Origin of the sequence: Streptomyces sp. NPDC050564, assembly GCF_044457265.1 — a bacterium.
In the GTDB taxonomy this organism is placed as follows: domain Bacteria; phylum Actinomycetota; class Actinomycetes; order Streptomycetales; family Streptomycetaceae; genus Streptomyces.
The window spans coordinates 125,713-238,505 of sequence record NZ_JBITGS010000001.1; the positions used below are offsets into that span (position 1 = coordinate 125,713).

Here is a 112,793-nt window from a genome sequence, read left to right on the forward strand (position 1 = left end):
GCCAACACCCCTAACGCGGGGGCGTTCTCCGGCGGGTTGTGCCACCCGCGCGGGGGGGGGCCACCCCTGGGGGTGGGGGGGCCGCGTCCCGGAGATGATCCGGGACGCGGCCCCCACTGCTGGTACCGCCGGTTCTGGGGCGTGCGCCTTACTCGTGCGCGGAGATGTGCGGAGTCGTGCGCAGAGATGTGCCGAAAAGTCGTCTCCGACGCCGAGAAGTCGTCTCAGAGCCGGAGCAGCCGTTCCGTCATCTCGCGGTAGTCCCGCAGGGCCAGCCGGAGGTCCTCGGTGGTCGCGGTGGCCCCGTCGCCCGCCTGCCACGACGCCCGCAGCGTCCCGCGGCGGCGGGTCACGGCCTCCGTGAAGCGCGTGGCCAGTTCCTCCAACAGGTGGTCGGCCTCCTCCACGGCGTCCCTGGGGCCGTCGACGAAGCCGCCGACCGCGTGCCGCAGTCGCAGCGAGAACTTGTCGCACTCGTCCTGGGGCAACAGACCGGAGCCGTACGCGGCGGGCCGACCGGGGGTGCCCGCGCGCTCGGTGGCCTTCGCGTCGCCGCCCCGGCGAGGGGCGTCGGCGGACTCGCCGGCGCGCGCCGCGGCGACGGCGCCCGGGCGGTCCGGTCCTCGCTCGCCGCTCAGGGGCTCGCGGACGGGGGCCTCGCGGACCGGGGTCTCGCGGGTGGGCGTCCGGCGGGCGGGGGTGTCGACGCCCTCCTCGGGCGGGATGCCGGTGCCGGGGCCGCCCGGCTCCCGCCCGCCGGCCGCCGCGCCCTCGCCCGCCGCGCCCTCGCCCTTCATGGCCTTGCCGGACGGCGGGACCGCTCCGGACGCCTCCGGGCCGCCCACGCGGCCTTTCATGGCCTCGCGACGCCGTGTTCGTTCGGTGCCTTCGGTGCTTTCGGTGCCTTCTACGCTTTCGCTGCCTTCTGAGCTTCGGCGGTCTTCTGTGCTTCGGGGGTCTTCGGTGGCGTCACTCGACGTCCTGTCCTTCACGGTCCTCAACTCCCCTTTGCGTGGCGCCTGGTGAACGCCCACGGCAGGTGGCCGCCCCGGCCGTCGGAGGCGGAGCGCTCGGAGCGGGTGGCCGGCTTCGCGGCGTCGTCCCCGCGGTGGCGCGGAGCGTCGTCCCGGCGGACCGGGGTCACCAGGTCCTCGAAGAGGGCCCGAGCCTCGATCATGGCCTCGCGCATCTCCTCCGTACCGGCACGGCCCTCCGGGGCCCCGTCGGTGCGGGTCTGCGCGACGCGGTGCACGCGGCGGTAGCCGTGGACGTGGTGTCCGTGATGGACGGAGAGCGCGGCGACCTGCTCCTCGTAGCGGCCGCCGTCGGGGAAGCCGCGCACACCGGCCACCTCACCGAGCAGCCGGTCGGCCTCGGCCACCGCCTCGCGCGGGGAGTCGACGAAGCGTTCCTGGGCGGCCGTCCAGCGGGCCGCGTACTGTTCGCGGGCCGCGGGCTCCAGCGGCCGCTCGCGCAGCTCACCGTGCCTCTTCACCCGCTCGGCCAGGTCGCGTTCGGCGGCCCTGGCGTCGCCGTCGTGCCGGGCGACGGTCCGGTCGTACTCGGGCCCGAAGCGCCGCCGCAGGCTGCGCCCGCCCTGCGGCCGTCGGGCGAGGAGGGTCAGGGCGGCCGCGACAACGACGGCCGCCACGATCACGATCAGAGCGATGATCACGCCTGTGGACATGGATGCCTTCCGGGGTTCTCGACCCGACGGGCCGGTTCCCGGGCCGGGTTGCCCGGAAGGCGCCCCTCAAACGGGGTCCGTCACGGAGCGAAGCGCCGCAGCCCCGTCACCGACCACACGGTCACGATGCGTCCCTCCTCCACCTGGAACAGATCGATGCCGCTCTTGGCCACGGCGACCCCCGAGTCGTCCTGCCGAGTCATGTACCAGCGGGACGCCACGCCACCCTGCCCGGCGTCGACGAGCGGGGTGCCTTCGACGGCGTAGCGCTGTCCGGGCAGCGACGTACGGAAGGCGGCGATGAAGTCGACGAGGGCCTGCGGTCCGTGGAGGGTGTCGGTGTCCGCGTTGTCGGGGTCGTTGCCGAAGCGGATCCGGAAGTTCGGGGCGAGGAAGCGTTCGGGGTCCGCGAAGTCGCCGTTCCACAGGGCCGTCCAGCGTTCGAAGAGCGCGATGCCGGTCGCCGGGGTGAGGGGTGCGGTGGTCCCGGGTGCGGTGGTGCCAGTCGTGGGACTGCCGGGGGTGGGGTTGTCGGGCCTGGTGTTGTCGGTCGTGGTCGTCGCTGTCATGGCTGTCGCCGTCCTGTCCTTCGGTGCGGAGTTCGTGGCATCAGCCTCGTACGGGTGCGCGACACCCCCCTGTCGGTGATTGCCGTCACATTCCGAGCTCTCCCAGCGGCACCAAGTCCCAGCCCAGCGTGTCGAGTTCGCCCGGGTCGATGGAGCGCCGCGGCGGCCGCTCGTCGAGCACCACGGCCTCCCGTATCCGGTCCAGGCGGAAGCACCGCACCCCGGACCGCAGCCGACACCAGGCCAGCAGATACCAGTGGTCGTCACCGCCGAGGAACCCGAGCGGTTCGACGGTGCGACCGGTCACCGCGCCCGCGACGTCCGCGTACTCAAGTCGCAGTGTCCGCCCGGCGGTCAGCGCCTCGCGCACGGGCCCCGGCACCGTCGGCACGGGCGGCCGCCGCTCCGCCGACGCGGGGACGAGCAGCCGGACCCGCCCGGCGAGATCGGCCGCGGCCGCCCGCTCGTGCCCAGGCATCACCGCGAGCACCTTGTGCAGCGCACTGCGCGCGTCAGCCACGAACGGCGTGCCCGTGAGCGCGCGCAGCCCGACGGCGAGCGCGGTCGCCTCGGCCGGTGTGATGGTCAGCGGCGGCAGGGTCCGCTCGCTGTCCAGGACATAGCCACCGGTCCGGCCGGGCTCGGCATGGATGGGCACACCGGACTGCTGCAGCGCGGCGAGATCCCGCTCGATCGTGCGGACGCTGACCTCGAAGCGCCGCGCGAGCGTACGGGCGCTGCGCGGGCGGGGTGCGGCGGCACGCAACTCCTCAACGAGGGCGTACAGCCGGTCGGTGCGGTTCACGTCAGCCGGTCCTCCAGCCCGTCCATCCCGTCCATCCCGGCCGGCCCGGCCAGTGCGGCGAGTCCAGCCAGTAGGGCCAGTTGGTGCGGTTCATGGCCTCCAGTCTCTCCACTGCCACTGACAGTCCGCCGTAATCCGCTTGCGGACCGGGTGCCGCGCCTTTGGAGAATGACCGTCATGACCCGTACGCGTACGACGACTTCCTGGACCGTCGCCCCCGAGCCCTTCGACTCCCCCGTCGCCGCCGCGCTCTGGCGGGCGTACTACACGGAGGTCAGCGACCGCTGGTATCTGCTGCGCGAAGGGCGTACGACGGATCCCGACGAGCTGGAGCGGGAGGTCGCCGCACGGACGGGGGCCGAGTTCGCGGCGCCCACCGGCGTGCTGCTGGTCGCGCGGTACGACGGCGAGCCCGGGGGCACGGCGGGGGTGCGGATGCTCGACGCCACGACGGGCGAGCTGAGCCGCGTGTTCGTCCGTGAGGAGCTGCGGGGCAAGGGCGGCGGCCCCGTGCTGCTCGCGGCGGCCGAGGAGGCGGCCCGCGGCCTGGGCGCCGAGCGGCTGATCCTCGACACCCGCGACGACCTCGTGGAGGCGCGCGCACTGTACGCCCGGCACGGCTACGAGGAGACCGAGGCGCACAACGACGACATCTACGCCGAGCACTGGTTCAGGAAGGAACTGACCGGCTGACTCCGGGAGTTCGCGGACTCAGACCGGCTTCCCCTGCGGGCGCGGCACCGCCCTGTCGTGCGGCTGTTCCGCGTCGGATCCGCACATCTCGGCGTTCAGCTCCTCGACCAGCTTGGTCAGGTCGGTCGGACGGTCCGGGCTCCACCAGTCGCCGAGCAGCTCGGCCAGGGACTCCTCACGGGCCTTGGCGAGTTTCTCGGCGGCCTCGCGGCCCTGTTCGGTCAGCACGAGGTCGAGTCCTTCGCGCAACGCGAGCCGGCGCTCCTCGACCTGGCGGGCGGCGGCGAGGGCGACGCTCAGCGGCACGGTGCTGCGCTCGGCCAGCTCCGCGGGCTCGGCCCACCCGTACTTCTTGATCCGCAGCAACAGCCAGCTCGCCGCGGGCAGCAGGTCCAGGCCCGCCCGCGCGGTGATCTTCTCGTAGATCTCGCGCCGCCCCTCCCGGGTGCCGAGCACGGACAGCGCCCGGCACACCTCGTCGTACGACGACCGCTCCACCGGATTGGTGGCGAGCGTCTCGGTGACGTCCGGCGCCGTGACGGACCCCCGCAGCTTGTCCTCGCGCAGGAACCAGGCCAGTACGAAGCCGAGCACGGCGACCGGGGCGGCGTACAGGAAGACGTCCGTGATGGACGACGCGTACGCGTGCAGCACCGGCTGCCGCAGCGCGGGCGGCAGGTCGCCGATGCCCTTCGGGTCGGCCTTGAGGGAGTTCGGGGAGATGCCCGCGGGGAGCTGCTGCCCGCTCAGTGCGACCGTCAGCTTCTCGGCCAGGCGGCTCGCGAAGACCGTGCCGAAGATGGCGACGCCGAACGAGGCGCCGATCGAGCGGAAGAACGTCGCGCCCGAGGTGGCGACGCCCAGATCCTCGTACGACACCGCGTTCTGCACGATCAGCACCAGCACCTGCATGACCAGGCCGAGCCCCAGACCGAAGACGAAGAAGTACGAACTCATCTCGCCGGTGCTGCTGTTCTCGTCGAGCTGGTGGAGCAGCAGCAGACCGAGGGCCGTGATGCCGGTGCCCGCGATCGGGAACACCTTCCACCGGCCCGTACGACTGACGATCTGTCCGGAGACCGTGGACGACAGCAGCAGACCGAACACCATCGGCAACATGTGCACACCGGACAGGGTGGGCGACACACGCTGGACGACCTGGAGGAAGGTCGGCAGATAGGTCATCGCGCCGAACATCGCGAAGCCGACGATGAAGCTGATGACGGCGGAGAGCGTGAAGGTGCGGATACGGAAGAGTTTGAGCGGCAGGACGGGTTCGGCCGCCCGCCGCTCCACCGTGACGAACGCCACGGCCAGCACCACGCCCAGCACGACGAGGCCGATGGTCTGGGCCGATCCCCAGCCCCAGGTGGTGCCGCCGAGCGAGGCCACCAGGATCAGGCAGGTGGCGACCGCGGCGATGAGGAAGGTGCCGAGGTAGTCGATGACGTGCCGCGCGGACTTCCTGGGGATGTGCAGGACCGCCGCGATCACCGCGAGCGCGACGATGCCGACGGGCAGGTTGATGTAGAACACCCAGCGCCAGCTGAGATGCTCGGTGAAGAGCCCTCCGAGCAGCGGCCCGAGCACGCTGGTCGCGCCGAAGACGGCGCCGAACAGCCCCTGGTACTTCCCCCGTTCACGCGGCGGGACGAGGTCGCCGACGATCGCCATCGACAGCACCAGCAGCCCACCGCCGCCGAGGCCTTGCAGCGCCCGGAAGCCGATCAGCTGGGGCATGTTCTGCGCCATGCCGCACAGCGCGGAGCCGATCAAAAAGATCACGATCGCCGTCTGGAACAGCTTCTTCCGGCCGTACTGGTCGCCGAGCTTGCCCCACAGCGGAGTCGCCGCGGTCGACGCGAGCAGGTACGCGGTGACCACCCAGGACAGGTGCTCCAGGCCGCCGAGGTCGCTGACGATGGTCGGCAGCGCGGTCGACACGATCGTCTGGTCCAGCGCGGCGAGCAGCATGCCCATCAGCAGCGCGCCGATCGAGACGAAGACGCTGCCGTGCACGGTGTCCCGGGCGTCGGCGGCGGCCGCCGCGCGCCGCCGCACCGCCGACTCGTTCACGCCGGCCGGGCCGTCCGCGTCCTGCGTTTCGGTCGGCGTGTCCGCGCCGTGCGCGTCCCCGGTCATGCGGCCTCCCTGAGCCCCGAGGGTCTCGGTCACCCTCCATCCTGGTCGGTGTGACCGGTTATGGCCTGTTGAGTCCCCCCGGAGGCCGGGATTCCGGGGGACTCCTGGAGATTGCGTGTAGGACATCCGGATAATCTCTGGAGTTCTCAGGGGGAGGGACCCACGCGTGGCTGAACCGAACGGGCATGTCTGCCCCGAATGCACGGCACCCCGTACGCCGGACGGCACTCCGTCCTGCGCCTGCACCCAGCGGGCGTCCGACGCCCTGCGCGACGCGCGCACGGCGGAGGCGGCCGCGGCGGAGGACTTCGATCCGTTGCGGATTCGGCCCTACGTGGAGCTGGGGACGCGGGGCTCCACGGGGAGCGGGGCACCCGCCGCGTCGGGCGAGAGCGAGGTTCCGGGGGCCGGGGTTCCGGGGACTGGGGCGGTGGGGGCCGTCGCTCCGGGGGGAGCCGTAGCGCCGGAAGACGCCGAGGGAGGCCTCGGGGCCGGGGCCGGGCCCGAGTCCGGGTCCGACCTTGGGCCCGGGTCCGCGTCCGGGTCCGACCTTGGGCCCGAGTCCGCGTCCGGGTCCGACCTTGGGCCCGAGTCCGCGTCCGGGTCCGACCTTGGGCCCGAGTCCGCGTCCGCGTCCGGCTCCGACTCCGCGTCCACGATGCGGCTCGCTGCCGTGCCGTCCGACGCGACCGTGCGGCTCGGCGCGGTGTCGTCCGAGCCGCGTGCGGCCGATGTGCACCTGTTCCAGGAGCGGTCCCCGGAGCCCGGCCCGCCGGCCGTCCCGGGCGGGAGGTCCCGGCCCCGGCATCGGCGGCGTGCCGCTGTGCTGGGCATCGCGGGAGCCGTCGTGGCCGTCGTCGCGGCGGCGGGGCTCGCGAGCGGGCTGTTCTCGTACGACACTCCCGTGCGGGACGGGGCGCTGCCGGAGGATGTACGGGCGAGCGTGCCGGAGGTGTCGTCCGCCACGGCCTCGGTGGCGCCGTCGGAGAGCGCTTCGGCCACGGCGTCCGCGCCGGCCGTCCCGGCTCCGTCGCACAGCGCGAGCCCGTCGCCCTCGGCGTCCTCGTCGAGCGCGTCGGCGACGCCGTCCCCGTCGGCCACGCCGACGCAGACGCCGACGACCGCGAGCGCGACGGGTTCGGTGGAGCCCACGCGCGACGGTTCGGACGAACGCCGCGTGCAGACCCTGCAGCGCGGCGACAGGGGCCCCGAGGTCACCGAGCTCCAGCTGCGCCTGCGTCAGTTGTCCCTCTACGTGGGCAACGACGACGGTAATTACGACAACCAGGTCGAGAACGCCGTGCGCCGCTACCAGGGGGCGCGGGGCATCACGGACGACGAGCAGGGTGTGTACGGCGCGGCCACCCGGACAAGCCTGGAGTCGGAGACGACGGAGCCGTGAGCGATGGCCGCGCCGCTTCGCCCGCGCCCCGGTGGGGGGTCGGGGCCGTGCCGGTACATCCGCCCCGTCGCCGGTGGCAGATCGCTTGGGCTTCACAGCTCGGCCTGTCGGCAACCACGTAAGCGACGGGGCATGTGATGTACCGGCACGGCCCCTCCCGTGCGTCGGCGACTGCGGGTGCGTTCCGCCCACCCTGCGTGCCCCTTCCGCGGCGGCCGGCACGCTTCGACCTGCCCGCGGTCCCACCCACTCCGCCGGCTCCCATCCTCCCGGCCGGGGCTTGATCCTTCAGCTCGTCCGGTGTTTGAGGACGAGGCCGTTCAGGCCGATGGGGTCTGGGGGCGGCAGCCCCCAGGTACGGGACGGGTAGGGGCGGAGGGGGCGAGAAAACTCACGGCCCCCCAGAAGACTTCAGCCTTCGATGTGGAGCTGGATCAAGCCGCCCCCGGCGGACTCCACCCGCACCTGCGTAAGGTCGCGGACGAGGATGTCCGGCCGGTGGAAGCCCGCTCGAGGCCCGACCCCGACGACCCGCATCCCGGCAGCCTTCCCCGCCGCGATCCCGGCCTCGGAGTCCTCGAAGACGACACACTCCTCGGGCGGGACACCCAGCTCGGCGGCCCCCTTGAGAAAACCCTCGGGATCGGGCTTGCTCGCGCCGACGGACTCGGCGGTCACGCGCACGTCGGGAAGTCCGAGCCCGGCGGCGGCCATCCGCGCGCTGGACAGGGCCACATCCGCGGAGGTCACCAGAGCGTGCGGCACCCGGGCAAGGGAGGCCAGGAACTCCGCAGCACCCGGAATCGCGACGACGCCGTCCATGTCGGCGGTCTCCTCGGCGAGCATCCGAGCGTTGTCGGCGTGGTTCTGTTCCATCGGCCGATCCGGCAGCAGCACCGCCATCGAGGCGTATCCCTGCCTGCCGTGGACGACCTTCATGACCTCGTCCCCGTCCAACCCGTGCCGGTCGGCCCAGCGGCGCCAGCAGCGCTCGACCACGACGTCGGAGTTGACGAGGGTGCCGTCCATGTCGAGCAGGAGGGCGCGGGCGGTCAGAACGGTGGTGGCCGTCATCGGCATGCTCCAAGGCGCGAGAAAGGGGCCAAGGCGTGGCCCCCGGGACAAGGCGGCCCCGCCCGCCGGTCAGGGAGTGCGGGCGGGAGCCACTTTGTTCCTCCACGATACAAAACAAGGCCCCGCAGCGCCACTACCCCTGACCTGCGCTTCGGCCGAGCCGATCCCGACAGCCACCCTCACGACATCACAAGGACGACACCCCGACCCCGTACGGACACCGAAACGGCCGAGCCCCCGCCACCGCACGGCAGAGGGGGCCGTGTCGACACAACCCCGTACGGACACAGAGGCGGCCGATCCTCACGGCCCCCCAACCCGCACCCGCGAAAGCACGGGAGGGGCCGTGCCGGTACATCGAATGCCCGTCGCTTACGTTCGGATCTGGAAGCGGCTCCTGGCAGGCCGACGTCTGATCCACCGGCGACGGGCGGATGTACCGGCACGGCCCCGACCCACCCACCTGCGGACGCGCCGACCCACCCACCGGCGGACGGCGTCAACACACCCACCGGCGGGCGGCATCAACACACGACGCCCCCGCAGACCTCAGACCGCCACAGCCTCATACAGACTCCACACACCCAGCCCCAGCATCAGCACCGCCGCCACCTTGGTGATCAGCTCCAGCGGCACCCGCTTCATCAGCGCCTTGCCCCCGACGATGCCGAGCCCGGCGACCGCCCACAGCGCGAGGACCGCGCCGAGGCCGACGGAGAGCGGGGCGTCGTAGCGGGCCGCGAGGTTCGCCGTCATGATCTGGGTGAGGTCACCGAACTCGGCGATGAGGATGAGCATGAAGCCCGCCCCCGAGACCTTCCAGAAGCTCTGGTTCTCGGGCTTGCGGATCTCCTCCTCATCCTCGTCCTTCTTCATCAGCAGGACCGCCGCGCCACCGAGGAAGAGGACACCGGTCAGCGCGTGCACGATCTGCTGCGGCAGCAGGGTCAGCACGCTGCCCGCCGCGACGGCGAGCGCGACATGGAGGGTGAAGGCGGCGGCGACCCCGGCGAAGACGTACGAGGCGCGGTAGCGCGTGCCGAGGACCAGGCCGGCGAGCGCGGTCTTGTCCGGCAGCTCGGCAAGGAAGACGACGCCGAAGACGAGCGCCATGACGGTGAAGCTGATCAAAATTCCTCAATCGGTCGGGCCGCCCCACCGAGAGTGCTGTGACTGCGCTGCGACACCTCGGCACGGCAGCACACAGCGGCACCCGCACCGGGAGGCGCGGGCAGGAGCGCCCACGCCGATACACGGCACGGGCAGTGCACTGCTTGCCGAAGGTCTCGCTGGCCGACCCCTCGAACGAGGCCTGCCTCCGGGCGCCGGCTCAGACGAGCTGAGCAGTATGTCGACGGTCCGGCGAAGAGCTACTCCCCTTCTGCGCCGTCCATCGTACGGGATGCCCGGACGGGCGCTGTAGGGCCTTTGGTCCCGCCGGAGCTCAGCAGCCCGCTCACACCGCCGGTCCCGCCCGGCTCAGCGGCCCGCGCGCGTCGCACAGGACTCCGCACCCGACCGAACGTTCTTGTCGTGAGCATTGCTATGACATGAACACGACACTAGCTTCTTACCTGACCCACACCTTCCAGAAATACGCCGCCGCAAGCATGTGCTCGCTCACCCCCAACGGCCCCCCGCTCCAAGGGAGTTCGCATGCCAAAAGTCTACGCGCGTCGACGGCTGAGCATACTCACAGCCCTCACCGGTCTGATAGCCACCGTCGGGATATTCAACGGCCCGAGCGCCTCCGCCGCGCTGCCCACCCCGGTCAGCGCCGCCACCGCCCGCACCTACCTCGCCTCGCTCACCACCGCGACGGAGGTCAGGACCGGCTACAGCCGTGATCTGTTCCCCACATGGATCACCATCTCCGGCACGTGCAACACCCGTGAGTACATCCTCAAGCGCGACGGTACGAACGTCGTCACCGACTCCGCCTGCGTCGCCACCAGCGGCAGTTGGTACTCCCCCTACGACGGCGCCACCTGGACCGCCGCCTCCGACGTGGACATCGACCACCTCGTCCCGCTGGCCGAGGCCTGGGACTCCGGCGCCCGGAACTGGACCACGGCCCAGCGCCAGGCCTTCGCCAACGACGTGACCCGCCCGCAGCTCCTCGCCGTCACGGACAACGTGAACCAGGCCAAGGGCGACCAGGACCCGGCCACCTGGATGCCTTCGCGCACCGCTTACCGCTGCACGTACGTCCGCGCCTGGGTCCAGGTGAAGTACTACTACGACCTCTCCGTCGACTCCGCCGAGAGGAGCGCGCTCACCAGCTACCTCTCCGGCTGCTGACGCATTCGAAGGTCCCGGAACCTCCCCGCTCTCCTCCGTCGTTCCGTACCGTACGGGGCGACGGAGGAGGGTGATCACCATGGCGGAGCTGCGCCTGGGACCGCTGCTGAGGTACGTCGACGGCTCGTCCGCGACCTTCTGGGTCGAGACGAGCCGTCCGTGCACCGCCGAGGTGCGGTGCGCCGACGGCGCCCGCGGCGCGGCCCGTACCTTCCAAGTCGCGGGCCACCACTACGCGTTGGTACCGGTGACGGGCCTGACTCCGGGCACGGTCTCGTCGTACGAGGTACTGCTGGACAAGAATCCCGTCTGGCCGCTGCCCGACTCCCCCTTCCCGCCCTCGGTGGTCCGCGCCCCTGGCGAGGAGGCCGCCGTCCGCGTCACCTTCGGCTCCTGCCGCTGGGCCGCGCCGCCCGCCGACGAGAAGGACCCGGTGGGGCCGGACGCGCTGGACAGCCTGGCCGCCCGCATCGCCGCGGACCCCGACGGCGAACGCCCGGACGTGCTGCTGCTGTTGGGCGACCAGGTGTACGCGGACGAGGTCTCCAAGGCCACCCGGCAGTGGATCGCCGCACGACGCGGTCTCGCCGATCCTCCGGGCAACCAGGTCGCGGACTACGAGGAGTACACCCGGCTCTACTACGAATCGTGGCTCGATCCCGAGATCCGCTGGCTCCTCTCCACCGTCCCGAGCTGCATGATCTTCGACGACCACGACGTCATAGACGACTGGAACACCAGCGCCGCCTGGCTCGCCGACATGCGCGCCACCCCGTGGTGGCGCGAGCGGGTGCTGAGCGGCCTGATGTCGTACTGGGTCCATCAGCACCTCGGCAACCTCTCCCCGCGCGAGCTCTCCGACGACCCGCTGTACGCCGCCGTACGCGAAACCCCCGACGGCACCGATGTGCTCCGCGCCTTCGCCGCCCAGGCCGACATCGAACCGGCCTCCGTGCGCTGGAGTTACCGCCGCGACTTCGGCCGCACCCGCGTCCTCATGCTCGACACGCGCGGGGCCCGTGTGCTGGAGGAGCAGAACCGCGCGATGCTCGATCCGGGTGAGGCCGAGTGGCTGCGGGAGCAGGCACTGGACGCCGCCGGCTCGTACGACCACCTCCTCATCGGCACCTCCCTCCCCTGGCTGCTGCCGCCGCTCGTCCACCACGCCGAGGCGTGGAACGCCGCGTTGTGCCGGGGCGAACGGGGCGCGCGCTGGGCGCGGTTCGGGGAGTATCTGCGTCGGCGGGCCGACCTGGAGCACTGGGCCGCGTTCCCGGAGTCGTTCCAAGCGTTGACGGCTCTGATCGCCGAGGCAGGGTCGGGGACGGACGCGCCGGCAACGGTGTGCGTCCTGTCCGGCGATGTGCATCACGCGTATGTCGCCGAGCCCTCATGGCCCGACACCGGCCCCGACGCCCGGGTTCTCCAACTGACCTGCTCCCCCGTCCACAACTCCATCCCGCTCTCCATACGACTCGGCTTCCGCTTCGGGTGGAGCGGACTGGGGCGGGCCCTCGGCCACCGGTTCGCCCGGCATGGCGGCCGCGCGCACCCGCCGGTCGACTGGCGCAGGACCGGTGGGCCCTGGTTCGGCAACCAGTTGATGACCCTCACCCTGCGCGGGCGTTCCGCTTCGCTGCGGCTCGAACAGGCGCGGGCCGTACGGGGCGGGGGCTCGCGACTGAGGACGGTGGAGGAGTCGGCACTCACCCCGCAATAAGCCCATTACGTACGGTTGTTGCGTGCGTTGCCCTTGATGCTCGTGACGCATCCCACACCCGGCGCCGATCATCCGCTCCAGGGCTCGGCTCGCGCACCGTACGACGGCATGATGAGGCGGACCGTCCGCTTCCAGCGGGCGGCTTGCTGCTCTGACCGTCCGCTTCCGGCGGATGGTCTGCCGCCCACGCGCCCCACACGCCCGGGAGTCACCCCTTTGTCTGCAGCACCTTCCCCCGAGTTCTCGGCTGCGCTCGAACAGGGGGGACCCCCGTCGCCCTCCGGGGCCACCCGTGTCTCCGTCGCCCTTGTCGGCGCGGGTCCGCGCGGCACCAGTGTTCTGGAGCGCCTGTGCGCCTCCGCGCCCGAACTCCTCGCGCCGGGCACGCGGCTGACGGTGCATGTCGTCGATCCGGCCCCGCCCGGGCCCGGCCGCGTCTGGCGCACCGAACAGTCCCCGCATCTGCTGATGAACACCGTGGCCTCGCAGGTGACCCTCTTCACCGACGAGAGCCTGGACTGCTCGGGGCCGATATGTCCGGGACCGAGCCTGCACGCCTGGGCGGGGGGCGAGTTGGGCCCCGACGACTATCCGACCCGCGCCGAGTACGGCCGCTACCTGGAGTGGGTCTTCGGCGAGGTGGTGGGCGGGGCGCCCGCCACGGTGCGGGTCGAGGTGCACACCGCCCGCGCGATACGGCTCGCCGACGCGCCCGACGGCCGCCAGACACTCGCCCTCTCCACCGGCCGCACCCTGCCGGACCTCGCCGCCGTGGTCCTCGCACAGGGCCATCTGCCCGTGCTCGCGGACCACGCGCAGCAGCGACTGGCCGCGCACGCCGAGCGGCACGGCCTGCGTCATGTCCCGCCCGCCAACCCGGCCGACGTCGATCTCTCGCCCCTCTCCCCCGGCGAACCGGTGCTGCTGCGCGGCCTGGGCCTCAACTTCTTCGACCACATGGCCCTGCTCACCACGGGCCGCGGCGGCCGCTTCGTCCGGACCCGCGCGGGCCTGCGCTATCTGCCCTCGGGCGAGGAACCCCGACTGTACGCCGGCTCGCGGCGCGGCATCCCGTACCAGGCGCGCGGCGACAACGCGAAGGGCCCGTACGGCCGCCACACCCCGCTCGTCCTCACCGACGAGGTGATCTCCCGCTTCCGCAAACGCGCGGACTCCGGTGATGCGCCGGACTTCCTGCGCGAGATATGGCCGTTGGTCGCCAAGGAGGTGGAAACGGTCTATTACGAGGGGCTGTTGGGCAAGTCGAAGGGCCTGGACTTCCGGGAGCGCTCCCTCGCCGTCCCGTACCGGAGTCCCCAAGAGGCCGATCTCCTCGACACGTTCGGCATCTCCGCCGCCGAGCGCTGGTCCTGGGACCGCCTGTCACGCCCGTACGCCGGACACTTCTTCACCGGCCCCGAGGCCTGGCGGGAGTGGCTCCTCGGCCATCTGCGCGAGGACGCCCGGCAGGCCGCGCTCGGCAATGTCGAAGGGCCTCTCAAGGCCGCCCTCGACGTACTGCGCGATCTGCGCAACGAACTGCGCCAAATCGTGGACCACGGCGGGCTGTCGGGCGATTCGCGCCGGGCACACCTGGACCGTTGGTATACGCCGCTCAACGCCTTCCTCTCCATCGGGCCGCCCCGGCGGCGCGTCGAGGAGATGGCCGCACTGATCGAGGCGGGCGTCCTGGACGTCCTCGGCCCGCGCCTCGACGTGCGGGCCGAGCACGGGGCGTGGGTCGCACACTCCCCCGACGTGCCGGGTTCGGCCGTACGGGCGACGACCCTCGTGGAGGCGCGGCTACCGGAACCGGATCTGCGGCGGACGGCGGACGAGTTGCTCGCCCTGCTGCTGAAGACGGGGCAGTGCCGCCCGCACACCGTGGACGGTTACGAAACCGGAGGACTGGACGTAACACCGCGGCCCTACCGTCTGATCAACCGTCAGGGACGTGCGCACGCACGGCGGTTCGCGTTCGGCGTGCCCACGGAGGGCGTGCACTGGGTGACCGCGGCCGGGGCCAGGCCGGGTGTGGATTCGGTCACGCTTTCGGATGCCGACGCGGTGGCGCGGGCCGTGCTACGTGCGGCGATGACGCAAGCGGAACCGGAAGCGGAGGTGGACGCATGGCCAAATGTTGAACTTGCAAGCATTGATTAGGTTCACCTAACGTGGATGACTCACTCGGTTCCGTCCCCAAGATCCGGTCCCTCATGGACCGGACCAGACCGAAGGAGTTCCCCCACATGACCGGACGCCTCAACAGCGCCCAGCCCTACGCCATCGGCCTGTTCCGCATCGTCGTCGGCCTGCTCTTCGCCGTGCACGGCGCCGCTTCCCTCTTCGGCGTGCTCGGCGGCGCCGCGGGCACCAACGGCGGCACCATCGACGCCGGCACCTGGCCCGGCTGGTACGCGGCCGTGATCCAGCTGCTCGGCGGCGCCCTGGTGCTGCTCGGCCTCGGCACCCGTGCCGCCGCGTTCATCTCGTCGGGCTCGATGGCGTACGCGTACTTCGACGTGCACCAGTCGGCCGCCCTGTGGCCGATCCAGAACGGCGGCGAGCTCTCCGTGCTGTTCTGCTGGACCATGCTCCTGCTCGTCTTCACCGGATCCGGCGCGCTCGGCCTCGACCAGCTGCTCGCGGGCCGCCCGGCCTCGGCCACCGAGGACAAGCGGGCCTCGAAGCCGGTCGCGGCCTGACCCCTGCGTACGACGGTGCCCGCCTCCTCGTACCGGAGGCGGCCACCGTCGCGTCGACTGCAGTCAGTGAACGTGATGTGACAGACACATGAGCCCCCCGTGGACCTCCTGTCACACCCCCGGCGTACGCTGTATGGCTGTTACAGGCCGCCCTGCCGCTCCCGCGACGTCGCGGCGTGGTCGTGCCTACGGGGGATTTCGGGGGAGTGTTTCGGTGCTGGAGAGTATGGGGTCGCTGACAGGCAGCCCATGGATCTACGCGGCGGTCGCCGTGTCCGTTCTACTTGATGTGTTCCTGCCGGTCCTGCCGAGCGGCGTGCTGGTGATCACGGCGGCCACGGCCGCGGCGGGCTCGGCCACCGGCGCCGTCCCGCACGCCGTGCCCGACATCCTGATGCTCACCCTCTGCGCGGCCACGGCCTCCGTCCTCGGCGACCTGGTGGCGTTCCGCCTGGCCTGGCGCGGCGGCGCACGCCTGGACCGTGCCATCGCCCGCTCCCGCCGCCTGACCAGCGCGCAGGAACGTCTCGGCGCGGCCCTCTCGCGCGGCGGCGGCGCCCTTGTCGTCATCGCCCGCTTCGCGCCGGCCGGCCGCTCGGTCGTCTCGCTCGGCGCCGGCGCGGCCCACCGACGGGTCCGCGAGTTCCTGCCCTGGTCCATACTCGCGGGCCTGACCTGGGCCGGATACAGCGTCGCCCTCGGCTACTTCGGCGGCCAGTGGCTGGGCGCGACCTGGCTCGCCACGGGAGTGTCCTTCGCGGCGCTGTTCGTCGCCGGCGCCGGAGCGGCGTACCTGATGCGCCGCCCCGCACCACAGGAGTCGGGCACCGGCGCCTAGGGCCTGCCGTCCGTCCTGCCCTCCCCTTCCCGTCCGGCTCTCTCCGGGCGCTACGGGAACGTGACGACAGGACCTACGACGACACGGCCTGGGCGCGCTGCGGCGCCCCGCGTACCTCCAGCCCACCCAGCAACTCGGCCGTCGCCGCGGCGATGGCCTCGACCGCGTGGTCGAAGACCTCACGGTTGTGGGCGGCCGGGGCGCGGAAGCCGGACACCTTGCGGACGTACTGGAGGGCGGCGGCGCGGATCTCCTCCTCGGTGGCCTCTTCGGGGAGCGTGGGCGGGCGAAGGGTCTTGATGCTGCGGCACATACGTCCAGTCTCGCGCGTAAGCCGCGTTCACGGTCACCCCTCGCGGATATGGCCCCGATCACCGGCGGGGGAATACCGTCGAGCGCTCCCCGGATTGTGCAGAGCATGACCCCTGTGGACATCACCTACATCGGCGGCCCCACGGCCGTCATCGCGCTCGGCGGCGTACGCCTGCTGACCGACCCCACCTTCGACGCTCCAGGCGAGTACCCCATCGGCGCCCGCAAGCTGGTGAAGACGGCCGGACCAGCGCTCCAGGTCGCGGAGGTCGGCGCGGTCGACGCCGTACTGCTCTCGCACGACCAGCACCCGGACAACCTCGACGCGTCCGGACGCACATATCTCGCGGGCGCCCCGCTGACCCTGTCGACGGCATCGGCGTACGGCCGTATCGGCGCGCCCGTGCGGGCCGTGCCGTCCTGGGAGCACGTCGAACTGCCGCGTCCCGACGGCGGTCTGCTGCGGGTGACCGCCGTGCCCGCGCAGCACGGCCCCGACGGCTCGGAGGCGATCGTGGGCGAGGTCACCGGCTTCGTGCTGTCCGGAGACGGGCTGCCCAAGGTGTACGTGAGCGGCGACAACGCGTCCCTGGACGTCGTACGGGACATCGCCGGCCGCGAGGGTCCGTTCGACGTGGCCGTGCTGTTCGCGGGCGCGGCGCGCACTCCGCTGGTGCCGGACGCCCCGCTGACCCTGACGAGCCAGGACGCGGCGCGAGCCGCCGAGATCCTCGGCGCCCGCCATGTCGTACCGCTGCACTTCGAACACTGGGGCCATTTCACGCAGGACGGCGGCACGCTGACGAAGGCATTCGCGGAGGCCGGACTCACCGACCGGCTGCAGCTGCTGAAGCCGGGTGCTTCCGTACGACTCCCCTGACAACACCCAAGCGTTTCCTGGGGATTGGGCAAGCTTCCCCGAGGATTGACTCGGACGTCCAGCGCTTGTGATCATCGCCGGGGCCTCACTCGGGGTCCCGGCGAAGAGAGGCGAGGTCTCATGGCGAATGACCGGCTCACAGTGGCGGTACTGGGCCCGGGCGGGGTCGGCGGTCTGCTCGCCGCGCTTCTGGCGCGCGCGGAGCACCGGGTGATCTGCCTGGCCGGGGACGAGACCGCACAGCTGCTGGCCGCGGACGGAATCCGCGTACGCAGCGCCCACTTCGGCGACTTCACGGCGCGCGTGGAGGCGGACACCGAGCTGCGCGAGCCCGTCGACGCGTGCCTGATCGCGGTCAAGGCCACGGCGCTCGACGCGGCCCTGGAGCGCGTCCCCGCGAAGGCGTTGGGCGACACCGGCCTGGTCGTGCCGCTCCCGAACGGCGTCGAACACCCCGCGGCCCTCCGCGCCCGCTACCGCCCCGAGCAGGTGGCACCCGCGGTGATCCGCGTCGAGTCGACTCGCCTCGCCCCGGGCCTGATCGAGCACGGCAGCCCCTTCGCGGACATCGACCTGACCGGCGACACCGTGCCGCGCGCCCGGCTCGACGCGCTCGCCGGCGCCCTGGAGTGGGCCGGTGCGCGCGTGCGGATCCAGGACGACGAGGCGGCGACGCTGTGGGCGAAGATGTCGTTCCTCGCGCCGCTCGCGCTGCTGACGACTCGCTACGGGGTGCCCCTGGGCGACGTACGCACGCTCCACCGCGAGGAGTTGGTGGCCCTGATCGAGGAGATCGCGACCGTCAGCCGGGCGAACGGCGCCCCCGTCGACCCCGCGACCGCCCTCGCCCAATACGACGCCTTCCCCGCCGCGATGAAGTCCTCCATGCAACGCGACGCCGAAGCCGGCCGCGCACTCGAACTGGACGCGATCGGCGGCGCCCTGCTGCGCGCGGCCGCGCGCAGCGGGGTGCCCGTCCCGGTGGCGACAAGGCTGGTGACCGAACTGGCACCGCCCAGCCCGCCCGTCGCCTGAGCAGCGCCGGGAGGGGGAAGCGGCCTCTCACCAGGGGCGCGGGAACTGCGCGACCAGCTCCCGTCAGGGACGCGAGGAACTACACGACCGGCCCCCTCAGGGGCGCAGGGAACGGCGCTACCAGCCCCGTGAGGGGCGCGGGGAACGGCGCTACCAGCCCCGTGAGGGGCGCGGGGAACTGCGCAACCAGCCCCGTAAGGGGCGCGGGGAACTGCGCGACCAGCCCCCACCCACCCGCAGCCGAAGAACCACCCCGGGGTCTGGGGCGGAGCCCCTGGGGACGGGAATGGGTACGGGCGGCGGGGGCGACCACGCGGTCCTCAGCCCCGTACGCCGCCGCTGTCGATGGCGCTGTCGATGTCGATGCCGGCTCCGCAGTGCCGCGTGACCGTGTCCGCGAAGGCGCGGGCCGGGGGCGACAGCGCGTCCCACTGGCGCACGGCCCAGCCGGCCCTAAGAGGCGGCAGGGCCGGGACCGGGATGAAGCGGAGGCCGGGGTGGCCGGGACCGAGCCAGCCGGGCAGCGCGGGCACGACGGCGTGACCGAGCCCGAGATCGGCAAGCAGGATCGCGGTGTCCCAGTCGGCGACGCTGGTGTCGGAGGCGACAGCCGGCACGCCCAACTCCCGGTAGGCGGCGTCGAGATGGGCCCGCGAGGTGGAGTTCTCGGGCAGCCCGATGAGCCGCATCCCGGCCAACTCCACCCCCTCGACGCGCTCACGCCCCGCAAGCTCGTCGTCGGCGCGCACGGCAAGCACCCAGGGCAGTTCGACGACGGCCCGCTGCTCGACCCCGCGCACCGGCGGCCCGAGAGTCGCCCACGCGAGGTCGAGCCCATGATCCCCGAGCGCCTCGAAACAACCGCGACTCGAACTCTCGGTCTGGAACTCCAGGCTCACCTGCGGATACCGCCGCCGGAAGTCGACCACGGCGTCGGCCATGAAGTGCCGAACGGTGGCCCCGCCGGTGGCGATCCGCACCACTCCACCACCCCCGCGCACCATCTCGTCGAGCCGCCGCAGCGCGAGGTCGAGCCCGGATATCCCCTCGGCGGCGGCCCGCTCCAGCACCCGCCCGGCGCGCGTCGGCACAACACCCCGGGCCTGCCGCTCCACGAGCCCGACCCCGACCTCCCGCTCCAGCCGCCGTACATGCTGGCTCACCGCCGACTGGGTACAGCCGAGCTCCCGGGCCACGGCACTGAGACTGCCGGCCCGGCAGACGGCGACGAAAACACGCAGATCATCCAGGGTCACGAGGCCCAAAACTATCGGGGGCGGCCCGGGACCCTCACGTCAGATGCGGGTCTTGGCCAGCAGCTCGACGATCTCCGCGGTGGTCCCGGTCTCGCCGAGCCGGGGGAAGATCCGCTCGACGCTGTTGCGGTGCGTCACTTCGTCGATGTCGGACATGGCGTCGGTGGCCAGGGTGACGTGGTAGCCGTGCTCGTGGGCGGCGCGGGCGCTGGACTCGACGCCGATGCTGGTCGCGATGCCGGCCAGCACGATCTGGGTGATCCCGCGGCGGCGCAGCTGCAGGTCGAGGTCGGTGCCGTAGAAGGCACCCCAGTTCCGCTTCGTGACAGTGATGTCCTCGGGGTGCCCGGCGAGTTCGTCGACGATGACGTCCCAGCCCTCCGGCCAGCTGCGGGAGCGGCTGCCGCCGTCGACGCGGCCGGGCGCGATGTCCGATCCGTCGGCGGCCGCGGTGACCCGTACGAGGACGACGGGGAGGTCGTGCTCGCGGAAGGCATCGGCGAGTCGGCCCGCGCGGGCCACGACCTCGGCGGAGGTGTGCGGAGCGAGGTGCGGATTACCGACGATGCCGTTCTGGAGGTCGATGACGACGAGGGCGGTACGGGGGTCGAGCGTGCTGAGAGCCATGGTCAGGCCGTTCCGGGGGTTCGGGATGCGAGGTCGGGGAGGGAACGGTCGAGGAGGGTGACCGCCAGGAGCAGGACGGCTCCGGCGAGCGCGATCAGGGCGCCCAGGGTCGGGGCGAGGGCGCCGAGGATCCCCACCAGTCCCGTACCGATGAGGTAGAGGCGCCGGGGTCCGTACATGTCGACCAGCCGCCCGATGACGGGCTGGCCGACGGCGGTGGCCGGGTAGAGCGCGGAGACCAGCCAGGCCGTCTCCCCGGGCGGGGCCCCGAAGGCGGTGCCGATCGGCACCAACGCCACCGCGATCATGGAGGAGTTGACCGGGTTCAGGACGGAGCCGAGGACCATCGGGGCGATCAGCCGCCGGTCGAAGCCGTCCGCGCGGGGGGTGCGCGACAGCAGGACGGCGCGGGTGGCGCGGGTGAGCTTCGATTTCGGCATCACGGCCGGGTGAGCCGTTCCAATACGGCCATCGCCTCGATGACGGTCTGCCGCTCGGCCTCCGTGCAGCGGTCGTGCAGGGCCTGGGGCAGCCACTCCTGACGTGCCTGCCGGGTGCCCTCGACACGCTCGCGGCCGGCTTCGGTCAGCGTGACGAGTTGCCGTCGGCCGTCCCCCGGGTCCGGGCTGCGCACGATCAGGCCGTGCTGGTCGAGCGCGGCGAGCGTGGCGGCCATGGACTGCGGCCGGACCCCCTCGGTCGCGGCCAGCCCGCTGGTCGTGGCGGCCCCGCCCTTGCTGAGCAGTGTCAGTGCGGACAACTGGGAGGGCGTGAGGTCCTCCGTCTCGGAGACTTCCCTGATGCGCCGCCGCAGCCGACTGAACGCGACCCGCAGATCGCGGGCGGCACGGGCGGCGGACTCGGAGACACCTGCGGCGTCCCCGTTGCTCTCGTCCCTGGCACCACGGTTCTCGTCCATGGCAGCACATTAAATTCTTCAGTCCAGGCTGTCCAGTTTCAACTGCACAGCCTGGGCTGTGCATGCCGGGGCGGCCGGGGACGAACGCCCTCACCTGCGGGGCCATCCACCCAGCCCACCCGTTCGCGTGAAGTCCCGGAAGGAACTCGCATCCCAAAATCGAACAGGCGTAGCATTGCCGCGTGGCTGCGACCTATGACTTTCCGAGTGACCTCCTGGCTGGTCAGGAGGAGCTGCATCAGGTCCGGGCCGAGCTGCTGGCCCTGCTGAAACGACTCCCCTGGTCCGTAGAGCCCCTGGAGGGCTTCAGCGACTCGGGCGGCTGGCGCAAGGTGGAGCGCCCTGCCTCCCCCGGCTGGACCGCCGACGAACAGGCCGAGGTGGAGAAGCTCCGACAGCGCGAGCGTGAACTCGCCGTGTTCGTGACCTGCCACCGCTTCTGGTCGGAGATCGCACCCCCGGAGACGGTCGACGCCCGCATGAAGCTGAAGCACGCGCAGGAGAACCCGTCGTAAAGCGAATGCGCTCCCCTGGGAAGGGAGCCCATCGGAATGTGGCGCCGATCCACCGAGGGGCGGGAGCTCGGGCTGGCTGCCGACAGGAGGACTCCACCGCCGCTCCCCCGCCTTCCTGCTTCTAGCTCCACTGCCGCTGCCCCGGCCTCGCGCTTCTGGCTCCACCGCCCTCGTGCCGCTATCGGTCTCGCGCCGCGGGCCTCGTCCCCCGAGAACCCCGACGCCGTGCCTCTCCGTCGCAGAACAGCGAGGCCGAAGGCCCGTGACGCCTGCACGCCCCGAACTCCGCCCGCAGCGATCACCACCCGCGTCGGGCACACGCGATCTACCGCCATTCGGTGGGTAGGTCACTGCGGTGGGCGTTCTTCGGATGCCCGAATGCGTTCCTTGACACGGGGATCCGCTGCGACGTCCGCCGGTAGGCCAGTTGTGCCGTCCAGCAGTGCGCAAGCAACCTGAGCGGCCTCCAGTCCCTCGGCCGTATCCAATCCGATGGCCCGACGCATGTCCGCTTCCGCAAGGTTCGCGTGCCGAAGATCCGCGTCCTGGAGCCGGGCGTTCCGGAATCCCGCGCCCGAGAGGTCCGCGTGCTGGAGACAGGCACCTGTGAGATCCGCGCCTCGAAGATCCGCGCCTTGGACGTCCGCATGCTGGAGGTCCGCTCTGTGAAGGCTCGCGCCCCGAAGGTCCGCGTGCCAGAGATTCGCGTACCCGAGATGCGCGCGAGAGAGATCTGCGTCCAAGAGGCTCGCTTCAGGAAGTTCCCGATGCCCGAGATTCGCTCCGCGGAGGTCCGCGTGCTTGAGATCTGCAGCCACAAGCTCGGCTTCGGACAGGTCGGCGCCCCGGAGATGGGCGTTCCGCAGGTTCGCGCGTTGGAGAATCGCTCCCCGGAGCCTTGCCCCACGGAACTGCGCGTTCCGGAGATCCGCCTCCCAGAATTGCGTGTCTTGGAGGTCCGCATTCCCCAGGTCCGCCCCCCGGAGGCCGGCTCGGCGGAGGTCCGCTCCGCGGAGGTTCGCCCGCCGTAGGTCCACGCCCCAGAGGTTGGCGTCCCGGAGATCCGCGCCCTGAAGCCCCGCACCGGACAACTGCGCGCCCTCAAGGCTCGCGTTCGAGAGGTCCGCGCCCTGAAGGTCCACATCTTGGAGGTTGGCTTGCCGAAGGTCGGCGCTTCTGAGATCCGCCCCCCGGAAGTTCCCGCCCCGCAGGCCGACTCCCCGTAGACAGGCGCGTCCCAGGTCCACCCCAGTGTCCACCCAGTCTCTCGGCCGCCTGCCCAGGACGGCCAGTGCGGCCAGCACGTCCTCCGCCGGCCGCTCCGTCCCGTCTGGCTCCGCCACTTGCGAGGTGTCCTGGTCCGGGTCGGATGCGGCCTCCGGTGTCGGCACGGCGGTGCGGATGCAGGCCGCGAGCACCTCGACGACGGTCGATCGGTCCCGTTCCGAGTCGTGCATGATCCGCTCAAGGGCATAGATACCGCCGAGGCGTTGCGTGAGATTGCCCGAGCTCAGGAGTTTGATGGCCTCGACGTAGCGTCCGGTCACCTGCCCTTCTCGGGCGAGTTCGGCCTGCTCCCGGTCCTTCTCTCTGGTGTGCTCCAGCATGTCCCGGGTGTGCTGCACGGTCCGGTGCGTGTAGAACAGGCCGACGCCGGCAATGGTGCCTGCGCCCAGCGCAACGAGTGCGGTACGGAAGCCGGTGATCACGACGCCGTCGGCGGGTTCCAGGTTCCTGGCTCGCAGGTGGGCGCCATCGATCCACCATGGCCCTTTCCACAGCAGCAAGGCATAGCCGACGGCGGCAAGGAACAGGGCCACCATGACGGCACGCCTTCTCGCCGGTGGTTTCATGCCGCGCATCATGTCCACGCCCGATCCCGGAGAATCCGATCCGCGGACGAATCAGGACGGGGCTACGCACTCCCGCCCGGTCGGCCTCATGCGATGTGCTCAGGCCCTCAATGGGCGGACAGAACAAGCAGCCCTCAGGAGGATCTCCCGAAGGGCCTCTCGACTGACCCGCCCGCGGCCGGCCCGGGGGCGCGAAGGGTTGGTCCACCGAGAATGCGCTCCGGCCTACATCGCTACCTGGGAATGCGTCAGCAGCCCGCCCCAAAAAGCCGATGCTCACAGCAGGTTGGCCTCGTACGTTGTCGTGGTGAAGAACGAGCGACGCCTCCGCCGCCTCGTCGTGGGTGACACCATCTGGCACTGGACGGTGCGCCAGCGAGTGAGACGCACCTACGACGACTGCCGCCTGACGCTCTCCCTGTATCCCGAGGGCACGCGGCGCGGGCCGGCCATGGTCTTCCGCCCACGCCCGGACCGGATCATCTCGAACACGTACTTCGATTCGGGGGCCTTGGTGCGCCTCCCGGACCACACGTACCTCACTGAGTCCCATGCAGGATTCGGAAGTGGTTGGCGCCATCTGGAAGATCATCGACTCGTCCGCTGTGGGCGGACCACCGGTCATTCTTGAGGCGCCGGAGGGCACAAGTCTGAGCGGACTGCTTGCCGAAGTGGGCCGGTGGGCCGGCAGGCCCCGCAATCTTGCCGCGGACGGTTTCACCGACCCGTCCCTTACTGAGCGCACTGGACTGCCGCTCGTCGAACCGTTCGGGGACGATCTGCTCGAGATGCGAGGCTGGGCCTACAGGTCTCACTGGATCGGTTGCGGCAGCGTCGGCACCTCACACCGAGAGCGGGTGGTCATGGTGATTGCCCATCGTGAGGACCCCGCGGTCACCGGGTTCCCCGAAGGTGCCTCCTGGGCCGAGAAGTTGCGCGTCCTCACCGGTTGGTCACCGTTGCCGCAGCCGACCGTCGACTGGCCTGCCGTCGAGGCCGATCTGGGCACCTCGCTGCCGAGTGATTACAAGGAGATAGTCGATCTCTTCGGTCCGGGCAGCTTCGACGAGTACGTCGACCTCCTTGTCCCCGGAGCCCGGGGCATGGACCTCGTGGACTGGGCCAAGAGCGATGTTCACTCGGCATCTGAGGGGCTCCTGCGGTGGGGATCGTCGGAGCAGGAGTTCGACTTCGTCTGGCAGACCGGAACGGCTGATCCGGACGACTGGCCCGTCCTCGTGGGCCAGTTCGGCGACTGGGAGCGATTCGACTGCGGTCTGGGTGAGTTCCTCGTCCGCATGCTTACGGACCGCACGTACGGGTTCCCCACAAGCCGCCTGCATGTTCACTTCTTTCGGAGTGGCGGACGTCCGATCCGCTGAAGGGTGACTCAGCTGCGGCACACCTCGCGCCGGCCGCGCTGACCATCAGCACGTTGGACCGCGTACAGGGGCGTTCACTTGCCCATGAGCGCCTTGGCGGCCCAGCGGTTACGGGCCTCGGACCCGTCTGAACGGCCGTGAACGGCGCTGAATGAGACGGAAGGCCTTCGGCTCGGCCGACCCTTTACTTCTCTGCCCTGTCCGGTCGAGAATGTCCTGCTCCCACCAACTGAACCAGACAGACGGGTGCACCCAACCCCCCACTCCCCTGACCGCCAAGTCACCGGAGCCCCGGAGAAAGGTGCACCATGCGGCGTACCACAGTCCTGAGCCGCTTCTGCGGAGGTGCCGCGCTTGTCGCGGTTACCGTCGCGGTCGGTCTCGCCCTCGCACGGGATGACGCTCGCACCCCCAGGTGGGACGTCATCGAAGCGCTCGGGTTCGCTGCCCTGGCCGCCGGCGGATGGGTACTCGCGTGCCGGGCGGCGCCCACGGTGCGGGGCAAGTCGCCCGTGCCGGCTCCGGCCACGATCCCGCGCTCGCTACGCAAACCGCCCCACGACTGGGGCCTGGCGGCGGGCGTTGTGCTGACGATCGTCACTCCGCTCGTCGTACTTCGATTCGGATTCACTCTGCACGAGGGGGCGCTGACGGGCCTCGCCCTCATTGCGGGGATGGCCCTCGGCTTCTGGCTGCTCGTCTACGTCGCGACCGACCTGCTGGGGTACCGGCTGGGCCCCCGCCAGCGCGTCCTGTGCGCGGATGCCGCCGCAGGGCAGGTGCACGCTGTGCGCGTACGGATCGGGGCACCCGTCTGGAAGCGGTATGAGAAGCGTGGCGACAAGCCCGGCACGACCAAGGCCGAGCACACGCAGTGGCTCGAAGTGTCACCGGTCGCGGGCGGCGTCCCACTGCAGGTCTCCCCGATGTATCCGGCGGGCGGCGGCACCGGCCTGACGCGCACCACCACGGACCTGCTCCAGGCAGGACTTCAACTCGCCGGCCACGAGGCCTGGTTGTGCCTGCCGACGCGCTGGAAGCTGATCGAGAAACAGCTCCCCGCAGCTCTCGTCGTCGACACCGGGCACGTGGTGTGGGGCGAGCTCTCCCGCGATGCCGCGCGCCAGTACCTTGCCGACCGCATCAACGGCGCCCCCGTCAACCTGCACCCCACCTCTCCCGACCGCCCGAGCCTCGCCCTGCCCGGCCGCGCGAAGTTCCGCCAGGATCTGCACGGACGCCAACTCGTCTGGTTGCTTGCCGCGTTCGCACTGGCCGCACCAGCCCTGCTCGGCGCTGCGGCAGGCTTCCCGGGCTCGTTGCTCTGCCTCGGCTCGGCGGTGGCCGTGGCCGCCTCAGGTCTGGGCGTCACACGCCGTGCCACGGAACTGCCGGGCGCGATCGGCTGGACGGTCCGCGAGGGTCGTGACCCGGCGATCCGGTAGACAAGCCCGTGGACTGCGGGAAGCGGAGCAGGCGGCCCGCAGTCCGCGCAGCGCAGGGTTTGCGCCGGCGCGCCGCGACCAGGAGGCCGGCACGGAGCCCGCTCGCCGGACTCCGTGCGAGCTCACTGCGCTCTCAGCTTGGGAAGCTGCGATCGTTTCCGACAGATGCAGCCCTTGAGCTGGGCGAACGGTTGGGCTGCGGCCGTGGTGGTGCTGCCCGCTTTCACCGTGATTCCCCGCTGTTCCCCACTCGATCTGGTGCGGTTGTGGTGCGGGGCCTGCCATCTGCTGCTGACGGTCGATCACTGGCAGGTCCGTTGTCAGTGCCCGCGGCTATGGTCTCCAACGCGCGGCCGGCTTCCAGGGGTTCCAACTCTGAAGGGAATGGTTGCATCCCCGGCCTGTCTGGGGGCGGCCCGGAGACTCGTCCGGGACCTAACCGACGGTCGGGCTTCGTCGATGGCCAGGAGACAACCTGCCAGCGCCGGCCGCGCACCACCAACTTGCGCGGGCCGAGGTCGGTCGCACGCTTTCCAAGGTTGTTGGTGGGGTGCCGGGTCGCGTGCGGGGCCGTTCACCTGCGTCCACGCTGGGTCAGCTTCCGTGACGAGAACCGGCGCGGGCCTGGCCTGAACACCGGTGAACGCGGCTGAATGAGACGGAAACTGAGATGGGCAGCTTCCACCATTCACTGGGCGACGGCAGTTCGCGGTGTGGCCAAGAATCTTGTAAGCCCGATTCCGGGCAACCCGTTCCGTGTCGTGCGTCGCGAGGACACCATGGGGCCATGCGCCGACAGACACCAGACGCCGCCCCATGGGCAACTGCCCCAGATCCGTTGCTTGCGCTGGCCCAGGACGAACTGGCCTTCTATGAGCAGGTGCGCAACTCGGCTCGAAGGTGGTACCGCCTGACCGAGCTGGGCGCCCTCGCCACCTCCTCGTCCACCGTGGTGGCAGCGGGACTCCACGCTCCGGCGTGGCTGACAGCTCTGATCGCCGGCGGAGCGTTGTTCTTCACCGGTTTCCGGCAGGTGTTTGCTCATGGGCCACGCTATGTGTTGGCGGCCCAGTCACGAGAGGGCCTACGGAAAGCCATTAACCGCTATCAGTTGCTTCCAGCCGCCGACCGAGGTGAGGAATCCAGGCAAGATCTGCTGGTGGCAATCGAGAATGTTGGTGACGAGGAGCTCCGCCAGTGGGCCGACCAACGACACCGGGCGAGCACAGGCGCCGGCTCGCCGACGAACGGCTCAGCGCTGCCCTGACCCAACAGCGCCGGACCCTCTCTGCTGGGGAAGCTGCGCGCATTTGCGGCTAGTTCTGATACCGAGCCGGGTGAACGGTCTGAACGCAGCCCAGTGGGGCTCGGTTGCTTTCACCGTGCTTCCCCGCTGGTCGCCGCTCGATCCGGTGCGCATGTGGTGCGGCGGGTTGCAGGGCTGTGGAGCCGGCGTGATGAGGCGGCCGTTGCTGGATGGGGTTGTCGGTGGCACGTACTAACGTGCCCGCAACGTCCCGTCGATCTTTGTACGCCTGAGGAGCCATGATGCCCGGAGGCACACCCGAGTTGCCCGCGAAGGATCTGCGCACACTGATACCGGAGTACGCGGGCCTTGCCCGGGAGACCACTCTCCTCAACCCGGAGCCCGGCGACCCTGGCATGCGGGAGAGCTCGCTGGGGGGCGAGTTGCTGTGGCCCTCGGACGAGCCGTGGCCGTACTGCGCTCAGGAAGACCACTGGACGTTCGGGTCCGACTGGCGCAACCGCACCGAGATCGTCCCGGGGGCGGTGCCGATGGTGCCGATCCTCCAGCTGTTCGCCCGGGATGTGCCGGGGTTGGAGTTCCCGGAGGGGAAGGATCTGCTGCAACTGGTGTGGTGCGCGCTGATACATGAGCAGGATTCCGGACCGGTGGTGCCGCAGCTGTACTGGCGCAACGAGGCGGAGGTCGTGGCTGGAGGGCTGCTGTCCGAGATCCCCGGGGTGAGCGAAGGGGAGTACGACGAGGACCACATACCGGAACCGTCCACGTTGTCCCCGATCACCGCGGCGGACTATCCGAGGTGGCTTGATCTACCCAAGGACATCTGGGAGACCTGGGAACCTCGTCTCCGGTTGCCGACGGGCGGTTCCATGTGGCCACCCGACTCCAACGTCATCGGGACGAAGGTCGGCGGCTGGCCCGCCTGGACGCAGCCTGCCGACTGGCCGAACTGCGAGAGCGGACACCGCATGGAGCACCTTCTGACCATCACCGGCGACATTCAGTTGGGAGACTGTGGTGGCGTCTACTTCTTCCATTGCCGCCAGTGCCCCGGCCTCCCGTGGGACTGGCGCTTCGACTGCCACTGAGATCGAGGAGTGCGACGGCTCGAATCTCCGGGGACGGCGTGTACCCCCGAAGGAGACGGCATACACGGCCAGTTGGCCGGGCTTGGAGGCCATCAGTGATCAGAGGGTGATGATCGACTTCCCCTCCCAGCTCCCGGAGCACCTCTCCCGGCCCGGATAGAGCCGCCGCATCATGGTGGCCGTCCGATCGAGGTCCGCCCTACCCACGACCCTGGCGTGGTCGGCGTAGTGCCGTCCGTCGACTGGTGACGGCTCCACGCCGGCTTTGCAGTCCGGCCTCATCTCGACCAGGTCGATCCTGGGGCCCCTGGAACGTCGGCCAACTCGTCTCCCGCCTCGACTGGCTGTCCGTCGAAGTTCGGCGGTGTCCGCCGTTGTCCGGCCTGTTGGTGTCAGGTGCTGGTGTCAGCGAACAGGGGCGCTCTTGACAAACCCAACACAGCGCACTGGGGCCGCACCGGGAGACCAGAGCCGTCAGAGCGGGTTAAGGCGCGCCTTGAGCAGGCAGAACTCATTGCCCTCGGGGTCGGCAAGCACGTGCCACTGCTCCTCGCCGGTCTGGCCGATGTCGGCCGGACGCGCCCCGAGCTTCAGGAGGCGTTCGAGCTCGGCGTCCTGATCGCGGTCGGTGGCGTTGACGTCGATGTGCAGCCGGGACTTCCCCGGCTCCGGCTCGTCCCTGCGGCTGAGGAAGATCGTCGGCTGCGGGCCGCCGAACCCTTCGCGCGGCCCGATCTCGAGGCTGCCGTCCTCTTCGCGATCGAGCACGACGAAGTCCAGGACCTCGCACCAGAACCGCGCCAGCACCTCGGGGTCGCGGCAACCGAGCACGAGCTCACTGATACGACATGCCATTGACGAAACCTACTCTCAGCGTGGGAACTGCCGGGGCGGCCGCGCGCGGAGCTCTTGGGCTCCCCGCACTGGGAACACGCTCGAGACCGTACCGGGCGAGGCGAGGAGGTGCGAAGGTTTTTGGGGTCCTGGCCTCGCCCTGCCGGGCCGCCGGGCGAGGACCGTAGGCCGCGCAGTGGGGCAGACGCAAATGTGAACGACAGGCCCTAGCCGCCCACTTCCTCAACCAACAACCCTCCCAGTTCCCATCCCGTCCGCCGTCGACCCACACGCATCTGGAGCGGGCGTGGTCCATGGCGTCCAGGTGGAGCGCGGCCCAGGTCAGCCGGTGTGAATCCGGAGTGACGTCAGGCGCTGACCTCAGGAAGGCGCTTACCGCTATCACCGAAGGTCTGCCGCGCCAACTCCTCGACGACCCGCGACAGTCACCCGCCGTGTTTACGGGCAGCGAGGATGAGGTTTTCGGCTTCGGAAGAGCGGCCGGCAAGTTGCCCGGCGGTGCGGATCTGCTCGTCGGTCATGCCTTCCTTCGCCAGCTGGATCGCTTCGTGGATCCCGTCGCCGTTGCCGCTGTCGAGCATCGCCAGGAACCACCGCACGGCCTGGACCGGATCCGGCGTTGTCCCGAGGCCGTCGCGGTACCAGCAGCCTGCGGCGAACATAGAGCCCGCATGGCCTCGCTGGGCGGCATACAGGTACCAGTTCAGGGCCTCTGCGTCCTTGTCGATGGCGGCGAGTCGGTCGCCGAGTACGGCAGCGGCTTCGGTCACGCCTCCGTTGACAGCCTGACGCAGGAGACGCATGCACTCATCGTGGTCTCTAACCCGTATATCGCCAGTGATATGCATGCCCGCCAGGTTGAAAGCGGCGTACGCGTCACCGGCGTTCGCGGCCGATGTGAAGAGCGCCTCGGCCTGGAACCCGTCCGCCTTTACGCCACGGCCTTTGCGGTACATATAGCCCAGTGTGCGCTGGGCGGCCGGGTGGCCGGCTCGCGCCGCGACTGTTGCGTAGGCGAACGCCATCGGTAGACCGGCGTCGTTCACGTAGTCGAGCGCCACTCCAGCCAGCAGGGCCTGCGCGTCGACATCCCCATCGTCAGCCTGGGTCTTCAGCGGTGCGATCGCTGTAGGTACCAGGTTCGCGGATTCGAGGCTCCCCGCATTGGAACCAGCGATCCAAGCCCTGACGGCCGACTCCAGTCTCCCCTCGTAGCGGCTTGCCGACCTCGCTCGATGAACTCGGTAGCGGAAACACTCGGGGCTGGAACAGGAGCATCGCTCATGGGGACACATCCTGCCGCATGACAGCGATCACTGGGTTGTAGGGGCGAAGAGGTCGGGTGCGAGAGTGGGCAGGTCAATCAAGCAATGGGGCCGCCCCGGTCATCGGCACGTCTCGACTGGGACGACGCGTCATTGACCGTGGCCGACCGCCTGATGTGGCACGGCTGTGGCACGCGGCCTCGTCGTCATCAGTGGTTGTGGTTGCCGTAGTGGCGCTGTTGTACTGCTCAGGTCAAGCCGTGGTTCATGCCGCGCCTTCGCCTGAACCACGGTGGCCCGGAATCAGTGGGGCGCGATGTACGACGAACTGCCGATGCCCCGAGAGCCGCAGCCGAGCAACACCGCCGCCGGGCTTGCGCTCGCGCTCGCTGTGGCCTCCGTGTTGTGCATGGCTTCTCCGCTCACGTGGCTGCTCGCGCCGCAGCTTGCATGCGTGGCCATTGTGTCCGGAATCGTAGGACTGCGGCGAGTGCGACGAGCAAGGACCGGCGCAGGGGCGGCAGTCGCGGGGATGATCCTGGCAGTCGGGACCATGTCGTACATGACAGTGGCCTTCACCCACTTTGCCTGGTAGCGGTGCGGGGTCATCCGCACACGGCTCCGGAGGGTCCTTCGGTCCCAGACGTGTGCCCAGGTCGCCGCCCTCTCGCTGATCGATCGGCGGTTACGTGTCCACGGATAGTCCACGGGTGTCGTTGCTGGTGTCCCCTCGATGCGAACTACCGACAGAGGTCTGCTCGTCCGGTCAGACAGACATCTGAGGCCGGCTGTGGTCGGCTGCGCTCACGGTGGTTGCTGTACTTCGCTGCTGCACAGCGGTCACGGGATCAGGAAAGCCGCCCGGCCTCGTGAAGTGCGTCGAAGACCATCTCGTCGACGGCCGAGACCCGGTCCCGATCGGCGTAGCGGAACCACGCCTTCTCAGCGATCTCCCGCGATGGGATCAACTCACCGCGGTGATCGGCGGTGTAACAGATCATCCGGAAGGGGCCGTGCTCCGGATGGCCCTCGCCGATCTCGAAAGTGCCGAAGCGCACCATGGAATCAGGGTCGATCGCTGCCTGCAGTTCCTCGTCGATCTCCCGCACCAGGGTCTCGCTGTCGGACTCGCCCGGCTCACGATGCCCGCCCGGGAAGTAGAAGCGATCTCTGCCGTGGCTACGAGTCACCAACACCCGGTCGTCCCGAACCAGGACCCACGCCACCTTCTCCGGCGCACCGTTGTCATTCGCCATGGTCCGGGACCGTATCGGAGGGCATCGTCTGCGTCAGCACCGTCCGCACAGTGAGCGGCTGCTGAGTTGTCGCGGTCGTCGGCGTTGGTCACCGTTGAGCGACCTTCCACGGCCCGAGGACGGCCGGCCCGGGAGGGCGCTCGTGTGTGGGCGAGCGGGCCGCCCGACTTGGTGCACGACCTCTTCGTCCCGAAGCGGACGGCCCATAGACGGCTCAGAGTTGATGATTGGGGCCTGCCCCCGGTCGGCAGCGGGCGTCTTTGATACGGAGCGCCTGAGTCGCATCCTCGCTCCGAAGACCGACCTAGTTGCGAAAGCGGCCAACCCCGACCTGGGCTCACTGTTACGTTCGCCGGATGGCTGGTCTTGTCGGACTCCTGCAGATCCTCGGTGCCGGCAGCGTGGATGGGCTCGTCACGCAGTACGCAAGCGCTGGCCCCGAACGTCGCCAAGCTCGTGCAGCTGCCCGAAGCGCCATGAGCTCCTTGGAAGAAGCGGTGTGGTCTGTCCGGCGGTGAGCGCGGTGTTCAGGACGGCGCGGACCGTCTCGAAGCGGTGACGGCCTTGGCTTCGAGACGGTCGGCGTCCACCATCGCGAGTGCCGCGGTGTCGAGACGGGCGCGGGCGATCCACCCGACGGTGGACCGGGTGCCGTCACTCCATACCCACCGCGCCGGGTGCACCGGCCGGACTGGTTGCCCAGCCGTGCGCCGACCGGTCAAGTGATCGCCTGCGTGGTCCCGTCAGGCAGCGCGCAGGCGTAGCCGGCGTAGGGGCGTGAAACGATCTGTCCGCCGGCGGCCGTGCAGTCGTCTCTGGAGATGTTCGGAGACGAGGCGGCCCCGGCGCTGACAGCGCCGACGGCGCTCACGCCGGCAAGGGTTGCCGCGGCCAGGGCGAGGCCCAGGATTCTTCGCACGCGCATGACTTCCTCCTCCTCTCAGGCGCCTTCGTTCGGCCTTCGGGAAGGACAAGTCTCAAGATGACGGCGCCCACTTACTCAGCATGGGCGCTCCGCATGAGACCCGCCAGGCAAGGCTGGGCGCCGCGCCCGGGCGGTGACTGCCTGGCCCGGAGAGGCATGACGTCACCGACCTCGACCGGCCGCATCGGTACGCCGCGTGCGCGCCGGTAGGAGCGGGGTGACGTCTGTCCTTGGCGTCGAGACTGCCCACCGGGGCCGCGTTGTGTCCGGGCAGGCCGGGGGTTGAGGAGGAGACGTGCCGTACCTGCCTCCGACCTGTGCCGGCGGGCGGCTGCCGCGCGCGGTCCTCTAACGCGGTTCGTAGGCCGCTGCCCGGCAGGCAGCGGTCGCGGCGCCGCCTGCCACTCCGGCCCCGGTCAGCCCGGTCACACAACCCTGCAGGTCTCCGACCACGCCACGGCTGCAGGCCGCTGTGACGGAGTCGGAAGCGGTGGCACCGGCCAGTTCGGCCATCTGTGTGCAGGCGGGGATGTCCGCCCGGACCGCGGGAGCGGCGAGGACTGCACCGCCGAGGGTGAGGGTCAGGCCGGTGAGGGCACCGGCGATACGGGTCGACGTGCGCATGGGACGCACCTGCCTTCCGGGTTGGTCGCGCGGTCCTGGTCCCGGCGGTCGGGATCCACGCGGTAAGGCCGCCTGGCGACGCTCGGTGAGGGGTGCCCCGGCCGGCGGGCTCACAGACTGACCGCACGATTCTGCGTCGCATCCATTGAGCCGCACCGGGACATGGTCGCCAGGCCGAAGGAGAGGGCCCCGGACCGGATGAGACGCACTCGGACCTCCACTCGCGGGCCCCTCACTCCAGCGTCGCATCCTCTCCCCCGCCCGTCCTGGGCATCCGGGGGGGGCGGCCGCGCTGAGTAACTGCTATTGCGCGAAGCGCGGTAGCCGGCCCGTCCGGCCGGCCAGGTGGATCGGACGGCCCAGCGTCCCGCCCGGCCTGTCCTCTGCACACCGCCGGGCGCGGCTCGGCCGGGGAGGCGGCCGGCCTTCGCTTCCCCGCGAGGTGCCGGGCCGCCACTGCGGTGGCCGTGCTCCTCGATGACCCCGGGGATGACTCCGTCGTTCGGCCCATCAAGGGCACCGGCTGCAACGCCGAAAAGGACCAAGCAGAGTCGCCCCACCATCGCGTTCCGGTACGCCTCCGCGCCCCAGGCCGCCCCGATGACGGCGGTCCCGTACCCCGGCCGACAGGCCCGGAGGAGATCCCGCATGCGCGTCTTCCTGCGCCTGACCGCCGTCACCACCGCCGCGCTCCTGCTCGTCACCGTCACCGGCGCGACTCCCGCCGCAGCAGACCGGAACCCCGACGGCACACCACTGGTCAAGGTGTCCCACGGCGACCCGTACGCGAAGTGCACCATCGGAGCGAGGTCCCCCGACAGCATCGTCTACCCGGGCACCGAGGTCGAGCCGTACCTGTCCGCCGATCCGCGCGACCCCAAGCGCGTGGTCACCGTGTTCCAGCAGGACCGCTGGAACGACGGCGGCGCCCGTGGCCTGGCGGCCGGCTGGACCACGGACGACCACACCTTCCACCGGAGCACGCTGCCGTTCAGCCTGTGCGCCCCCGGCGGCGCGGACTACGAACGGGCCACCGACCCCTGGGTGAGCACCGGACCGGACGGCACGGTCTACGCCGGCGGGGAGGGCGTCGACTTCACGAAGAGCACGCGCAGCGCCCTCCTGGCAGTCACGTCCCGCGACGGCGGCCGCACTTGGCGGAACCTCACTACCACGCACGTCGACGAGCAGCCGTTTTTCAACGACAAGCCCTCACTCACCGCCGACCCGATCCGCAAGGGCACCGCCTACCAGGTCTGGGACCGCCTCGACAACGACCCGCCCGGCCCCAGCTCCCTCGACGGTCCCGGCTACATCTCCCTCACCCGCGACGGCGGCCGCACCTGGAGCAAGGCCCGGCCGTTCGTCGACACCAGCACCGTGCCCAACACCCAGACCATCGGCCATCTGATCGTCGTCGACCGGCGCACCGGCACCCTGTACGACTTCTTCGACACGATCACCTTCGCCGACGACCTGAGCACCGTCCTCGAAGCCCACTACGCGATGGTCACCTCGACCGACGCCGGAGAGACCTGGAGCGCCCCGGTCACCGTGGCCCGGGACACCTCCGTACCGGAGGTCGACCCGAACGACCCCAGCAAACCGCTGCGCGCCGCGGCCACCCTGCCGAGCCCGGCCGTTGACCCAAAGACAGGCACGCTGTACGTGGCCTACGAGGGCTCGGACTTCTCCGGTGGAAAGTTCGACTCCGTCCAGCTTGTGCGGTCCACCGACGGCGGACGCACCTGGGGGATCCCGGAGCTGATCAGCCCCAAGGGCGTTCCGGCCTTCTCACCGTCGATCGCGGTCGCCGAGCCGGGCACGGTCGCGCTCACTTACTACGACCTGCGCTTCCTCAAGCCCGGCGACACCACCACCCTGCCCACCGCCTACCAACTGGCCACGCTGCAGCACGGAAACCCGAAGCTCCGGACCGAACGACGGATCTCGCGGGTCTTCGACTGGCTGCAGGCGCCGTTCGCCGGGGGCTACTTCCTCGGCGACTACCAAGGCCTGGTGGCAGACGGCAAGGGAGTACGGGCGGTGCTCACCGAGACCCACTCCGGCGCACCACAGAACCGTACGGACGTGTACACCAGCAGTCTCCGCACCCGCTGACCGACGCGGACGCCGTCGGCCGGCCCGACCGCCGACGGCTGCACTGGCCTGCCGTCCGCCAGGAACTCGTACGTCGTCCGGACACACAGCTCGCCCTCGGCGATTCCGAGCCGCGCCGCGATCTCCGCCGGAGAAGGTGCGGCCTACGGCCGCGCAAACCTTGGCAGCTCGCTGCGCTCGCGCGCGACGGCGTTCGGGAGCTCCCGCCCGCCGCGTGCTTCCGGGCCGACTCGGACCTAGCGTGCCCGACGGGTCGGCACAGTCCCTGCGACTCTCCCGGCTAGCGCCGCGGGAGCGCCCCGCGGCGCGTGGCTGCGGGGCGCCTTGTGGGGTTCAGTCGATCTGCTCCCCGTCGTGTGTACCGCCCTTGCAGAGGTTGTCCGTCAGATCGGGCGTTCCGCCGCCCTGCTTGCACTGAGAAGGGGTGACGTAGGATGCGGCCCCCTGTGCGGCGGTGGCGGTGGCGGCGCCTGTGAGGCCGAGTCCGGCGAGGGCTGCCGTGGCAATGACGGCGGCGAGGATTCGTCGAATGCGCATTTGGTTTCCCTTTCACGGATTGCCTCGGTTGGGGCACTAGTCAGTTTGATCTTCACCCATGTGGGTGGCACGTCTTGTTGGGCCATTCGGGTGACAGTGCTGTCGGGTGCGGGGTCGGTGACGCGACCCGTCGGACAGGCCCTGGAACGCAGAGACCACCCCGGCCGGATGGGTGGTCTCTTCGTTGTTCCGGAGGGGGCAGCGTCCGCGGCACTGCCTAACCCACGGGCCCTCGCACTCTCGTCCGCGCAATCATCCGAGTACGGGACGTTATCGAACTGTTCGGGACAGTATGAGCGGATCCGGGATGGCGTGAGGCCCCGGACGGCGTGATCTGACCTGGGCAGTGAGAGGAGAAGCGAATGGCACGAAGATGGGCGTCACTTCTGGTCGCCGTGGGGCTGGTTGCCGCGACACTGGGCCTGGCCGCGCCGGCTCAGGCCGGAACGCGGCAGCTCAAAGTCGCCACGTACAACATCTATCTGGGCGCCGACCTCGCACCTCTGGCCCTTGCACAGACCCCGCAGGAGCTCGTCGCGCGAGCCGGGATCGCCTACGACCAGGTGGTCGCCACCGACTTCCCGTCCCGCGCCCGGGCCATCTCGCGCCTGGTCAGGAACGAGCGCCCCGAGGTCATCGGCCTGCAGGAGGTGGCCCTGTGGAAGAAGGGCCCGCTGGCCGGTCCCCTCCACACCACTTACGACTTCCTGGACATCCTGCTCCGCGAGCTGCGCCGGGCCGGTCTCCACTACCGGGCCGCCGCGGTCGACAACACCGGCACCATCACCCTGCCGATCAGTGCCACCGAACAGGCGAGTTTCACAAACCGGGATGTGATCCTGGTACAAGACGGACTCCCGGTGACCAACGCGCAGTCGCACCTCTATGCCGCGAAGCTCGTCGTCACCACCCCGTTCGGAGTCACCTTCACCACCGCGAGGGGCTGGTCCGCGGTGGACGTCGCCCTCAAGGGCAAGCCGGCACGGGTGCGGGTGGCCACCACACACCTGCAGCCAGGGGTGCCGGCCATTCGAAACGCCCAGGGGCAGGAGCTGTACGCCGCGCTGGCACAGTCGCCGTACCCCGTCACCGCTCTTGGCGACTTCAACGCCCTGCCGACCGAAGCGACCGGACCGTACGGCACGTTCACCACCGGCGGCTACGACGACGCCTGGCGGACCATCCACGGCCCCGGAGACGGATTCACCGCCGTTCAGGACCCCGATCTGCGCAACCTGCCGTCCAAACTCAGCGCGCGCATCGACTACGTCTTCTATCAGCCCGCACACCTTTCTGCTGTCTCCGCCCACCTGATCGGAGACAAGGTGAGGGACCGGACTCCCAAGGGCCTGTGGCCGTCCGATCACGCCGGCCTGGCGGTAGGGCTGCGCCTCCGGTAGCCGATCGACGGCGAAGAAATGAGACGCCTCCAGCAAAGACGGCAACGACTTCACCTGGACGTAGTGGGCACGCGAGTGGCGCGGCACTGGAAACGGCAAAGGGCCAGTCCTGGAGGACCCCCCTCCCGAACTGGCCCTTCTGCCTAGGCCCCGGCAGGATTCGGATCTGCGACACCCGCTTCAGGAGTTCGATCCGAGCCCGCTCCAGCTGCTGCCGTCGACTGGGGTGACGGCCGGACAGAGACGCTGGTGTACGCCTCCGTCCGGCGTCGCTGATGTCAGCCGTGGATGTCAGAGACCTTCTGATCCGTAGCCAAGAATGGATCGGTCATCCAGAGTCATTACGGCCGTTTTCGGGCCGCTGTCGACTTCATGGCGGGCGCTGTCGGTTGCTGTCGCTAACCGCGAGTGGTCGTCGATCCCGGTGACCATCTTGCACTCGCCGCCGCCCGCGAGCAGCAGCCCGCCGACGATGTCCATCTGCCACAGCTCCATCGCCGCCGACCGCTCCCACCTGCGGTAATCCGACCGGCGCCGCTTGCGCACTCCGGGCTCGATCAGACCGTTGCGGACCAGGACCCGGTAGACCGTCGCCCTCGAGGGCACCGGCGTGATGCCCCTGCGTTCCAGCTCGCGCACCAGCCTGCGTGGACCCCACCCGGGATGCCGGCGCCGTAACTCACACACCACCGCCTCGACCTCCCCGGCAATCCGGTGCGGACACGAGGCCGGTCGATGCGGCCGGTCCGCCAGCCCCGGCAGACCCGACTGCTCGTACTTGCGCACCCAGGAATGCACCGACTGCCTCGACACCCCATACCGGGCCGCGACTTGAGTGACCGGAACCCCCGCGGCGACTTCCATCACCGCGTGATACCGCTGCTCGACCACGCTCAGCTCCACCAGCACGGCCCCGGCCCCCTCCCTGCACGCGCCGATCAGACGCGCACAGCCAAGCCGAGGCAAGCGGTGTGAAGCATCAGGTGAAGCCACGACGTCAAGCATCAACCGAGACACGACAGGGATGAGGTGCTGGCTGCATTCGTACTTGCGCGGCTTCCATCCTGATCAGAGCTGAGCGGCGGCGGCTCAGCGGTGAGGGATGGTGCCCAGCGTCGAGCGTGACTCCCTGGGGGACAACTCGGGTCCGGTGGGGCGCGAAAGCAGCGAAAGCCCATATTCCGTGACGCCGGTCACAGGGCTCCGCTAATTGACCGGCGTGCTTAGTAGATGCGATGTGGCGGACATCTGAGGATTTGTCCGTCTTGGTATGGATGTGGATCTCGCCGCGTTTTTCCGGGGTTCCGCTCTGCTGGCCCGCACGCCCACTACCCCATGCTGTAAGGCTTCTGACGCCGCGACAGCTTTTCCTCCTGTCGCCATGTGCGGACCGGAGGCCCGCGCACAATCCTGGCGAGGTCCTGGGACCTACGAAGCGACGTAGTGGCGGGACCCATTGCGCGCCCTGTCGAGCGGTTCTAAGAATGTCGACCCACAGGACGTCGCTGCAGTTCGGAACCGGTGTTCACGCCGAGTCGACCGCGCGCTGTGGCGCTCGGCGTCACCGAGTGAGTAGGAGCACCCCCCACATGAATTCGTTCCGAATGTCCCCAAGATTCCTTGCCCTCGCTCTCGGCCTGGGTCTGGCCTCCAGCGCGCTGGGCGCAGCGGTGCCGGCGAGCGCCTTGACGGCCCCCACCCCGTCCGCTTCCGCCGATGCCTCCGTGGCGGGGTACGACGGGTCGGCTGAGGAGGCTGCGAACAACAAGGCGTTCTTCGAGGCCGTGCTCAAGTCGGTCGCCGAGAAGAGTGCCGCCCAGCCCAGCGGGCAGGCGGTGACCCTCCACTACGACGCCTCCAAGGCGCCGAGCTTCCGTTCGCAAATATCGAGCGCGGCCGCGATCTGGAACAGCTCCGAGTCCAACGTCAAGCTCGAGGAGGCTTCGAGCGGGGCCGACTTCTCCTACTCCGAGGGCAACGACCCTCGCGGGTCCCACGCCTCAACCGACGGCCACGGAAGCGGCCAGATCTTCCTCGACTACACCCAGATCCAGCAGAACGACTCGATCCGCGTCGTCACTCACGAGACCGGGCACGTGCTGGGTCTGCCGGACAACTACAGCGGGCCGTGCAGTGAGCTGATGTCGGGCGGCGGCCCCGGCCCGTCCTGCACCATCCGCTACCCGAACGCCACCGAGCGTGCGCGTGTCGACGAGCTGTGGGCCAGCGGAGGCACGCAGGCTCCGGGCACGGGGAACCAGCCCGCTGGCGGCCCGAGTGCTGCACCGTCGGCACCGTCCGTGGCCCCGGGTACAGGGGACCAGCCCGCTGGTGGCCCGAGTGCTGCACGGCCGGTATGGCCTGTGGGGCCGGGTCACGGTCCGTGGCGTCCGCACCACCGCACGCTCTGGAACTGATCGCGTTCCAGTGGGAAGCGGCTCGCCGTTGAGGATGGCTGCAGCCGCATGCTCAAGACGGTCGTCTGAGCACTCTCGCAGGCTGGCCGACAGACGCGGGTGCTTTGTACGGCTGTCCTGGGAGGGCCGCGGGAGCCAACCGCCCACTGGTTGGTGAGCTTGATCGTGGCCAACAGGGCCGGGCTGGTAGCCAACACTGCCGGCCCGGCCACGAACAGCAGAAGCCAGCGCTCCCGCCACCCCTCCGCGCCCCTATAAGCACCCCCAGAGCTGGGATAGCGGGCCGATACTCGCGCAGTGCCGAATGGAACCCGTCTATGGCGGATGTCAAAGATCACCCGACGCCAACCCGTCAACCATCAACTGAGACTCGACAGGGATGAGGCGCTGGCCGTCAGGGCTCCGGACGTGGGGGCCCTGGCCGTCCAAAGCATCGAGAACCCTGACTGCGAACACCTCGATCGTGCGGTCGCGAACCTCATCGGGCGTTAGCCATTCGACGGCGGTCGATTCAGTGGACGTGCGTTCGATGCCGGACGATGGTTCGCAGCGGAAGACCAGGGCCACGACACCTAGCTTCAGGTTCTTGTAGACGCCGGTGAGTTGGTGGACAGCGACCCTGATGCCGGTCTCCTCGAAGACCTCACGCTCTACGCCTGTCTCCGGGGCTTCGTGGAGCTCCAGGATGCCGCTGGGAGGTTCCCAGGCTCCGTTGTCCGCCCGGCGGATGGCAAGGATTCTGCCGTCATCTCGGACAGTGATCCCAGCGACGGAGACCGAGTGTCGGGGGCTGTCATGGGTCACTGCTCGTGTCCCTGCTAGGCCGCCAAGTGGCCTGGCGCCTGTCCGTGTTCGAGGTACACAGGGGCGCTCTCGGCTGATCGTGCCTTGATCGCCGCGAGCACTCGGCGTGCCAGACGTGGGATCGTGCGATCCGGGACCTCGCCCGGCGGCACGAGCCGGATTGCTTTCAGCTCGCGGTCTCGGTGACGTCCACTTCCACGATCTCCGGCACACCGGCAACACCCTCGCCGCGACCGGCGGCGCCACCACCCGCGAGCTGATGCACCGCATGGGCCACTCGTCGGTGCGGGCCGCGCTGATCTATCAGCACCTCGTCAACGGGCGCGATCACGAGATCGCCGACTACGTGGACGGTCAGATCAAGAAGGTGAAGCGACCTCCGCGCGACCCATCTGGCACGTAAGTGGCACGGCGCCCCTCGGCGGCCGGAAACGACAGAGGCCCAGATCACCGGATTCACACCGGCTGACCTGGGCCTTGTTCGTGTCCTGAGACTGGTGGGCGCGGACGGTTTCGAACCGCCGACATCCGCCTTGTAAGGGCGGCGCTCTACCGCTGAGCTACGCGCCCAGGACGAGTCGACAGCCTACATTGCCCGAGGGGATGCCCTGCAAACCCGTATCCGGGAGGTGTCCTGCAAACCCGTATTCGGGGGGGGTGCACCGCAACCCCGTATCCGGGGAGTGCGGGCGGACTGGCCGGGCGGGGGGTTATCCCCACCTTCGATCCGGGAGCCGCCCGGATCCCCCTGCGGGCCTCGGATCCGTACGGTCGAAGAGCCTTCGCAGCCAGTCCGTCTCAGGGGGAAAACACCATGGCCCGTACCGTTCCTGCCCGCGCAGTCGCCGTCGCCGGCGTCGTCGTGGTCCTCGTCGCGGGCGCCACCGCCTGTGGCGCGTCCGCCGGGGACGACAAGGATCCCGACCACCGGTCCTTCGCGCTGCACGGGCGCACGCTCACCGTCGACTCGGACGACTCCGCGCTCGATGTCGTGGTCTCGGACTCGGCGAAGGCCGACAAGGTCGAGGTCACCCGGTGGTTCCGTGGGCGTGTCGTCGTCGGTGGGGATCCCAGGGTGACCTGGGCGATGGAGGACGACGATCGGCTCGTGCTGCGGATGAAGTGTTCGGGAGTGGTGGCCGACTGTTCGGCCAGGCACCGGATCGTGGTGCCGGGCGGCATCGCCGTCACCGTGAAGGACGGGGACGGAAGCGTGCGTGCGCAGGGCTTCAAGGAGGCGCTGAGCATTCGTACGTCGGACGGTTCCGTGCGGGTGACGGACTCCTCGGGACCGCTGGACCTGCGCAGCAGCGACGGATCCATCCGTGCGCTCGGCGTCGACTCGCGCCGGGTGCGCGCCCGTACGCAGGACGGTTCCGTACAGCTCGAACTCGGCGCCGTACCCGATCTGGTGGACTCCCGCACGCAGGACGGCTCCGTGACCATCGCGCTGCCGCGGGACGGCTACCGCGTGACGACCGGGAGCGATGACGGCTCGGTGCATGTGTCCGTACCCCGAGACCCGGGCAGCTCCCATGTGGTGTCCGCCCACACGAACGACGGGAAGATCACGGTACGAACCGCGAACTAACCGGCCCGTGTGTTCGTCCTTAACCGGTGGGAGAATGACAGCCGGGCAAGGCGGATGACAGCACGGGAGAGGGATGTGACGGCGACACCTTCGCAGCCGTATTCGCCGTTTGTGCCATGCGCACAGCAAGCGCCTCGTCGCCCCTCGACCGCTCGGCGGTACCGGGCCCGCCGCGCCCTCGGCATCTCGCGCGCCACCCGTGACGCGCTGACCCTCATCGCCGTGCCGCTGTTCGCCGCGCTCGTGCTGCCCGCCGCCTTCGCCGGTGGCGGCACCCGGCGGTGGTTCGGCGGTCGCTCCGAGAGTCAGCGGGCCGAGGCTCAGGCCGCCAAGGACGCCGCCGCGGCCGCCTTCTACGAACTCGACACCGCGCAGCGCGATCTGCGGATCTCCATCGAGACGATCACGGCCGTCGACGACTCGCCCGCGGCCCGCCGCGCGGTCTCCGACTTCGAGGCGCTCGGGCGGCGCATCGACGAGGCCAGTCATCAGTACATCAGCGCCGTCGACGCCCACGATCTCGACCGCGACGACCTGGAGGCGTCGGTCGCCGCGCGAGCCCGCACCGAGCTGACCGCCGCCAAGGACGAGCTGGGCCGGGTCAAGGGGGATCTCGACCGGTTCGAGCGGGGGCTCGGGCCGCTGCTCGGCAAGGCCGAGACACAGCTCGCCCGGCTCGCCCCTGCCGTCGAGCGCGCCCGCCAGGCCCTGCTCGCCGCCTCGAACGCGTTGGACGGCGTACGGGGCTCGGGGCTCAAGGCCGATGACCTCGCCGCCCGGCTCGCCGCCCTCGGGCCCGAGCTGACCAAGCTCAACCAGGGAGCCGGACAGCACGGCGTACCGGAGACGCTGGCGCGCGCCGAGCGGGTCTCGCGGGAGGCCGGAGCGATGCGCGCGGAGGCGGAGCGGCTGCCCGAGCGGGCCGCCGAGATCGACCATCGGCTGGTCTCGCTGCGCACCCGCGCGCAGGCTCTGACCACCCGGTCCGGGCAGGTGGAGCCGGTCCTGAGCGAGCTGCGGCGGCGCTTCTCGGCCGCGTGCTGGCAGGACCTGCAGCATGTGCCGGAGCAGGCCGCGGAGAACGTACGGCAGGCCGAGCTCAAGCTGAAGGAGGCGCAGGCCGCGCGCGAGGCGCAGCGCTGGCCGGACGCGACCTCGATGCTGTCCACCGTGCGGGCGCTGCTGAACAACACCGACGAGGCCGTCTCGGCGGCCGGTGACCGGCTGCGGCGGCTGAACGCGGTGGCGAAGGACCCTCAGCAGGAGATCGACCGCACCCGGTTCGCCATCCGTGACGCCCAGCGGCTGGCCATGGCGGGCCGCAGCACCCCCGACCCGCGACACGCCCGGCCGCTCGACGAGTCCGTCGCCCGTCTCGACCGTGCCATCGCCACGCTGGAGGGGCGCCACCCCGACTACTGGCACTTCCTGACCGAGACCGAGGCGGTACGGCAGACGGTGGCGCGGGTGGTCTCCCAGATCCGTGAGGAGCGGGGCGGCGGAGCCTGAAGGCTCCGTAACCAGTGAGACGACGAAAACCCGAAGGATCCTCAACCAGCCGGACGACGGAACCCGAAGTCTCCGCGCCCCGCCGTTGATGACCCGAAGGCTCCCAGGCCCTCGTGTCGGAAGCCCGAAGCCTCCCGTGCTCCGGTGTTGGCGGAGCGGGACCCCCGGGCGGATGCTGAGAGAACGCACGGCCCCCGCCGGCCGGAAGAACGACGGCCTCCGCCGGCTGCGTGAGGAGGCGGACATGGCCACACACGCACTTCGCCCGGGTTCCCGACGGGCTTCGAAGCGACGTATCTCCTTCGACGAGCATCTGCCCGTCGATCACCGTCTCAGCACCTTCTACCGGATCGGCGCGGGCCTCATGGGTCTGGTGCTGCTCGCCTTCGGCATCCTGGGCCTGGTCAACAAGGTCGGGTTCTTCGACACCCGTGGGGACACGGTCGGAGGGCTGAACACCAACGGCGCGCTCAGCGTGCTGTCGATCTGCGTCGGACTGCTCCTGTTCATCGGCATGGTGATCGGCGGGAACTTCGCCTCCACGCTCAACATGGCCTTCGGCGTCGCCTTCATCCTCAGCGGCTTCGTGAACCTGGCACTGCTGGACAGTGGCTACAACTTCCTCGCCTTCCACATCCAGAACGTGCTCTTCAGCTTTGTCGTGGGCGTCCTGCTGATGTTCTTCGGCATGTACGGGAGGGTCGGCTCGGCCCTGCCCCACGACAACCCGTACTGGAAGGCCCGCCATCCCGAGCGGATCGAGCAGGAGCAGCGGCTGCGCGCCAAGGCCCACGCGCTGGCCCTCCAGCGGGCCAGGGAGCGCGAGCTGCCCGGGCAACCCTCGTCGGCGGTGCGGGGCGCCCGCTAATCTGGCCTCATGCCTCGCTACGAGTACCGCTGCCGGACCTGCGGCGACACCTTCGAACTGAGCCGTCCGATGGCGGAGTCCTCCGCCCCCGCGGACTGCCCTGCCGGCCACGACGACACGGTGAAGCTGCTGTCGACGGTCTCGGTGGGCGGATCGTCCTCCGCCGCGCCCGCACCGGCGCCGCGCGCGGGTGGCGGTGGCGGCTGCTGCGGCGGGGGCTGCTGCGGCTGATCCCCGGATCCCGGGGCACTCGCCCCGCTGAGCGGCCTCGGGGAAGTGGGACACGCCCCGGCGCCGCCCGGCACGGCACCTCGCCGCACTGCCACATCGCCCAAGTACATCCAGTACGAGGACGACGGGGCAGCACGCCGATGCACCGCACCGGACGACGCGGAAACGCACCCCACTTCCCCGAGGCCGCTCAGCGCCGCCGCGCCAACGTCATCCCGTCCGCCACCGCCAGCATCACGCTGTCCACGCGGTCGTCCGCCTTCACGTGCTCGTTGAACTCCTTGATCGCCGCGGCGAGGCCGGTCGCCTCGGGGTCGGTCACGCCGCCGTGCAGGAAGACGTTGTCGACGGCGAGCAGTCCGCCGGGGCGCATCCGGGGCACCAACTCGTCCCAGTACGCGATGTAGTTGTCCTTGTCCGCGTCGATGAACGCCATGTCGATGTGCGGCTCGTCCGGCAGTGCGCGCAATGTCTCCCGCGCGGGCGCGATCCGCAGCTCGATCCGGTCGGCGACGCCCGCCTTCGCCCAGGCCTCCCGCGCGTGCTCCGTCCACTCCTCGGAGATGTCGCAGGTCAGCAGCATCCCGTCGGGCGGCAGCGCCTGAGCCATGGACAGCGCCGACAGTCCCGTGAACGTACCGACCTCGACGATCCGGCGCGCCCCCGTCAGCCGCACGAGGAACGCGAGCAGCGCCCCCTGCTCCTCGGCGACCTGCTTGCCCGCCACCAGCGGGAGTTGGACGTGAGTGACCTCGACCAGCATGCGCTGCACGGGGTCCAGCGGCGGGTTGTGGCCGAGCATGTACGCGTAGAGCTCGTCCGTCAGTCGAGTGCTGTTGCCCTTGGCCACGCGGCTCTCCTCACGTCGGTCCCCCGCCCACGGTAACTCTTGGGGTCAGAGCGACGCCTGTCCGTCGCAGGCGTTCATGAACTCCCGCAGGATCCGCTCCCCCGCGGCGACCCCCCGCTCCGCGAGAGCCGTGATCGCGGGCGCCGTCCAGTCCGCCTCGGCCAGTTCGCCGTGGCCGGGGCGCCAGCCCCGGTCGGCGGCCAGCAGCAGGTCGGCGTCGAGGAGGGAGTCACCGGCGGCGAGGGTCAGGGGCGCGCCGGTGCGGCGGGCGAGCTCATGCAGGGCCGCGCTCTTGGTGAGCGGCTTGGGTACGGCGTAGATCTTGCGGCCCTGCAGGGACACCGTCCAGCCGCGGTTCTCCGCCCACGCGGCCAGTTCCTTCACCCACTCCTCGGGGAGCAGCTCGCGCTCCACCACGAGATAGGCGAACAGGTCCTCGGCCACCCGGTGCTTGCGGACCCAGGCGGGATCGGCGGTGGTCGCCAGATGCTCCCGTACCTCGTCCAGCGGCGCGCACTCGGTGGCGAGCCGCGCCATCACGCTCCCGTGCCAGTCGGGATCGGAGACGCCGTCGACGAGCAGGTGCCCGCCGTTGGCGCAGATCGCGTACTTCGGGGCGGGGCCCGGCAGGTTGATGCGCTGGTACTGCTTGCGGGTGCGGGTGGTGGTGGGTACGAAGACCGCCGTGTCGCCGAGTTCGGTGAGCAGGGCGGCTGCCGTCTCCGTCATGTACGACAGCGGCTTGCTCTCGTGCACCTCGACGCAGAGCAGCCGGGGTGCGCGGGCGTCCGGCATGGTCAGCGCCAGGGCCGCGGAGGAGTAGATCAGCGTACGGTCGAGGTCGCTGGCGACGAGGGTCTTGGGCGCGGACATCAGACCGTCACCGCCTTGCCGTCGGCGCCGGTCGCACCGCGCGTGTACTTCGGGTGGATCAACCCCACACAGGTGTACGGGAGTTCGGCGACCTCCTCGACGGGAACTCCGCGCTGCTCGGCGAGCAGGCGTACGTGGTCGAGGTCGGCGCCCGCTCCGGCGCGCGCGAGGATCTTCCAGGGGACGCGGCGCAGCAGCACCCGGGTGGTCTCGCCGACGCCCGGCTTGACGAGGTTCACGTCGTGGATCTCGTACTCCTCGCTGATCCGCTCGACCGCCGCCCAGCCCTCCCAGCTGGGGGTGCGGTCGGCGGCGAGAAGCTCCTTGGCCTGGGCGCAGGCCGCGTCGGTGACGTCGCAGAAGTGCGCGGCGACGGCGTCCAGGAAGGCGACGGAGACATCGGAGCCGGCGAGTTCGCGGTAGAACTTCGCGCCGTGGAAGTCGTGCTCGCCGACCAGGTCGGCCCGCAGGACCGTGCGCGAAATCAGCCCGGAGACCGTCGAGTTGAGGCAGGCGGAGGGGATGAGGAAGTCCTCGCGGGTGCCGTACGTCCGCACGCACGAGCCCGGGTCGGCGAGCACCGCGATCTCCGGGTCGAAGCCGGTGATGCCGTCGGAGGCTTCGAACTCCCGTATCGCGTCGGCCAGTTCGCGGGTGATCGCGCCCTTGCCGGTCCAGCCGTCGACGAAGACGACGTCGGCCGGGTCGTGGTGGGCGGCGAGCCATCGCAGCGCGTTGGCGTCGATGCCGCGGCCGCGGACGATGGAGACGGCGTAGTGCGGCAGGTCGAGGTCGTGGCGGTGCTTGGCCCAGCGGCGCATCAGGACGCCGATGGGCGTGCCCGCGCGGGCCAGTGACACAAGGACCGGTCGCGGTGACCTTTCGGCCAGCACCAGTTCGGTGACGGCGCCGACGGCCTGCGCGATGCGGGCGGCCGAGGCGTCGAGGGCCGCGTGGAACAGCTCCTGGTACTGGGCGGTCGGCTGGTACTCGACCGGCAGCGACTCCGCGTAGTGCGCGCCGCCGCTCTGGATCGCCTCCTCGCGCTCCTCGGTCGGCGCCTCCAGGCCCACGTCCGAGAGGTCCTGGAGCAGCCAGCCGACCTCGTCTGCCGCGTACGAGGAGAAGGCGGGGCCGCGGAGGGGCTCGGGCAGCATGGAGGGCCTTTCGGTCAACGGCCGTGCGGGGACGTACGACGGGACGACGGCGAGCAGGACGCTCGGGGTGTGCGCCGCCAGCTGGGCCAACAGGCCGTCGGGGGCGTGCAGTTCGGGGGTGTCGGCCGCCGAGTCGACGACCGCGACGACGGCGTCGAAACCGGCGCCCGCGACGTTGTAGGCGTAGCGCTCGCCCGGGCCGTCGTCCGGGTTGTCGTGGGCGGGGAAGACGAGGCGGGTGCGGATCGCGTAACCGGGGTCGTCGAGGGCGAGAACGGGCGAGCGGGTGGTCGTGGAGTAGCGCACGTCGGCGGTCACGACCTGCTCCAGCTCCCGGGCCAGCCTGAGCGGGGCGTACATCAGCTCCTCGAAGCCGAGCACGAGCACACGCCGGGCGCCGTCCGGCAGCGCGTCGGCGAGCCGCGCGGCCATGGCGGGCAGGGCGCCTTCCAGCCGTATTCGATGCCTGGGCGTGAACCCGTGCCGCCCGCCGTCGGGGACGCCGCGGGGCCAGCCGAGCTCGACGCGGGTGGCCCGCCGCCCGGCAGGCCTGTGCGCCGCCGGGCCGGGCGCTGCCGACTCGTGGGCGGCGACCAGCGCCTGCCCCTTCTCCAGGACGCCCTCCGGGAGCTTCACGGTCCCCGACGCCGCGGACACCAGGTCGACCCGTGCGCCGATCTCCCGGGCGAACTCCTCCAGGCGGCCCAGGTCGGCGGCCGACCGCATGTCGACCAGCGCCACGACCACGTAGCGCTCGCGCGGATAGCGCTCGTGCAGGTCACGGATCGTGTTGAGGACGGTGTTGCCGGTGGAGAACTCGTCGTCGACGAGGACCAGCGGACCGGAGCCCGCCATCAGACCGGGGTCCTCGGGGAGGAGCAGATGCGAGGTGGCGTGCGAGTGGGACTCCTCGAAGCCGCCTGCCCGGGCGACGCCCTGGACCGGGCGGCGGGTGGAGTGCAGGTAGGGCGCGAGGCCGACACCGTCCGCGACCGAGTGACCGAGACCGGTGGCCGTCTCGGCGTACCCGAGGACCACGGCCGCGCGGGCGTCCTCGGTGCCCAGCAGGTCCCGCACCCGCCGGCCGAGCGCGAACCCGTATCCGTACACCGCGGACGGCGACTGCGGCACGTGCTTGCCGAGGACGTTCGACACGAGCAGATGGGCGCGCTTGGGGTTGCGGCGCAGCGCGAGCCCCAGCAGGTCGCTCAGCGTCTCGTCACCGACGAGTTCGACGCCGAGCCGCTCGGCGACCCACGTCCCGGTCCACACCGCGTCGTTCACTGCGTCGTTCACTGCGTCGTTCATCAATTCCTTGTTGTTCGGGTTCCGCATCGCCGGTTCGCGCCGGCTCACGCCGGGAGCCCGGCGGCGAGCAGGTCCACGAAGCCGATGTCCTCGTGGGCGACGCCGAAGACCTCGGCGCGCTGGAGGGTGCGCTCGGCCCAGGCGCGATGCGGCTTCACCTCATTCATTTTGTTCGTATACGCCGACCGCAGCACACCCCCGCCGCCACGCTCGGGCTTCAGAATGTCCTGTGCGTCGCTGTACTCCTCGTGGCTGACGACGGACAGCGCGTGCACGGGCAGGACGTGCGAGGGGTGGATGCAGGTCTTGCCGAGCAGTCCGTTGGCCTGGTCGAGGGTGATCTCACGGAGCAGGCCGTCCATGGCGTGCTCGAGCAGCGCCTCGCGCAGCTCCTCCGCCTGTCCTTCCAGGAAGGGGCTGCGGCGCAGCTGCGGCTTGAACATGCGCTCCTGGACCCGGAAGTACTCCCACACCGGCCCGGTCACCGTGAAGCCGGTGCCGTCGGCCCGCCCCAGCATGTTCACCACGTCGGCGATCACGGAGGCGACGACCTGGACGTCGTACGCCGTCATGTCGGGGGCCCTGCGCAGCGCGTAAGAGGAGCAGAAGTCCGTCACACCCAGACGCAGCGCGAGCACCCGGTCGCGGTACTTGTCGACGGCGCGGGAGATGCCCTCGAGGGTGTCGACGCGCGACTCCCGGTACAGCAGCTCGGGCGATTCCAGCACCGGCATGGCGAACAGGCGCCGCCCGCTCGCCACCTCGGCACCGGCGAGCGCCTCCAGGAACGGCATGCCGCGCTCCTCGGTGAACTTCGGCATCACGAATCCGGACAGCAGCCGGACGGCGGGACCGAGGCGCTGGACGAGGTCGGGGATCTGCTCGGGGAAGCGGACCCGGACGAACAGCAGCGGGACCTCACCGGTGTCCAGGCGTGCCGCGAGGTCGGTGAACTGCCGGACCAGGTTCTCCTCGGCGTCCACGACCTCCGAGTCGTCGATCGAGTCCTCCAGGCACAGGACCATCGAGACCACACCGCGCCCGGCCTGCTTGATGATGTCGTCGGCCAGCTGAGGCCGGGTCGCCGGGCTGTACAGCGTGGCCCCGAGGGCCGCCGCGAGCACCCGGGCCGGCGAGTCGGCGGTGAAGACGCCGGGCTCCCGGAAGAAGAGGCGCTGCCGCTCCTCCGGGGCGATGTGACCGAAATGACGCATAAAACTCCCCCGTGGCGGCTAGTCGGCCCGATTCAATGTGGCCGGTAATAGTACGTATGGATCCATGTCAGGGGTTCCCACCTGGCATGAAGTTCAAGTAACTCGGCCGTGTCCAACAGTCGCCGGTTCCGGGGAGACCCCGCGTTGTCGTGACCAGGACCGAGAGGGCAGGATGACCGCATGACGCACGCGATGCTGAAGGGGTCGAACGTCCCGCTGGACGCCACAGCGGTGCGCGCGGTGCTGCGCTGGACGCCCGGGCAGGGTGTCCCCGATGTCGATGCCTCGGCGCTGCTCCTCGGCCCCGACGGTCGTGTGCGATCCGACGAGGACTTCGTCTTCTACAACCAGCCCCGCCACCCCTCCGGCAAGGTCTGGCGGCTCGGCAAGAAACGCGTCACCGAGGGCCTGACCGACACGATCCAGACGGATTTGGCCGGTGTCGAGTCCGGTGTCGGACAGATTCTCCTGGTCGCATCGGCGGACGACGTCACCTTCGACCGCGTACGGGCCCTGCGCATCCTGCTGTACGACGCCACGGTCGCGGACGGCGAACCGCTGGCGTACTTCGACATCAAGCCGGAGACCGGCGCGGAGACCGCGCTGATCTGCGGGGAGCTGTACCGGCGCGGTGAGGGCTGGAAGTTCCGGGCGCTCGGGGAGGGCTACTCCGACGGTCTGGTGGGGCTCGCGACCGACTTCGGGATCTCGGTCGACGAGGCGGAGGCCGCCGCCGCGCCCGTGACCGGATCCGCACCCGACGCCGCCGCGTGGGCGGCGCCCGTCGCCGCCCCCGAGACCTCGGTGCCACTGCCGCCCGAGCAGCCCGCACCGGTGCCGCAGCAGCCCGCGTACGGGTATCCGCAGCCGCAGACGGCTCCGGCGGCCGCGGCTGCCGCCCAGCCGGCGTACGGCTATCCCCAGCCCACCGGTCAGCCGGCCTACGGCTACCCCGGGCCCCAGACCGCGCCGGCCGCCCAGCCCGCGTACGGCTTCCCGCAGGCTGTGGGCGCCGGTCCCGACCCGGACTTCCGGCTGCCGCCGCAGGGGCCGCAGTTCATCGGGCGTTAGCTCCGGCGCCGTCCCGTGCGCTGGGGGGCGGGGCGATTTCCGGCGCCCGCAGGATGCCGCTCTCGTGGGGACGGGCGCCGTCCCCACGGCACGAGTGCCCGCGACCAGGCGGTTCAGCGGTCCACCTTCGACTTGTAGCCCCGGCCCCACTGCAGCCCCCACCCGTAGAGGCGGTCGAGTTCGGCCTGGAAGCCGTACACGAACCTCACCTCGCGGCGCACGGTCAGCTCGCCCTTGTTGTTCTGGATCATCACGACCGCGCAGGACCGGGCCTGCGGATGGCGCTCCTCGAGGCCGATCTCGATGCGCGGGCCGTTGCTCGGGTAGAGCGTGATGATGGCGTGCGTACGGTCGAAGGCGGGGGTCTGGTCGTAGATGTAGACGAACACCAGCAGCCGTTTGATGTCGTCGCGGTGATCCAGGTTGACGAAGGCCGTCTCGCCCGACCCTGAGCCGAAGCGGTCGTCGCCGCTGAGCTTCACATACGGCGGGGCGTTGAGTTCGCCGAAGAAGCTGCCGAGTGGCTGGACCACGCCCTTGGTGCCGTCCGTCAGCTCGTACATGACGCCCAGGTCGAGGTCGACGTTGACCATGCTCTGGGTGTGCGCCTGGACCACTTCCGGCTTGAAGGTGCGGAAGGGGTGGCGCAGCAGGCTGCCGCGCTGCGGGCCGCCGATGTCGGAGGTACGCATCCGCCAGGACAGGTTGATACGCAGATTGCCGGTGGCCGCGCCCTGTTTGGTGAGCGAGACCGTGTGGTTCCGCTTGGTCAGCTCGATGGAGTTGGTGGCCGCGCTGCCGGAGTCGAAGTCCGCCGAGCGCCCGCGCCACAGGTCCTGCCAGATGCCCATTCCGCCCCCACGTTCTCGATATGCGGCGGGGCGGCCGTGAGGACTCGTCCTCGACGGCCGCCCCGCTCAGAGCGTTCCTCAACGGGGCCGGGTTCACACGCCGGTGAACCGAGCCTCAGGAGAGGGGGCTGTCACACCCCGGACGAGACCTCGGCCTTCTCGTCCGAGCCCTCACCTTTTCCCTCGGCCGCCGCGAGCGCCCTGTTGCGGCGCACGGACGACCAGAAGGACCAGGCGATCAGGACCACGCCGACGAGACCGGTGATGACCTCGTGGATCTGGTACTGGATGGTGACCATGAGGATCACGGCGAGGGCGCCGATCGCGTAGTGCGCGCCGTGCTCCAGGTACACGTAGTCGTCCAGGGTGCCCTGGCGGACCAGGTAGACCGTGAGCGACCGGACGTACATGGCACCGATGCCGAGGCCGAGCGCCATCAGCACGATGTCGTTGGTGATGGCGAAGGCACCGATGACGCCGTCGAAGGAGAAGGACGCGTCCAGCACTTCCAGGTAGAGGAACATGAAGAACGCGGCCTGGCCGGCGAGGATGATGGCCGGCTTCTTCTTGCCGGTCCGCTCGGCCTCCTCCTCTTCCTCGTGCTCCCGCTCTTCCTCTTCCTCGAGCTTGTCCTCGAAGTAGCCGGAGAGTCCGCCGACGACCATGTACGTGATCAGACCCGCGATGCCGGCGATCAGCACCGTCTGCGCCTTGTCGACGTGCGCCCCGCCGTGCTGGTGGGCGTGGGCCGCGAAGGTGAACGAGGTGATCAGCAGGACGACCAGGGCGATGCAGACCGCCAGCATGTCGACCTTGCCGAGCTTGGCCAGCGGCCGCTCGATCCAGCGCAGCCACTGGATGTCCCGGTCCTCGAAGATGAAGTCGAGGAAGATCATCAGCAGGAACATGCCACCGAAGGCGGCGATCGCCGGGTGGGCGTCGGTGACGAGTTCCTGGTAGTGGTCCTTGTTGTTCAGCGCGAGATCGACCGCGTCGATCGGGCCGATCTTGGCGGTGACGGCAACGATCACGACGGGGAACACCAGCCGCATACCGAAGACGGCGATCAGGACACCGACCGTGAGGAAGATCTTCTGCCAGAAGGCACTCATCTTCTTCAGGATTCCGGCGTTGACCACCGCGTTGTCGAAGGACAGCGAGATCTCCAGGACGGCCAGGATCGCCACGATGCCAAAGGCGGTCCACCCCCCGTAGAACGCCGCTGCGACCAAGCCGAGCGCGGTGACCGCAAACGACCAGCCGAAGGTTTTCAGAAGCACTGGCTACCCAATCATCGTGTATGTACGGGTCTCCCCCGCGCCGTACTCGGCTTTACCTACTGTTGACCACGAAGTCTAGAGGGCTGCCCCTTCGGCTGGCGTGGGTGGGCCTAGGAAACATTGACCCCGAAGTCGAGGGCGATGCCCCGCAGGCCGGACGCGTACCCCTGACCGACCGCGCGGAACTTCCACTCGGTGTTGTAACGGTAGACCTCGCCGAAGATCATCGCCGTTTCCGTGGAGGCGTCCTCGGAGAGGTCGTAGCGGGCCAGCTCCTGGCCGTCGGCCTGATTGACGACGCGGATGAAGGCGTTGCTGACCTGGCCGAAGGTCTGACCGCGGTTGTCGGCGTCATGGATGGAGACCGGAAAGACGATCTTGTCCACGTTGGCCGGCACCTTGGCCAGGTCGATCAGGATCGACTCGTCGTCGCCCTCGCCCTCACCCGTGAGGTTGTCACCGGTGTGCTCCACCGAGCCGTCCGGGCTCTTGAGCTGGTTGTAGAAGATGAACCACTCGTCCCCGAGCACCCGGCCCCCGTTGCACAGCAGCGCGCTGGCGTCGAGGTCGAAGTCGGCTCCGGTGGTCGAGCGTGCGTCCCAGCCGAGCCCGATCATCACCTGCGTGAGGTTCGGTGCGGCCTTCGAGAGGGAGACATTGCCCCCCTTGGCGAGCGTGACGCCCATGATGCTGGTCCTCCCCGAGGTCATGCTTTCAGTTGTCGAGCACGTCCGGCGCCGCACGTGAAGGGTGCGGCGCCGGACGGGTGGGCCGAAGGCCGCTGACTCAGACGTTCACGCCGAAGTCCTGCGCGATGCCGCGCAGGCCCGAGGCGTAGCCCTGGCCGATGGCGCGGAACTTCCACTCCGCACCGTTGCGATAGAGCTCGCCGAAGACCATCGCGGTCTCCGTCGAGGCGTCCTCGGAGAGGTCGTAGCGCGCGATCTCCGCCTCTCCGGCCTGGTTCACCACGCGGATGAACGCGTTGCGGACCTGCCCGAAGGACTGCTGGCGGTTCTCGGCGTCGTAGATGGAGACCGGGAACACGATCTTCTGGACGTCGGCGGGAACGGCGGCGAGGTTGACCTTGATCTGCTCGTCGTCGCCCTCGCCCTCACCGGTGATGTTGTCCCCGGTGTGCTCGACCGAACCGTCCGGGCTCTTCAGATTGTTGAAGAACACGAAGTTCTGGTCGGTGCTGACCTTGCCGTCCACGTTCGTGAGGATGGCGCTTGCGTCGAGGTCGAAGTCCACGCCGGTGGTGGTTCGGGCGTCCCATCCCAGACCGACGATGACCGCGGTCAGTCCCGGGGCCTCCTTCGACAGCGAAACATTGCCGCCCTTGCTGAGGCTGACTCCCACGAGTCCTCCCAATAGTGTCCGGGGGCGGGAAGCCCCGTAGTGCGTTGGTATCGGATCAACGTGTCGATCCTAGTGACGGGTTCCCGCACCCCGCAGGGCTTGGAACCGAAGAATCACAGGGTGTCGAGCGCCTTGACGTACTCATTCAGGTCACGAGCGTCCGGCAGACCGTTGACGACGGTCCAGCGGACCACGCCCTCCTTGTCGATGATGAACGTGCCACGCACCGCGCAGCCCTTGTCCTCGTCGAAGACGCCGTACGCGCGCGAAATGTTGCCGTGCGGCCAGAAGTCGGACAGCAGCGGATACTCCAGGTCCTCCTGCTCGGCGAAGACGCGCAGCGTGTGGATGGAGTCGTTGGAGACGGCCAGCAGCTGGGTGTCCCGGTCGGTGAACTGCGGCAGGTTGTCGCGCAGGGAGCACAGCTCGCCCGTGCACACGCCGGTGAAAGCGAAGGGGTAGAAGAGCAGCACCACGTTCTTCTCACCGCGGAAGTCGGACAGCTTCACGGTGGCTCCGTGGTTGTCCTTGAGCTCGAAGTCCGGGGCCTTGGTGCCGACCTCGATCGCCATAGTCACACGCTTCCCTTCCAGGGGGCTGTTCGGGTGAGACCAGCGTACGCAGCGATCACCGCGCCCCCTGCGGGAGGCCGACGCAGAAACGCCGGGCGGGCTGAGAAAACTCAGCCCGCCCGGCGTTCGAGGACGAGGCCCTTCAGGCCGACTGCCCGGGGGGTCGGGGGCGGGAGCCCCCGGAGATCCCCAGGCCGACCCAGCGGAGCGTCAGCGCTTCGACTTCGGCGTGGCCAGGCGCGTGCCCGACCACTCCTTGCCCACGGAGATGCTCTTCGTCTGGGAGAGTCCGGCGGTCTGTGCGGCATCGCTGATGTCGCTGGGCTCGACGTAACCGTCCCGGCCGGTCTTCGGGGTCAGCAGCCAGACATTGCCGCCGTCCTCAAGGAGACCGATGGCGTCCACCAGGGAGTCCGTGAGATCGCCGTCCTCGTCGCGGAACCACAGCAGCACGACGTCGGCGACGTCGTCGTAGTCCTCGTCGACCAGATCCTGGCCGATCTGCGATTCGATGCTTTCACGGAGCTCGTGGTCAACGTCGTCGTCGAAGCCGATCTCCTGGACCACCTGTCCGGGCTCGAACCCCAGCCTGGCGGCCGGGTTGGTCCGCTCCTCCGCGTGGTCCGCGGTCGCGCTCACGGCTTGCCTCCTGATTGTGTTTCGGTAGATGTACAGCCACGCGCGTGCGCGAAGCATTGGCCGTAGTCCACACGGGCGGGACGGATCGCGCAAGTACCCGGCCGTCGAGACCGCCGAAACGGTGACGATCCCGGCGGTGTCGCCGCAACTCCAGGCATGGAATCGCGACGCTTCGTGACGCACACCACACCTTTCTGCCCGATTTGTGAATTTCGGAACCCTTGGAGCGTACGAGACCCGAACGACTTTGCGGAACGCGTCATGGAGTGCAGCGTATCGTTACGTTTTGGTCGGGCCCGTCCCAACGGTCTGCAGAAATGTCTCGGTTACCCCGTAGTAGAGATGACGATTCCGCCCCCTAGGTACACGATGGGGAACGGTGCAGACATAAAGCAAAGTGGCCCTCTGACAGCGAAGGAACAGCGTGGCTTCCGGATCCGATCGCAACCCGATCATCATTGGCGGCCTTCCCAGCCAGGTCCCGGACTTCGACCCTGAGGAGACTCAGGAGTGGCTCGACTCCCTCGACGCCGCCGTCGACCAGCGCGGCCGTGAGCGGGCCCGCTATCTGATGCTGCGGCTCATCGAGCGGGCCCGCGAGAAGCGCGTGGCCGTGCCGGAGATGCGCAGCACCGACTACGTCAACACGATCGCCACCAAGGACGAGCCGTTCTTCCCGGGCAACGAGGAGATCGAGCGCAAGATCCTCAACGCGACCCGCTGGAACGCGGCCGTGATGGTGTCCAGGGCCCAGCGCCCCGGCATCGGGGTCGGCGGCCACATCGCGACCTTCGCGTCCTCCGCCTCGCTCTACGACGTGGGCTTCAACCACTTCTTCCGGGGCAAGGACGAGGGCGACGGCGGCGACCAGATCTTCTTCCAGGGACACGCGTCGCCCGGTATCTACGCCCGCGCGTTCCTCCTCGACCGGCTCTCCGAGCAGCAGCTCGACGCGTTCCGCCAGGAGAAGTCGAAGGCGCCGTACGGCCTGTCCTCGTACCCGCACCCGCGATCGATGCCGGACTTCTGGGAGTTCCCGACCGTCTCGATGGGCCTTGGCCCGCTCGGCGCGATCTTCCAGGCACGGATGAACCGGTACATGGAGGCGCGTGGCATCGCGGACACCTCCAAGTCCCACGTGTGGGCCTTCCTCGGCGACGGCGAGATGGACGAGCCGGAGTCGCTCGGCCAGCTGTCGATCGCGGCGCGCGAAGGCCTGGACAACCTGACCTTCGTGGTCAACTGCAACCTCCAGCGCCTCGACGGCCCGGTGCGCGGCAACGGCAAGATCATCCAGGAGCTGGAGTCGCAGTTCCGGGGCGCCGGATGGAACGTCATCAAGCTGGTCTGGGACCGCAGTTGGGACCCGCTGCTCGCCCAGGACCGCGACGGCATCCTCGTCAACAAGCTGAACATCACGCCCGACGGACAGTTCCAGACCTACGCCACCGAGACCGGCGCGTACATCCGCCAGCACTTCTTCGGTGACGACCACCGGCTGCGCGCCATGGTCGAGAACATGACCGACGACCAGATCCTGCACCTGGGCCGCGGCGGTCACGACCACAAGAAGATCTACGCGGCGTTCTCGGCGGCCAAGGAGCACCGGGGCCAGCCGACGGTGATCCTGGCGCAGACGGTCAAGGGCTGGACCCTCGGCCCGAACTTCGAGGGCCGCAACGCCACGCACCAGATGAAGAAGCTGACGGTCGCCGACCTCAAGGGCTTCCGCGACCGCCTGCACCTGCCGATCACCGACAAGCAGCTGGAAGACGGCCTGCCGCCGTACTACCACCCGGGCCGCGACTCGGAGGAGATCCAGTACATGCACGACCGCCGCAAGGGGTGCGGCGGGTACGTCCCGACGCGCGTCGTGCGGTCGAAGCCGCTCGCCCTTCCGGACGACAGGACGTACGCGAGCGTGAAGAAGGGCTCGGGTCAGCAGTCCATCGCCACGACCATGGCCTTTGTGCGTCTCCTCAAGGACCTCATGCGGGACAAGGAGATCGGCAAGCGCTTCGTGCTGATCGCGCCCGACGAGTACCGCACCTTCGGCATGGACTCGTTCTTCCCGAGCGCGAAGATCTACAACCCGCTCGGCCAGCAGTACGAGTCCGTGGACCGCGAGCTGCTCCTCGCCTACAAGGAGTCGCCGACCGGCCAGATGCTGCACGACGGCATCTCGGAGGCGGGCTGCACGGCCTCGCTGATCGCCGCGGGTTCGGCGTACGCCACCCACGGCGAGCCGCTGATCCCGGTCTACGTCTTCTACTCGATGTTCGGTTTCCAGCGCACCGGCGACCAGTTCTGGCAGATGGCCGACCAGCTGGCGCGCGGTTTCGTGCTCGGCGCGACCGCCGGCCGTACGACGCTGACCGGTGAGGGCCTCCAGCACGCGGACGGGCACTCGCAACTGCTCGCCTCGACGAACCCGGGCTGTGTCGCGTACGACCCGGCGTTCGGCTTCGAGATCGCGCACATCGTCCAGGACGGTCTGCGCCGGATGTACGGTCCGGACTCGGAAGACGTCTTCTACTACCTCACCGTCTACAACGAGCCGATCCAGCACCCGGCCGAACCGTCGGACGTCGACGTGGAAGGCATCCTGAAGGGCCTCCACCGCTTCAGCGAGGGCACGTCGGGATCGATCCCGGCGCAGATCATGGCGTCCGGTGTCGCCGTCCCGTGGGCGATCGAGGCGCAGAAGATCCTCGCGGAGGAGTGGAACGTCAGGGCGGACGTCTGGTCGGCGACCTCCTGGAACGAGCTGCGGCGCGAGGCCGTCGAGGTGGAGCGGCACAATCTGCTGCACCCGGAGGAGGAGCAGCGCGTCCCGTACGTGACGCAGAAGCTGTCCGCGGTCCAGGGTCCGTTCGTGGCCGTCTCCGACTGGATGCGATCGGTTCCGGACCAGATCTCGCGATGGGTGCCGGGGACTTACCAGTCCCTCGGCGCGGACGGCTTCGGCTTCGCGGACACGCGAGGCGCGGCCCGGCGCTTCTTCCACATCGACGCGCAGTCGATCGTGGTCGCGGTGCTCACCGAGCTCGCGCGCGAGGGCAAGGTCGACCGCTCGGTGCTGAAGCAGGCGATCGACCGCTACCAGCTGCTCGAGGTGGCGGCGGCCGACCCGGGCGCGGCGGGCGGCGACGCGTAGACATACGTACGACGGGTGAGGGGCGGCGGGGTCATGAGGCCCCGCCGCCCCTCCGTCGTCGGGTCTCCGGGCACTCCGCTTTCTTTCTACGATGCGGGCATGAAGGATGAATCGGCACAGGCCCGTTGGGAGCTGCACACCCAGCGGCCTCTGCTCGCGCTCGCGGTGGCCTTCGCCCTCGCGTACGCCGTGCCGATCGTGGACAGCGACGCGAGCCGTTCGCTGACGCTCACGTGCACGGTGGTGGAGTGGACGGTGTGGGGGTCGTTCGCCGCCGACTACCTCGTACGGCTCACGCTGGCCCGGCAGCGGCGGGACTTCGTCCGCACCCACTGGCTGGACCTGTGCGCGGTGATCCTGCCGATCCTGCAACCGCTGCGGCTGCTGCGTCTGGTCTCCACGCTGATGCTGGTGGGACGGCGGGCACGGATGGCCTCGCAGATCCGGCTGACGACGTATGTCGGGGGCGCGGTGATCGGGCTGCTGATGTTCGGCTCGCTGGCGGTGCTGTCCGTGGAGCGGGACTCGCCGAACGGGAACATCAAGACGCTGGGCGACGCGGTGTGGTGGTCGTTCACGACCATGACGACGGTGGGGTACGGGGATCACGCGCCGACGACCGGTCTGGGCCGCATGCTCGCGGTCGGGCTCATGCTCTCCGGCATCGCCCTCCTCGGTGTCGTCACCGCGAACATCGCCGCGTGGTTCATCTCCCGGTTCGACAAGGACGACGTGGAGGAACGCCGGCAGACCGCCGCGATCGAGGCCCTCACGGAGGAAGTACGTGCACTGCGCGCGGAGGTCGCCGCGCTGTCCGGCGGGACGCCTCCAGGAGTGCCACTCCCGGTACCGGAGGCTGCGGAGGAACACTCCCGCTAGCCGCGGGCGCTCGGCACCATCCCAGCCGTCGCAGCCGGGCGCCGTCCCCGTCGTGGCTGTGGGCGCCGGGCACGGTCCCAGCCGTCGTCGTAGCTGTGGGCGCCGGCCACGGTCCCAGCCGTCGTAGCTGTAGGCGCTGGTGCCGTCTCAGCCGTCGTAGCTGTGGGCAGGCGTGCCGCCGGGGGCGGCACGGGTGGGCACAGCGGCACCCCGTACGGCGCCGGGCTGCGCGACCTCCCGCGAGCCCAGCCCCGGTGCCGGGGGCCTTTGTTGCAATGGCACCCGGCGCCGGCGGCTGTGCCCAGCCGTCCCGCCCCGCGGGACGATGGTCCACAGCGGTAGCGGCTGACAGCGGTAGCACGCGCCCGCGGCCGCGTGCATGGCCGCGGTCAGAGCCAGCCGTTGCCCGCGCCCGTCGAGCCGGCCAGCCAGATGATGGCCAGGAGCGTGTCCAGCGCGCCCAGAATCAGGGCGATGAGGGCCGGCAACGGGCGGGAGCCCGTCCAGCGGCGGCCCATTGACAGCCAGCCGCAGACGATCGCCAGTGGGCCGAGGATGATGCTCAGCGTGAAGAAGCCGGCGATCGCGCAGACGAGGCCGATGATGCCCAGGGTCGCGCGATCCGGCCCGGTCCGTGACCTCATACGGCCACGTGAACGGGGGTACCTGCGCGTGCCGTGTCCGAAGCCCGCCATCATCAACTCCTGAACTCCCTTGACCTTTCGGTCGGTTCGGGTCGATGCGCCGGGTACCCCCGTTCCTCGCCTTCAGACCTGCACACGCGCTGCCCCCCTCCGGCAGCGCGCCGCAGCTCCGGCCGTCCTCCACGCCGCAGATGCCGTACGGAGGACTTGACCCACTGTGAACTGCGGCGCGCCCCGCGTGGGAGGGATCTTCGGCTCAGTCACCCTGATAGGCGAAAGGGCGAAAAGCTGAACAAAGAACGGGCCGTCAGATGTGCCCGGCCCCCGCCCCCGCGGCCTCCGCGTTGTCGCCCCGCTTGGTGAGCATCGCGACGAAGACGGCCACGACGGCGACCCCGGCGGCGACGAGACACGCCAGGCTCATGCCGGAGATGAAGGTGTCGTGCGCGACGTCGGTGATCTGCGCGGCGATCGCGGCCGGCGTGTCCTTGGTGACCGGCGCGGCGCCCACCTGAACCGCCTCGGAGGCCTGGCCGAGCTGGGCCGGGGTGAGCGGCGGCAGCTTGGCGTCGGCCCAGTTGCCCGCGAGATCGCCGTCGACCTTGGAGGCCATCACGGCGCCCAGCACCGCCGTACCGAGGCTGCCGCCGATCTGCATGGCGGCCTGCTGGAGACCGCCGGCGACACCGGAGAGCTCCATCGGCGCGTTGCCCACGATGACTTCGGTCGCGCCGACCATGACCGGCGCGAGGCCGAGGCCGAGCAGGGCGAACCAGAGCGACATGATGCCGCTGCCCGTGTCCGTCTTCAGTGTGGACATGCCGAACATGGCGATCGCGGTGAGGGCCATGCCGCCGGCCAGCGGGATGCGCGGGCCCGACTTGGTGATCAGGGCACCGGCCAGCGGCGAGCCCACGATCATCATTCCGGTGAGGGGCAGCAGGTGCAGACCGGCGTCGACCGGGCTCATGCCGTGCACGTTCTGCAGGTAGAAGGTCACGAAGAACAGGCCGCCCATGAAGGCGATTGCCATCAGGACCATGAGCACGACGCCCGCCGACAGCGCCACGGAGCGGAAGAGCGCGAGCGGGACGAGCGGCTCGCGCACCTTGGTCTCCCAGAAGGCGAAGAGCGCGAAGCCCAGCACCGAGGCGCCCAGGAAGGTCCACGTCAGCGCGTCGCCCCAGCCCCAGGTCGGGGCCTTGATGAGCGCCCAGACCAGGCAGAACATGGCACCGGAGAGCAGGGCGATGCCCAGGATGTCGAAGGAGCGCGGCGCGTTCTCGGCGCGGTGGTCGGTGAGGATCAGTACGCCGAGGACCAGCGCGATGACGCCGACGGGCACATTGATGAAGAACACCGACTGCCAGCTGACGTGCTGGACCAGCAGGCCGCCGAGGATGGGGCCGCCCGCGGTGGAGGCGCCGATGACCATGCCCCAGATGCCGATCGCCATGTTCAGCTTCTCGGCCGGGAAGGTGGCCCGCAGCAGGCCGAGCGCGGCCGGCATCAGCAGCGCGCCGAACAGACCCTGGAATACGCGGAAGGTGACCACGAGGGCGATGCTGTCGGACAGGCCGATGGCGCCGGAGGCGGCGGCGAAGCCGACCACGCCGATGAGGAAGGTCTGCCGGTGCCCGAACCTGTCGCCGAGCTTGCCCGCCGTGATCAGTGTGACCGCGAGGGCGAGGAAGTAGCCGTTGGTGATCCACTGGACGTCGGCGAAGCTCGCGCCGAGGTCCTTCTGGATGGCGGGGTTGGCGATGGCCACGATGGTGCCGTCCAGGGCCACCATCATGACCCCGACGGCCACAGTGATGAGGGTGAACCACGGATGGCCGCGCAGCCCCTTGGCGGGGGCCTGATCCGACAGGGCGAGCGGTGTCTTGTCCCCCGAACCCGTCGTGTCGATGGTGGTCTGACTAGTCATGCTTTCGAGGTTAGTGACAGTCACTGACAGTTGACAAACCAAATCACAAGTCGGTAACTGTCACGTCACTCACGGATAGGCTGAACCGGGCGAACGGTTCACAGGAGAGGACCCATGGACATCGCGGACACGGCAGAGGCGGCAGAGGCGGCGCCACGCCCGGGGCTGCGCGAACGCAAGAAGCAGCGCACCCGCGACGCGCTGCTGCGGGCCGCCCTCGAACTGTTCACCACCAAGGGATACGAGCAGACGACCGTCGACGAGATCGCCGAGGCCGTCGACGTATCCCAGCGCACCTTCTTCCGCTACTTCGCGGGCAAGGAGGACGTCGCCCTCTTCAGCCAGCGGATCGCGGAGTCGCACTTCCTCGCCGCCGTGCGCGAACGCCCGCCCCACGAAGCCCCGTTGGAGGCGTTGCGGCTGGCCGTCCTGGAGGGCTGGGACACCATCGGCGAGGCGGTCGACGCCGTCGTCCCGATCGAACTGCACATGCGCACCTTCCGGTTGATCGAGGCGACGCCCGCGCTGCTCGCCGTCCATCTGCGCCGCTCCGCCGAGCTGGAGGAGGAGATCGCACGGGTGATCGCCGAACGGGAAGGCCTCGACGTGGACGCGGACCCGCGACCGCGTGTCGCGGTGGCCGTGTTCGGCGGGGTGATGCGCGTCACGGGCCGGTTGTGGGGCGCGGGCGAGGACAGCAGCGTCGAGGCGATACGCGAGCTGACCGCCTCCTATCTCGATCACGTGGGGCCCGCACTGGCGGAGAAGTGGCGTACGGAGTGACCACCGTCGGGAGCGGCGACCACCGAGCGGACAGGGGAATGCGGACAGGGAAAAGCGGCGCACCGAATGATCGTTGACGCACACGGAGCGTCACCATTTAACTCAAACTGAACCCGCTTTGACCCAATTACCCCACCAGAAACGTGATACCGCTCACTCGTTTAACGGGAGGCACCTCACTTCTCCTAGGGTGTCCTCTCAGTGACTTCCTTCGACCCATCCCCCCAACTCAGCGTTTGGCGCGCATTGCTCGCGCTGGCCGTGGTGTTCGTGATGCTGGCCACCGGTGGCTGGACCGCGCTGAACAGCCATCGGGCAGCGACGCCGCTCCAAGCGTCACGCTCGGCGTGGGAGCACGGCAGCCTCGCCGGACACCGGCTCCCGGACGTGGACTCCACGCCCGGCCGACTGGCCCGCTTCTTCGCCACGCTCGACGCCCACCAGCGCTCCCGGCTCGCCCACCGCTACCCGCTCGCGGTCGGCAACATGAACGGCGCGCCCGTGACGCTGCGCTACAAGGCGAACCGCATCGCCCTGGACCAACAGCGCAAGGTCGAGCGCAAACGCATGCACGACAACCGGCTCTCGGCCCTCGGTCAGAACGAGGCGGGCCGACGCATGCACCGATACGAGGCGCTGCTGCACAAGGGCCGCAAGATCCTCGCCTTCGACCCCATGGGGACGGGGCGGATCGCCGAGGTCTTCGGCAGCCTCGACAAGGCCCGGCGGATCTCGGTCGTGGTGCCCGGCGTCGACACCGATCTGCTCAACTTCCAGCGCACCAACAAGCCGTACTCGGCGCCCGTCGGCATGGCGCGTTCGCTGTACGCGGCGGAACGCGCGGCGGATCCGAGCACGCGTACGGCCGTGATCGCGTGGGCCGACTACACGGCACCCAGCGGGCTCGGCATGGACGCGGCCACCGCCATGCGCGCCGAGGAGGGCGGGGTCCGGCTGAACGCGCTGCTGCGGGCGCTGCCGGGGAACTCGCCGGTGGCGCTGTACTGCCACAGCTACGGCTCGGTCCTGTGCGGGGTCGCCGCCCATGCGCTGCCTTCCCGGGTCTCCGACATAGCGGTGGCGGGCAGCCCCGGCATGCGTGCCGACAAGGCGTCGGGTCTGCACACCTCGGCCCAGGTCTGGGCGATGCGGGACTCCGACGACTGGATCGCGGACGTACCGAATCTGGAGGTCGGAGGGCTCGGACACGGCGCCGACCCGGTGTCGAAGGCATTCGGGGCGCGGGTCCTGTCGGCGAAGGACTCGAAGGGTCACACCGGCTATTTCGAGCCGGGTACGGAGAGTCTCCGCAACTTCGCGGAGATCGGCATTGGTGCGTACCGCGCGGTGACGTGCGCGCGCGACGATGACGCGTGCCGGACGGGTTTGTCCGGCACCGTGTCGGGCTGACGCGCGTAGAGAGCGAAAAACTGCGGTCCGCCCAGGGAGGCGACGGAGGCTTGCGTGCCGCATACGATGGCCCGCATGGGTGACGTACTGGCCGGATTTCATGCCGCCTGGGAGTTCGAGTCCGACTCCGTGCTCATCCGCTTCGAACGGGGGATCCGGACACCGAAGCTGTTCCAGGCGCTCGGCGAACGCCGCATCCCCCTGGAGGCGATCGCGGCGGTGACGCTGACGCCGGGGAAGCGTGGCACGGTCGTTCTGCGTGCCGTGCCCCGAGCGGGTGCCGATCCGCTGATGGAGGCGGCCGCGGGGCAGCTCAAGGAGGGGTGCGATCCGTATCGGCTCGTGCTGCCCGCCGAGCGCGAGACGCTCGCCGAGTACTACGCGGACGAGCTGCGCGGGCAGCTCGCCGAGGACGACGAGCCCGCCGAGCGCTACCTGGTGAGCCCTCCCGAGGCGCCGCTGCAGTTCAAGGCGTACGACGGGAAGGCGTCCTTCGACGGCAAGTCGGTGGCCTTCCGGTGGTTCTGGACGGGTGCCTCCTCCGCGAAGTGGAAGGCCGGCGACCAGAGTTTCCCGGTCGCCGATCTCAGCGGGGTCGAGTGGCGCTCTCCCGAGGTCTTCGAGGGCCATCTGCGGCTGCTGCGCCGTCAGTCGGCGCCTGCGCAGCCCGCCCAGGCCGATCAGGATCCGGCGGCGGTCGTCTTCGGGCTCGGCTACGGGCCGGTGCACGAGTCGCTGCCGTTCGCGGCCGCCGTTCTCTCCGCGGTGCGCGCCTCCGGCTCCGGGGCGCCGCCCACGGCCGCCGCGCCGCGCCGCGATCCGGCCGACATCGCCGAACGGATCCGGCATCTCGGGGAGTTGCACGAGGCGGGGCTGGTGACGGACGAGGAGTTCACGTCCAAGAAGGCGGAGCTGCTGGCGGAGTTGTGAGGGCAGCCGGGGGGTGCTGCCAGGACGTGGATTCGCCCCCTCCTCCCCTGCCCGTCCCGACCAGCCTTTCGGCTGCGGGTGCGTGGAGGTTGATCGCGCAGTTCCCCGCGCCCCTTTCAGGGGTCGTTGCGGATGATCCGCTTGGTCAGGTCGCCCGCCGGGACCCTGACCGTACTTCGTCGCGATCACGACCTCGTCCCGGTGCACCTTGAAGAACGGCGACAGGAACTTCTCGTTCTCGCCGCCGCCGTGGCCCTCCGCGGTGTCGTAGAGCGTGACGCCCAGCTCCAGCGCCCGCTCCAGGGTGGCCCGGGACTCGTCCGCGTCCTAGGGGCCGTACGCCCAGCTCATGCCCATGCAGCCGAGTCCCTGCACGCCGACCTCGGGGCCCCCTGCGCCGAGCCGTACCGTCGAGGTCTCGCTGTCCGTCATCACGGCCTTTCCGACGCCAGGGCCCGCCCGGCGTCCGCATAGAAGCTGATCTTGTGGTCGAGCACCGCGAGCGTGTCCTGGAGCTCGGCGATCCGGGCCTTGACGTCCCGGCGGGTCGCCTCCAGGAGTTCGTAGCGCGCGGCGTAGGTCTGGTCGCCCTCGCGCACCAGTTCCGCGTACCGCACCATGTCGGCGACCGGCATCCCGGTCAGCCGGAGCTTGCCGACGAGGCTCAGCCAGTCCAGGTCACGGTTGCTGTAGCGGCGCTGGCCGGTGTGCGAGCGGTCGATGTGCGGCATCAGGCCGATGCGCTCGTACCAGCGCAGGGTGTGCGCGGTGAGGCCGGTGAAGGCGACGACCTCGCTGATCGTGTAGTTGTCCTGGCCGTCCGGGCGCCGGTGCCGGTCGGGCGGCGCCGCGCAGAGGTCGGTCCTGGTCCTGGTGCCGGTCTCGGTGGCCTCGGCCGTGGTCTCCATCACCGTCATGACCCCCACGCTAAAACCTTGGAGTGCACTCGAAGCAAGCGGAATCCGGGGAAATTCCGGAGACGCCGCCCGGCCGCGGTGGCTACCGTGCGGATCATGAGTCTCGTACGCCGTGCCGTGCCCGAGGACGCCGAGGAAGTGCTGCGGCTGCGTCAGGTGATGATCGATTCGGTCTTCGCCGCCGACGGCTCCGCCGAGTGGCATGCGGAGTCACTGCCGACCATACGCGGCAAGCTCGCCGAACCCGACGGGAACTTCGCGGCCTTCGTCGTCGACCACCCCGACCGGCCGGACGCGCTCGCGGCGCTCGTCGCCGGGACCCTGGAGTACCGGATCGGGCGGGCGGGCAATCCGCACGGCGCGGTGGGCCACGTCTTCAGCGTCGCCACCGATCCGGACGCGCGGCGCCGCGGCTACGCCCGCGCCTGCATGGAGACACTCCTCGACTGGTTCCGCGAGCGGGGCGTGGCCCAGGTCGACCTGAACGCGTCCGCCGAGGCCGAGCCGCTCTACGCCTCCCTCGGATTCGTGCGCAAGCCCGACCCCTCGATGCGACTGAACCTCTGAGCCGCTTAGGCTCGTACGCATGTCCTTGCACAGCCTGACGCTGATCGAGAGCTGGCCCGTTCCCAAGGCCGCGGCGGCCGTCGTCCGCGCGGACGGCACGGTGCTCGGGACCCATGGGCCCGTGACACATCGCTTCCCGCTCGCCTCCGTCACCAAGCCGCTCGCCGCGTACGCCGCGCTCGTCGCGTACGAGGAGGGAGCGATCGAGCTCGACGAGCCGGCGGGTCCTGCCGGTTCGACGGTCCGTCATCTCCTCGCGCACACCTCCGGGCTCGCCTTCGACGAGCACCGGGTGACGTCCGCGCCCGGGGAGCGGCGGCTGTACTCGAACGCCGGGTTCGAGGTACTCGGGGACCACATCGCCAAGGCGACGGACATTCCCTTCGCGGAGTATCTGCGCCAGGCGGTGCTGCAGCCGCTCGGCATGACCTCGACCACACTCGACGGCTCGCCCGCCAAGGACGGCGTCTCGACGGCCGACGACCTCGTACGGTTCGCCGCCGAGGTGCAGGCGCCGCGGCTCCTGGACCCACGTACCGTCGCCGAGGCGATGACCGTTCAATACCCCGGCACGAAGGGCGTCCTGCCGGGGTACGGGCACCAGAACCCCAACGACTGGGGCCTCGGCTTCGAGATCCGCGACTCCAAATCGCCCCACTGGACGGGGAGTTCGTCCTCACCACGGACCTTCGGGCACTTCGGGCAGTCCGGTACGTTCCTGTGGATCGACCCGGACGCGGGCGCCGCGTGTGTCGCGCTGACCGATCGGGCGTTCGGCCCCTGGGCGGTGGAGGCGTGGACCCCGTTCACGGATGCCATACTGACGGAGCTGCGGGGCTGAGGTTCAGGGGCGCGGGGAACTGCGCAGTCTTTCTTTTAGGGGGGTCCGGGGGCGCAGCCCCCGGGAGCGGGACGGGCAGGGGCGGAGGGGGCGAGGAACATCGGTTCAGCCCGCGGTGACGACGCCCCGCACCGTCACCGGAAAGCCCCGGCGTTGCGCGCCGCCCACGCCGCGAAGCTGCCCGGCTCCCGGCCCAGGACGCGCTCGACGTCGGAGCTGACCCGCCGCTCGTCCTCGGTCGGCTCGCCCAGGATGGCGAGGGTGCCCTCGACCACGGGCAGCGGCATGAAGCGTGCCATCAGCGCGTGGGCCTCCTCGCGGGTCTGCTCGGTGAAGCGCACCGGTTCGCCCAGGGCCGTCGCGATCGCGGCCGCCCGCTCGCGCGGTGTGGTCGCCGCGGGACCGGTCAGGGTGTACGTGGCCCCGAGATGAGCGTCCTGCCGCAGGGCCGCGGCGGCGACCGCGGCCACGTCGTCGGGGTCGACGAAAGGCAGGCCGACCTCGCCGAACGGTGCCGCGGCCACCCGCCCGGTGCGGATCGACTCGGCCCACGCGAAGGCGTTGGTGTCCATCCCGCCCGACCTCAGGACCGTCCAGTCCAGCCCGGACTCCCGTACCGCCTCCTCGAACCGGCCCGGGTGCCGGTACGCCTCCGGGCGGGTCGCCGTGCCCTGTGAGGACAGCAGCACCACCTTGCGGATCCCGGCGGTCTTGGCCGCGTCCAGGATGCCGTGCGGGTCCTCTCCCGCCACCAGGAGGAACAGTGCCTCACCGCCTTCGAAGGCGGCCCCGAGGCCGGTCGGCTCGGCCAGGTCGGCGGCCACCGCGCGGACTCCCGGCGGCACATCGGCCCCGGTGATGTGCCGGGCCACCGCCGTCACCGGCAGCCGGGCCTCGGTGAGCATCCGCACCAGCGCCTGCCCGACGTTCCCCGTCGCCCCTGTCACTACGAACATGTCGATCTCCCCGGATCCAAGTAAGTTAGCTGACTGACTAACTCCGTTGAGCAGGACGCTAGCACGGTCCGACCCTCGGCTGTCTATAGTCAGTCGGGTGACTGACTCAAAAGAACCCGGGGGCACTCGGGCGAAGGCGGCCGGCAAGCGGCGGCAGCTGACGGCGGCCGCCGCCCGGGTCCTGCACGAGCAGGGCGTGGAGCGCACGACCATCGCCGACATCGCCCGCGCCGCCGAGGTCCCGGCGGGCAACGTGTACTACTACTTCAAGACCAAGGACGAGCTCGTCGAGGCCGCCCTCTCCGAGCACGCCTCCCACCTCGAGACCCTCACCGGCCGGCTCGATCAGCTCGCCGACCCGCGCGAACGCCTCAAGGGACTCGTCGACGCATGGGTCTCCCAGCGGGACACCGCGGCCCGCTACGGCTGCCCCACCGGCACCCTCGCCGCGGAGCTCGACAAACGGGCCGAGGGCGGCCTCGACCTCACGGCCGGCCGGGTCATCCGCCTGCTGCTGGAGTGGGTGGAGGCGCAGTACCGCCAGATCGGCGTGGCCGACCCCGAGGGCCACGCGCTGGCGCTGGTCGGCGCCTACCAGGGCATGTCGCTGCTCTCCAACGCCCTGCGCGACCCGGAGATCATGGCCCGCGAGGGAGCCCGCCTCACGCGCGAACTCGACAGCCTGGGGTGCTGAGACACCGGACGGGATCGGAGAGGTGACGTCGCGTCAGCCCGTCGTCATCTCCCACAGCAGCAGCTCCGCCGGTGAACCCGCCAGCGCCTCCAGGTCCTTCGCCTCCGTGATGCGGGCCGCGTCGCCCGGTCCCAGCTCCTCGCCGTCCAGGCGGACTTCACCGCGGACGCAATGGACGTACACGAAGGGCGCGTCGGGCACCGCCGTCCGCTCCCCCGCCGTCAGACGGCGTACGTGGAGCATGGCGCCCGCCTCGGGGACCGCGTACGGAGTGGAGTCCGCGATGCCGTGGACGATCTCGTACGACGGGTCGCCGCCCGGCTCCAGCGGGGCCAGCCACATCTGCACGAAGGCGAGCGGCTCCGAGCCGTCGTTGCGCTCCACGTGGCGGACGCCGTTCGCCGAGCTGAGGCGCTGGACATCGCCGGGGCGGACCACCGACTCGTGGCCGGCCGAGTCCCGGTGGGTCAGCTCACCCTCCACCACCCACGTGATGATCTCGGTGTGGCTGTGCGGATGCTCGTCGAAGCCCGCGCCCGGCGCGAGCCACTCCTCGTTGCAGGCGATCACCACGCCGAAGCGGAGGTTGTCAGGGTCGTAGTGCGGGCCGAAGGAAAAGGCGTGGAGCGAGGAGATCCCGGCCGCCGGGTCCCCTCCGCGGTAGCGCTCGTCGGCGCGGCGGACGTCCATCACGTCCACCACCGTAGCCCCGGCCGGGCGCCCTCCCCGCGCTTACTTGCGACCCGCCGCCGCACACCTCCGTCCTGATAAGGCAGTCTTGTCCCGTGCCCGAACCCGAATCCAGCAATACCGAACGCCCAGCGCATGCCATCCACGCGCACTCCGCGACCCTGAAGCGGCTGGAGAAGTCGTCCGGCAGTCTCGCCGCCCAGGCCATCGCGCGGATGGACGAGACGCTGCCGTGGTACCGGGCCATGCCCCCGGAGAACCGTTCCTGGATCGGTCTCGTCGCCCAGGCCGGTATCGCGGCCTTCACCGAGTGGTTCCGGCACCCCGACGCCCCGCAGGCCATCTCCACCGATGTGTTCGGGACCGCTCCCCGCGAGCTGACCAGGGCCATTACCCTGCGCCAGACCGTCGAGATGGTGCGCACCACCATCGAGGTCATGGAGAGCGCGATCGACGAGGTCGCCGCTCCCGGTGACGAGTCCGTGCTGCGCGAGGCCCTGCTCGTGTACGCCCGCGAGATCGCCTTCGCCACCGCCCAGGTGTACGCGCAGGCGGCGGAGGCACGGGGTGCCTGGGACGCCCGGCTCGAATCGCTCGTCGTGAACGCGGTGCTCTCCGGTGAGGCCGATGAGGGTGCCGTCTCCCGGGCCGCGGCCCTCGGCTGGAATTCTCCCGAACATGTCTGCGTGGTGCTGGGTACGGCGCCCGACGGTGACAGCGAGCTGACGGTCGAGGCGATCCGGCGGGCCGCCCGGCACGCCAAGCTGCAGGTACTGACCGGTGTGCTCGGCGATCGGCTCGTCGTCATCGCGGGCGGCAACGACAACCCGCTCGCCGTCGCCAAGTCGCTGATCGGCCCGTACGCCGCCGGGCCCGTCGTCGCCGGGCCGATCGTGCCCGATCTGCTCGCCGCGACCCGGTCCGCGCAGGCCGCCGCCGCCGGACTCAAGGCGTGTTTCGCCTGGCAGGACGCCCCGAGGCCGGTTCTGGCGGACGATCTGCTGCCGGAACGCGCGATCGCCGGAGACCCGTCCGCCCGCGAGCAGCTGGTGGAGGAGATCTACAGACCGCTGGAGGAGGCCGGCTCCGCGCTCCTGGAGACGCTCAGCGTCTATCTGGAACAGGCGAGCAGCCTCGAAGGCGCGGCCCGGATGCTGTTCGTCCATCCCAACACCGTGCGCTACCGGCTCCGACGTGTGACTGACGTCACCGGCTGGTCGCCTTCGGATGTACGCTCCGCGTTCACGCTGCGGATCGCGCTGATCCTGGGACGTCTGGCCGATGGAGATCCCCAAACCTAGCCTTTTGTCGGGGACCTACAATTCCCCCTCGTGTTCTTCGTCCCTGTCCCCACGGGCGGCCGTGGCCGTCCACAAGAGAGAGTGTGAGAGTGCTCGTACTCGTCGCTCCCGGCCAGGGCGCTCAGACGCCCGGCTTCCTGACTCCTTGGCTCGACCTTCCCGGGGCCGCCGACCGCCTCGCCGCGTGGTCGGACGCCATCGGGCTCGACCTCACCCACTACGGCACGCAGGCCGACGCGGACGCGATCCGGGACACGGCTGTCGCGCAGCCGCTCCTCGTCGCCGCCGGTCTCCTGTCGGCCTCGGCACTCGGTGACATCAACCCCGGTGCCGTCGCGGGCCACAGCGTCGGAGAGATCACCGCAGCCGCCTTCGCGGGAGTGCTCGACGACACCGACGCGCTGCAGCTCGTACGCAAGCGGGGCCTGGCGATGGCCGACGCCGCCGCCGTCACGCAGACCGGTATGTCGGCGCTGCTCGGCGGGGACCCCGAGACGACGGTCCCGCACCTGGAGAAGCTCGGCCTGACCCCGGCGAATGTGAACGGCGCGGGCCAGATCGTGGCCGCCGGCACGCTGGAGGAGCTGGCCGCCCTGGAGGCGGACAAGCCCGAGGGCGTACGTCGTGTCGTGCCCCTGAAAGTGGCGGGCGCGTTCCACACTCACCACATGACTCCGGCGGTCGACGCGCTGGCCGAGGCCGCCGCGGGCCTGGACCCGGCGGACCCGCTGATCACCTATGTGTCGAACAAGGACGGCCAGGCCGTGACGGCCGGCTCCGACGTGCTGGCGCGTCTGATCGGCCAGGTCGCCAACCCGGTCCGCTGGGACCTGTGCATGGAGACCTTCAAGGAGCTCGGCGTGACCGCGCTGGTCGAGGTGTGCCCCGGCGGCACCCTGACCGGACTGGCCAAGCGCGCGCTGCCCGGCGTCGCCACGCTGGCGCTGAAGACCCCCGACGACCTCGACGCCGCTCGCGAGCTCATCGCAGAGCACAGTGCCTGAGAAGGAGCCCCAGAGCATGTCGAAGATCAAGGCACCCAAGGGCGCTCCCTTTGCCCGCATCCTCGGCGTCGGCGGCTACCGCCCCGTCCGGGTCGTGCCCAACGAGGTGATCCTGGAGACGATCGACTCGTCCGACGAGTGGATCCGCTCGCGCTCCGGCATCGAGACCCGGCACTGGGCGAACGATGAGGAGACCGTCGCCGCGATGTCGATCGAGGCGTCCGGCAAGGCCATCGCCGACGCCGGGATCAACGCCGACCAGATCGGCGCCGTGGTCGTCTCCACCGTGTCGCACTTCAGCCAGACCCCGGCCGTCGCCACCGAGATCGCCGACAAGCTCGGCACGAACAAGGCCGCCGCCTTCGACATCTCCGCCGGCTGCGCGGGCTTCGGCTACGGCCTCACCCTCGCCAAGGGCATGATCGTCGAGGGTTCGGCGGAGTACGTCCTCGTCATCGGCGTGGAGCGGCTGTCGGACCTCACCGACCTGGAGGACCGCGCGACGGCCTTCCTGTTCGGTGACGGTGCGGGCGCCGTCGTCGTGGGCCCCTCCGAGGAGCCGCACATCGGTCCCACCGTGTGGGGCTCCGAGGGCGACAAGGCGGGCACGATCAAGCAGACGGTGCCGTGGGACCGTTTCCTCCCCTCCTCTCGACTTCGCTCGAGCGGAGAGACCCCCACCGGCGACGTCTCGGAGCTTCCGCTCGACTCCAAGGGCGAGATCAAGTTCCCTGCGATCACGCAGGAGGGCCAAGCGGTGTTCCGCTGGGCCGTGTTCGAGATGGCGAAGGTCGCTCAGCAGGCGCTGGACGCGGCCGGAATCACCCCGGACGACCTGGATGTCTTCATTCCCCACCAGGCCAACGAGCGGATCATCGACTCGATGGTGAAGACGCTGAAACTGCCGGCGCATGTCACGGTCGCCCGCGACGTACGCACCACCGGCAACACCTCGGCCGCCTCGATCCCGCTCGCGATGGAGCGGCTCCTGGCGACCGGTGAGGCGAAGAGCGGCGACACCGCGCTCGTCATCGGCTTCGGGGCGGGTCTCGTGTACGCCGCCACGGTCGTTACCCTCCCCTAGGCACACCGTCCGGATCATCTCCGGCCGGAGTACCGCCACACCCTCTGGATACATACCGAAGGAGCGCCTGACATGGCCGCCACTCAGGAAGAGATCGTCGAAGGTCTCGCCGAGATCGTGAACGAGATCGCCGGGATCCCCACCGAGGACGTCCAGCTGGACAAGTCCTTCACCGACGACCTGGACGTCGACTCGCTGTCCATGGTCGAGGTCGTCGTCGCCGCCGAAGAGCGCTTCGACGTCAAGATCCCGGACGACGACGTCAAGAACCTCAAGACCGTCGGCGACGCGACGAACTACATCCTCAAGCACCAGGCCTGATCTTCCGATCACCTGGGCTGAAGGCCCGGTTCACCCGGGCTGACAGCCCTTGGTTCGCCTGGGCTGTATGCCCCGCCACCCGGCGGTGGCGCCGCTGAATCCTCGTATCCGTTGGAGAAAGAATTCCCGTGAGCCCGACCAATCGCACCGTGGTCGTCACCGGTATCGGCGCAACCACACCGCTGGGTGGCGACGCAGCCTCTACCTGGGAGGGCCTGGTCGCCGGACGTTCCGGTGTCCGCGCCCTGGAGCAGGAGTGGGCCGCCGATCAGGCGGTCCGCATCGCGGCGCAGATCGCCGTGGAGCCGGGCGAGGTCATTCCCCGCCCGCAGGCCCGCCGCCTGGACCGCTCGGCGCAGTTCGCGCTGATCGCGGCCAAGGAGGCCTGGGCGGACGCCGGTTACACCGACAAGGCGGGCGAGGACCCGAACGTCGACCCCGACCGGCTCGGCGCGGTCATCGCCTCCGGCATCGGCGGCGTGACGACCCTGCTCGACCAGTACGACGTGCTGAAGGAGAAGGGCGTACGCCGTGTCTCCCCGCACACCGTGCCGATGCTGATGCCGAACGGCCCGTCCGCCAATGTGGGCCTCTCCGTCGGCGCCCGCGCCGGTGTGCACACCCCGGTCTCCGCCTGCGCCTCGGGCGCCGAGGCCATCGGCTATGCCATCGAGATGATCCGCACCGGCCGTGCCGACGTCGTCGTCGCCGGTGGCACCGAGGCGGCCATCCACCCGCTGCCCATCGCCGCCTTCGGCAACATGATGGCGATGTCCAAGAACAACGACGACCCGCAGGGTGCCTCGCGCCCCTACGACGTCGCCCGTGACGGCTTCGTCCTCGGTGAGGGCGCCGGCGTCCTCGTCCTGGAGTCGGCCGAGCACGCCGCCAAGCGCGGCGCCCGGGTCTACGCGGAGGCGGTCGGCCAGGGCATCTCGGCCGACGCCCACGACATCGTGCAGCCGGAGCCCGAGGGCCGCGGCATCTCGCACGCCCTGCAGAACCTGCTCGACAACACCGACCTGGACCCGGCCGAGATCGTGCACGTCAACGCGCACGCGACCTCGACGCCGGCCGGTGATGTGGCCGAACTGAAGGCCCTGCGCAAGGTGTTCGGCGACGACGCCGACCACATGGCGGTGTCCGCCACCAAGTCGATGACGGGTCACCTGCTCGGTGGCGCGGGCGGCGTGGAGTCGGTCGCGTCCGTGCTCGCGCTGTACCACCGGATCGCGCCGCCGACCATCAACGTCGACAACCTCGACCCCGAGGCGGAGGCTGCCGCCGACATCGTCCGCGGTGAGGCGCGCAAGCTCCCCGTCGAGGGACGGATCGCTGCCCTCAACGACTCGTTCGGGTTCGGTGGGCACAACGTGGTGCTGGCGTTCCGTAGCGTCTGACGCCGGGTTCCCCAGCGTCTGACGCCGGGTTCCCTCTGCTGAACGGCGTGTGGCCCGTACTCCTTGCCGGGAGTACGGGCCACACGCCGTTCGCTGTTCGGTCGTCCGCCGAGTGCGGATCGCATGGGGCTGGTCGCGCAGTTCCCCACGCCCCTTGGGCGCGCTCCCCCCACAGGACGTTCGCCGGTCAGACCACCTGGTGGAGCCAGCGGACCGGGGCGCCCTCGCCCGCGTATCGGAAGGGTTCCAACTCGTCGTCCCAGGGCTTGCCGAGGAGCTTGGCGAGTTCGGCCTCGAGGTCGGTTTCGCCTCGCTGGGCGCGGAGGAGGGCGGCGCGCAGGCGGTCCTCGGGGATCAGGATGTCGCCGTGGATTCCGGTGACCGCGTGGAAGATGCCGAGCTCGGGGGTGCAGCTGTAGCGCTCGCCCTCGGCCGTGGGGCACGGCTCGGCGGTGACCTCGAAGCGCAGCATCTGCCAGCCGCGCAGCGCGGAGGCGAGCTTGGAGGCGGTGCCGACCTCGCCCTTCCAGGAGAACTCGGATCTCCAGGTGCCCGGTGAGGCGGGCTGCCGGATCCAGTCGAGGTTCACACGCGTACCGAGCACCCCCGCGACCGCCCACTCGACGTGTGGGCACAGCGCGCGGGGCGCGGAGTGCACGTAGAGAACTCCACGTGTCGTCACTGGGGCCTCCGGACAGAGCGAGACATCTTGTAACTTAGCGGAACGGCAGTGGCGGGGCGGCCACGGGGCGAGGCTACCGTGCGGCGGCGCAAGGAGTGTGACGTACCGTCGGTCCCGACGCCTGGAAACACCGAGGTTTCACCCAACGGGACGCGCGTGCTGACCGACCGTGTCCAAGGTGTGGCGATCGACCCTGCACATCGAACGAGGGGACCAGGGGATGCGGAACCGCAGTCACCGTTCACGGGCCGTCCTCGCCGTCGCGGCGGCGGCTCTGCTGGGTGTCGCCGGGTGCGACGCCTCCGGTGGCAACTCCCCGGCGCCAAGAGGTACGACGGCCAACGCGCTGCCCTCCCCGAAGCCCACGCCCAGCTGGGACCGCAGCCCGCAGTCGGTGGCCGCGGTCGGGGACTCCATCACCCGCGGCTTCGACGCGTGCGCCGTGCTGACGGACTGCCCGGAGGCGTCGTGGGCGACGGGCAGCGACCCGAAGGTCCGCAGTCTCGCCGTACGGCTGCTCGGCACGGCCGGGGCCGCCGAGCGCAGTTGGAACTACGCGGTGACCGGTGCACGGATGGAGGACCTGCCCGGTCAGATGGCGCAGGCCGCGACCAAGGAGCCGGAGCTGGTCACGGTGATGGCGGGCGCCAATGACGCCTGCCGCTCGTCCGCCTCGGCGATGACCTCCGTCACCGACTTCCGCACCGAGTTCGAGGACGCGATGCAGACACTGCGCAGCGCCCTGCCCAAGACTCAGGTGTACGTGTCGAGCGTGCCGGACCTGAAGCGGCTGTGGTCCCAGGGCCGCACCAACCCGGTGGGCAAGCAGGTGTGGAAGCTGGGCATCTGCCCCTCGATGCTGGACGACGCGGACATCCTGGATTCGGCGGCGACCCTGCGGCGCGCCCGGGTGCAGGACCGGGTGGAGGCGTACAACGAGGTCCTTCGGGAGGTCTGTGCCAAGGACCGGCACTGCCGCTTCGACGGGGGCGCGGTCTTCGACTACCGCTTCGGCACGGACCAGTTGAGCCACTGGGACTGGTTCCACCCGAGCAAGGACGGCCAGGCCCGGCTGGCGGAGATCGCTTACCGCATGGTGACGGCGGAGAAGCCGGTGGCCTGACCGCTCCCGCGCAGATCATTGGCCTAGGCTTTCGATCATGCACAGCGAACTCTTCGGCACCCTTTCCGACGGCACCCCGGTCCATCGCTGGACACTGGAGCGGTCCGGCGTGCGGGTGCGGGTCCTGACGTACGGCGGGATCGTGCAGTCGGTCGAGGTTCCCGACCGAGGGGGGTCCCCCCGCTCGAGCGAAGTCGAGAGTGGGGGAAGGCGGCCCGTGGACGTGGTGCTGGGGTTCCCGGACCTGGCGGGCTACCTCGCCCATCCGGAGCCGTACCTCGGTGCGCTGGTCGGGCGGTACGCCAACCGCATCGCGGGCGGCCGCTTCCCGCTCGACGGTCAGACCTGCCACCTCGCCCGGAACAACGGGCCCAACTCCCTGCACGGCGGCGAGCTCGGCTTCGACAAGCGTGTGTGGGACGCCGATCCGGTCGAGCACGGCGTGCGGCTGACGCGGGTCAGCCCGCACGGCGAGGAGGGCTTCCCGGGCCGTCTGGAGGTCTCGGCGACGTACAGCCTCGACGAGGACGGCGCGCTGCAGATCGCCTACGAGGCGGTCACCGACGCGCCGACCGTGGTGAACCTGACGAACCACACCTACTGGAACCTGAGCGGTTCGGGAAGCGCGAGCGGGCACGAACTCCACATCGCCGCCTCGCGGTTGACGCCGGTGGACGCCGACCTCATCCCGACCGGGGAGCTCGCCCCCGTCGAGGGCACACGCTTCGACTTCCGGCAGACGCGGAGGGTCGGTGCCGGGTACGACCACAACTTCGTGCTCGACAAGGGGGTCACGGCGGCGGCGGCCGAGGTCGCGGAGCTGCACGACCCCGCCTCCGGGCGCGTGCTGACCGTGGCGACCACCGAACCGGGGCTGCAGCTCTACACCGCGGACCACCTGGGCGACCCCTTCGCGGCGGGCGACGGCATCGCCCTGGAGGCGCAGCACTTCCCCGACTCCCCGAACCGGCCGGAGTTCCCGAGCACGGAGCTGCGGCCGGGCGGGGTGTACAGGTCGCAGACCCGCTTCGGATTCGGCGTGCGCGACTAGGCGCTCCGGCGGCCAGGCGTTCCCGCGGCCAGGCGTTCGGGCGGCCAGGCGCTCCCGCGGCTAGGCGCTTTCGCCGCGCATCCGCTTGGTCGCCTTGCCGAGGATCGACATGGCGCCCAGGCAGATCGCGGTGACGGTGCCGCCGACGGCGATGGGGAGCGGGTCGAAGCCCTTGATCCCGTTGAAGAGGATCAGCGCCCCCAGCGCCATGATGATGGAGTACAGGCTCTGGCCGACCCGGGCACCGGCCGGAACGACCTGGAGCAGCTGCGGGATGGTCGTCGCGGCGGCGATCCCCATGCCGAGCGGCATGAACACGGCGAGCATCAGCCCGCCGAAGCCGAACGAGTTCCCGTACGCGCCCCAGTCGGCACCCTTGACGAGCAGATAACCGGCGGCGCTCAGGGACAGCAGGACCAGGACGCCGTTGACGTACGCGGCCTGCGTGGCGGCCTTGCGGGCGCTCGGCAGGTGCGCGGCCGGGGAGCGCCAGGCGTCCGGGGTGAGCCGGCGCAGCTGCTCCTTGAGACCCCGCGCCTTCAGCAGGGCCAGCACGCCGACGACCAGGCCGACGAGGCCGAGCGCGGTCCCGGCGAAGCCGATCGGCTTCTCGGTGATGCCGTAGTGGGCGCCGCCGAAGGTCAGCGGGATGCCCAGGACGAAGCCGAACGCGTACACCTTGCTGGTCTGCTGGATCTTCAGCACCAGCTCGCGCTGACCGGCGCTCAGATTCGGGTCCAGCGTCATCCGGGCGTCGCCCAGGTTCTGCTGAGGGACCATCGACTGCTGGGGCCCCGGCTGAGGCGGGTAGGGCTGGGACGGCTGTTGGGGGTATCCCTGCTGCGGGGGGTACGGCTGTTGCGAGGGGTACGGCTGTTGCGAGTGGCCTTGCTGGGGCGGATACGGCTGTTGCGAGTGGCCTTGCTGGGGCGGATACGGCTGCTGCGAGTGGCCTTGTTGAGGCGGATACGGCTGCTGCGAGTGGCCTTGCTGGGGCGGATACGGCTGCTGCGAGTGGCCTTGTTGAGGCGGGTACGGCTGCTGCGGATAGCCCTGTTGAGGCGGGTACGGACCTTGCTGCTGACCTGGGTACATGCGCTTCTCCCCCGAACCGGCGTGTGTCGGCCCGCGAGTCTGCCACAGGTGTCCGAAAAGCCACGAGCCCCGGCCCGGAGGTCAGGTTCCGGACCGGGGCTGCTCGGTGGGGAGCTTGTCCCGGATCAGACGTTAATCGCCGCCGCGACCCGGCGGTCGTTGATCGAGCGGCCCACCTGAACCTCGTACGAACCCTTCACAAACGCCCACGCTCTGGCGTTCTCGTCCCAGATCTCGAACGCGCGGCGCGGGAGTTCCACGACGGCCTCGGCGCTCTCGCCCACTCCGGCCTCGACGCCCGCGAATCCGGCGAGCCAGCGGGCGGGCCGCTCGGCGTCGGCCTCCACCGGGGCCAGGTAGACCTGGACGACCTCGCGCCCGGCGCGCTCACCGGAGTTCCGCACACGGATCGTGACGGTCGTCCCGCTGATCTCGAGGGACTCGTACGCCCACTCGGTGTAGCCGAGGCCGTGCCCGAAGGGGTACGAGGGGGTCTTCCCCTCCTTCTCCCAGGCGCGGTAGCCGACGAACACGCCTTCGGTGTAGGGGAGCCGGCCGCCGGCCGGGACCACCTGGGTGACCGGGGCGTCCGCGAAGGAGCCCCAGGTGCTGGGCAGCCGGCCGCCCGGCTCGTGCGCGCCGGTGAGCACGTCCGCGAGCGCGGCGCCGCCCTCCTGGCCGGGAAACCAGCTCAACAGCACGGCGGCGACCTCGTCGCGCCACGGCAGTTCCACCGGGGAGCCGGAGTTGACGACCACGACGGTGTTCGGGTTGGCGGCGGCGACGGCGTGCACCAGCTCGTCCTGGCGGCCCGGGAGCCGGAGGTCCTTGCGGTCGTAGCCCTCGGACTCGACGCGGTCGGTGGTGGCGACCACGACGACCGCGCTGTCGGCGGCGCGGGCGGCCTCGACGGCCTCGGCGATCAGCTCGTCCGCGTCGCGCTGCGGCTCCTGGTGGGCGAGCGCGAAGCCGACGACCTTCATCGGGATGCCCTCGGGAAGGGTGACCACGTGGGTGAGGGAGACCTCGACCGGCTCACCCGCGGTCAGTTCGGCCTGGGCGCGGGGCACCGGAGCGCCGAAGAACGCCTCGAAGGGGTCGTCCTTGTCGGAGCGCTGGGCGTCATCGAAGTACGTCGTGCCGTCGACGGTGAGGGTGAAGGCGCCCAGGCCCTTGATGCCGAAGGTGTGCGGGCCGCCGTCGCGCGGTGTGAAGGTGCCTGTCAGCTCGACGGTGTGCAGAGTGTCGTGGGTGACGCCCTCGGGGAGGTCGTCACCCATCCACTGGATCTGGCCGTTGGGCGCGGAGCCGGAGCCGATGATCTCGCCGTTCGCGTCGCGGCAGACGGCGCGCAGTTCGAACCCCTTGTCGGCGACGGCGAGTTCCTCGGTCGGGTCGGCGCCGACGGCGTACGTCAGGCTGCCCTCGGGGAGGGCGGCGGTGAGGCCGTCGAGGGGCGAGACGATCCGGGCGGGAAAGACGGTGGCGGAACCGCCGCCGAGGACGCGGGCGTCGCGGGCTGCGGCACCGATGAGGGCGACGGTGCCGGGCTTCAGCGGGAGGGCCCGCCGTTCGTTCCGTACGAGGACGAAGGCGCGGCGGGCGATCTCGCGGGCCAGCGCCTCGCCGTCGATGGGGGCGGGCGGCTCGGTCACGACCGGCTCGGCACCCTCCAGGATGCCGACGCGGGCGGCCAGCCGGAGCACGTTGCGGACGGCCTCGTCGACCTTGGCCTCCTCGACCTCGCCGGCACGCACGGCGGCGGCGAGCGGTGCGCCGTACACGGTCTGCGGGCCGGGCATGGCGACGTCGAGGCCGCCCTCGATGTCGGCGGTGGTCGAGCGGGCGGCCATCCAGTCGGAGACGTTGAAGCCGTCGAAGCCCCATTCACCGCGCAGGATCTCGTTCACGAGATAGCGGTGCTCGGTCATCGTGGTGCCGTTGACCGAGTTGTAGGCGGTCATGATGCCCCAGGGGTGGGCGTTCTCGACGATGGCCTCGAAGGGGGCCAGGTAGAGCTCGCGCAGGGCGCGTTCGGAGACCACGTTGTCGACCGTGAAACGGTCGGTCTCGGCGTCGTTCGCGACGAAGTGCTTGACGGTGGTGCCGACGCCGCCGGACTGCACGCCTTGCACGTAACCGCTGCCGATCCGGCCGGTCAGATACGGGTCCTCGCTGTACGCCTCGAAGTGGCGCCCGCCGAGCGGGGAGCGGTGCAGGTTGACGGTCGGGGCGAGCAGGACGTGGACCTTCTTGCGGCGGGCCTCCTGGGCGAGCAGGGCGCCGGCACGGCGGGCGAGGGCCGGGTCCCAGGTGGCGGCGAGCGCGGTCGGGGACGGGAGCGCGATGGACGGGTCGTCCGCCGTCCAGTGGACTCCGCGGACGCCGATCGGACCGTCTGACATGACCAGGGACTTCAGCCCGATCTCGGGGAGCGCGGGCAGCGTCCACATGCCCTGGCCGGACAGCAGCCTCGCCTTCGCGTCCAGGTCGAGCTTGCCGAGGGCCGCCTCGACGATGGCCTCGCGCGCCCGGTCGGCCGCGACGACCGCTTCGCGGGCCTGATCGGCCGCATCCCCGGCCTTGGTCCCCGCGCTCTCCGCTGTTTCCGCCACGGCGGCACCTCCTCGTTGAAGTCCTTGGACGCCTTCATCCTGCACCCGCTACCTGTAGAGCGGTAGGTTTCGTAACCTTGCCGTTATATTCAGGGTGATCGGATGCCGTACGGTGACGCCATGAGCACCAGGGCCAGAAGCGAGGAGCGGCGCGCGGAGATCGTCCGGGCGGCCCTGGAGGTGATCGCCGAGCGTGGCTACCGGGGCGCGAGCCTGGCCGCGGTCGCGGAGCGCGTAGGGCTGACCCAGCAGGGGCTGCTGCACTACTACCCGACGAAGGACGCCCTGCTCGTCGCGGTCCTCGAGGAGCGCGACCAGTGGGACGCCGTGCCGGACACCCAGTGGCGGGTCGATCTGCTCGCCTCACTGGTCGAGTACAACGCCATGCGGCCCGGGATCATCCAGACCTTCTCGGCGCTGCTCGGCGAGAGCGTCACGGAGGGGCATCCGGCGCGCGAGTACTTCACCGAGCGGTACGCCCGGGTGCGCGCGAACATGGCGGCCGTGCTGCGCGCCGAGTACGGGGAGCGGCTGCCGAACGGGCTCACGCCCGAGCGCACCGCCCCCCTGCTCGTGGCGGTGATGGACGGACTGCAGTACCAGTGGCTGCTGGATCCCGAGTCGGTGGACATGCCGGGGGCGTTCCGGGACTTTCTCGCACTGCTGGGAGAGACCTGAAGCACCGACTGCCGTCTCATTGACGCCAGGTGACGGCGAGCGTCGTGCTCACGGCGTCACTGATGCCAGATGACGACTCTTGCCCACGGCCTCATTGACGCCAGATGGCGGCGAGCATCCTGTTGACGGCCTCACTGATGCCAGATGACGGCGAGCATCCTGTTGACGGCCTCACTGATGCCAGATGACGGCAAGCGTCTTGCTCACGGCGCAGACCGCGGCGAAGACGACCGCCCAGACGAATGCCCCGGCGAGCACCAGGGCGACCACGCCGGCCCCGAACCAGAGCAGCTCGAAGCCGACGCGGCCTCCGCCGCGCGTCTTGTACCTCGCCTTCGGCGAGCCGAACAGCGCCCACAGCGCGATCAGCACGGCCGGTGCGCCGAGGCCGAGGAGCCAGCCGAGCGGCGTGGCCACGTCGCGAGTGAACCCCCAGTACCCGGCGGCCGCGAGGGCGCCGAGTTCGATGAGGAAGAGCACGCCCAGGTTCGCTGCCTTCATGCGCGGCAGTATCACCCGGAGCGGATCACTCCGACCCCGGAACGGATCACTCCGTCCCGGTCACCGCGGCCACCACCTCGACCTCGATCAGAGCGTCCGGCTTGAAGAGGCGGGAGGCCTCGAAGGTCATGCTGGTGGGTGCGGTGCCGGTGAGGAACTCCCGGCGTACGGCGCCGTATTCAGCGAGCTTGTCGATGTCGGTCAGGTACGTACGGATGTTGATGATGTCGGCGAGGGTCGCGCCGTGCGCCTTGAGCAGAGCGTCGATGGCCTCGAAGACGCCGCGGCTCTGAGCGGCCATGTCCGCGCCGTCCGCCACCTGGCCGGAGAGATACAACAGCACACCACCGCCCGGGAGTTCGACGCGGGCGACCTGGGAGTAGTAGGCGTTGGCGGGCTGGGGCGCGGAGGCCGGGTTGCCCAACGTGATCTGCACGGCGTTCCTTCAGCTCGATCGACGGATGTGGGTGACGGCCTCGGCGATGTCCGCGCGGGCGATGTCCGGGTCCGCGGCGGCTCGCCTGAAGTGCTCCAACGTCGCCTCCATGAGCGGGAGTCGGGCCTCCTTGGCCGCCAGGCCGGCGTCCTTGACAGCGAGCGAGGTGTCGAAGTGCACGCCCTCGGCGAAGGCGCGGGCGGCGGCGCCGCCGAGCGGGCCGTTCGCGAGGGCGGCGCGGGCGGCGCCCTCGTCGATGCCCAGCGCGTCCGCGAGGACCATGATCTCGGCGACGAGGGCGACTCCGCCGAGTACGGCGGCGTTCACGAGGAGCTTGAGCGCGGCGCCGGAGCCGAGCGGTCCGGTGCGGGTGACGGTGCCGAAGTGCGCCAGCACATGCTCGACAGGGGCCGCATCACCGCCCGCAAGGATGCCGAGTCGGCCGGCCGCGGCCTTGTCGGTGCTGCCCGCCACGGGCGCGTCGATGAGCGTCACGCCCTCCCCGAGCCGGGCGGCCAGCTCCTTGATCACGTCCGGGCCGACCGTGGACATCTCCACCCAGTACGCGCCTGGGCGCAGTTGCGGCACGATCGCGTCCGCGACCGCGTCGAGCGCGGCCGGGTCGGCGAGCATCGTGATGACCACGTCCGCATCCCGTGCCGCCTCGGCCGGGGAGGCGGCGAGGGCGGCCCCCTCGGCGACGAACGGCTCCGCCTTCGCGGCGGTGCGGTTCCAGACCGTCAACGGGTGGCCGGTATCGAGCAGTTGGCGTGCCATCGCGGCGCCCATGTGGCCGAGTCCGAGAAAAGCGATCTTTTCCATGCCTTCGACGCTAGGCACCCCCAGGTGATGCGACAAGCGAATGTCTAGCATGTGCGTCATGCAGAACTCGCATGACACTCGGATGGTCGGCGGCGTCGAGGCCAGGGATCGACAGCACGACGTACCCGATCTCTCGACCGTCTGGCTGCGGGTCTTCCTCGAAGTCGCCCGGCACGGTTCGTTCACCGTGGCCGCGCGGACGCTCGGGTGGACGCAGTCCGCGGTGTCGCGGCAGATCTCCTCGCTGGAGGCGTCGCTCGGCGGGGCGCCGCTCTTCGACCGGCTGGCCCGGGGCGTACGGCTGACGGAGGCCGGGCGGGTCCTCGTACCGCACGCCGAGTCGGTGGTCGAGCGGCTGCACGGCGCGGGGCGGGAGCTCGCCGCGGTGCGGAAGGTGGCGGGCGGGCGGCTGCGGGTGGGCGCCTTCGCCACGGCGGACGCGGCGCTCGTGCCACGAGCCATCGCGGCGTTCCGCGCCCGCCATCCCGGGGTCCGACTCACCCGCGAGGAGGGCTTCACCCCCGCGCTCCTGGACCGGCTGACGGCCGACCACCTCGACCTGGCGGTCGTCTCGACGACGGGCCGCGCCCCGCTGGACGCCTACACCCTGCACCACCTGCTCGACGAGTCGCTGTACGTCGCCGTCCCCGCCGGCCATCCGCTCTCCGCCGAGCCCTCCGTGCGTCTTCCCCAACTCGCCGACGCCGACTGGATATCCGGCGGGTCCCGCCCCGAGGGCACCCTGCTCGACGCGGCCCTGCGGCACGGGTTCCGCCCACGCGTCGCACATGTCGTGGCCGAGTGGACCGCCAAGCAGGGGTACGTCGCCGCCGGTCTCGGAGTGACCCTGATCCCGGCGCTCGCCGCGGAGTCCGTACGGCCCGACATCGCGCTGCTCCCGGTGCTCGACGAGGACGCGCCGGCCCGCGCGGTGTACGCGGCGACGGTGCGCGGGCGGTCCCTGGCGCCGGCGGCCGAGGCGTTCCTGGCCGCGCTGCGGGACTCGGCCGCCAGGATTCCCGGCACCAGGACGACTTGATCCGGACACCAAGGGCACCGGGACCAGAGGGACTTCATCAGGCCGCCCCGGTGCCGCACCCGTCACGCACCATGGCGTACGCCCCAGCCGTCACGGGATACTTCCGCCGTCCGGAAGCACCCCACTGCGACGGAAGGCCCGAACTCCCTTGACTCACCTACGCGTTCGGATCGGCGTACTCGGACTGGCCCTGCTCGCGGGTCTGACGGCCACGCCCAGCGCGTCGGCCGCCGACACCTCCACCGTCGAGGAACAACGGCTCGACGGGACGGCACCCCAGGAGATCCTGCGGCGTTCCGGATTCGACACCGTGGCACCGACGTTCGCGCGGGCGCTGGGCAGGGCGGACTCCTACGAGCAGGCCCGGCATGTCGTCGTACAGCAGGGCGCGCGACTGTGGCGGCGGGCCGTCGACCGGGCGCAGGGCCGGGGTCCGGCGGGCGGTGACCTGAGCCGGGACGACGACCGGCCGCTGTACTGGGCGCGGCTCGGCATGTCGCGTGAAGTACGTCGGTGGGAGCCGGAATTCGGCCTTTCCGCAACCCAACGCACCGAACTTCTGGACGCGTTGGAACGGAACTCGCGTGGCCAGAATGCCATCCGTTACCCGCACGCCAAGGGTGTGAAGCGGATTCTGGTCACCGGTTTCGACCCGTTCACGCTGGACCGCGACATCCGGATCTCCAATCCCTCCGGGGCCACCGCGCTCGCCCTCGACGGCACGACGATCCAGACGGCGGACGGTCCGGCGCGCGTCGAGACGGCCATGTTCCCGGTCCGCTGGCAGGACTTCACCGGGGGCACGGTGGAGCGCACGCTGCGGCCGTATCTGCCGCACGTGGACCTGTTCACCACGGTCAGCCAGGGCCGCGTCGGCCGCTTCGACGTGGAGCGGACCAACGGGGCCTGGCGGGGCGGCTACCCGGACAATCTGAACCTCTCGGTGACCGAGACGGTCCCGGTCACCGACCCGGCCTCGCAGCCGCAGTGGACGTCGACGACACTCCCGTACCAGGACATCGTCGCCGCGGACACCGGCCGCTTCCCGGTGTACGACAACACACCGGTGACCGAGATCCCGGCGGGCCGGACGGATCCGGTCGTACGCCCCGACGGCCCGACCCCGGGTTCCACGGCCCGCGCCGGGGGCGGCGGCAACTACCTCTCCAACGAGATCGCCTACCGCGCGACGCTGCTCCGCGACCGCCTCGGGCTGCACTCCACACTCCCCGGAGGGCATGTGCACACGCCGGTGCTGCAGTTCGGCACGGGCAACACGGACCCGGCGACCGGGACGATCACCGATCCGGAGTTCGTGCGGAACCGGCTGGACATCATCGCTCAGGTACGGGCGATCCTGACGGTGGCGGTGGACGCGACTGCCACCGCTTCGGCGCCCGCTCCGGCTCCGGCTCCGGCTCCGGCTAGTGCGACGGAGCGAACGCGAGGCTGATGCCGAGCCCGGCCAGGACCGATCCGATGACCTTGTTCAGGACCTTCTGGCCGCGCAGCATCAGCGTGCGCATCCGGTCGTGCGAGAAGAAGACCGCGACGACGCCGAACCACAGCAGGTGGGCGAAGGACATGAACAGCCCGTAGCCCACCTGCTGGTAGACCGGGGTGCCGGGGCTGACCACCTGGGCGAAGGTCGAGACGACGAAGAGGGTCGTCTTGGGGTTGAGGACGTTGGTGAGGAAGCCGGTCCGCAGGGCGGCGAACGGGGTCAGGGCCGTCTTGCCGGCCAGGTCCACCTCGACGTCTCCGCGCGCACGGAAGGTCCGTACGCCGATGTAGACGAGGTACGCCGCGCCGATCAGCTTGATCACGGTGAACAGCGCGGTCGAGGACGCGATCAGGAGTCCGACGCCGAGCATCGTGTACGTCACGTGCACCAGGACGCCGGCGGCGACGCCCGTGGCGGCGAACAGCCCCGTCCGCCGGCCGTAGAGGTAGCTGTTGCGGACGACCATGGCGAAGTCGGCGCCGGGGGCGATGACGGCCAGGACCGTGATGACGGCGACGGCGAGTATCTCGGTCACGGGGTGGCTCCCTCCTCGGGGGCATCTGCGGTTTCAGGGTCGTCCTCGGTCGTCTGCGTCTCCTCGCCCCGCAGATCGCGGGCCATGAGGGTGGCGCCCGCGACGGCACCGGGCATCAGGAACACCGCGACGAACGGAACCAGGAAAGCAAGGCCCAGGGGGGTGCCGAAGCCCCAGACGAGCATCTTGCGGGAGCGGAGCAGTGAGAGGCGGGCACGGAGGTCGACACCGCGGCGCTGGAGGGCCACGGCGGTGAGCTCCTCGGTGAGGAAGAACCCGGTGACGAAGAAGCCGATCACCGGGACGATCGTCTGGCCGACGAACGGGACGAAGCCGAGGCCGAAGAGGAGCACTCCCCACAGGGCCGCCCTTGCGACGATACGGAGGCTGTCCCGCGCCGAGAGCCACAGCTCCCGCCAGAGCGGGAGGCCCGACTCGGGTGCCGTGCCGTCCGGGGAGACGTCGCGGTCGACCTTCTCGGAGAGCTTCTCGTAGAAGGGCTGCCCTATGAGGAGGGTGACCGCGGTGAAGGTGAGGACGGCCAGGAGGAGGGCGAGGGCGAAAAGTACGACGGTGAGGAAGCCGCGGAAGAGGCCAGCCCAGGGGCTGGTCCAGTCGTCCGCGAAGGGGGTGGCCCAGGTGACGAAGGCCTCGCCGTACACGGCGAGGGTGACGAGCGCCGCGGCGTACAGCACGAGGGTGATGAGCCCCGGGACCAGTCCGAACTCGTACTGCTTCCCGTGCCGGGACACCCATCGCTGGCCCTGCACCAAGTAGCTGAATCCCACCCCAAGATCGCGCATGGGGGGAACTTTAGCGGGCGGTCGGTGGGGGTGCGGGTGGGCGGGTTTTTCGCCCCCTCCGCCCTGCCCCGTCCCGTAGCGGCCTTCGGCTGCGGGTGGGTGGGGGCTTGTCGCGCAGTTCCCCGCCGCCCCTTCAGGGGCGCAGCCCCTGAAGGGGCGGGAATGGGCAGGGGCGGAGGGGCGGACTACACGGGTGTGACCGCGACCACCACGCCCCGTTCCGCCGCGGGCGACACCGCTGCCGAGACACGGACGGCCGCCGCCCGGGCGACGCGCCCCGCGCGGGAGGCGCCGGCGAGGAGGACCGGCTGGAGTTGTTCGAGGCCGGAGACAAGGAGCTCCTCGCTCGCGATGAGGAGCGGGCGAGCCGCCGTCATCGCGGCGGCCGCCGCCTCCGTGAGATCGGCGAGGGGAGGCAGCCCGGCCCGCACGACCCCCGCCCCCGCCGCGGCCGCCCGCTCCGCCAGCGCCACCTGCAACGGCAGCAAGGGAGCCAGCGCGGCGGTCAACGCGTCGGCGATGCGCCGGAGTTCTGGCGACGAACTCCGCAGGACGTCCGCGGCGGCCCGTACCACCGGAGTCAGCGCGAGCAGCGCCCCCGCCGCGACCCCCGCCGCCGCGGGCAGCAGCGGCGAGGTCGCCTCCACCAGCTCCCCCAGCGCGACGGCCGCCTCTTCCACGGCGGGTTCCACCGCGTCGAGGATGGGCAGCAGACTGTCGCCCAGCGCGGCGAGCAATGCCTGCGCCGGTTCGCTCACGGGATGCACCGCCAGCGGCGCCCCACTCGTACCCAGCCGCGTCAGCGTGTCCACGATCCGGTAGAACGCCTCCTGTGCCTGCGGGGACGCGCTCGCCTCGGCCAGCTCGGCCGTCGTCTCGCGCAGGACGCGCAGCACCTCCGCCCCCGACCCGTCCCGGGGATCGAACGTGTTGACGGCGATTCTGGTGATGTTCCCCGCCGTGTCGAGCAGTTGGCCGGTGATGTCGGTCGTGTTGCGCGCCATGCGCACCACGTCCTCCCTGCTGGGGAGCGACGGGATCAACGGGATCGACGGAACCGGGGACATGGGCCCTCCTCGCCACGCGCTGCAACCGCTCGGCCGAACCTGCGGCCCGGCCCTGCCTCGCGCCGGCGCCCGCACCCAGCATGCCCCTTCCGGCCCTGCGGGGATGCGCCATCCGGGGCATCCGTGACCATCGCCGTGACGGCAACGCCCCCTTGTTGCGCAAGAGTCGAACAGGTACACCTCGCCGTACCGCTCACAGGACCCCCCTCAGGAGGTACGACGCGTGCGCCTGCCGAAGCCCCTTCCGATGCGTCTTCGCAGACCCGTCCTGATCGCCACCGTCACCGTCACCGCCGCCGGCTCGCTCCTGTTCGTCCCGCCCAGCGCCACGGCGGACCGCAAACCGCCGGTCCGCGAGGGATCCGCTCCGGCGAACGGCGCCGCCGGGGCCCCCGCGAGCGCCGCCCGCAACGCCCTCACCGCCCCCGTCACCGACCTGTCCGCAAGCGTCGGCACCGGCGGCTACCCCCGCGAGCAGGTCCTCACCCCGGACCCGGAGAACCCCGCCGACAAGTCCATCAAGCTGGGCCTGACCCCGTACCACGGCATCGCCCCGAAGCTCAACGCCCTGCAGCGGCTCGGCGACCGTGTCAGCGTCGAGGTCGCGGGCCGCTCGGCCGGCGGCCACCGGCTCTACCTCGTCACCGTCACCGCCCCGGAGAGCGCCGACGAGACCCGCGACCAGGAACGTATGCGCGAGCTCATCGAGAACGCGCCCCAGGTGGCCGCCAAGGACCCGGCCGTCAAGAAGACCTACAAAACTCCCGTCTTCTTCAACAACAACATCCACGGCAACGAGTGGGAGGGCACGGACGCCGCGCTCGAGCTGATCCAGCGGCTCGCGACCGCGCACGACGCGAAGACCACCGATCTCCTCGCTCACAGCCGCCTCTACTTCAACATCACCGCGAACCCGGACGGCCGTATCGCGGGCACCCGCGCCAACGCCAACGGCTTCGACCTGAACCGCGACTTCATCACCGCCTCGCAGCCCGAGGCGCGCGCGATGCGGCAGATCGAGATCGACAAGCAGCCGGCCGTCATGCTCGACCTGCACGGCTACGTCAACGGCACCCTCATCGAACCGACCACCCCGCCGCACGGCGAGAACTACGAGTACGACCTCTTCCTCAAGAACACCTACGCCAACGCCCTTGGCATGGAGGCCGCCGTCAACGACCTCGGCTACACCCCCGCCAAGGACGGCGTGGAACCGGCCCAGATCCCCTTCCGCGATCAGCAGGAGGGCTGGGACGACTGGCCGCCGATCTTCACACCCCAGTACGCGGCGTTCCACGGCACGGTCGCCGCGCACACCGTCGAGATCCCGCTGCCGGTGAACAACTCGGCGTACGACACCCTGCCGGTGGACGAGCTCAGGCGCCGCTCGGCCATCAACGTCGACGTCGCGGGCGCGGCCATGCGCGCGACCCTCGACTTCGCCCAGTCCCACCGGACTTCGCTGATCGCCGACCAGATCGAGGAATTCCGACGCGGAGCGACGGGCGCCGCCCAGGTGCCGGTCTCCGCCGCAACGGTCCCGGGCGTCCCGGGCATCGGCCCCGAGGACGTCTACACGACCGACTTCCCGCGCGCGTACGTCCTTCCGGCCGGCCCCGCACAGCGCTCGGCCACGGCCGCCGCCCGCCTCGTCGACCACCTCCTCGCCAATGACGTACGGGTCTCGCGCGCGACCCGTGACTTCCGCCTCGCGGGACGGTCGTACGCCAAGGGCTCGTACGTCGTCGACCTGCACCAGCCCAAACGCGGTCTCGCCAATGTGATGCTCGCGGACGGCCGGGACATCAGCGACAAGGTGTCGACGATGTACGACATCTCGGGCTGGAGCCTGGGCCGCCTGTGGGGCGCGACGGTCGAGCGCGTGCACAGCGGAAGTCTGTCCGCCGTCCCGCTGCGCGCGGTCGGCGCCGCCGCGCACGTCGGACACGTCGCTCCGCTCGGCGACCTCCGTCTGCGGCTCGACACCCCGCAGGAGATCGCGGCGCTCAACTCCCTTCTCCGACAGGGCGTTTCCGTACGCCGGAGCGCCGACGGCAGTGCGCTCGTGCCGTCGTCGGCCCGTACGAAGGCCGATGCCCTCGCTCGCGCGTACGACGTCGTCTTCGACGCGACGAGAACGACCGGCGGCACCCTCCTGCACCCCACCCGCGTCGCCGCCGCCGTCACCGCCGGTGAGCTCTTCGCCCTCCGGGAGATGAACTTCGACGTGGTCCCGGTGTCCACGGCGATCCTCAACGCCGGCTTCGACTGGTCCTCGGCGGATGTGCTGTTCGTATCGTCGGGACTGGACCACTCGGCCCTGACCGCGTCGGCGCGGACGGCCCTGGACGCCTTCCTGGGCACGCACGGTCTCGTCGGCCGCGGAGCCACGGGCGCCGCGCTCAACGCCGCCGCCGGACTGCTCGCCGTGCGGCCGGTCGAGGGCAACGGGGATGCCAACGGCGTGGTGAGAGTGGTGAATTCGGGCGGCCCGGTCACGGCGGGCGCGCCCGATCACAGCTTCGTGTACGCCCCTGTCTGGTTCACCGATCTGGGGCCCGGGGTCCGTGTCGAGCAGTCGTACGCGACGGGTGATCCGCTTGTCGCCGGGCACTGGCGGCCGCTGGACGACGGGACCGGCGGGCCCACGGCGGCGGGAGGCCGGGCGTCGGTGGTCAGTGGACCGGACGCGGTGCTGTTCGGCACCGAGCCGCTCTTCCGTGACCATCCGAAGGGGGAATTCCCGCAGGTGGGGAGGGCATTGCTGACGGTGTCCTGATCCCGGTGACACAGCAGAGGCCGCACCCCACGTCCTAGGGTGCGGCCTCCGCCATGAGCAACGAATGCCGTCAGGCAAGCGTCACGGTGATGTTGCCGCGAGTCGCCTTCGAGTACGGGCACACCTGGTGGGCCTTCTCGACGAGAGCGCGGGCGGTGGCGGCATCGACGTTCGGGATGTCGGCGGAGATCTCGACGATGATCCCGAATCCGTCCTCGTTCTTGCCGATGCCGACCTTCGCGGTGACGGTCGAGCCGGAGATGTCGGCGTTCTCCTGACGGGCGACGACACCGAGGGCGCCCTGGAAGCAGGCGCTGTAGCCGGCGGCGAAGAGCTGCTCCGGGTTGGTGCCCGCGCCGCTGCCGCCCATCTCCTTGGGCGGGTTCACGACGACGTCGAGCTTGCCGTCGTCGGTGGCGACCCGGCCGTCGCGACCGTTCTCGGCGGTGGCGACGGCGGTGTACAGGACGTCGGTCTGCTGGATGGACATACGGTGCGTTCCTCCTTGGTCCGTCGCGACTCGCGCCCACGATCGCGACGACTTCGGAAAGAAGTTACCGTATGCCGGAAGTCCAGCGACAGGCCCTCCGGCGGTCGCCGTGGGCTCAGAGCTTGACGATCATCTTTCCGACGTTGTCGCCGCGCAGAACGCCGAAGAACGCCTCCAGGTTGTTCTCGATGCCCTCGACGACCGTCTCGCTGTACTTGAGCTCGCCGGAGCGGACCCAGCCGCCGACCTCCTGGACGAACTGCTGCTGCAGGTCGTAGTGGTCGCCGACCAGGAAACCCTCGATGCGGCCGCGGGTCTGGATCAGCCGGGCCAGGTTCTTCGGGCCGGGGACCGGCTCGGTGCTGTTGTAGACGGAGATCATGCCGCAGACGGCGATGCGGCCGTCCCGGTTCAGCGAGCCGATGGCGGCCTCCAGGTGGTCACCGCCCACGTTGTCGAAGTAGACGTCGACGCCGTCGGGGGCGGCCTCCCGCAGCTGCTCGCCGACCGGACCGTTCTTGTAGTTGAAGGCGGCGTCGAAACCGTACTCCTCGACGAGCAGCTTGACCTTCTCGTCCGAGCCGGCGGAGCCGATGACGCGCGAGGCACCCTTGAGCTTGGCGATCTGCCCGACCTGGCTGCCGACGGCACCGGCGGCGCCGGACACGAAGACGGAGTCGCCCTCCTTGAAGGACGCAGTGCGCAGGAGGCCCGCGTACGCGGTGAGCCCGGTCATCCCGAGGACGCCGAGGTACGTCGACAGCGGCGCGGCGTCCGGGTCCACCTTGACGGCCTGCTTGGCGTCGACGACGGCGTACTCGCGCCAGCCGAGGAAGTGCAGGATGTGGTCACCGACCTCGATCCCCTCGGCGTTCGAGGCGACGACCTCACCGACCGCGCCGCCCTGCATGGCCTTGCCCAGCTCGTAGGGGGCGACGTACGACTTGGCGGCGCTCATGCGGCCGCGCATGTACGGGTCCACGGACACGTACTCGTTCCGCACCAGGACCTCGCCCTCCCCCGGCTGCCGGACCTCGGCCTCGACCAGAGCGAAGTCCTCCGGCTTGGGCCAGCCGACCGGGCGGGCGGCCAGGTGCCATTCGCGGCTGACGGCGGGGAGCTGGGGGGTGTCGGTCATGAGGGTGCGCCTTTCCTGTTTTCTGCGGTTTCGTGCGGGTTCCCGCGGGTTCCTGGATGCGGCTCCGCGAGGGCTAATACTTCAGTACCTGAAACAACAATGCTCCTGAATATTTCATGATGTCAAGTAACCGGGTACCCTGGAGTCCATGGCCACGCAGAAGACACCCCGAATCGACCCCCTGACCGTGGAGGTCGTCGAACTGATCGGCACGGTCGTGGCCCGCTACCACGAGGAGTACGAGGACGCGGCGGCCGAGCACGCGCTGACCGGTGCGCAGGCGCGGCTGCTGGGCCTGCTGTCGCTCGAGTCGCTGCCGATGCGGCGGCTGGCGCAGCAGCTGAAGTGCGAGCCGTCCAATGTCACGGGGATCGTGGACCGGCTGGAGGCGCGGGGCCTGGTCGAGCGGCGCCCGGATCCGGCGGACCGGCGTGTCAAGCTCGCCGCCGCGACGGCCGAGGGCCGAAAGGTCGCCCGAGGGCTGCGCGACTCCCTCAACTTCGCGCGGGAGCCGCTCGCGGGGCTGTCCGAGGAGGAGCGGCTGACGCTGCGGGATCTACTGCGACGGATGCTGACGGCGTAGTTTTCTCGCCCCCTCCACCCCTGCCCGCCCCGACCCGGGGCTCCGCCCCGGACCCCGTTCGCGCAGTTCCCCGCGCCCCTGAAAAGGGGCGCGGGGAACTGTGCAGCAAACCCGCACGGGACGGGCGGGGGCGGCGGGGGCGAAAAGCACCCCTACGTGCACCACCACAAGAACCGGTTGCACGTCTCCGACGGGGCGGGAGCCGGGGTCGGCGCGGACGTCGTCGGAACGGATGTGGCGGGTGCGGTCGTCGCGGGGGCCGCGGTGTGGGTGGGGGCCGAGGTCGGGCGGCCCGGGGTCGTGCCGGTGGCCGCGGACTCTTCGTCCTGGGGCTTCTTGTCCTTGCCGGAGGCGGACGCGGACGGGGACCCGGAGTCGGAGGGCGACGCGGAAGCGTCGGACGAGCCGGTCGGCGAGGCGCCGCCCGCCCCTGACGTGTCACCCAGCGGCTGCGCCGTCTCCTTGGCGTCCGAGGACGTCGAGCCGTCGGCCGACTCGCCCCCGGCCGCCGCCGGCTTCGGGCTCAACCCGGGCGCGTCGATGCCCAGTTCGGCGAGGCTGAGCCCACCCGCGGCGATCACGAACCCCGCCGCGATGAGCAAGGTCCGGCGCCGCCGCCGACGGTGCGCCGCGGCCTTGCGGTCACGTCGGCTCGCACCACCGGGGGCATCCGGACCCTCCGGGCCACCAGCGACCTCGGCGGCCCGCCCGCGTCCGCGCCCCCGGCCCCGGTCCCGCCGCCGCGCGGCCCGCCCGGGCCGCGCGTCCGCGTCGTCGTCCTCGTCGTAGTACGCGTCGGCGTCGGCCGCGTCCGCGCCCGCCTCCGGGCGCGCGTCGAGCTCCTCCGCATGCGCGTGGAGCTCTTCGACGGGGGTGCCGCACCCCGGGCAGGCAAGGGCGCCGTTGAGGTGCCGTCGGCACGGGTGGCAGTAGTCCATGACGCGGGAAGACTAAGTTCCTGAAGGGTAACGTTCATAGGCACAGCTGTGAATGTTGTGTGCGGAACTGACCGTTCCGGCGTGCCGAGTTGAGACACCCCCGAACATTCCCCGCCATCCCGATCCCATCGCGTCGAAACCGTTATGCGTTCGACCCATTGACACCCCCGGGGCCACGTCCTTACTGTCACGCCAGCATTTCGAACGTGTGACGAAATTTCGAACAGAGCCGAAGAGCACAGGGGGCAACTGCCGTGCGCATCACGGGAATCAGCACACACGTGGTCGGGACGCCCTGGCGCAACCTGACATACGTCCAGGTGCACACCGACGAGGGCATCACCGGAGTCGGCGAGACCCGCATGCTGGGCCACACCGACGCACTGATCGGCTATCTGCGGGAGGCGGAGGCCAATCACATTCTCGGCTCCGACCCGTTCGCTGTCGAGGACCTCGTACGACGTATGAAGTACGGCGACTACGGGCGCGCCGGTGAGATCGTGATGTCCGGCATCGCCGTCATCGAGATGGCCTGCTGGGACATCAAGGGCAAGGCCCTCGGAGTACCGGTGTGGCAGCTGCTCGGCGGCAAGGTCACCGACAAGGTCAAGGCGTATGCCAATGGGTGGTACACCACGGAGAGGTCTCCCGAGGCTTACCACAAGGCCGCCCAGGAGGTCGTCGCCCGCGGGTACAAGGCCCTCAAGATCGACCCCTTCGGGACCGGTCACTTCGAGCTCGACCACGAGCAGAGCCTGTACGCCGTCTCACTCATCGAAGCCGTGCGCGACGCCATCGGGCCCGAGGCCGAGCTGATGCTCGAGATGCACGGCCGCTTCTCCCCGGCCACCGCCATCCGGCTCGCCCGCGAGCTCGCGCCCTTCAAGCCCGCCTGGCTGGAGGAGCCGGTTCCGCCGGAGAACCTCAAGGCCCTGGAGAAGGTCGCCGCCAAGGTCGACATCCCGGTCGCCACCGGTGAGCGCATCCACGACCGCATCGAGTTCCGCGAGCTGTTCGAGGCCCAGACCGTCGACATCATCCAGCCCGACGTCGGTCACATCGGCGGCATCTGGGAGACGCGGAAGCTGGCCGCCACCGCCGAGACGCACTACGTGCTCGTCGCCCCGCACAACGTCGGCGGGCCCGTCCTGACCGCCGCCTCCCTCCAGGTCGGCTTCACCTCGCCGAACTTCAAGATCCTGGAGCACTTCAACGACTTCGCGGACGCGGAGATCAAGAAGGTCGTGAAGGGCGCGCCGCAGGTCGTCGACGGCTACTTCCAGCTGTCGCACGAGCCCGGTCTCGGCGTCGAGCTGGACGTCGACGCGGCGGCCGAATTCCCGCAGCAGCAGGCCCGGTTCGATCTCTGGGCGGACGGCTGGGAGCAGCGCAAGCCGAAAGGGACGCAGTGAGCACCGCGGTCGTCATCGAGGCGCCGGGCGAGCACCGGCTGACCGCTCACGAGCCCCGGGAGCCGGAGGCCGGCGAGGCACTCGTCCGCGTCCACGCCGTCGGCATCTGCGGCAGCGACCGCGAGGTCTATCAGGGCAACCGGCCCGAAGGATACGTGCGCTACCCGCTCACGCCCGGCCACGAGTGGTCCGGGACGGTGGAGAGGGTCGGCGCGGGAGTGCCGGAGTCCCTGGTCGGCCGCAAGGTCGTCGGTGAGGGCTTCCGCAACTGCCAGGTCTGCGACCGCTGCCACGCGGGCGAGACCACGCTGTGCACGGCGGGGTACGAGGAGACCGGCTTCACCCAGCCGGGCGCGATGGCCACCACGCTCACCCTCCCGGCTCGGCTGCTCCATGTCCTGCCGGACGACGCCGACCTGACGGCCGCCGCCCTGCTGGAGCCTGCCGCCTGCATCGCGGCCGCCGCGCTCAAGGCGAACGCCAGGCCCGGTGAGCGGGTCGCGGTGGTGGGGACGGGGACGCTCGGCATGTTCGCCGTGCAGTTCCTGAAGGCGGGCTCCCCGGCCGAGCTGCTCGTGGTGGGCACCAGGCCCGATCGCGACATGCTCTCCAGGGACTTCGGCGCCACCGACTTCCGTACCAGGGACCAAGAACTCCCCGACGACTTCGACGTCGTCATCGAGACCGCCGGGTCCGAGTCCGCCGCGCGCACCGCCGCCTCCCTGCTCAGGCGCGGCGGACGCCTGGTCCTGACGGGAATCCCGGCGCCCGGCGCCGAGGGACTGGACCCCACCGATCTCGTCGTACGGCAGCTGGAGGTGCACACCGTGTTCGGGGCGCCGCCGGAGGCCTGGGCGCACACGGTGCGGGTGTTCGGCGCGGGGCTGCTGAACCCGTCGCCGCTGGTCACGCACGAGCTGCCACTCGCCGAGTTCCCCCAGGCCATCGAGCTGGTGGGATCCGGGGATCCCAAGGTCGGAAAGGTCCTTCTGCGTCCATGAGCCGTCCATGAGCCAGGTTCTTCCGCGCCCCTGATCCGTACGCCGGTACGGAGACACCTGACACTCCGTACCGGCGTACACCCACCGACACGAACCATGTCCGAAATATCGAACGCGAAGGACAGCTTGTGACCGACGCCTCCCTAACGGCAGCCCGTCGACCCGGTGAGCAGGCGCTCGCCGCGCTCGGCCTGGGCGCGCCCGACCTCTCCCCCGCCGACGCCTCGCCGCACGCCTTCCCGGGAGGCGGCCGCTGGCGCACCGAGGTTCCGTCCGTCGAGGGCCCCGAGGCCGTTGCCGTGGTCCTCAAGGAGTCCTCCCGGCTCGATGTGCCGATCCATCGGATCAGCCAGGGCAGCGGTGTCTGGATGCTGACCGACGCCGAGATCACCGAGATGGTCGAGGCCACCGGTGAGCGCGACATAGAGCTCTGCCTCTTCACCGGACCGCGCGGCACCTGGGACATCGGCGCCTCCGTACGCACCGACTCGCGCGGCGCCGGGCTGCGCGCCCGGGGCCACGACGCGGTCGCCGGCTGCGTCGAAGACGCCGTCCGGGCAACGGAGTTGGGCGTCAAGTGCCTGCTCGTCGCCGACGAGGGAGTGCTGTGGACGCTGCACCGGGCCCGTGTCGCCGGGATCATCCCGGCCGACACGACCCTGAAGGTCTCGGCGCTGATCGGCCCGGTCAACCCGGCCTCGTACGCCGTGTACGAGAACCTCGGCGCCGACTCGGTCAACGTACCGAGCGATCTGACGCTCGATCACCTCACCGAGATACGGCGGGTCTCCGCCGCCCCCATGGACATGTACATCGAGGCCCCCGACGACCTCGGCGGGTACGTGCGGATGTACGAGGTCGCCGAGCTGATCCGGCGCGGCGCACCGCTCTATCTGAAGTTCGGTCTGTCCAAGGCGCCCGGGATCTACCCCTACGGCACCCATATGCGGGACCTGACCCTGGACACCGCCCGGGAGCGGGTGCGGCGCGGCCGGCTCGCTCTCGACCTGCTCGCCCGGCACGGCGCGGACGGCGACATGGCGCCGCTCGGCTCCCGGCTGCCCGGCCCGCTCCACCGCTTTTCCACCGCTGTGACCCCTCTCAACGACGAGACGAACAAGGACTGATGACCATGCGCAACCGCAGAGCAGCCCTCGCCGCCATAGCCGGAGCCGCCTCCCTCGCCCTGACCCTCACCGCCTGCGGCCAGAACAGCGAGGGCGGCAGCAAGGAGGACAAGGGCAGCAGCAAGGGCGGCACCATCGGCATCGCGATGCCGACCAAGTCCTCCGAGCGGTGGATCGCCGACGGCAAGAACGTGGTCAAGAACCTGGAGTCCAAGGGCTACAAGACCAAGCTGGTCTACGGCGAGGACGACCCGGACCAGCAGGTCTCGCAGATCGAGAACCTGATCACGCAGGGCGTGAAGGCCATCATCGTCGCCGCGATCGACAACAAGTCGCTGAACAACGTCCTCCAGCAGGCCGCCGACGCCAACATCCCGGTCATCGCCTACGACCGGCTGATCCTCGGCACCAAGAACGTCGACTACTACGCGTCCTTCGACAACACCAAGGTCGGCGAGCTGCAGGCCAACTACATCGTCGACAAGCTCGGCCTGAAGAGCGGCAAGGGCCCGTTCAACATCGAGCTGTTCGCCGGCTCCAACGACGACAACAACACCAAGTACTTCTTCAACGGCGCCATGAGCGTCCTGCAGCCGTACATCGACAGCAAGAAGCTGGTCGTCCAGTCCGGCCAGACCGGTCTGACCCAGGTCACCACCCTGCGCTGGGACGGCGCCACCGCGCAGAAGCGCATGGACGACATCCTCACCAAGTCGTACCAGAGCAAGAAGGTCAACGCGGTCCTCTCGCCGTACGACGGCATCTCCATCGGCATCCTGTCGGCGCTGAAGTCGGACGACTACGGCTCCAAGGACAAGCCGCTGCCCGTCGTCACCGGCCAGGACGCCGAGCTGGCCTCGGTGAAGTCGATCATCGCGGGCGAGCAGACGCAGACCGTCTACAAGGACACCCGTGAGCTGGCCAAGGTCGCCTCGACCATGGTCGACGACGTCCTCAACGGCAAGAAGCCGCAGACCAACGACACCAAGACGTACGACAACGGCGCCAAGGTCGTCCCCGCCTACCTGCTGCAGCCGGTGAGCGTCGACAAGACCAACTACAAGCAGGTGCTGGTCGACGGCGGCTACTACACCGAGTCCGACCTCAAGTAACCGCCGGCTCCTAGTGATTGGAAGGCACGACCATGGCGGGACCCGTCCTGGAAATGCGCTCGATCGTCAAGACCTTTCCCGGCGTCAAGGCGCTGTCGGACGTCACACTGACCGTCCGCCAGGGCGAGGTCCACGCCATCTGCGGTGAGAACGGCGCCGGGAAGTCCACCTTGATGAAGGTGCTCTCCGGCGTCCATCCGCACGGCAGTTACGAGGGTGAGATCCTCTTCGAGTCGGAGGTCTGCAGCTTCAAGGACATCCGGGCGAGCGAGCACCACGGCATCGTCATCATCCACCAGGAGCTGGCGCTGGTGCCGTACCTCTCCCTCGCGGAGAACATCTTCCTCGGCAACGAGCACGCCAAGGGCGGGCTCATCAACTGGAACGAGACCCTGCGGCACGCCACCGAGCTGCTGCGCCGGGTCGGTCTGGACGATCACCCCGAGACCCGTGTCGCCGACATCGGCGTGGGCAAGCAGCAGCTCGTGGAGATCGCGAAGGCGCTGTCGAAGAAGGTGAAGCTGCTCATCCTGGATGAGCCGACCGCGGCCCTGAACGACGAGGACAGCGGCAAACTCCTTGATCTCATCCTGGAGTTGAAGAAGCAGGGCATCACCTCGATCATCATCTCCCACAAGCTGAACGAGATCCGCAGGGTCGCCGACTCGGTGACCATCCTGCGCGACGGGCGGTCCATCGAGACCCTCGACGTGAAGGCGCCGGAGACCACCGAGGACCGGATCATCTCCGGCATGGTCGGCCGTGACCTCGACCATCGCTTCCCCGAACGCACCGCGTACGAGGGAGAGGTGGGCGCGGCCCCGGCCCTGGAGATCCGCAACTGGACGGTCCACCACCCGATCGACCAGCAGCGCAAGGTGGTCGACGACGTGTCGATCAGCGTGCGGCGCGGGGAGATCGTCGGCATCGCGGGGCTCATGGGCGCCGGCCGCACCGAGCTGGCGATGAGCGTCTTCGGGCGCACCTACGGCCGGTACGCGGGCGGCACGGTCCTCAAGGACGGCACGGAGATCCGTACGAAGTCCGTCGCCGAGGCGGTCGGGCACGGCATCGCGTACGTCACGGAGGACCGCAAGCACTACGGCCTCAACCTCATCGACACCATCAACCGCAATATCTCGCTGACCGCCCTGAACAAGGTGGCCAAGCGCGGTGTGGTCGACGAGCACGAGGAGCGGCAGGTCGCCGAGCGCTTCCGCAAGTCCATGAACATCAAGGCGCCGACCGTCTTCGAGCCGGTGGGCAAGCTGTCCGGCGGCAACCAGCAGAAGGTCGTGCTCAGCAAGTGGATCTTCGCGGGGCCGGAGGTGCTGATCCTGGACGAGCCCACCCGCGGCATCGACGTCGGCGCCAAGTACGAGATCTACACGGTCATCGACCAGCTGGCCGCCGAGGGCAAGGCGGTCGTCTTCATCTCCTCCGAGCTGCCCGAACTGCTCGGCATGTGCGACCGCATCTACACCATGGCCGCCGGGCGGCTCACGGGCGAGGTCCCGCGGGCCGAGGCCACGCAGGAAGTGCTGATGCGCCAGATGACGAAGGACAAAGAGGTATCCCGATGAGCACGGACGTAACCGCCAAGACCCCGGCCCCGGCGCCGCCCGGGAAGAGCGGGAGCTCGGCCGCCGGCGGCGGCCTGCTGCAGCTGATGCTGGACGGCCTGCGCCGCAACATGCGCCAGTACGGCATGCTGATCGCGCTCGGCCTGATCGTCGCCCTCTTCGCGGTCTGGACCCACGGCGACCTGCTGCTGCCGCGCAACGTCTCCAACCTGGTGCTGCAGAACAGCTACATCCTGATCCTCGCGATCGGCATGATGCTGGTGATCATCGCGGGTCACATCGACCTGTCGGTCGGTTCACTGACCGCGTTCGTGGGCGCGTTCGCTGCCGTGCTGATGGTTCAGCACAGTATTGCGTGGCCTGTCGCACTGGTCCTGTGCCTGCTGGTGGGCGCGGTGGCGGGCTCCTTGCAGGGATTCCTGATCGCCTATCTCGGCATACCGTCCTTCATCGTCACCCTCGCCGGCATGCTGCTCTTCCGCGGCCTGACGGAGATCCTGCTGAAGGGCCAGACCCTCGGCCCGTTCCCGGACGGGCTGCAGAAGATGGGCAACGGCTTCCTGCCGGCGGTCGGCCCGAACACCAACTACCACAACATCACGCTGCTCCTCGGCCTCGCGCTGATCGTCTTCGCGGTCCTCCAGGAGATCCGCGACCGGAAGCGCCAGCAGGAGTTCTCGCTGGTCGTGCTGCCGAGGAACATCTTCCTGCTCAAGCTCGTCGCCATCGTCGCCGCGATCCTCGTCGTCACGATGCTGCTCGCCAGCTACAAGGGCGCGCCGACCGTGCTGATCATCCTCGGCGTCCTGGTGGTCGGTTACGGCTACGTCATGCGCAACGCCGTCTTCGGCCGCCACATCTACGCGATCGGCGGCAACCTGCCGGCGGCGAAGCTGTCCGGCATCAAGGACAAGAAGGTCACCTTCTATGTCTTCCTGAACATGGGCGTGCTCGCGGCCCTGGCGGGTCTGGTGGTCGCCGCCCGCCTCAACGCGGCCTCGCCGAAGGCGGGCCTCAACTTCGAACTCGAGGCGATCGCCTCGTCGTTCATCGGTGGCGCGTCCATGAGCGGCGGCGTCGGTACCGTCCTCGGCGCGATCATCGGTGGTCTCGTCCTCGGTGTGCTCAACAACGGCATGAACCTCCTCAGCGTCGGCACCGACTGGCAGCAGGTCATCAAGGGCCTGGCCCTGTTGGCGGCGGTCGGCTTCGACGTGTGGAACAAGCGCAAGTCCGGTTCGTAAGTCAGCTGGGCCCCGCCGCCAAGGCGGGGCCCCACCCTTTACGGGAGCCGCAAATGGAACTGAACAGACGCACGGTCATCGCAGGGGCCGCGGCCGCGGGCATCGCCGCGACCACGCTCGGGGGAACGGCACACGCCACGGGAGGCAGGAAGCCGGTGAAGGAGCTCTTCGGCAAGCTCGCCGACGGGACGAAGGTCTACCGCTGGTCGCTGGAGAACGGCGGCACGCGCCTGAAGGTCCTGTCCTGGGGCGGCGTCGTCCAGTCCCTGGAGATCCCGGACCGGCACGGCCGCTACAAGAACGTCTCTCTGGGCTTCGACAACATCGAGGACTACGTCGCGAAGACCCCTTACTTCGGCGCGCTGATCGGCCGGTACGGCAACCGCATCGCCAAGGGGCAGTTCACCCTCGATGGCAAGAGCTACCAGTTGTCCGTCAACGACGGCGCGAACAGCCTGCACGGCGGTACCCAGGGCTTCGACAAGCACGTCTGGGACGTGGAGGGCTTCACCTCCGGCTCCGACGTCGGCCTCGTGCTGCACTACACCAGCGTCGACGGCGAGATGGGCTACCCGGGCACGCTCAAGGCGAAGGTCACGTACACCCTCACCCGGCACGGCGACTGGCGCATCGACTACGAGGCCACCACCGACAAGGCCACCGTCGTCAACCTCACCAGCCACGTCTACTGGAACCTGGCGGGCGAGGGCAGCGGCTCGATCTACGACCACGAGCTGAAGATCGCCGCCTCCCGCTACACGCCCGTCGACTCGGGACTGATCCCCACCGGTGAGCTGGCCAAGGTCGCGGGCACGCCCTTCGACTTCCGCCGCACCAAGACGGTCGGCGCCGACATCCGGGTCGCCAACCAGCAGCTGCTGTACGGCAAGGGCATCGACCACAACTGGGTGCTCGACAAGGGCATCACGGCGAAGCCCGAGCACATCGCCACCCTGCGCGACCCGTCCTCCGGCCGCACCCTGAAGATCGCCACCGACCAGCCGGGCCTGCAGTTCTACTCCGGCAACTTCCTCGACGGCACGCTCGTCGGCACCGGCGGCCACATCTACCGGCAGGGCGACGCGCTGTGCCTGGAGACGCAGCACTTCCCGGACTCGCCGAACCAGCCGAAGTTCCCCACGACGGTGCTGCGACCCGGCGCGACGTACCGCAGCACGACGGTGCACTCGTTCAGCGCCTGAGGCCCTCGACGGCCTTGCCGGACCCCCGGTTGCCCCGGGTGGCGAACCCACACTGAATTCACACGAGTTGAACAGCGCCACCTCCGTATCCGTATGACAGGGCGGCCCGTGCTCCCCCGCACGGGCCACCCAGACGGAGGGCCCGTCCTCCCCACCGGGCCCGCCCTATACGGAGGTTCCATGGCCGGCAATGTCACCTCGCTCTTTCGCGGCACTGCGGCGCACAGCCCGTCCATGGCCGCACTGACGCGGGAGAGTGACGGGGCCGGTCCGGTGGACTTCTGCATCCCGTGCAATCCGTACTTTCCGACGCCCGCGATGTTCGACGAGCTGGCGGGCCGCCTGCGCGAGATCATCACGTACTACCCGAGCAGCGCCGACACCATCACCGGCGAGCTGTGCTCGCTGCTCCAGCTCCCGCCGCAGTGCGTCGCGATGGGCAACGGATCCACCGAACTGATCACCTGGATCGACCACCTGCTGGTCCGGGAGTCCCTCGCGATACCCGTCCCCACCTTCGGCCGCTGGACCGACCAGCCGATGGAGACCGGCAAGCGGGTCGACATGTTCCCGCTCCAGGAGTCCACCGGATTCGCGCTCGACCTCGCCAAGTACGCCGAGTTCATCCGCGCCCGCGGCACGCGTGTCGCCGTCATCTGCAATCCGAACAACCCCGACGGCGGCTTCCTCCCCCGCCAGTCGGTCATCCAGTTCATGGACGCCATGGCGGACCTGGACCTGATCGTCATCGACGAGTCGTTCCTGGAGTTCGCCGACGCCGAGTCCGAACCGAGCGTGGTCGAGGACGCGGTGATGCGGCCCAACGTCATCGTGTTGCGCAGCCTCGGCAAGAACTTCGGCCTGCACGGCATTCGCTTCGGCTACCTCGTCGCCAACCCGGCCCTCGCCGGCAGGGTCCGCTCCATGCTGCCCAAGTGGAACCTCAACTCCTTCGCCGAGACCGTGGTGTTCATGCTCAAGGAACACGGTCAGGAGTACACGCAGAGCCTGCACATGGTCCGCCGCGACCGGCTCGACATGGCTCAACAGCTCTCCCAGCTGCCCGGTCTGACGGTCTACCCCTCGCAAGGCAACTTCCTCTTCGTGCGCCTCCCCGTGGGCGCCGAAGGCACCGTGGTCCGGGACCGGTTGCTGACCGAGCACCGGGTCCTGGTCCGCGAGTGCGGCAACAAGATCGGTTCGTCCAGTCGCTTCCTGAGACTCGTGGTGCGCCCCCAGGTGGACGTGCGTCGCCTGGTGTCCGGCCTGGAACAGGTGCTCTACGGGACCAGGAGGGGAGCCGCCGTGCCCGAGCTGAGCACAGGGACCAGCTACAGCTCGGGTACGGCGGCGGTGGACCGCCTGGTCAGCGCCACGAACGGGGCGGGCATGCAGGGCCTGGCCGCGCAGGCGAACGCGTGGCCGGGGCCCGCGGCGGCACAGCCCGGACCGATGCCGAGTCTGCCCGCCGCGCAGGTGTCGAACTTCCCCGCCCCGCAACAGCCGGCGGCCGTGTCGAACTACCCGTCCCCGCAGCAGCCCGCGGCGGTGTCGAACTTCCCGTCCCCCGCTCCGGGGCCCGCCACCCCGCAGCCCACCGCCTGGCCGGCGCCGGCCGCGGCCCAGGCACCCGGGGCGATGCCGGGCCTGGCCCCGGGTTCGGCACCCGCGCCGGCGATGCCCGCCGCGGCCCAGGCCCCAGGTCTCCAGCCCGTCGCCCAGGCTCCCATGCCCGGGATGACGAACGCCGCCTCGCAGGGAGCCCACGGAGGCCTGACCGCCGCCCAGGTCCGGGGCCGCACCCAGCCGGAACCCCAGCCCCAGCCGCAGCAGCCCACCGGCTGGCCGGCCGTGGGCGCCATGCTGTACGGCCAGGCGGGGTAGGGCCTGCCTTTCGGAGCACGCCGGCTTCGGGCTACGGCCCCTCACCACTGCCCGGTGAGCCCCGCGGCCGGCCGTGACCCGAAAGACGGGCCCTAGGAGGGTTCAGTACGCGACGGGCCACCCGGTGCTCCAGTTCAGCAGGTTGATGCCGAGCTTGGGTGTCCCGCTGTCGTTGCCGTCGTAGTAGTGGTAGACGATCAGGTCTCCGTCCGAGTCGGCCATGATGGACTGGCCGCCGGGGCCGATGACGCTGCCGTGCGACTCGAGCACCGGCGTGCCGCCGTTGTTGAGCATGGCGACCCCGCTGCGGTCGTAGTACGGCCCGATGACGCTCGTCGCCCGGCCCACCCTGCCGCCGCGGCGGACGCGAGCCCCGCCGCCGCGGCGGCTGTCTGCACCCTCACCAAGGAGATGACCGAAGGCCCCTACTACCTCGACGGACAACTCGTCCGCTCCGACATCACCGAAGGCAAGGCCATCGCCCCCCTCAAGCTGGCGCTCACCGTGGTCGACGACGACACCTGCGCCCCGCTCGGCAACGCCCTCGTCGAGATCTGGCACTGCGACGCGCTCGGCGAGTACTCCGGCTTCGTCGGCAACAACGGCCACACCGAACCGGACGACGGCACCTTCCTGCGCGGCGGCGTGCTGACGAACTCCAGCGGCGTCGCGAACATCACCACGATCTACCCCGGCTGGTACCGGGGCCGCTGCGTGCACATCCACGTCAAGGTGCACACAGGGGTCACGCTGACGTCCGACGGCTCGTTCACCGGCGGCCAGGAACTCCACACGGGCCAGCTGTTCTTCAGCGAGACGGTCACGACCGCCGTCGCCAAGGTCTCCCCGTACTCGACCAACACCGTCACCCGCACCACCCTCGCCCAGGACTCCACCTTCGACGACGGAGGAGCCGCCTCCGGCCTCCTCACCCTCACGACCCTGGGCAGCCCCGCCTCCTCCGGCTACGCCGGCACCCTCACACTCGGCGTCGAACAGAGCTGACCAGCAGACCCTCCCCCCACGGAGAAAGGGGCGGCCCGCATCGACGCGGGCCGCCCCGCCCCGACCCTTCTCGTCAGGCCGCGCGCGAAGACCGCCTACGCCGCCACGGGCTGCCGCTCCTCGACCGCTGCCTCCGCCTCCGCCGCCTGCTCCTTGCGGTAGGCGCGGATCGAGTACGTGAGGGCGGCGGCCCACAGCGCGTACAGGAGGACGTAGACCGGGGTGCTGAGCCCCGCGGACGCGCCGAGCCAGTCGCTCTTCAGGAGCGTACGGACGTTGGTGACGATGATGACGCCGCCGACTGCCGAGCCCAGTACGCGCGGCGGGACCAGGCGGACCAGCCAGGCGGCGACGGGCGCGGCGACCAGGCCGCCCAGCAGGAACGCGAGGACCCAGCCCCAGTTCAGGCCCTGCGAGCCGAGCGAGAAGAGGAAGCCGAGGATCGCGGCGACGGCGACCAGGAACTCACTGGTGTCGACCGAGCCGATCACCTTGCGCGGCTCCATCCGGCCGCTGGCCAGGAGCGCCGGGGTGCCGACCGGCCCCCAGCCGCCTCCGCCGGTGGCATCGAGGAAGCCGGCCACCAGGCCGAGCGAGGCCAGGAACCGCTTGCGCAGGGGCTTGCCCAGCTGCCCCTTCGTCATGCCGCGGAAGGTGAAGCGCGACATGACGTACAGGCCGAGCCCGAGAAGGATCAGCGACATGGCCGGCTCGGCGACCTCCGTCGAGAGCTTCGAGAGCTTCGAGAGGACCGTCGCGCCCAGGAAGGAGCCGACCGCGCCCGGCACGCCGATCTTGGCGACGACCTTCCAGTCCACGTTCCCGAACCGCCAGTGCGAGGCGCCGGACATCAGCGTGGTGCCGATCTCTGCGAGGTGCACCGTGGCCGAGGTGGCGGCCGGGTTGGTGCCCATGGCGAGCAGCAGCGTGGTCGACGTCACGCCGTATGCCATGCCGAGGCTGCCGTCCACCAACTGGGCGCCGAGGCCCGCGAGGGCGAGCAGTATCAGCGTGCGCATGGGGAGGACCGTCCCGTCGTTGCCCGGCTTTCCTACCGGTTGGGTAGGGATGAACGGGAGGTGACGCTAGATGCCGAAACTGAGGACAGCCTGAGGGCGGGATGAGGATCGTTCACAGCGGGATCGTGCGGGGCGACGGGTTCACCCACGCCACCGGCGCCCCCTCCGCGATGTCCGCCGGCGAACCGCCCGCAAGGATCTTCCGTACGTTGGCGCGGACCGCGGCCCGCAGGGGGGTGCAGCGGTTCGGCGGGCCGGTGTGCGCCGGCTGGGTGGGCCGTTCGCCGCGCAGGGGGACGATCGGGCCGTCCACCGTAGGGATGGCGTCGGCGACGGTGACGCCTCGGCGGCGTGCGCGAGCCGGTCGCCGCCGCTGCCGCCGCGCCGGCCGGTGACGGTCCGCCGCGCCGGAGATCGCCGAGGATGCCCTCCAGGAACTGGTGCGGAATGCCCTGAGCTGCAGCGATGACCTCCGCCTTCACCGGGCCGCCGTCCTGCCGTACGGCGAGCTCCGATGCCGCCCGTACCGCGTAATCCGCCCGCGCCGAGATCCTCATATGACCGGTGTGGGAGGTTTCGCTGTGGACAATGGCCGCACCCGCGCCCTGTCCCCGGGAGGACCCCGCATGGTGTTGAGCAGACGTACCTTCAGCGCACTCGCCGGCACCGCCGCGCTCGGCCTCTCCTTGAGCGGCAGCGGAAGCGATGAGGCGTGCGCCGCCGGAAGGGCGCCCGTCGCTCCCACCGGGCCCGCGCCCGGCCCGCCCGCGGCCGACGGCAAGAAGCACACCGTCGGCTTCGACCGCTACTCGATGCTGATCGACGGCAAGCGCCTCGTGCTCTGGTCCGGCGAGGTCCACCCCTTCCGTCTGCCGAGCCCCTCGCTGTGGCGGGACGTGCTGGAGAAGCTGCGCGCCCACGGCTACAACACGATCAGCGTCTACGTGTCGTGGAACTACCACTCCCCCGCGCCCGGGAAGTACGACTTCACCGGCGTCCGCGACCTCGACCTGTTCCTGCGCACGGCCGCCGAGACCGGCCTGTACGTCATCCTGCGGCCGGGCCCGTACATCAACGCCGAGGTCGACGCGGGCGGCTTCCCCGGCTGGCTGACCGTCACCAAGGGCACGGCCCGCACCTCCGACCCGACGTACCTGAAGTACGTCGACGAGTGGCTGACCGCCGTCGACCGGATCGCCGCGAAGCACCTCTACACCAAGGGCGGCGGCACGATCGTCCTCTACCAGCTGGAGAACGAGTACGCGAACAACGTCAGCAGCTCCCTGGGCCGCGACTACATGACCCACCTGTACACCAAGGTCCGTGCGGACGGCATCGACGTGCCGCTCTTCCACAACGACAAGGGCAGGAACGGACACTGGGCCCCGGGAACCTTCGACACGGGCGGCGAGAAGGGCCGTTACCTGTACGGCTTCGACGGCTATCCGTCGCCGTTCGCAACCCCGCCCGACTGGGGCTACTTCGGCGTCGGCGGGACGAAGGGCGGCTCGACCGCGAGTCCCGAAACCCCAGGATTCATCGCCGAGTTCGGGGGCGGCTGGTTCGATCCGTGGGGCGGGGCGGAGTTCGACGGCAAGGGATACGCGGAGTCGCGCCGGACCCGGGACTCGGCGTACGAGCGGCGCTTCTACCTCACCAACCTCGCCAACGGCATCAAGATCCACAACGTCTACATGACCTTCGGCGGTACTTCCTGGGGATGGCTGCCGGCACCGATCGTCTACACCTCGTACGACTACGGTGCCGCCCTCGACGAGGCCCGGCAGCCCACCGCGAAGCTGATCCCGATGCACCAGATCGGGCAACTTCTGCACTGCGTGCCCGACCTGGCGAAGCTGGACCGCGCCGGGGACATCACGGTCGGCGACACCGGCATCAAGGCGTACCACCTCGTCAATCCGGACACGGAGGCGCACTTCTACGTCCTGCGCAATGACAGCGCCACCGAGTCCGTCGCCTCCGTCCCGCTTGCCGGAACGACTGTCTCCGTGCCGGTCCCCGGCCTCGACGCCCGGCTGCTCGCCACCGGAATCGTCCTGGGACACCGGAAGTTGCGCTACTCCACCGCCCAGCCGATGCTGTGGCTCGCCACCGGGCGCCAGGACATCGCCGTGTTCACCGGCTGGGCGGGCGAGTCGACGCAGACCGCGCTGGAGTGCGCGAGCAAGCCGACGGTCACCGTGCTGGAGGGCAACGCGGGGCACGAGTACGCGGACGGCGTCCTGCGGATCGATGCTCAACTGAACACGCTCACCAGGGTGCTGGTGGAGGGCGGCGGCATCTCGACGCCTCTCCTGCTGTTGCTCGCCGCCGACGAGATGTCCGGACGGCTGTGGCGCTACGACACCCCGTCCGGCCCCGTGCTGGTACGCGGCCCCGCACTCCTGCGCACCGCCGTCCTGCGCGGCACGACCGTCCATCTCACCGGGGACACGATCAAGGCGGCGGACCTGGAGGTCTGGGGACCTCGCGGGATGAGTGAAGTCGTTTGGAACCAAGGCACGTTGAAGGCAGTGGCCACCAAGTCCGGCAGCCTGCGGGCCGAGCAGCGGCTGCCCGGCGCACCCGTCGTCCGGCTCCCGGCCCTGACCAACTGGCGCCGGTCCGCCGAGAACCAGGAGTCCGCCGCCGACTTCGACGACAGCGGCTGGAAGGTCGCGAACAAGAGGTCCTCGCACAGTGTTACCCCTGTACCCGCCGGGCAGCCCGTACTGTTCGCCGACGACTACGGATACCACTACGGCGATGTCTGGTACCGGGGGCACTTCGATGACGCGGGCAAAGCGGAGTCCGTGTCCCTCTCCTACATCTCGGGCGCGCAGGGGCTGCTGATGGCCTGGCTGGACGGGAAGCCGCTGGGGACGCATCGGATGCCGGTGCCGGACAAGAAGACGGTCCGGCAGGGGACTTGGTCGGCGACGGCGACGTTCCCCGTCCCCGAGAAGACGGGACCGCGTGTACTGTCCGTCCTCGTGCGTCGGATGCAGCACGACGAGGACGGGGCCGCGAAGGACACCCACAAGGTGGCCCGGGGACTGACGGGCGTGACCCTCAAAGGTGCTTCTCCGGCCGTCACTTGGCGGATCCAGGGCGAGGTGGCCCCGGACCCGGTCCGCGGGCCGGTCAACAACGGGGGTCTGTTCGGGGAGCGGCACGGCTGGCATCTGCCCGGCTTCGCCGACACCGACTGGAAGGTCGTCGACTTCCCGCGCGACGAGCGGCGCCAGGGCGTCACCTGGTATCGCACCGACTTCCGGCTCGCCGTCGACGCGAGCGTGGACGCCTCGATCGGGCTGACGCTCACCGACGACCCGGCCCGCGCCTACCGCGTCCAGATCTTCCTGAACGGCTGGAACACAGGCCAGTACATCAATGATGTGGGCCCCCAACACACCTTCGTCCTGCCGAACGGACTGCTGCGCACACGTGGGCTCAACACGCTGGCCCTCGCGGTGCTGTCCGACGGGACCACACCGGCAGGACCGGGCAAGGTAGCACTGACACTGTTGGGCAGCGCGGCCGGAGGAGTACCGGTGACGGCGGTGGACTCCCCCGGCCACGCGCTCAAGCACTAACGCAACCGGATCACGTTCCACGACAGCGGCTCCAGGACGGCGCTCAGCGTGCCGTCCTGGAGGGTGGTGCCCTCGACCGGGTGCGGGGTGACCCGCTGCTGGTCGTCGACGGTGTTGGTGGCGTCCGGGTCGGCGTCGGCCAGTGCGCTGTGCTCGACGATCGTCGTCAACCCCAGTTGGTTCAGGGCTACTTCGAGCGGAAGCGGCTCGCTCTGGCTGCGGTTGACGGCGAAGACGGTGACCGAGCCGTCCTCGGCGCGCACGGCGGTGGCGTGCAGCAGGTCCGCCTCGCCGTACTTCTTCGTCCCGTACGTCGGCGAGTCCACGCGTACGTCGAGGACCTGACCGCGTCCGTACTTCGAGGCCTGCGCGAAGGGGAAGAACGTGGTCTGTCGCCAGGCCGCGCCGCCCGGCTCCGTCATGATCGGCGCGATGACGTTGACGAGCTGGGCGAGGCAGGCGACGGTGACGCGGTCTGCGTGCCGCAGCAGCGCGATGAGCAGGGAACCGAAGACGACCGCGTCCGTGACGGAGTAGACGTCCTCCAGGATGCGTGGGGCCTCCTGCCAGTCCTCGACGGGGTGCGGGTTCGGGCGGCTCTGGTACCAGACGTTCCACTCGTCGAAGGAGAGGTTGATCTTCTTCTTGGACTTGAGGCGGGCACCGATGTGGTCACAGGTCGCCACGACGTTCTCTATGAACGACTCCGTGTCGACGGCGGAGGCGAGGAAGGAGTCGCGGTCGCCGTCGGTCTCCTCGTAGTAGGCGTGCAGAGAAATGTGGTCGACGAGGTCGTACGTCTCGGCCAGCACCGTCGCCTCCCACTCCGCGAAGGTGGGCATGGACTGTCCGGAGGAGCCGCACGCGACGAGTTCGAGGTCCGGCTCGATCTGCCGCATCGCGCGGGCGGTCTCGGCGGCGAGTCGGCCGTACTCCTCGGCGGTCTTGTGGCCGGTCTGCCAGGGCCCGTCCATCTCGTTGCCCAGGCACCACAGCTTGATGCCGAACGGGTCCTTGTCGCCGTGCGCCACCCGCAGGTCCGAACGGGCCGTGCCAGCAGGATGGTTGGCGTATTCCTGGAGTTCCAGTGCCTCGGCGACGCCGCGCGTGCCGAGGTTGATCGCCA

Annotated in this window: 102 protein-coding genes, 1 tRNA gene and 6 pseudogenes (1 of these 109 running past the window's edge); 54 read left to right on the forward strand and 55 right to left on the reverse strand. The window is 70.2% G+C overall.

Going from position 1 to position 112,793, the window contains the following annotated elements; translation table 11 throughout:
* Positions 1–224 precede the first annotated feature (224 nt).
* The 4 genes from ACIBK0_RS00560 to ACIBK0_RS00575 form a co-directional block, all read right to left on the reverse strand.
* Positions 225–857, reverse strand: coding sequence for a hypothetical protein (locus ACIBK0_RS00560; protein ID WP_399074065.1), 633 nt, complete (start codon positions 855–857; stop codon positions 225–227).
* Between the two features lie 140 nt (positions 858–997).
* Complete coding sequence (locus tag ACIBK0_RS00565; RefSeq protein ID WP_399074067.1) at positions 998–1,687, reverse strand: hypothetical protein; 690 nt, start codon at positions 1,685–1,687, stop codon at positions 998–1,000.
* A gap of 80 nt (positions 1,688–1,767) precedes the next feature.
* Positions 1,768–2,256, reverse strand: a complete 489-nt coding sequence (locus ACIBK0_RS00570; RefSeq protein ID WP_399074069.1) for a nuclear transport factor 2 family protein — start codon at positions 2,254–2,256, stop codon at positions 1,768–1,770.
* An 85-nt stretch (positions 2,257–2,341) separates the two neighbouring features.
* Positions 2,342–3,061, reverse strand: a complete 720-nt coding sequence (locus tag ACIBK0_RS00575) for a helix-turn-helix transcriptional regulator (protein WP_399074071.1) — start codon at positions 3,059–3,061, stop codon at positions 2,342–2,344.
* Between the two features lie 177 nt (positions 3,062–3,238).
* Between ACIBK0_RS00575 and ACIBK0_RS00580 the strand changes: the two genes are divergently transcribed.
* Positions 3,239–3,754 carry a GNAT family N-acetyltransferase gene (locus ACIBK0_RS00580; protein ID WP_399074073.1) on the forward strand — a complete coding sequence of 172 codons (516 nt, stop codon included), beginning with the start codon at positions 3,239–3,241 and terminating at the stop codon, positions 3,752–3,754.
* Between the two features lie 18 nt (positions 3,755–3,772).
* Here the strand turns inward: ACIBK0_RS00580 and ACIBK0_RS00585 are convergent, their stop codons facing one another.
* Positions 3,773–5,896 (reverse strand): DHA2 family efflux MFS transporter permease subunit, encoded by a 2,124-nt coding sequence (locus tag ACIBK0_RS00585; protein ID WP_399074075.1) that lies wholly within the window; start codon positions 5,894–5,896, stop codon positions 3,773–3,775.
* 166 nt (positions 5,897–6,062) lie between these two features.
* Between ACIBK0_RS00585 and ACIBK0_RS00590 the strand changes: the two genes are divergently transcribed.
* On the forward strand, positions 6,063–7,298 hold the full coding sequence (locus ACIBK0_RS00590) for a peptidoglycan-binding protein (protein WP_399074077.1): 1,236 nt from the start codon (positions 6,063–6,065) through the stop codon (positions 7,296–7,298).
* 411 nt (positions 7,299–7,709) lie between these two features.
* On the opposite strand, the gene ACIBK0_RS00595 is transcribed toward ACIBK0_RS00590, so the two are convergent.
* Together ACIBK0_RS00595 and ACIBK0_RS00600 are read right to left on the reverse strand one after the other, a co-directional pair.
* The gene (locus ACIBK0_RS00595) at positions 7,710–8,378 is read right to left on the reverse strand and encodes an HAD-IA family hydrolase (protein ID WP_399074079.1); all 669 of its coding nucleotides are present in this window, start codon (positions 8,376–8,378) and stop codon (positions 7,710–7,712) included.
* Between the two features lie 543 nt (positions 8,379–8,921).
* A complete protein-coding gene (locus ACIBK0_RS00600; protein WP_399074081.1) occupies positions 8,922–9,503 on the reverse strand; it encodes a TMEM165/GDT1 family protein in 582 nt (193 codons plus the stop codon).
* Between the two features lie 525 nt (positions 9,504–10,028).
* Between ACIBK0_RS00600 and ACIBK0_RS00605 the strand changes: the two genes are divergently transcribed.
* The 5 genes from ACIBK0_RS00605 to ACIBK0_RS00625 all read left to right on the forward strand — a co-directional run bounded on the left by ACIBK0_RS00605 (position 10,029) and on the right by ACIBK0_RS00625 (position 15,936).
* Positions 10,029–10,673, forward strand: coding sequence for an HNH endonuclease family protein (locus ACIBK0_RS00605; RefSeq protein ID WP_399074083.1), 645 nt, complete (start codon positions 10,029–10,031; stop codon positions 10,671–10,673).
* 79 nt (positions 10,674–10,752) lie between these two features.
* On the forward strand, positions 10,753–12,393 hold the full coding sequence (locus ACIBK0_RS00610) for an alkaline phosphatase D family protein (RefSeq protein ID WP_399074085.1): 1,641 nt from the start codon (positions 10,753–10,755) through the stop codon (positions 12,391–12,393).
* A gap of 216 nt (positions 12,394–12,609) precedes the next feature.
* Complete coding sequence (locus tag ACIBK0_RS00615; protein ID WP_399074087.1) at positions 12,610–14,556, forward strand: FAD/NAD(P)-binding protein; 1,947 nt, start codon at positions 12,610–12,612, stop codon at positions 14,554–14,556.
* 86 nt (positions 14,557–14,642) lie between these two features.
* A complete protein-coding gene (locus ACIBK0_RS00620) occupies positions 14,643–15,098 on the forward strand; it encodes a DoxX family protein (protein WP_399074089.1) in 456 nt (151 codons plus the stop codon).
* Positions 15,099–15,312: 214 nt separating this feature from the next.
* On the forward strand, positions 15,313–15,936 hold the full coding sequence (locus tag ACIBK0_RS00625; RefSeq protein WP_399074091.1) for a DedA family protein: 624 nt from the start codon (positions 15,313–15,315) through the stop codon (positions 15,934–15,936).
* A 73-nt stretch (positions 15,937–16,009) separates the two neighbouring features.
* Here ACIBK0_RS00625 and ACIBK0_RS00630 read toward each other — a convergent pair whose 3' ends face one another.
* Positions 16,010–16,249: a DUF2277 domain-containing protein gene (locus ACIBK0_RS00630; RefSeq protein ID WP_399074093.1), complete on the reverse strand. Its 240-nt coding sequence runs from the start codon at positions 16,247–16,249 to the stop codon at positions 16,010–16,012.
* Between the two features lie 105 nt (positions 16,250–16,354).
* On the opposite strand from ACIBK0_RS00630, the gene ACIBK0_RS00635 reads away from it, so the two are divergent.
* Both ACIBK0_RS00635 and ACIBK0_RS00640 read left to right on the forward strand, forming a co-directional pair.
* Positions 16,355–17,128 (forward strand): MBL fold metallo-hydrolase, encoded by a 774-nt coding sequence (locus ACIBK0_RS00635; RefSeq protein ID WP_399074095.1) that lies wholly within the window; start codon positions 16,355–16,357, stop codon positions 17,126–17,128.
* A gap of 120 nt (positions 17,129–17,248) precedes the next feature.
* The gene (locus ACIBK0_RS00640; RefSeq protein ID WP_399074097.1) at positions 17,249–18,163 is read left to right on the forward strand and encodes a ketopantoate reductase family protein; all 915 of its coding nucleotides are present in this window, start codon (positions 17,249–17,251) and stop codon (positions 18,161–18,163) included.
* A 320-nt stretch (positions 18,164–18,483) separates the two neighbouring features.
* On the opposite strand, the gene ACIBK0_RS00645 is transcribed toward ACIBK0_RS00640, so the two are convergent.
* The 4 genes and pseudogenes from ACIBK0_RS00645 to ACIBK0_RS00660 all read right to left on the reverse strand — a co-directional run bounded on the left by ACIBK0_RS00645 (position 18,484) and on the right by ACIBK0_RS00660 (position 20,965).
* Positions 18,484–19,419 carry a LysR family transcriptional regulator gene (locus ACIBK0_RS00645; RefSeq protein WP_399074099.1) on the reverse strand — a complete coding sequence of 312 codons (936 nt, stop codon included), beginning with the start codon at positions 19,417–19,419 and terminating at the stop codon, positions 18,484–18,486.
* 39 nt (positions 19,420–19,458) lie between these two features.
* The gene (locus ACIBK0_RS00650; protein ID WP_399074101.1) at positions 19,459–20,046 is read right to left on the reverse strand and encodes a hydrolase; all 588 of its coding nucleotides are present in this window, start codon (positions 20,044–20,046) and stop codon (positions 19,459–19,461) included.
* Between the two features lie 89 nt (positions 20,047–20,135).
* A pseudogene (locus ACIBK0_RS00655) lies at positions 20,136–20,486 on the reverse strand (MFS transporter); the annotation flags it as partial.
* A complete protein-coding gene (locus ACIBK0_RS00660; protein ID WP_399074103.1) occupies positions 20,486–20,965 on the reverse strand; it encodes a MarR family winged helix-turn-helix transcriptional regulator in 480 nt (159 codons plus the stop codon). The gene ACIBK0_RS00660 and the pseudogene ACIBK0_RS00655, both read right to left, overlap by 1 nt.
* Before the next feature lie 182 nt (positions 20,966–21,147).
* Here ACIBK0_RS00660 and ACIBK0_RS00665 point away from each other — a divergent pair, with 182 nt between their 5' ends.
* On the forward strand, positions 21,148–21,480 hold the full coding sequence (locus tag ACIBK0_RS00665) for a hypothetical protein (protein ID WP_399074105.1): 333 nt from the start codon (positions 21,148–21,150) through the stop codon (positions 21,478–21,480).
* Positions 21,481–21,827: 347 nt separating this feature from the next.
* Here ACIBK0_RS00665 and ACIBK0_RS00670 read toward each other — a convergent pair whose 3' ends face one another.
* Positions 21,828–23,333: a pentapeptide repeat-containing protein gene (locus ACIBK0_RS00670; RefSeq protein ID WP_399074107.1), complete on the reverse strand. Its 1,506-nt coding sequence runs from the start codon at positions 23,331–23,333 to the stop codon at positions 21,828–21,830.
* 551 nt (positions 23,334–23,884) lie between these two features.
* On the opposite strand from ACIBK0_RS00670, the gene ACIBK0_RS00675 reads away from it, so the two are divergent.
* From ACIBK0_RS00675 to ACIBK0_RS00695, 5 genes are all read left to right on the forward strand, one after another.
* Positions 23,885–24,715 (forward strand): hypothetical protein, encoded by an 831-nt coding sequence (locus ACIBK0_RS00675; protein ID WP_399074109.1) that lies wholly within the window; start codon positions 23,885–23,887, stop codon positions 24,713–24,715.
* 308 nt (positions 24,716–25,023) lie between these two features.
* Entirely contained in the window at positions 25,024–26,160 is a 1,137-nt protein-coding gene (locus ACIBK0_RS00680; RefSeq protein WP_399074111.1) for a hypothetical protein, read from the forward strand.
* A gap of 787 nt (positions 26,161–26,947) precedes the next feature.
* Positions 26,948–27,427: an SLATT domain-containing protein gene (locus ACIBK0_RS00685; protein ID WP_399074113.1), complete on the forward strand. Its 480-nt coding sequence runs from the start codon at positions 26,948–26,950 to the stop codon at positions 27,425–27,427.
* 281 nt (positions 27,428–27,708) lie between these two features.
* Positions 27,709–28,515 carry a DUF1963 domain-containing protein gene (locus ACIBK0_RS00690; RefSeq protein ID WP_399074115.1) on the forward strand — a complete coding sequence of 269 codons (807 nt, stop codon included), beginning with the start codon at positions 27,709–27,711 and terminating at the stop codon, positions 28,513–28,515.
* Positions 28,445–28,675, forward strand: a complete 231-nt coding sequence (locus tag ACIBK0_RS00695; protein WP_399074117.1) for a DUF6928 family protein — start codon at positions 28,445–28,447, stop codon at positions 28,673–28,675. The genes ACIBK0_RS00690 and ACIBK0_RS00695 overlap by 71 nt, the downstream gene beginning before the upstream one ends.
* Positions 28,676–28,989: 314 nt before the next feature.
* On the opposite strand, the gene ACIBK0_RS00700 is transcribed toward ACIBK0_RS00695, so the two are convergent.
* The 5 genes from ACIBK0_RS00700 to ACIBK0_RS00720 form a co-directional block, all read right to left on the reverse strand.
* Positions 28,990–29,370 carry a VOC family protein gene (locus ACIBK0_RS00700; RefSeq protein WP_399074119.1) on the reverse strand — a complete coding sequence of 127 codons (381 nt, stop codon included), beginning with the start codon at positions 29,368–29,370 and terminating at the stop codon, positions 28,990–28,992.
* 425 nt (positions 29,371–29,795) lie between these two features.
* The gene (locus ACIBK0_RS00705; protein ID WP_399074121.1) at positions 29,796–30,431 is read right to left on the reverse strand and encodes a tetratricopeptide repeat protein; all 636 of its coding nucleotides are present in this window, start codon (positions 30,429–30,431) and stop codon (positions 29,796–29,798) included.
* Between the two features lie 1,052 nt (positions 30,432–31,483).
* A complete protein-coding gene (locus ACIBK0_RS00710; protein WP_399074123.1) occupies positions 31,484–31,891 on the reverse strand; it encodes an NUDIX domain-containing protein in 408 nt (135 codons plus the stop codon).
* A 718-nt stretch (positions 31,892–32,609) separates the two neighbouring features.
* Positions 32,610–32,816, reverse strand: a complete 207-nt coding sequence (locus tag ACIBK0_RS00715) for a hypothetical protein (RefSeq protein WP_399074125.1) — start codon at positions 32,814–32,816, stop codon at positions 32,610–32,612.
* A gap of 348 nt (positions 32,817–33,164) precedes the next feature.
* Positions 33,165–33,440: a hypothetical protein gene (locus ACIBK0_RS00720; protein ID WP_399074127.1), complete on the reverse strand. Its 276-nt coding sequence runs from the start codon at positions 33,438–33,440 to the stop codon at positions 33,165–33,167.
* Positions 33,441–34,088: 648 nt separating this feature from the next.
* Here ACIBK0_RS00720 and ACIBK0_RS00725 point away from each other — a divergent pair.
* The gene (locus ACIBK0_RS00725) at positions 34,089–35,561 is read left to right on the forward strand and encodes a sialidase family protein (protein ID WP_399074129.1); all 1,473 of its coding nucleotides are present in this window, start codon (positions 34,089–34,091) and stop codon (positions 35,559–35,561) included.
* A gap of 32 nt (positions 35,562–35,593) precedes the next feature.
* Here ACIBK0_RS00725 and ACIBK0_RS00730 read toward each other — a convergent pair.
* Together ACIBK0_RS00730 and ACIBK0_RS00735 are read right to left on the reverse strand one after the other, a co-directional pair.
* Positions 35,594–35,698 (reverse strand): annotated as a pseudogene (locus ACIBK0_RS00730) (GntR family transcriptional regulator); the annotation flags it as partial.
* Positions 35,699–35,894: 196 nt separating this feature from the next.
* Complete coding sequence (locus ACIBK0_RS00735) at positions 35,895–36,098, reverse strand: hypothetical protein (protein WP_399074131.1); 204 nt, start codon at positions 36,096–36,098, stop codon at positions 35,895–35,897.
* Between the two features lie 362 nt (positions 36,099–36,460).
* Between ACIBK0_RS00735 and ACIBK0_RS00740 the strand changes: the two genes are divergently transcribed.
* Complete coding sequence (locus ACIBK0_RS00740) at positions 36,461–37,498, forward strand: endonuclease/exonuclease/phosphatase family protein (protein ID WP_399074133.1); 1,038 nt, start codon at positions 36,461–36,463, stop codon at positions 37,496–37,498.
* A gap of 402 nt (positions 37,499–37,900) precedes the next feature.
* On the opposite strand, the pseudogene ACIBK0_RS00745 reads toward ACIBK0_RS00740, so the two are convergent.
* Positions 37,901–38,395 (reverse strand): annotated as a pseudogene (locus ACIBK0_RS00745) (helix-turn-helix domain-containing protein); the annotation flags it as partial.
* Between the two features lie 692 nt (positions 38,396–39,087).
* On the opposite strand from ACIBK0_RS00745, the gene snpA reads away from it, so the two are divergent.
* Positions 39,088–39,915 carry a snapalysin gene (snpA, locus tag ACIBK0_RS00750; protein WP_399074135.1) on the forward strand — a complete coding sequence of 276 codons (828 nt, stop codon included), beginning with the start codon at positions 39,088–39,090 and terminating at the stop codon, positions 39,913–39,915.
* A 327-nt stretch (positions 39,916–40,242) separates the two neighbouring features.
* On the opposite strand, the gene ACIBK0_RS00755 is transcribed toward snpA, so the two are convergent.
* Positions 40,243–40,719 carry an NUDIX hydrolase gene (locus ACIBK0_RS00755; RefSeq protein ID WP_399074136.1) on the reverse strand — a complete coding sequence of 159 codons (477 nt, stop codon included), beginning with the start codon at positions 40,717–40,719 and terminating at the stop codon, positions 40,243–40,245.
* 160 nt (positions 40,720–40,879) lie between these two features.
* Between ACIBK0_RS00755 and ACIBK0_RS00760 the strand changes: the two genes are divergently transcribed.
* Entirely contained in the window at positions 40,880–41,122 is a 243-nt protein-coding gene (locus tag ACIBK0_RS00760; RefSeq protein WP_399074138.1) for a hypothetical protein, read from the forward strand.
* Positions 41,123–41,214: 92 nt separating this feature from the next.
* Here the strand turns inward: ACIBK0_RS00760 and ACIBK0_RS00765 are convergent.
* Positions 41,215–41,289: transfer RNA gene (locus tag ACIBK0_RS00765), tRNA-Val, on the reverse strand.
* 244 nt (positions 41,290–41,533) lie between these two features.
* Here ACIBK0_RS00765 and ACIBK0_RS00770 point away from each other — a divergent pair.
* The 4 genes from ACIBK0_RS00770 (at position 41,534) to ACIBK0_RS00785 (ending at position 44,918) form a co-directional block, all read left to right on the forward strand.
* The gene (locus tag ACIBK0_RS00770) at positions 41,534–42,310 is read left to right on the forward strand and encodes a DUF4097 family beta strand repeat-containing protein (RefSeq protein ID WP_399074140.1); all 777 of its coding nucleotides are present in this window, start codon (positions 41,534–41,536) and stop codon (positions 42,308–42,310) included.
* 75 nt (positions 42,311–42,385) lie between these two features.
* Entirely contained in the window at positions 42,386–43,819 is a 1,434-nt protein-coding gene (locus tag ACIBK0_RS00775) for a hypothetical protein (protein WP_399074142.1), read from the forward strand.
* 244 nt (positions 43,820–44,063) lie between these two features.
* On the forward strand, positions 44,064–44,687 hold the full coding sequence (locus tag ACIBK0_RS00780) for a DUF4383 domain-containing protein (protein WP_399074144.1): 624 nt from the start codon (positions 44,064–44,066) through the stop codon (positions 44,685–44,687).
* A gap of 9 nt (positions 44,688–44,696) precedes the next feature.
* Positions 44,697–44,918, forward strand: coding sequence for a zinc ribbon domain-containing protein (locus ACIBK0_RS00785; protein WP_189185339.1), 222 nt, complete (start codon positions 44,697–44,699; stop codon positions 44,916–44,918).
* Positions 44,919–45,108: 190 nt separating this feature from the next.
* On the opposite strand, the gene ACIBK0_RS00790 is transcribed toward ACIBK0_RS00785, so the two are convergent.
* The 4 genes from ACIBK0_RS00790 to ACIBK0_RS00805 are packed head-to-tail and all read right to left on the reverse strand — an operon-like array spanning position 45,109 to position 50,320.
* Entirely contained in the window at positions 45,109–45,768 is a 660-nt protein-coding gene (locus ACIBK0_RS00790) for an O-methyltransferase (protein WP_399074146.1), read from the reverse strand.
* 45 nt (positions 45,769–45,813) lie between these two features.
* Complete coding sequence (locus ACIBK0_RS00795; protein WP_399074148.1) at positions 45,814–46,641, reverse strand: HAD family hydrolase; 828 nt, start codon at positions 46,639–46,641, stop codon at positions 45,814–45,816.
* The gene (locus ACIBK0_RS00800) at positions 46,641–49,106 is read right to left on the reverse strand and encodes a phosphoribosyltransferase (protein WP_399074150.1); all 2,466 of its coding nucleotides are present in this window, start codon (positions 49,104–49,106) and stop codon (positions 46,641–46,643) included. Before ACIBK0_RS00800 ends, ACIBK0_RS00795 begins: the two co-directional genes overlap by 1 nt.
* Before the next feature lie 44 nt (positions 49,107–49,150).
* Entirely contained in the window at positions 49,151–50,320 is a 1,170-nt protein-coding gene (locus ACIBK0_RS00805; protein WP_399074152.1) for an HpcH/HpaI aldolase/citrate lyase family protein, read from the reverse strand.
* Between the two features lie 180 nt (positions 50,321–50,500).
* Between ACIBK0_RS00805 and ACIBK0_RS00810 the strand changes: the two genes are divergently transcribed.
* Positions 50,501–51,391, forward strand: a complete 891-nt coding sequence (locus ACIBK0_RS00810; protein WP_399074154.1) for a TerD family protein — start codon at positions 50,501–50,503, stop codon at positions 51,389–51,391.
* A 113-nt stretch (positions 51,392–51,504) separates the two neighbouring features.
* Here ACIBK0_RS00810 and ACIBK0_RS00815 read toward each other — a convergent pair whose 3' ends face one another.
* From ACIBK0_RS00815 to ACIBK0_RS00840, 6 genes are all read right to left on the reverse strand, one after another.
* A complete protein-coding gene (locus ACIBK0_RS00815; RefSeq protein WP_399074156.1) occupies positions 51,505–52,242 on the reverse strand; it encodes a Tellurium resistance in 738 nt (245 codons plus the stop codon).
* 131 nt (positions 52,243–52,373) lie between these two features.
* Entirely contained in the window at positions 52,374–53,522 is a 1,149-nt protein-coding gene (locus ACIBK0_RS00820) for a DUF475 domain-containing protein (RefSeq protein WP_399074158.1), read from the reverse strand.
* 110 nt (positions 53,523–53,632) lie between these two features.
* The gene (locus tag ACIBK0_RS00825) at positions 53,633–54,208 is read right to left on the reverse strand and encodes a TerD family protein (RefSeq protein ID WP_399075081.1); all 576 of its coding nucleotides are present in this window, start codon (positions 54,206–54,208) and stop codon (positions 53,633–53,635) included.
* Between the two features lie 100 nt (positions 54,209–54,308).
* Entirely contained in the window at positions 54,309–54,884 is a 576-nt protein-coding gene (locus ACIBK0_RS00830; RefSeq protein ID WP_399074160.1) for a TerD family protein, read from the reverse strand.
* 113 nt (positions 54,885–54,997) lie between these two features.
* Positions 54,998–55,456, reverse strand: a complete 459-nt coding sequence (locus tag ACIBK0_RS00835) for a peroxiredoxin (RefSeq protein WP_189185454.1) — start codon at positions 55,454–55,456, stop codon at positions 54,998–55,000.
* A gap of 210 nt (positions 55,457–55,666) precedes the next feature.
* A complete protein-coding gene (locus tag ACIBK0_RS00840; protein WP_399074162.1) occupies positions 55,667–56,095 on the reverse strand; it encodes a DUF3052 domain-containing protein in 429 nt (142 codons plus the stop codon).
* Positions 56,096–56,519: 424 nt separating this feature from the next.
* Here ACIBK0_RS00840 and aceE point away from each other — a divergent pair, with 424 nt between their 5' ends.
* Together aceE and ACIBK0_RS00850 are read left to right on the forward strand one after the other, a co-directional pair.
* Entirely contained in the window at positions 56,520–59,252 is a 2,733-nt protein-coding gene (gene aceE / locus ACIBK0_RS00845) for a pyruvate dehydrogenase (acetyl-transferring), homodimeric type (protein WP_399074164.1), read from the forward strand.
* A gap of 99 nt (positions 59,253–59,351) precedes the next feature.
* Positions 59,352–60,131, forward strand: a complete 780-nt coding sequence (locus ACIBK0_RS00850; RefSeq protein WP_399074166.1) for a potassium channel family protein — start codon at positions 59,352–59,354, stop codon at positions 60,129–60,131.
* 389 nt (positions 60,132–60,520) lie between these two features.
* Here ACIBK0_RS00850 and ACIBK0_RS00855 read toward each other — a convergent pair whose 3' ends face one another.
* Complete coding sequence (locus ACIBK0_RS00855) at positions 60,521–60,829, reverse strand: small hydrophobic protein (RefSeq protein ID WP_399074168.1); 309 nt, start codon at positions 60,827–60,829, stop codon at positions 60,521–60,523.
* A gap of 253 nt (positions 60,830–61,082) precedes the next feature.
* Positions 61,083–62,705 carry an MFS transporter gene (locus ACIBK0_RS00860; protein WP_399074170.1) on the reverse strand — a complete coding sequence of 541 codons (1,623 nt, stop codon included), beginning with the start codon at positions 62,703–62,705 and terminating at the stop codon, positions 61,083–61,085.
* A gap of 114 nt (positions 62,706–62,819) precedes the next feature.
* On the opposite strand from ACIBK0_RS00860, the gene ACIBK0_RS00865 reads away from it, so the two are divergent.
* The 3 genes from ACIBK0_RS00865 to ACIBK0_RS00875 all read left to right on the forward strand — a co-directional run bounded on the left by ACIBK0_RS00865 (position 62,820) and on the right by ACIBK0_RS00875 (position 65,828).
* Entirely contained in the window at positions 62,820–63,488 is a 669-nt protein-coding gene (locus ACIBK0_RS00865) for a TetR family transcriptional regulator (RefSeq protein WP_399074172.1), read from the forward strand.
* Positions 63,489–63,689: 201 nt separating this feature from the next.
* Positions 63,690–64,898, forward strand: a complete 1,209-nt coding sequence (locus ACIBK0_RS00870; protein ID WP_399074173.1) for an alpha/beta hydrolase — start codon at positions 63,690–63,692, stop codon at positions 64,896–64,898.
* Positions 64,899–64,964: 66 nt separating this feature from the next.
* Positions 64,965–65,828, forward strand: a complete 864-nt coding sequence (locus ACIBK0_RS00875) for a DUF4429 domain-containing protein (protein ID WP_399075083.1) — start codon at positions 64,965–64,967, stop codon at positions 65,826–65,828.
* A 122-nt stretch (positions 65,829–65,950) separates the two neighbouring features.
* Here ACIBK0_RS00875 and ACIBK0_RS00880 read toward each other — a convergent pair.
* Both ACIBK0_RS00880 and ACIBK0_RS00885 read right to left on the reverse strand, forming a co-directional pair.
* Positions 65,951–66,260, reverse strand: a pseudogene (locus tag ACIBK0_RS00880) (aldo/keto reductase); the annotation flags it as partial.
* On the reverse strand, positions 66,260–66,745 hold the full coding sequence (locus ACIBK0_RS00885; protein WP_399074175.1) for a MerR family transcriptional regulator: 486 nt from the start codon (positions 66,743–66,745) through the stop codon (positions 66,260–66,262). The gene ACIBK0_RS00885 and the pseudogene ACIBK0_RS00880, both read right to left, overlap by 1 nt.
* A 96-nt stretch (positions 66,746–66,841) precedes the next feature.
* Here ACIBK0_RS00885 and ACIBK0_RS00890 point away from each other — a divergent pair, with 96 nt between their 5' ends.
* Positions 66,842–67,312 (forward strand): GNAT family N-acetyltransferase, encoded by a 471-nt coding sequence (locus ACIBK0_RS00890; protein ID WP_399074177.1) that lies wholly within the window; start codon positions 66,842–66,844, stop codon positions 67,310–67,312.
* 19 nt (positions 67,313–67,331) lie between these two features.
* On the forward strand, positions 67,332–68,153 hold the full coding sequence (locus ACIBK0_RS00895) for a serine hydrolase domain-containing protein (protein ID WP_399074179.1): 822 nt from the start codon (positions 67,332–67,334) through the stop codon (positions 68,151–68,153).
* Positions 68,154–68,287: 134 nt separating this feature from the next.
* Here ACIBK0_RS00895 and ACIBK0_RS00900 read toward each other — a convergent pair whose 3' ends face one another.
* On the reverse strand, positions 68,288–69,109 hold the full coding sequence (locus ACIBK0_RS00900) for an NAD(P)H-binding protein (protein WP_399074181.1): 822 nt from the start codon (positions 69,107–69,109) through the stop codon (positions 68,288–68,290).
* Between the two features lie 97 nt (positions 69,110–69,206).
* Here ACIBK0_RS00900 and ACIBK0_RS00905 point away from each other — a divergent pair, with 97 nt between their 5' ends.
* Positions 69,207–69,803, forward strand: a complete 597-nt coding sequence (locus ACIBK0_RS00905; RefSeq protein WP_399074183.1) for a TetR/AcrR family transcriptional regulator — start codon at positions 69,207–69,209, stop codon at positions 69,801–69,803.
* Positions 69,804–69,836: 33 nt separating this feature from the next.
* Here ACIBK0_RS00905 and ACIBK0_RS00910 read toward each other — a convergent pair whose 3' ends face one another.
* Entirely contained in the window at positions 69,837–70,493 is a 657-nt protein-coding gene (locus ACIBK0_RS00910; RefSeq protein ID WP_399075086.1) for a pirin family protein, read from the reverse strand.
* Positions 70,494–70,588: 95 nt separating this feature from the next.
* Here ACIBK0_RS00910 and fasR point away from each other — a divergent pair, with 95 nt between their 5' ends.
* The 5 genes from fasR (at position 70,589) to fabF (ending at position 75,603) form a co-directional block, all read left to right on the forward strand.
* Complete coding sequence (gene fasR / locus ACIBK0_RS00915; RefSeq protein ID WP_399074185.1) at positions 70,589–71,794, forward strand: fatty acid biosynthesis transcriptional regulator FasR; 1,206 nt, start codon at positions 70,589–70,591, stop codon at positions 71,792–71,794.
* Between the two features lie 89 nt (positions 71,795–71,883).
* On the forward strand, positions 71,884–72,798 hold the full coding sequence (locus tag ACIBK0_RS00920) for an ACP S-malonyltransferase (RefSeq protein ID WP_399074187.1): 915 nt from the start codon (positions 71,884–71,886) through the stop codon (positions 72,796–72,798).
* Between the two features lie 16 nt (positions 72,799–72,814).
* Positions 72,815–73,882, forward strand: coding sequence for a ketoacyl-ACP synthase III (locus ACIBK0_RS00925; protein ID WP_399074189.1), 1,068 nt, complete (start codon positions 72,815–72,817; stop codon positions 73,880–73,882).
* 72 nt (positions 73,883–73,954) lie between these two features.
* Positions 73,955–74,203 carry an acyl carrier protein gene (locus ACIBK0_RS00930; RefSeq protein ID WP_189185313.1) on the forward strand — a complete coding sequence of 83 codons (249 nt, stop codon included), beginning with the start codon at positions 73,955–73,957 and terminating at the stop codon, positions 74,201–74,203.
* Positions 74,204–74,331: 128 nt separating this feature from the next.
* Complete coding sequence (fabF, locus tag ACIBK0_RS00935; RefSeq protein WP_399074191.1) at positions 74,332–75,603, forward strand: beta-ketoacyl-ACP synthase II; 1,272 nt, start codon at positions 74,332–74,334, stop codon at positions 75,601–75,603.
* A gap of 187 nt (positions 75,604–75,790) precedes the next feature.
* Here fabF and ACIBK0_RS00940 read toward each other — a convergent pair whose 3' ends face one another.
* A complete protein-coding gene (locus tag ACIBK0_RS00940) occupies positions 75,791–76,285 on the reverse strand; it encodes a DUF3145 domain-containing protein (RefSeq protein WP_399074193.1) in 495 nt (164 codons plus the stop codon).
* A 220-nt stretch (positions 76,286–76,505) separates the two neighbouring features.
* Here ACIBK0_RS00940 and ACIBK0_RS00945 point away from each other — a divergent pair, with 220 nt between their 5' ends.
* Complete coding sequence (locus ACIBK0_RS00945; RefSeq protein WP_399074195.1) at positions 76,506–77,408, forward strand: SGNH/GDSL hydrolase family protein; 903 nt, start codon at positions 76,506–76,508, stop codon at positions 77,406–77,408.
* Between the two features lie 37 nt (positions 77,409–77,445).
* Positions 77,446–78,459: an aldose epimerase family protein gene (locus ACIBK0_RS00950; RefSeq protein WP_399074197.1), complete on the forward strand. Its 1,014-nt coding sequence runs from the start codon at positions 77,446–77,448 to the stop codon at positions 78,457–78,459.
* Positions 78,460–78,519: 60 nt separating this feature from the next.
* On the opposite strand, the gene ACIBK0_RS00955 is transcribed toward ACIBK0_RS00950, so the two are convergent.
* Together ACIBK0_RS00955 and ACIBK0_RS00960 are read right to left on the reverse strand one after the other, a co-directional pair.
* The gene (locus ACIBK0_RS00955; RefSeq protein WP_399074199.1) at positions 78,520–79,554 is read right to left on the reverse strand and encodes a hypothetical protein; all 1,035 of its coding nucleotides are present in this window, start codon (positions 79,552–79,554) and stop codon (positions 78,520–78,522) included.
* 125 nt (positions 79,555–79,679) lie between these two features.
* Entirely contained in the window at positions 79,680–82,073 is a 2,394-nt protein-coding gene (locus ACIBK0_RS00960; protein WP_399075088.1) for a beta-glucosidase, read from the reverse strand.
* Between the two features lie 198 nt (positions 82,074–82,271).
* On the opposite strand from ACIBK0_RS00960, the gene ACIBK0_RS00965 reads away from it, so the two are divergent.
* Positions 82,272–82,847, forward strand: a complete 576-nt coding sequence (locus ACIBK0_RS00965) for a TetR/AcrR family transcriptional regulator (RefSeq protein WP_399074201.1) — start codon at positions 82,272–82,274, stop codon at positions 82,845–82,847.
* Positions 82,848–83,018: 171 nt separating this feature from the next.
* Here ACIBK0_RS00965 and ACIBK0_RS00970 read toward each other — a convergent pair whose 3' ends face one another.
* Genes ACIBK0_RS00970 through ACIBK0_RS00980 form a run of 3 tightly spaced genes read right to left on the reverse strand, consistent with a single transcriptional unit; the run spans position 83,019 to position 84,606 of the window.
* Positions 83,019–83,348, reverse strand: coding sequence for a YrdB family protein (locus ACIBK0_RS00970; protein ID WP_399074203.1), 330 nt, complete (start codon positions 83,346–83,348; stop codon positions 83,019–83,021).
* A 46-nt stretch (positions 83,349–83,394) separates the two neighbouring features.
* The gene (locus tag ACIBK0_RS00975; RefSeq protein ID WP_399074205.1) at positions 83,395–83,784 is read right to left on the reverse strand and encodes a RidA family protein; all 390 of its coding nucleotides are present in this window, start codon (positions 83,782–83,784) and stop codon (positions 83,395–83,397) included.
* 9 nt (positions 83,785–83,793) lie between these two features.
* Entirely contained in the window at positions 83,794–84,606 is an 813-nt protein-coding gene (locus ACIBK0_RS00980; protein ID WP_399074207.1) for an NAD(P)-dependent oxidoreductase, read from the reverse strand.
* 82 nt (positions 84,607–84,688) lie between these two features.
* Here ACIBK0_RS00980 and ACIBK0_RS00985 point away from each other — a divergent pair, with 82 nt between their 5' ends.
* Positions 84,689–85,645, forward strand: a complete 957-nt coding sequence (locus ACIBK0_RS00985; RefSeq protein ID WP_399075090.1) for a LysR family transcriptional regulator — start codon at positions 84,689–84,691, stop codon at positions 85,643–85,645.
* A gap of 148 nt (positions 85,646–85,793) precedes the next feature.
* On the forward strand, positions 85,794–87,098 hold the full coding sequence (locus ACIBK0_RS00990; protein ID WP_399074209.1) for a pyroglutamyl peptidase: 1,305 nt from the start codon (positions 85,794–85,796) through the stop codon (positions 87,096–87,098).
* Here the strand turns inward: ACIBK0_RS00990 and ACIBK0_RS00995 are convergent.
* The 3 genes from ACIBK0_RS00995 to ACIBK0_RS01005 all read right to left on the reverse strand — a co-directional run bounded on the left by ACIBK0_RS00995 (position 87,070) and on the right by ACIBK0_RS01005 (position 89,491).
* Entirely contained in the window at positions 87,070–87,684 is a 615-nt protein-coding gene (locus ACIBK0_RS00995) for a LysE family translocator (protein ID WP_399074211.1), read from the reverse strand. The genes ACIBK0_RS00990 and ACIBK0_RS00995 overlap by 29 nt on opposite strands.
* A complete protein-coding gene (locus ACIBK0_RS01000) occupies positions 87,681–88,487 on the reverse strand; it encodes an EI24 domain-containing protein (RefSeq protein ID WP_399074213.1) in 807 nt (268 codons plus the stop codon). Before ACIBK0_RS01000 ends, ACIBK0_RS00995 begins: the two co-directional genes overlap by 4 nt.
* 185 nt (positions 88,488–88,672) lie before the next feature.
* A complete protein-coding gene (locus ACIBK0_RS01005) occupies positions 88,673–89,491 on the reverse strand; it encodes a hypothetical protein (RefSeq protein WP_399075092.1) in 819 nt (272 codons plus the stop codon).
* 310 nt (positions 89,492–89,801) lie between these two features.
* On the opposite strand from ACIBK0_RS01005, the gene ACIBK0_RS01010 reads away from it, so the two are divergent.
* The gene (locus ACIBK0_RS01010) at positions 89,802–92,333 is read left to right on the forward strand and encodes a M14 family zinc carboxypeptidase (RefSeq protein WP_399074215.1); all 2,532 of its coding nucleotides are present in this window, start codon (positions 89,802–89,804) and stop codon (positions 92,331–92,333) included.
* A gap of 70 nt (positions 92,334–92,403) precedes the next feature.
* Here the strand turns inward: ACIBK0_RS01010 and ACIBK0_RS01015 are convergent, their stop codons facing one another.
* Positions 92,404–92,823, reverse strand: coding sequence for an organic hydroperoxide resistance protein (locus ACIBK0_RS01015; protein WP_399074217.1), 420 nt, complete (start codon positions 92,821–92,823; stop codon positions 92,404–92,406).
* A 115-nt stretch (positions 92,824–92,938) separates the two neighbouring features.
* Positions 92,939–93,961: an NADP-dependent oxidoreductase gene (locus ACIBK0_RS01020; RefSeq protein ID WP_399074219.1), complete on the reverse strand. Its 1,023-nt coding sequence runs from the start codon at positions 93,959–93,961 to the stop codon at positions 92,939–92,941.
* Between the two features lie 148 nt (positions 93,962–94,109).
* Between ACIBK0_RS01020 and ACIBK0_RS01025 the strand changes: the two genes are divergently transcribed.
* Positions 94,110–94,544: a MarR family winged helix-turn-helix transcriptional regulator gene (locus tag ACIBK0_RS01025; protein WP_399074221.1), complete on the forward strand. Its 435-nt coding sequence runs from the start codon at positions 94,110–94,112 to the stop codon at positions 94,542–94,544.
* A gap of 152 nt (positions 94,545–94,696) precedes the next feature.
* On the opposite strand, the gene ACIBK0_RS01030 is transcribed toward ACIBK0_RS01025, so the two are convergent.
* A complete protein-coding gene (locus tag ACIBK0_RS01030; RefSeq protein ID WP_399074223.1) occupies positions 94,697–95,482 on the reverse strand; it encodes a hypothetical protein in 786 nt (261 codons plus the stop codon).
* Between the two features lie 254 nt (positions 95,483–95,736).
* Between ACIBK0_RS01030 and ACIBK0_RS01035 the strand changes: the two genes are divergently transcribed.
* From ACIBK0_RS01035 to ACIBK0_RS01070, 8 genes are all read left to right on the forward strand, one after another.
* The gene (locus ACIBK0_RS01035) at positions 95,737–96,894 is read left to right on the forward strand and encodes a mandelate racemase/muconate lactonizing enzyme family protein (RefSeq protein WP_399074225.1); all 1,158 of its coding nucleotides are present in this window, start codon (positions 95,737–95,739) and stop codon (positions 96,892–96,894) included.
* Positions 96,891–97,895, forward strand: coding sequence for a zinc-binding dehydrogenase (locus ACIBK0_RS01040; RefSeq protein WP_399074227.1), 1,005 nt, complete (start codon positions 96,891–96,893; stop codon positions 97,893–97,895). Before ACIBK0_RS01035 ends, ACIBK0_RS01040 begins: the two co-directional genes overlap by 4 nt.
* A 128-nt stretch (positions 97,896–98,023) precedes the next feature.
* Positions 98,024–99,022 carry a hypothetical protein gene (locus ACIBK0_RS01045; RefSeq protein WP_399074229.1) on the forward strand — a complete coding sequence of 333 codons (999 nt, stop codon included), beginning with the start codon at positions 98,024–98,026 and terminating at the stop codon, positions 99,020–99,022.
* 5 nt (positions 99,023–99,027) lie between these two features.
* A complete protein-coding gene (chvE, locus tag ACIBK0_RS01050) occupies positions 99,028–100,134 on the forward strand; it encodes a multiple monosaccharide ABC transporter substrate-binding protein (RefSeq protein WP_399074231.1) in 1,107 nt (368 codons plus the stop codon).
* A gap of 32 nt (positions 100,135–100,166) precedes the next feature.
* Entirely contained in the window at positions 100,167–101,717 is a 1,551-nt protein-coding gene (gene mmsA / locus ACIBK0_RS01055) for a multiple monosaccharide ABC transporter ATP-binding protein (protein WP_399074232.1), read from the forward strand.
* Positions 101,714–102,961: a multiple monosaccharide ABC transporter permease gene (gene mmsB / locus ACIBK0_RS01060; protein ID WP_399074234.1), complete on the forward strand. Its 1,248-nt coding sequence runs from the start codon at positions 101,714–101,716 to the stop codon at positions 102,959–102,961. Before mmsA ends, mmsB begins: the two co-directional genes overlap by 4 nt.
* Positions 102,962–103,014: 53 nt before the next feature.
* Positions 103,015–104,163: an aldose epimerase family protein gene (locus ACIBK0_RS01065; protein ID WP_399074236.1), complete on the forward strand. Its 1,149-nt coding sequence runs from the start codon at positions 103,015–103,017 to the stop codon at positions 104,161–104,163.
* A gap of 180 nt (positions 104,164–104,343) precedes the next feature.
* Complete coding sequence (locus ACIBK0_RS01070) at positions 104,344–106,047, forward strand: aminotransferase class I/II-fold pyridoxal phosphate-dependent enzyme (protein ID WP_399074238.1); 1,704 nt, start codon at positions 104,344–104,346, stop codon at positions 106,045–106,047.
* 102 nt (positions 106,048–106,149) lie between these two features.
* On the opposite strand, the pseudogene ACIBK0_RS01075 reads toward ACIBK0_RS01070, so the two are convergent.
* A pseudogene (locus ACIBK0_RS01075) lies at positions 106,150–106,398 on the reverse strand (family 43 glycosylhydrolase); the annotation flags it as partial.
* On the opposite strand from ACIBK0_RS01075, the gene ACIBK0_RS01080 reads away from it, so the two are divergent.
* Entirely contained in the window at positions 106,303–107,052 is a 750-nt protein-coding gene (locus tag ACIBK0_RS01080) for an intradiol ring-cleavage dioxygenase (RefSeq protein WP_399074240.1), read from the forward strand. The pseudogene ACIBK0_RS01075 and the gene ACIBK0_RS01080 overlap by 96 nt on opposite strands.
* Before the next feature lie 95 nt (positions 107,053–107,147).
* Here the strand turns inward: ACIBK0_RS01080 and ACIBK0_RS01085 are convergent, their stop codons facing one another.
* Both ACIBK0_RS01085 and ACIBK0_RS01090 read right to left on the reverse strand, forming a co-directional pair.
* Entirely contained in the window at positions 107,148–108,071 is a 924-nt protein-coding gene (locus ACIBK0_RS01085; protein WP_399074242.1) for a sulfite exporter TauE/SafE family protein, read from the reverse strand.
* Between the two features lie 112 nt (positions 108,072–108,183).
* A pseudogene (locus ACIBK0_RS01090) lies at positions 108,184–108,628 on the reverse strand (Rrf2 family transcriptional regulator).
* 69 nt (positions 108,629–108,697) lie between these two features.
* Here ACIBK0_RS01090 and ACIBK0_RS01095 point away from each other — a divergent pair.
* Complete coding sequence (locus ACIBK0_RS01095) at positions 108,698–111,667, forward strand: beta-galactosidase (protein ID WP_399074244.1); 2,970 nt, start codon at positions 108,698–108,700, stop codon at positions 111,665–111,667.
* Here ACIBK0_RS01095 and ACIBK0_RS01100 read toward each other — a convergent pair.
* A protein-coding gene (locus ACIBK0_RS01100; protein ID WP_399074246.1) for an alpha-N-arabinofuranosidase crosses the window boundary here: on the reverse strand, positions 111,664–112,793 show its 3' portion. The gene runs 373 nt beyond the window's last position; the window shows 1,130 of its 1,503 coding nt (coding positions 374–1,503); its start codon lies off the right edge, out of view — the gene reads right to left on this strand; the stop codon is at positions 111,664–111,666. The genes ACIBK0_RS01095 and ACIBK0_RS01100 overlap by 4 nt on opposite strands.

Bases quoted from the DNA above. Each gene is read 5' to 3' on its own strand.
- ACIBK0_RS00560 (WP_399074065.1), bottom strand. From the start codon at position 857: ATGAAAGGCCGCGTGGGCGGCCCGGAGGCGTCCGGAGCGGTCCCGCCG.
- ACIBK0_RS00565 (WP_399074067.1), bottom strand. From the start codon at position 1,687: ATGTCCACAGGCGTGATCATCGCTCTGATCGTGATCGTGGCGGCCGTC.
- ACIBK0_RS00570 (WP_399074069.1), bottom strand. From the start codon at position 2,256: ATGACAGCGACGACCACGACCGACAACACCAGGCCCGACAACCCCACC.
- ACIBK0_RS00580 (WP_399074073.1), top strand. From the start codon at position 3,239: ATGACCCGTACGCGTACGACGACTTCCTGGACCGTCGCCCCCGAGCCC.
- ACIBK0_RS00585 (WP_399074075.1), bottom strand. From the start codon at position 5,896: ATGACCGGGGACGCGCACGGCGCGGACACGCCGACCGAAACGCAGGAC.
- ACIBK0_RS00595 (WP_399074079.1), bottom strand. From the start codon at position 8,378: ATGCCGATGACGGCCACCACCGTTCTGACCGCCCGCGCCCTCCTGCTC.
- ACIBK0_RS00605 (WP_399074083.1), top strand. From the start codon at position 10,029: ATGCCAAAAGTCTACGCGCGTCGACGGCTGAGCATACTCACAGCCCTC.
- ACIBK0_RS00610 (WP_399074085.1), top strand. From the start codon at position 10,753: ATGGCGGAGCTGCGCCTGGGACCGCTGCTGAGGTACGTCGACGGCTCG.
- ACIBK0_RS00620 (WP_399074089.1), top strand. From the start codon at position 14,643: ATGACCGGACGCCTCAACAGCGCCCAGCCCTACGCCATCGGCCTGTTC.
- ACIBK0_RS00630 (WP_399074093.1), bottom strand. From the start codon at position 16,249: ATGTGCCGCAGCATCAAGACCCTTCGCCCGCCCACGCTCCCCGAAGAG.
- ACIBK0_RS00635 (WP_399074095.1), top strand. From the start codon at position 16,355: ATGACCCCTGTGGACATCACCTACATCGGCGGCCCCACGGCCGTCATC.
- ACIBK0_RS00640 (WP_399074097.1), top strand. From the start codon at position 17,249: ATGGCGAATGACCGGCTCACAGTGGCGGTACTGGGCCCGGGCGGGGTC.
- ACIBK0_RS00650 (WP_399074101.1), bottom strand. From the start codon at position 20,046: ATGGCTCTCAGCACGCTCGACCCCCGTACCGCCCTCGTCGTCATCGAC.
- ACIBK0_RS00660 (WP_399074103.1), bottom strand. From the start codon at position 20,965: ATGGACGAGAACCGTGGTGCCAGGGACGAGAGCAACGGGGACGCCGCA.
- ACIBK0_RS00670 (WP_399074107.1), bottom strand. From the start codon at position 23,333: ATGAAACCACCGGCGAGAAGGCGTGCCGTCATGGTGGCCCTGTTCCTT.
- ACIBK0_RS00675 (WP_399074109.1), top strand. From the start codon at position 23,885: ATGCAGGATTCGGAAGTGGTTGGCGCCATCTGGAAGATCATCGACTCG.
- ACIBK0_RS00680 (WP_399074111.1), top strand. From the start codon at position 25,024: ATGCGGCGTACCACAGTCCTGAGCCGCTTCTGCGGAGGTGCCGCGCTT.
- ACIBK0_RS00685 (WP_399074113.1), top strand. From the start codon at position 26,948: ATGCGCCGACAGACACCAGACGCCGCCCCATGGGCAACTGCCCCAGAT.
- ACIBK0_RS00690 (WP_399074115.1), top strand. From the start codon at position 27,709: ATGCCCGGAGGCACACCCGAGTTGCCCGCGAAGGATCTGCGCACACTG.
- ACIBK0_RS00700 (WP_399074119.1), bottom strand. From the start codon at position 29,370: ATGGCATGTCGTATCAGTGAGCTCGTGCTCGGTTGCCGCGACCCCGAG.
- ACIBK0_RS00710 (WP_399074123.1), bottom strand. From the start codon at position 31,891: ATGGCGAATGACAACGGTGCGCCGGAGAAGGTGGCGTGGGTCCTGGTT.
- ACIBK0_RS00715 (WP_399074125.1), bottom strand. From the start codon at position 32,816: ATGCGCGTGCGAAGAATCCTGGGCCTCGCCCTGGCCGCGGCAACCCTT.
- ACIBK0_RS00720 (WP_399074127.1), bottom strand. From the start codon at position 33,440: ATGCGCACGTCGACCCGTATCGCCGGTGCCCTCACCGGCCTGACCCTC.
- ACIBK0_RS00725 (WP_399074129.1), top strand. From the start codon at position 34,089: ATGCGCGTCTTCCTGCGCCTGACCGCCGTCACCACCGCCGCGCTCCTG.
- ACIBK0_RS00735 (WP_399074131.1), bottom strand. From the start codon at position 36,098: ATGCGCATTCGACGAATCCTCGCCGCCGTCATTGCCACGGCAGCCCTC.
- ACIBK0_RS00740 (WP_399074133.1), top strand. From the start codon at position 36,461: ATGGCACGAAGATGGGCGTCACTTCTGGTCGCCGTGGGGCTGGTTGCC.
- snpA (WP_399074135.1), top strand. From the start codon at position 39,088: ATGAATTCGTTCCGAATGTCCCCAAGATTCCTTGCCCTCGCTCTCGGC.
- ACIBK0_RS00770 (WP_399074140.1), top strand. From the start codon at position 41,534: ATGGCCCGTACCGTTCCTGCCCGCGCAGTCGCCGTCGCCGGCGTCGTC.
- ACIBK0_RS00780 (WP_399074144.1), top strand. From the start codon at position 44,064: ATGGCCACACACGCACTTCGCCCGGGTTCCCGACGGGCTTCGAAGCGA.
- ACIBK0_RS00785 (WP_189185339.1), top strand. From the start codon at position 44,697: ATGCCTCGCTACGAGTACCGCTGCCGGACCTGCGGCGACACCTTCGAA.
- ACIBK0_RS00795 (WP_399074148.1), bottom strand. From the start codon at position 46,641: ATGTCCGCGCCCAAGACCCTCGTCGCCAGCGACCTCGACCGTACGCTG.
- ACIBK0_RS00800 (WP_399074150.1), bottom strand. From the start codon at position 49,106: ATGAACGACGCAGTGAACGACGCAGTGAACGACGCGGTGTGGACCGGG.
- ACIBK0_RS00805 (WP_399074152.1), bottom strand. From the start codon at position 50,320: ATGCGTCATTTCGGTCACATCGCCCCGGAGGAGCGGCAGCGCCTCTTC.
- ACIBK0_RS00810 (WP_399074154.1), top strand. From the start codon at position 50,501: ATGACGCACGCGATGCTGAAGGGGTCGAACGTCCCGCTGGACGCCACA.
- ACIBK0_RS00815 (WP_399074156.1), bottom strand. From the start codon at position 52,242: ATGGGCATCTGGCAGGACCTGTGGCGCGGGCGCTCGGCGGACTTCGAC.
- ACIBK0_RS00825 (WP_399075081.1), bottom strand. From the start codon at position 54,208: ATGGGCGTCACGCTCGCCAAGGGGGGCAATGTCTCCCTCTCGAAGGCC.
- ACIBK0_RS00835 (WP_189185454.1), bottom strand. From the start codon at position 55,456: ATGGCGATCGAGGTCGGCACCAAGGCCCCGGACTTCGAGCTCAAGGAC.
- ACIBK0_RS00850 (WP_399074166.1), top strand. From the start codon at position 59,352: ATGAAGGATGAATCGGCACAGGCCCGTTGGGAGCTGCACACCCAGCGG.
- ACIBK0_RS00855 (WP_399074168.1), bottom strand. From the start codon at position 60,829: ATGATGGCGGGCTTCGGACACGGCACGCGCAGGTACCCCCGTTCACGT.
- ACIBK0_RS00860 (WP_399074170.1), bottom strand. From the start codon at position 62,705: ATGACTAGTCAGACCACCATCGACACGACGGGTTCGGGGGACAAGACA.
- ACIBK0_RS00865 (WP_399074172.1), top strand. From the start codon at position 62,820: ATGGACATCGCGGACACGGCAGAGGCGGCAGAGGCGGCGCCACGCCCG.
- ACIBK0_RS00875 (WP_399075083.1), top strand. From the start codon at position 64,965: ATGGCCCGCATGGGTGACGTACTGGCCGGATTTCATGCCGCCTGGGAG.
- ACIBK0_RS00885 (WP_399074175.1), bottom strand. From the start codon at position 66,745: ATGACGGTGATGGAGACCACGGCCGAGGCCACCGAGACCGGCACCAGG.
- ACIBK0_RS00890 (WP_399074177.1), top strand. From the start codon at position 66,842: ATGAGTCTCGTACGCCGTGCCGTGCCCGAGGACGCCGAGGAAGTGCTG.
- ACIBK0_RS00895 (WP_399074179.1), top strand. From the start codon at position 67,332: ATGTCCTTGCACAGCCTGACGCTGATCGAGAGCTGGCCCGTTCCCAAG.
- ACIBK0_RS00900 (WP_399074181.1), bottom strand. From the start codon at position 69,109: ATGTTCGTAGTGACAGGGGCGACGGGGAACGTCGGGCAGGCGCTGGTG.
- ACIBK0_RS00910 (WP_399075086.1), bottom strand. From the start codon at position 70,493: ATGGACGTCCGCCGCGCCGACGAGCGCTACCGCGGAGGGGACCCGGCG.
- ACIBK0_RS00925 (WP_399074189.1), top strand. From the start codon at position 72,815: ATGTCGAAGATCAAGGCACCCAAGGGCGCTCCCTTTGCCCGCATCCTC.
- ACIBK0_RS00930 (WP_189185313.1), top strand. From the start codon at position 73,955: ATGGCCGCCACTCAGGAAGAGATCGTCGAAGGTCTCGCCGAGATCGTG.
- ACIBK0_RS00945 (WP_399074195.1), top strand. From the start codon at position 76,506: ATGCGGAACCGCAGTCACCGTTCACGGGCCGTCCTCGCCGTCGCGGCG.
- ACIBK0_RS00950 (WP_399074197.1), top strand. From the start codon at position 77,446: ATGCACAGCGAACTCTTCGGCACCCTTTCCGACGGCACCCCGGTCCAT.
- ACIBK0_RS00955 (WP_399074199.1), bottom strand. From the start codon at position 79,554: ATGTACCCAGGTCAGCAGCAAGGTCCGTACCCGCCTCAACAGGGCTAT.
- ACIBK0_RS00965 (WP_399074201.1), top strand. From the start codon at position 82,272: ATGCCGTACGGTGACGCCATGAGCACCAGGGCCAGAAGCGAGGAGCGG.
- ACIBK0_RS00970 (WP_399074203.1), bottom strand. From the start codon at position 83,348: ATGAAGGCAGCGAACCTGGGCGTGCTCTTCCTCATCGAACTCGGCGCC.
- ACIBK0_RS00980 (WP_399074207.1), bottom strand. From the start codon at position 84,606: ATGGAAAAGATCGCTTTTCTCGGACTCGGCCACATGGGCGCCGCGATG.
- ACIBK0_RS00985 (WP_399075090.1), top strand. From the start codon at position 84,689: ATGGTCGGCGGCGTCGAGGCCAGGGATCGACAGCACGACGTACCCGAT.
- ACIBK0_RS01000 (WP_399074213.1), bottom strand. From the start codon at position 88,487: ATGCGCGATCTTGGGGTGGGATTCAGCTACTTGGTGCAGGGCCAGCGA.
- ACIBK0_RS01005 (WP_399075092.1), bottom strand. From the start codon at position 89,491: ATGGCGCGCAACACGACCGACATCACCGGCCAACTGCTCGACACGGCG.
- ACIBK0_RS01010 (WP_399074215.1), top strand. From the start codon at position 89,802: ATGCGTCTTCGCAGACCCGTCCTGATCGCCACCGTCACCGTCACCGCC.
- ACIBK0_RS01015 (WP_399074217.1), bottom strand. From the start codon at position 92,823: ATGTCCATCCAGCAGACCGACGTCCTGTACACCGCCGTCGCCACCGCC.
- ACIBK0_RS01020 (WP_399074219.1), bottom strand. From the start codon at position 93,961: ATGACCGACACCCCCCAGCTCCCCGCCGTCAGCCGCGAATGGCACCTG.
- ACIBK0_RS01025 (WP_399074221.1), top strand. From the start codon at position 94,110: ATGGCCACGCAGAAGACACCCCGAATCGACCCCCTGACCGTGGAGGTC.
- ACIBK0_RS01030 (WP_399074223.1), bottom strand. From the start codon at position 95,482: ATGGACTACTGCCACCCGTGCCGACGGCACCTCAACGGCGCCCTTGCC.
- chvE (WP_399074231.1), top strand. From the start codon at position 99,028: ATGCGCAACCGCAGAGCAGCCCTCGCCGCCATAGCCGGAGCCGCCTCC.
- mmsA (WP_399074232.1), top strand. From the start codon at position 100,167: ATGGCGGGACCCGTCCTGGAAATGCGCTCGATCGTCAAGACCTTTCCC.
- mmsB (WP_399074234.1), top strand. From the start codon at position 101,714: ATGAGCACGGACGTAACCGCCAAGACCCCGGCCCCGGCGCCGCCCGGG.
- ACIBK0_RS01065 (WP_399074236.1), top strand. From the start codon at position 103,015: ATGGAACTGAACAGACGCACGGTCATCGCAGGGGCCGCGGCCGCGGGC.
- ACIBK0_RS01070 (WP_399074238.1), top strand. From the start codon at position 104,344: ATGGCCGGCAATGTCACCTCGCTCTTTCGCGGCACTGCGGCGCACAGC.
- ACIBK0_RS01085 (WP_399074242.1), bottom strand. From the start codon at position 108,071: ATGCGCACGCTGATACTGCTCGCCCTCGCGGGCCTCGGCGCCCAGTTG.
- ACIBK0_RS01095 (WP_399074244.1), top strand. From the start codon at position 108,698: ATGGTGTTGAGCAGACGTACCTTCAGCGCACTCGCCGGCACCGCCGCG.